Origin of the sequence: Microbacterium sp. (genome assembly GCF_031988965.1) — a bacterium.
Taxonomy (GTDB): Bacteria; Actinomycetota; Actinomycetes; order Actinomycetales; family Microbacteriaceae; genus Microbacterium.
In genome coordinates this window covers 1-81,447 of sequence record NZ_DALZXX010000001.1, presented here as the reverse complement: position 1 = coordinate 81,447, position 81,447 = coordinate 1, and the positions used below count along the sequence as shown (strand labels likewise).

At 67.6% G+C, this 81,447-nt stretch carries 81 protein-coding genes, 3 tRNA genes, 1 other RNA gene and 2 pseudogenes; 28 read left to right on the top strand and 59 right to left on the bottom strand.

Annotated elements, in window-relative coordinates:
• Window positions 1-195 (top strand): annotated as a pseudogene (locus RTM68_RS00435) (hypothetical protein); the annotation flags it as partial.
• A 19-nt stretch (window positions 196-214) separates the two neighbouring features.
• Here RTM68_RS00435 and RTM68_RS00430 read toward each other — a convergent pair.
• The 6 genes from RTM68_RS00430 to leuC form a co-directional block, all read right to left on the bottom strand.
• The gene (locus RTM68_RS00430; RefSeq protein WP_312167336.1) at window positions 215-1,297 is read right to left on the bottom strand and encodes a D-alanine--D-alanine ligase family protein; all 1,083 of its coding nucleotides are present in this window, start codon (window positions 1,295-1,297) and stop codon (window positions 215-217) included.
• Complete coding sequence (locus RTM68_RS00425; protein WP_312167333.1) at window positions 1,203-2,294, bottom strand: NAD(P)H-dependent glycerol-3-phosphate dehydrogenase; 1,092 nt, start codon at window positions 2,292-2,294, stop codon at window positions 1,203-1,205. Before RTM68_RS00425 ends, RTM68_RS00430 begins: the two co-directional genes overlap by 95 nt.
• Window positions 2,295-2,325: 31 nt before the next feature.
• Complete coding sequence (locus RTM68_RS00420; RefSeq protein ID WP_312167331.1) at window positions 2,326-3,081, bottom strand: lysophospholipid acyltransferase family protein; 756 nt, start codon at window positions 3,079-3,081, stop codon at window positions 2,326-2,328.
• Window positions 3,082-3,086: 5 nt separating this feature from the next.
• The gene (gene murA / locus RTM68_RS00415) at window positions 3,087-4,454 is read right to left on the bottom strand and encodes a UDP-N-acetylglucosamine 1-carboxyvinyltransferase (RefSeq protein WP_312167329.1); all 1,368 of its coding nucleotides are present in this window, start codon (window positions 4,452-4,454) and stop codon (window positions 3,087-3,089) included.
• Window positions 4,455-4,517: 63 nt separating this feature from the next.
• Complete coding sequence (leuD, locus tag RTM68_RS00410; protein ID WP_312167326.1) at window positions 4,518-5,114, bottom strand: 3-isopropylmalate dehydratase small subunit; 597 nt, start codon at window positions 5,112-5,114, stop codon at window positions 4,518-4,520.
• Window positions 5,114-6,595 carry a 3-isopropylmalate dehydratase large subunit gene (leuC, locus tag RTM68_RS00405; RefSeq protein WP_312167323.1) on the bottom strand — a complete coding sequence of 494 codons (1,482 nt, stop codon included), beginning with the start codon at window positions 6,593-6,595 and terminating at the stop codon, window positions 5,114-5,116. Before leuC ends, leuD begins: the two co-directional genes overlap by 1 nt.
• Window positions 6,596-6,782: 187 nt before the next feature.
• On the opposite strand from leuC, the gene RTM68_RS00400 reads away from it, so the two are divergent.
• A complete protein-coding gene (locus RTM68_RS00400) occupies window positions 6,783-8,078 on the top strand; it encodes a PLP-dependent transferase (RefSeq protein WP_312167320.1) in 1,296 nt (431 codons plus the stop codon).
• A complete protein-coding gene (locus tag RTM68_RS00395) occupies window positions 8,075-9,388 on the top strand; it encodes an LLM class flavin-dependent oxidoreductase (RefSeq protein WP_312167317.1) in 1,314 nt (437 codons plus the stop codon). Before RTM68_RS00400 ends, RTM68_RS00395 begins: the two co-directional genes overlap by 4 nt.
• 13 nt (window positions 9,389-9,401) lie before the next feature.
• Here RTM68_RS00395 and RTM68_RS00390 read toward each other — a convergent pair whose 3' ends face one another.
• Window positions 9,402-9,899: a DUF427 domain-containing protein gene (locus RTM68_RS00390; protein WP_312167315.1), complete on the bottom strand. Its 498-nt coding sequence runs from the start codon at window positions 9,897-9,899 to the stop codon at window positions 9,402-9,404.
• Between the two features lie 43 nt (window positions 9,900-9,942).
• Here RTM68_RS00390 and RTM68_RS00385 point away from each other — a divergent pair, with 43 nt between their 5' ends.
• Window positions 9,943-10,536 (top strand): LON peptidase substrate-binding domain-containing protein, encoded by a 594-nt coding sequence (locus tag RTM68_RS00385; protein ID WP_312167313.1) that lies wholly within the window; start codon window positions 9,943-9,945, stop codon window positions 10,534-10,536.
• Between the two features lie 11 nt (window positions 10,537-10,547).
• Here RTM68_RS00385 and RTM68_RS00380 read toward each other — a convergent pair whose 3' ends face one another.
• Window positions 10,548-11,552 (bottom strand): TerC/Alx family metal homeostasis membrane protein, encoded by a 1,005-nt coding sequence (locus tag RTM68_RS00380; protein ID WP_312167310.1) that lies wholly within the window; start codon window positions 11,550-11,552, stop codon window positions 10,548-10,550.
• 273 nt (window positions 11,553-11,825) lie between these two features.
• Here RTM68_RS00380 and RTM68_RS00375 point away from each other — a divergent pair, with 273 nt between their 5' ends.
• Both RTM68_RS00375 and RTM68_RS00370 read left to right on the top strand, forming a co-directional pair.
• The gene (locus RTM68_RS00375; RefSeq protein WP_312167308.1) at window positions 11,826-12,353 is read left to right on the top strand and encodes a sigma-70 family RNA polymerase sigma factor; all 528 of its coding nucleotides are present in this window, start codon (window positions 11,826-11,828) and stop codon (window positions 12,351-12,353) included.
• Complete coding sequence (locus RTM68_RS00370; protein WP_312167305.1) at window positions 12,350-13,459, top strand: DUF4349 domain-containing protein; 1,110 nt, start codon at window positions 12,350-12,352, stop codon at window positions 13,457-13,459. The genes RTM68_RS00375 and RTM68_RS00370 overlap by 4 nt, the downstream gene beginning before the upstream one ends.
• Before the next feature lie 117 nt (window positions 13,460-13,576).
• On the opposite strand, the gene RTM68_RS00365 is transcribed toward RTM68_RS00370, so the two are convergent.
• Window positions 13,577-13,649 (bottom strand) — tRNA-Glu (locus tag RTM68_RS00365).
• 154 nt (window positions 13,650-13,803) lie between these two features.
• Between RTM68_RS00365 and RTM68_RS00360 the strand changes: the two genes are divergently transcribed.
• Both RTM68_RS00360 and RTM68_RS00355 read left to right on the top strand, forming a co-directional pair.
• The gene (locus tag RTM68_RS00360; RefSeq protein ID WP_312167304.1) at window positions 13,804-14,442 is read left to right on the top strand and encodes an MBL fold metallo-hydrolase; all 639 of its coding nucleotides are present in this window, start codon (window positions 13,804-13,806) and stop codon (window positions 14,440-14,442) included.
• A gap of 1 nt (window position 14,443) precedes the next feature.
• Window positions 14,444-15,319 carry an aminoglycoside phosphotransferase family protein gene (locus RTM68_RS00355; RefSeq protein ID WP_312167302.1) on the top strand — a complete coding sequence of 292 codons (876 nt, stop codon included), beginning with the start codon at window positions 14,444-14,446 and terminating at the stop codon, window positions 15,317-15,319.
• On the opposite strand, the gene pepN is transcribed toward RTM68_RS00355, so the two are convergent.
• Window positions 15,316-17,799, bottom strand: a complete 2,484-nt coding sequence (gene pepN, locus RTM68_RS00350; protein ID WP_312167299.1) for an aminopeptidase N — start codon at window positions 17,797-17,799, stop codon at window positions 15,316-15,318. The genes RTM68_RS00355 and pepN overlap by 4 nt on opposite strands.
• A 71-nt stretch (window positions 17,800-17,870) precedes the next feature.
• On the opposite strand from pepN, the gene RTM68_RS00345 reads away from it, so the two are divergent.
• The gene (locus tag RTM68_RS00345) at window positions 17,871-18,317 is read left to right on the top strand and encodes a MarR family winged helix-turn-helix transcriptional regulator (protein ID WP_312167296.1); all 447 of its coding nucleotides are present in this window, start codon (window positions 17,871-17,873) and stop codon (window positions 18,315-18,317) included.
• A 35-nt stretch (window positions 18,318-18,352) separates the two neighbouring features.
• The gene (locus RTM68_RS00340) at window positions 18,353-19,210 is read left to right on the top strand and encodes a 3-hydroxyacyl-CoA dehydrogenase (RefSeq protein WP_312167294.1); all 858 of its coding nucleotides are present in this window, start codon (window positions 18,353-18,355) and stop codon (window positions 19,208-19,210) included.
• A 4-nt stretch (window positions 19,211-19,214) separates the two neighbouring features.
• On the opposite strand, the gene RTM68_RS00335 is transcribed toward RTM68_RS00340, so the two are convergent.
• The 3 genes from RTM68_RS00335 to gltX all read right to left on the bottom strand — a co-directional run bounded on the left by RTM68_RS00335 (window position 19,215) and on the right by gltX (window position 22,134).
• Window positions 19,215-20,174 carry a DNA topoisomerase IB gene (locus tag RTM68_RS00335; RefSeq protein WP_312167291.1) on the bottom strand — a complete coding sequence of 320 codons (960 nt, stop codon included), beginning with the start codon at window positions 20,172-20,174 and terminating at the stop codon, window positions 19,215-19,217.
• Window positions 20,175-20,378: 204 nt separating this feature from the next.
• Window positions 20,379-20,450, bottom strand: a tRNA-Gln gene (locus RTM68_RS00330).
• Between the two features lie 178 nt (window positions 20,451-20,628).
• Window positions 20,629-22,134, bottom strand: coding sequence for a glutamate--tRNA ligase (gene gltX, locus RTM68_RS00325; protein ID WP_312167288.1), 1,506 nt, complete (start codon window positions 22,132-22,134; stop codon window positions 20,629-20,631).
• 210 nt (window positions 22,135-22,344) lie between these two features.
• Between gltX and RTM68_RS00320 the strand changes: the two genes are divergently transcribed.
• Window positions 22,345-23,589, top strand: coding sequence for an acyl-CoA dehydrogenase family protein (locus RTM68_RS00320; RefSeq protein WP_312167286.1), 1,245 nt, complete (start codon window positions 22,345-22,347; stop codon window positions 23,587-23,589).
• Between the two features lie 64 nt (window positions 23,590-23,653).
• Here RTM68_RS00320 and RTM68_RS00315 read toward each other — a convergent pair whose 3' ends face one another.
• The 6 genes from RTM68_RS00315 to RTM68_RS00290 all read right to left on the bottom strand — a co-directional run bounded on the left by RTM68_RS00315 (window position 23,654) and on the right by RTM68_RS00290 (window position 30,346).
• Window positions 23,654-24,418, bottom strand: coding sequence for a class I SAM-dependent methyltransferase (locus RTM68_RS00315; RefSeq protein WP_312167284.1), 765 nt, complete (start codon window positions 24,416-24,418; stop codon window positions 23,654-23,656).
• Complete coding sequence (locus tag RTM68_RS00310; RefSeq protein ID WP_312167282.1) at window positions 24,415-25,674, bottom strand: MFS transporter; 1,260 nt, start codon at window positions 25,672-25,674, stop codon at window positions 24,415-24,417. Before RTM68_RS00310 ends, RTM68_RS00315 begins: the two co-directional genes overlap by 4 nt.
• A complete protein-coding gene (locus tag RTM68_RS00305) occupies window positions 25,671-26,447 on the bottom strand; it encodes a fumarylacetoacetate hydrolase family protein (protein WP_312167280.1) in 777 nt (258 codons plus the stop codon). Before RTM68_RS00305 ends, RTM68_RS00310 begins: the two co-directional genes overlap by 4 nt.
• Before the next feature lie 83 nt (window positions 26,448-26,530).
• Entirely contained in the window at window positions 26,531-27,631 is a 1,101-nt protein-coding gene (locus tag RTM68_RS00300; RefSeq protein WP_312167277.1) for a branched-chain amino acid aminotransferase, read from the bottom strand.
• 59 nt (window positions 27,632-27,690) lie between these two features.
• Window positions 27,691-28,734: a 3-isopropylmalate dehydrogenase gene (locus tag RTM68_RS00295; RefSeq protein ID WP_312167274.1), complete on the bottom strand. Its 1,044-nt coding sequence runs from the start codon at window positions 28,732-28,734 to the stop codon at window positions 27,691-27,693.
• Window positions 28,735-28,810: 76 nt separating this feature from the next.
• On the bottom strand, window positions 28,811-30,346 hold the full coding sequence (locus RTM68_RS00290; protein WP_312167272.1) for an MFS transporter: 1,536 nt from the start codon (window positions 30,344-30,346) through the stop codon (window positions 28,811-28,813).
• Window positions 30,347-30,458: 112 nt separating this feature from the next.
• Between RTM68_RS00290 and RTM68_RS00285 the strand changes: the two genes are divergently transcribed.
• On the top strand, window positions 30,459-31,004 hold the full coding sequence (locus RTM68_RS00285) for a TetR/AcrR family transcriptional regulator (RefSeq protein WP_194764157.1): 546 nt from the start codon (window positions 30,459-30,461) through the stop codon (window positions 31,002-31,004).
• 83 nt (window positions 31,005-31,087) lie between these two features.
• Here the strand turns inward: RTM68_RS00285 and serA are convergent, their stop codons facing one another.
• The 3 genes from serA to RTM68_RS00270 all read right to left on the bottom strand — a co-directional run bounded on the left by serA (window position 31,088) and on the right by RTM68_RS00270 (window position 33,696).
• Window positions 31,088-32,692, bottom strand: coding sequence for a phosphoglycerate dehydrogenase (gene serA / locus RTM68_RS00280; RefSeq protein WP_312167268.1), 1,605 nt, complete (start codon window positions 32,690-32,692; stop codon window positions 31,088-31,090).
• A gap of 114 nt (window positions 32,693-32,806) precedes the next feature.
• A complete protein-coding gene (locus RTM68_RS00275; RefSeq protein WP_312167265.1) occupies window positions 32,807-33,160 on the bottom strand; it encodes a hypothetical protein in 354 nt (117 codons plus the stop codon).
• Window positions 33,157-33,696, bottom strand: a complete 540-nt coding sequence (locus RTM68_RS00270; RefSeq protein ID WP_312167262.1) for a hypothetical protein — start codon at window positions 33,694-33,696, stop codon at window positions 33,157-33,159. The genes RTM68_RS00275 and RTM68_RS00270 overlap by 4 nt, the downstream gene beginning before the upstream one ends.
• Window positions 33,697-33,772: 76 nt before the next feature.
• Between RTM68_RS00270 and RTM68_RS00265 the strand changes: the two genes are divergently transcribed.
• Window positions 33,773-34,720, top strand: coding sequence for a hypothetical protein (locus RTM68_RS00265; RefSeq protein WP_312167260.1), 948 nt, complete (start codon window positions 33,773-33,775; stop codon window positions 34,718-34,720).
• An 88-nt stretch (window positions 34,721-34,808) separates the two neighbouring features.
• On the opposite strand, the gene ilvC is transcribed toward RTM68_RS00265, so the two are convergent.
• From ilvC to RTM68_RS00230, 7 genes are all read right to left on the bottom strand, one after another.
• Window positions 34,809-35,837, bottom strand: coding sequence for a ketol-acid reductoisomerase (gene ilvC, locus RTM68_RS00260; RefSeq protein WP_194764160.1), 1,029 nt, complete (start codon window positions 35,835-35,837; stop codon window positions 34,809-34,811).
• Window positions 35,838-35,883: 46 nt separating this feature from the next.
• Entirely contained in the window at window positions 35,884-36,393 is a 510-nt protein-coding gene (gene ilvN, locus RTM68_RS00255) for an acetolactate synthase small subunit (protein WP_194764161.1), read from the bottom strand.
• A gap of 2 nt (window positions 36,394-36,395) precedes the next feature.
• Complete coding sequence (locus RTM68_RS00250) at window positions 36,396-38,198, bottom strand: acetolactate synthase large subunit (protein ID WP_194764162.1); 1,803 nt, start codon at window positions 38,196-38,198, stop codon at window positions 36,396-36,398.
• Window positions 38,199-38,259: 61 nt separating this feature from the next.
• Window positions 38,260-39,978 carry a dihydroxy-acid dehydratase gene (gene ilvD, locus RTM68_RS00245; protein WP_194764163.1) on the bottom strand — a complete coding sequence of 573 codons (1,719 nt, stop codon included), beginning with the start codon at window positions 39,976-39,978 and terminating at the stop codon, window positions 38,260-38,262.
• A gap of 9 nt (window positions 39,979-39,987) precedes the next feature.
• Window positions 39,988-40,785, bottom strand: coding sequence for a trehalose-phosphatase (gene otsB / locus RTM68_RS00240; protein ID WP_312167252.1), 798 nt, complete (start codon window positions 40,783-40,785; stop codon window positions 39,988-39,990).
• A 45-nt stretch (window positions 40,786-40,830) separates the two neighbouring features.
• Window positions 40,831-42,240 (bottom strand): trehalose-6-phosphate synthase, encoded by a 1,410-nt coding sequence (locus RTM68_RS00235; protein ID WP_312167249.1) that lies wholly within the window; start codon window positions 42,238-42,240, stop codon window positions 40,831-40,833.
• Between the two features lie 30 nt (window positions 42,241-42,270).
• Window positions 42,271-43,557 carry an MFS transporter gene (locus tag RTM68_RS00230; RefSeq protein WP_312167246.1) on the bottom strand — a complete coding sequence of 429 codons (1,287 nt, stop codon included), beginning with the start codon at window positions 43,555-43,557 and terminating at the stop codon, window positions 42,271-42,273.
• A gap of 222 nt (window positions 43,558-43,779) precedes the next feature.
• On the opposite strand from RTM68_RS00230, the gene RTM68_RS00225 reads away from it, so the two are divergent.
• On the top strand, window positions 43,780-44,055 hold the full coding sequence (locus RTM68_RS00225) for a hypothetical protein (protein WP_312167243.1): 276 nt from the start codon (window positions 43,780-43,782) through the stop codon (window positions 44,053-44,055).
• A gap of 4 nt (window positions 44,056-44,059) precedes the next feature.
• Here RTM68_RS00225 and RTM68_RS00220 read toward each other — a convergent pair whose 3' ends face one another.
• The 3 genes from RTM68_RS00220 to RTM68_RS00210 are packed head-to-tail and all read right to left on the bottom strand — an operon-like array spanning window position 44,060 to window position 46,702.
• Window positions 44,060-45,262: an acetyl-CoA C-acetyltransferase gene (locus RTM68_RS00220; protein WP_312167240.1), complete on the bottom strand. Its 1,203-nt coding sequence runs from the start codon at window positions 45,260-45,262 to the stop codon at window positions 44,060-44,062.
• Complete coding sequence (locus RTM68_RS00215; RefSeq protein WP_312167238.1) at window positions 45,259-45,927, bottom strand: 3-oxoacid CoA-transferase subunit B; 669 nt, start codon at window positions 45,925-45,927, stop codon at window positions 45,259-45,261. The genes RTM68_RS00220 and RTM68_RS00215 overlap by 4 nt, the downstream gene beginning before the upstream one ends.
• Window position 45,928: 1 nt before the next feature.
• Window positions 45,929-46,702 carry a CoA transferase subunit A gene (locus RTM68_RS00210; protein ID WP_312167235.1) on the bottom strand — a complete coding sequence of 258 codons (774 nt, stop codon included), beginning with the start codon at window positions 46,700-46,702 and terminating at the stop codon, window positions 45,929-45,931.
• A 104-nt stretch (window positions 46,703-46,806) separates the two neighbouring features.
• Between RTM68_RS00210 and RTM68_RS00205 the strand changes: the two genes are divergently transcribed.
• From RTM68_RS00205 to RTM68_RS00190, 4 genes are read left to right on the top strand one after another with little or no spacing between them, the layout of a single operon-like run.
• Window positions 46,807-47,595, top strand: a complete 789-nt coding sequence (locus RTM68_RS00205) for an IclR family transcriptional regulator (protein ID WP_312167232.1) — start codon at window positions 46,807-46,809, stop codon at window positions 47,593-47,595.
• 52 nt (window positions 47,596-47,647) lie between these two features.
• Window positions 47,648-48,085, top strand: a complete 438-nt coding sequence (locus tag RTM68_RS00200) for a MarR family transcriptional regulator (protein WP_312167230.1) — start codon at window positions 47,648-47,650, stop codon at window positions 48,083-48,085.
• Window positions 48,082-49,308 carry an MFS transporter gene (locus tag RTM68_RS00195; protein ID WP_312167228.1) on the top strand — a complete coding sequence of 409 codons (1,227 nt, stop codon included), beginning with the start codon at window positions 48,082-48,084 and terminating at the stop codon, window positions 49,306-49,308. The genes RTM68_RS00200 and RTM68_RS00195 overlap by 4 nt, the downstream gene beginning before the upstream one ends.
• Window positions 49,309-49,357: 49 nt before the next feature.
• Window positions 49,358-49,831 (top strand): YbaK/EbsC family protein, encoded by a 474-nt coding sequence (locus tag RTM68_RS00190; protein ID WP_312167226.1) that lies wholly within the window; start codon window positions 49,358-49,360, stop codon window positions 49,829-49,831.
• Between the two features lie 94 nt (window positions 49,832-49,925).
• On the opposite strand, the gene RTM68_RS00185 is transcribed toward RTM68_RS00190, so the two are convergent.
• Window positions 49,926-49,998, bottom strand: a tRNA-Lys gene (locus RTM68_RS00185).
• A gap of 147 nt (window positions 49,999-50,145) precedes the next feature.
• Here RTM68_RS00185 and RTM68_RS00180 point away from each other — a divergent pair.
• The 3 genes from RTM68_RS00180 to RTM68_RS00170 are packed head-to-tail and all read left to right on the top strand — an operon-like array spanning window position 50,146 to window position 52,443.
• Window positions 50,146-50,943 (top strand): inositol monophosphatase family protein, encoded by a 798-nt coding sequence (locus RTM68_RS00180; RefSeq protein WP_312167223.1) that lies wholly within the window; start codon window positions 50,146-50,148, stop codon window positions 50,941-50,943.
• A 20-nt stretch (window positions 50,944-50,963) separates the two neighbouring features.
• Window positions 50,964-51,536 carry a hypothetical protein gene (locus tag RTM68_RS00175; protein ID WP_312167221.1) on the top strand — a complete coding sequence of 191 codons (573 nt, stop codon included), beginning with the start codon at window positions 50,964-50,966 and terminating at the stop codon, window positions 51,534-51,536.
• Between the two features lie 43 nt (window positions 51,537-51,579).
• On the top strand, window positions 51,580-52,443 hold the full coding sequence (locus RTM68_RS00170; protein ID WP_312167218.1) for a transposase: 864 nt from the start codon (window positions 51,580-51,582) through the stop codon (window positions 52,441-52,443).
• A gap of 47 nt (window positions 52,444-52,490) precedes the next feature.
• Here RTM68_RS00170 and ssrA read toward each other — a convergent pair.
• Window positions 52,491-52,831, bottom strand: a transfer-messenger RNA (tmRNA) gene (gene ssrA, locus RTM68_RS00165).
• 149 nt (window positions 52,832-52,980) lie between these two features.
• Here ssrA and RTM68_RS00160 point away from each other — a divergent pair.
• On the top strand, window positions 52,981-53,649 hold the full coding sequence (locus RTM68_RS00160; protein WP_312167215.1) for an SIMPL domain-containing protein: 669 nt from the start codon (window positions 52,981-52,983) through the stop codon (window positions 53,647-53,649).
• Window positions 53,650-53,655: 6 nt separating this feature from the next.
• Here the strand turns inward: RTM68_RS00160 and hflX are convergent, their stop codons facing one another.
• Window positions 53,656-55,173, bottom strand: a complete 1,518-nt coding sequence (gene hflX, locus RTM68_RS00155; RefSeq protein WP_312167213.1) for a GTPase HflX — start codon at window positions 55,171-55,173, stop codon at window positions 53,656-53,658.
• Between the two features lie 68 nt (window positions 55,174-55,241).
• On the opposite strand from hflX, the gene RTM68_RS00150 reads away from it, so the two are divergent.
• A complete protein-coding gene (locus RTM68_RS00150) occupies window positions 55,242-55,895 on the top strand; it encodes a methyltransferase (RefSeq protein ID WP_312167210.1) in 654 nt (217 codons plus the stop codon).
• A gap of 99 nt (window positions 55,896-55,994) precedes the next feature.
• Here the strand turns inward: RTM68_RS00150 and dapF are convergent, their stop codons facing one another.
• From dapF to RTM68_RS00070, 16 genes are all read right to left on the bottom strand, one after another.
• Window positions 55,995-56,867, bottom strand: a complete 873-nt coding sequence (gene dapF / locus RTM68_RS00145; RefSeq protein ID WP_312167207.1) for a diaminopimelate epimerase — start codon at window positions 56,865-56,867, stop codon at window positions 55,995-55,997.
• A 22-nt stretch (window positions 56,868-56,889) separates the two neighbouring features.
• Entirely contained in the window at window positions 56,890-57,333 is a 444-nt protein-coding gene (locus RTM68_RS00140) for a GNAT family acetyltransferase (protein ID WP_312167205.1), read from the bottom strand.
• Window positions 57,330-57,887, bottom strand: coding sequence for a dihydrofolate reductase family protein (locus tag RTM68_RS00135; protein ID WP_312167203.1), 558 nt, complete (start codon window positions 57,885-57,887; stop codon window positions 57,330-57,332). The genes RTM68_RS00140 and RTM68_RS00135 overlap by 4 nt, the downstream gene beginning before the upstream one ends.
• Window positions 57,888-57,916: 29 nt before the next feature.
• On the bottom strand, window positions 57,917-58,855 hold the full coding sequence (gene miaA, locus RTM68_RS00130) for a tRNA (adenosine(37)-N6)-dimethylallyltransferase MiaA (protein ID WP_312167200.1): 939 nt from the start codon (window positions 58,853-58,855) through the stop codon (window positions 57,917-57,919).
• Window positions 58,852-60,399, bottom strand: coding sequence for a tRNA (N6-isopentenyl adenosine(37)-C2)-methylthiotransferase MiaB (gene miaB / locus RTM68_RS00125; protein ID WP_312167197.1), 1,548 nt, complete (start codon window positions 60,397-60,399; stop codon window positions 58,852-58,854). Before miaB ends, miaA begins: the two co-directional genes overlap by 4 nt.
• Window positions 60,400-60,462: 63 nt before the next feature.
• Window positions 60,463-60,957: a regulatory protein RecX gene (locus tag RTM68_RS00120; protein WP_312167195.1), complete on the bottom strand. Its 495-nt coding sequence runs from the start codon at window positions 60,955-60,957 to the stop codon at window positions 60,463-60,465.
• 416 nt (window positions 60,958-61,373) lie between these two features.
• Window positions 61,374-62,420, bottom strand: coding sequence for a recombinase RecA (gene recA / locus RTM68_RS00115; protein WP_194764186.1), 1,047 nt, complete (start codon window positions 62,418-62,420; stop codon window positions 61,374-61,376).
• Between the two features lie 262 nt (window positions 62,421-62,682).
• Window positions 62,683-62,907, bottom strand: a complete 225-nt coding sequence (locus RTM68_RS00110) for a DUF3046 domain-containing protein (protein ID WP_312167190.1) — start codon at window positions 62,905-62,907, stop codon at window positions 62,683-62,685.
• 21 nt (window positions 62,908-62,928) lie between these two features.
• A complete protein-coding gene (locus tag RTM68_RS00105) occupies window positions 62,929-63,237 on the bottom strand; it encodes a helix-turn-helix domain-containing protein (RefSeq protein WP_045280478.1) in 309 nt (102 codons plus the stop codon).
• 141 nt (window positions 63,238-63,378) lie between these two features.
• The gene (locus tag RTM68_RS00100) at window positions 63,379-63,861 is read right to left on the bottom strand and encodes a CinA family protein (RefSeq protein ID WP_312167187.1); all 483 of its coding nucleotides are present in this window, start codon (window positions 63,859-63,861) and stop codon (window positions 63,379-63,381) included.
• On the bottom strand, window positions 63,858-64,430 hold the full coding sequence (gene pgsA, locus RTM68_RS00095) for a CDP-diacylglycerol--glycerol-3-phosphate 3-phosphatidyltransferase (protein WP_312167184.1): 573 nt from the start codon (window positions 64,428-64,430) through the stop codon (window positions 63,858-63,860). Before pgsA ends, RTM68_RS00100 begins: the two co-directional genes overlap by 4 nt.
• Window positions 64,430-67,159 carry a DNA translocase FtsK gene (locus RTM68_RS00090; protein ID WP_312167181.1) on the bottom strand — a complete coding sequence of 910 codons (2,730 nt, stop codon included), beginning with the start codon at window positions 67,157-67,159 and terminating at the stop codon, window positions 64,430-64,432. Before RTM68_RS00090 ends, pgsA begins: the two co-directional genes overlap by 1 nt.
• 80 nt (window positions 67,160-67,239) lie before the next feature.
• Window positions 67,240-67,734, bottom strand: coding sequence for a GNAT family N-acetyltransferase (locus RTM68_RS00085; protein WP_312167179.1), 495 nt, complete (start codon window positions 67,732-67,734; stop codon window positions 67,240-67,242).
• A gap of 65 nt (window positions 67,735-67,799) precedes the next feature.
• Window positions 67,800-69,476, bottom strand: coding sequence for a ribonuclease J (locus RTM68_RS00080; protein WP_312167177.1), 1,677 nt, complete (start codon window positions 69,474-69,476; stop codon window positions 67,800-67,802).
• A gap of 68 nt (window positions 69,477-69,544) precedes the next feature.
• Window positions 69,545-70,522: a 4-hydroxy-tetrahydrodipicolinate synthase gene (gene dapA / locus RTM68_RS00075; protein WP_312167175.1), complete on the bottom strand. Its 978-nt coding sequence runs from the start codon at window positions 70,520-70,522 to the stop codon at window positions 69,545-69,547.
• 29 nt (window positions 70,523-70,551) lie between these two features.
• Window positions 70,552-70,977, bottom strand: a complete 426-nt coding sequence (locus tag RTM68_RS00070; protein WP_312167172.1) for an EF-Tu/IF-2/RF-3 family GTPase — start codon at window positions 70,975-70,977, stop codon at window positions 70,552-70,554.
• Between the two features lie 36 nt (window positions 70,978-71,013).
• Here RTM68_RS00070 and RTM68_RS00065 point away from each other — a divergent pair, with 36 nt between their 5' ends.
• Window positions 71,014-71,556: an NUDIX hydrolase gene (locus tag RTM68_RS00065; protein WP_312167170.1), complete on the top strand. Its 543-nt coding sequence runs from the start codon at window positions 71,014-71,016 to the stop codon at window positions 71,554-71,556.
• A 19-nt stretch (window positions 71,557-71,575) separates the two neighbouring features.
• On the opposite strand, the gene RTM68_RS00060 is transcribed toward RTM68_RS00065, so the two are convergent.
• Genes RTM68_RS00060 through RTM68_RS00050 form a run of 3 tightly spaced genes read right to left on the bottom strand, consistent with a single transcriptional unit; the run spans window position 71,576 to window position 73,619 of the window.
• Window positions 71,576-72,337 carry an SDR family oxidoreductase gene (locus RTM68_RS00060; protein ID WP_312167167.1) on the bottom strand — a complete coding sequence of 254 codons (762 nt, stop codon included), beginning with the start codon at window positions 72,335-72,337 and terminating at the stop codon, window positions 71,576-71,578.
• Complete coding sequence (locus tag RTM68_RS00055) at window positions 72,337-72,813, bottom strand: dihydrofolate reductase (RefSeq protein WP_312167164.1); 477 nt, start codon at window positions 72,811-72,813, stop codon at window positions 72,337-72,339. Before RTM68_RS00055 ends, RTM68_RS00060 begins: the two co-directional genes overlap by 1 nt.
• The gene (locus tag RTM68_RS00050; protein WP_312167161.1) at window positions 72,810-73,619 is read right to left on the bottom strand and encodes a thymidylate synthase; all 810 of its coding nucleotides are present in this window, start codon (window positions 73,617-73,619) and stop codon (window positions 72,810-72,812) included. The genes RTM68_RS00055 and RTM68_RS00050 overlap by 4 nt, the downstream gene beginning before the upstream one ends.
• Window positions 73,620-73,714: 95 nt before the next feature.
• On the opposite strand from RTM68_RS00050, the gene RTM68_RS00045 reads away from it, so the two are divergent.
• The 3 genes from RTM68_RS00045 (at window position 73,715) to RTM68_RS00035 (ending at window position 75,193) form a co-directional block, all read left to right on the top strand.
• Entirely contained in the window at window positions 73,715-74,125 is a 411-nt protein-coding gene (locus tag RTM68_RS00045; RefSeq protein ID WP_312167159.1) for a thioredoxin family protein, read from the top strand.
• A 22-nt stretch (window positions 74,126-74,147) separates the two neighbouring features.
• Entirely contained in the window at window positions 74,148-74,681 is a 534-nt protein-coding gene (locus RTM68_RS00040; RefSeq protein WP_312167157.1) for a DUF4395 domain-containing protein, read from the top strand.
• A gap of 86 nt (window positions 74,682-74,767) precedes the next feature.
• Window positions 74,768-75,193, top strand: a complete 426-nt coding sequence (locus RTM68_RS00035; RefSeq protein ID WP_312167154.1) for an OsmC family peroxiredoxin — start codon at window positions 74,768-74,770, stop codon at window positions 75,191-75,193.
• A gap of 6 nt (window positions 75,194-75,199) precedes the next feature.
• On the opposite strand, the gene RTM68_RS00030 is transcribed toward RTM68_RS00035, so the two are convergent.
• The 5 genes from RTM68_RS00030 to RTM68_RS00010 all read right to left on the bottom strand — a co-directional run bounded on the left by RTM68_RS00030 (window position 75,200) and on the right by RTM68_RS00010 (window position 80,664).
• On the bottom strand, window positions 75,200-75,634 hold the full coding sequence (locus tag RTM68_RS00030; protein ID WP_312167151.1) for a hypothetical protein: 435 nt from the start codon (window positions 75,632-75,634) through the stop codon (window positions 75,200-75,202).
• Window positions 75,634-76,374, bottom strand: a complete 741-nt coding sequence (gene dapB / locus RTM68_RS00025; RefSeq protein WP_312167148.1) for a 4-hydroxy-tetrahydrodipicolinate reductase — start codon at window positions 76,372-76,374, stop codon at window positions 75,634-75,636. The genes RTM68_RS00030 and dapB overlap by 1 nt, the downstream gene beginning before the upstream one ends.
• A gap of 85 nt (window positions 76,375-76,459) precedes the next feature.
• Window positions 76,460-77,062, bottom strand: a complete 603-nt coding sequence (locus tag RTM68_RS00020) for a histidine phosphatase family protein (RefSeq protein WP_194764202.1) — start codon at window positions 77,060-77,062, stop codon at window positions 76,460-76,462.
• Between the two features lie 80 nt (window positions 77,063-77,142).
• Window positions 77,143-78,171 carry an aldo/keto reductase gene (locus tag RTM68_RS00015; protein ID WP_194764203.1) on the bottom strand — a complete coding sequence of 343 codons (1,029 nt, stop codon included), beginning with the start codon at window positions 78,169-78,171 and terminating at the stop codon, window positions 77,143-77,145.
• Between the two features lie 216 nt (window positions 78,172-78,387).
• Window positions 78,388-80,664 (bottom strand): polyribonucleotide nucleotidyltransferase, encoded by a 2,277-nt coding sequence (locus tag RTM68_RS00010; RefSeq protein WP_312167142.1) that lies wholly within the window; start codon window positions 80,662-80,664, stop codon window positions 78,388-78,390.
• A 326-nt stretch (window positions 80,665-80,990) separates the two neighbouring features.
• Here RTM68_RS00010 and RTM68_RS00005 point away from each other — a divergent pair.
• A pseudogene (locus RTM68_RS00005) lies at window positions 80,991-81,447 on the top strand (UDP-glucose 6-dehydrogenase); the annotation flags it as partial.

The following is an 81,447-nucleotide window of genomic DNA, read 5'->3' as shown; positions in this document are numbered from 1 at the left end:
CAGGAGGAGGAGAGGCAGAGACTCGTCACCTACGGTCGTGATCCCGCCGTCGAGGTCATCATCCGACGCGGCGAATCCCTCGATTTCCGGACCGTGGTCGAGAGCCTCTCCACCAGCATCCAGTCCGGGCTCGCGCCCGCCACCGCCCGCTGCACGGATCGCGTCCCCACGACAGACGACTCCGCGGCGGGCTGACCGCCCGCCGCGGAGTCGATCAGCGCCGCAGCCCCGCCTCGATCAACTCGGAGATCAGGTCGCCGTAACTCAGTCCCGATGCGACCCAGCACTTCGGGAACATCGAGATCGGCGTGAATCCGGGCATGGTGTTCAGCTCATTCACGACGAGCTCGCCCGCCGGCGTGAGGAACATGTCGACGCGGGCGAGTCCGCGGCCGTCGACCGCCTCGAAGGCATGGATTCCCGCCTGCTGGATCGCAGCGATCTCGTCGTCCGCGAGCTCTGCGGGGCAGACGACGTCGACGCCGTCGCCGCCGAGATACTTGCCCTCGAAGTCATAGAAGCCGCGTGAGGTCAGCACGATCTCGCCCGGCAGCGAGGCACGGACGCCCTCGGCTCCCTCGAGCACGGCGACTTCGATCTCGCGGCCCGAGACGCCGGTCTCGATCAGGACCTTGTCGTCTTCGGCGAAGGCCACGGCGAGGGCCTCGTCGAGTTCATCGGGTGAGGTGACCTTGGACACGCCCACGCTCGACCCCGCGCGCGCGGGCTTCACGAACAGCGGCAGACCGAGGTCAGCCGCCGCGAGGCGCACCGAAGCGGCATCCTGCGCCCATTGGCGTGCACGCACCGTCACCCACGGCGCGACGGCGAGCCCGGCGGCCTGCAGCGCGATCTTCATGAAGTGCTTGTCCATGCAGAGCGCGGAGTCGAGCACGCCGCCGCCCGCATAGGGGACCTCGAGGGTGTCGAAGTACCCCTGGATCGTTCCGTCCTCCCCGTGGGGGCCGTGAAGGATCGGAAGCACGATGTCGATCGCTCCGAGCCCCTCGACCGTGCCGTCGGGCTGGACCACGCGCAGCGTGCGGTCTCCCCCGGGCTCCGGCCACAGCACACGGGTGCCGTTGTCCGCGACCTCGGGAAGATGCTCGGCATCCAGCGGGAACTTCGCCGGGTCGTCCTCTTCGAGCACGAAGGCGCCTTCGCGCGTGATCCCGACCGGAATCACGTCGTAGCGCGTGCGATCAATCGCGCCCAGCACCCCTCCCGCCGTGGCGGAACTGATCGAATGCTCGCTGGAGCGCCCGCCGAAGAGCACCACCACCGTCTGCTTGTCCATGGTTGGTCCTCTCACCCTGGGGGGTGTCGTCGTCCGTCGTCAGGTGCGGTGCGATGTCGCGGGGATTCATCTTCCCGTCGAGCACCATCTTCACCTGCTCGACGATGGGCATGTCCACACCGGACTCGCGGGCCAGCTGCAGCACGGGAGCGACGGAGGCGAGCCCCTCGGCGGTCTGCTGCATCTGCTTCACGACGTCCTGGAAGCTGTATCCCTGGCCGAGCAGTCGCCCGGCCGTGTTGTTGCGGCTGAGTGGAGACTGGCACGTGGCGATCAGATCTCCGAGACCCGCCAGCCCCTGCAGAGTCTCGGGGTGGGCGCCGTTCGCCACCGCGAAGTCCGTCATCTCCACGAGTCCGCGGGTGATGATGGACGCCTTGGTGTTCTCGCCGTATCCGACGCCGTCGACGATCCCGATGGCCACGGCGATCAGGTTCTTCAGCACACCGCCGAACTCGGTACCGATCACATCCGTGTTCACGAACGTGCGGAAGTAGCCGTTGCGTGCTGCTCGGGCGACCTCCTCGGCCGTCTCCCGGCTGCGCGATGAGATCACCGCGGCGGTCGGCTGCTCGCGAGCGATCTCGAGAGCGAGGTTCGGGCCGGAAGCGACGGCGATGCGGTCAGGATCGCACCGGAGCTCCTGCTCGATGACCTGGCTCATCCGAAGACCGGTCGATCGTTCGACGCCCTTCATCAGGCTGACGATCTTCGCGTCACCGTCGGCGATGAGCGGTCTCAGCGCTTTGAGATTCTCGCGGAGAGACTGGCTGGGAACAGACAGATAGACCTGGTCGACGTCACGCAGAGCGGTGGCGAGCTCATGCGTCGCCGCCATCGTGCGCGGCAGGTTGATCCCCGGGAGGTATCGCGAGTTGCGCTTGGCCTCGTCGATCTCGTGCGCCAGCTCGGCGCGGCGAGCCCACATCGTGACATGTGCTCCGCCGTCGGCGAGGATCTTCCCGAAGGTGGTTCCCCAGCTGCCGGCGCCGATCACGGCAACGCGTGGCCCCGTGGCCACAGTCCGCTTAGGAGTCAAGGCGACCCGTCTCCTTCTGCCCGTGCGATGCAGGGTTCCATCGCTCCGCGGGCGCCTTCTCATCCCGTAGCTCTTCGAGCAGCGCGGTGATGGCCTTCATCAGACGGTTCGTGGCTTCGTTCAGCGCCGCGGCGTCACCGGCCCGACCGCGGAGGTCGGACACGTCGACGGGGTCGCCGATGATGACGTCGACGGGCTTGCGGAGGGGCCACAGGCTGAGGCCCTTCTGATAGCGCCCCATGATCTCCTGCGTCCCCCAGTGCGCCATCGGGATGAGCGGGATGCCGTCGGTCAGGGCGAGTCTGACGGCCCCGGACTTGCCGCGCATCGGCCACATGTCGGGGTCACGGGTCAGCGTGCCTTCGGGATACACGATGACACCGCGGCCGTGCTCGACCAGCTCTGCGGACTGCTTCAGCGTCTGCTTCGCCGCGGAGGCGGACGACGCTCGCGCCACCGGGATCATGCCGGTCGCCCGGAGGATCGATCCCAGCACGGGCACCCTGAAGAGGCTCTCCTTCGCCATGAACCGCGGAGCGCGACCGATCCGCCACACCGCGAGCGCGACGATCAGCGGATCGAACTCCGAATAGTGGTTCGGCGCCAGGACGTACGCGCCTTCACGCGGCAGTTTCTCTGCCCCGGAGATCCGCACCTTCGCGACGAGCGAGATCAGCGGCACGGCGATCGCCGCGACCGGCCAGAACACGCTCGGCCGTGTGGTCTCCGGGGACCGGGAACCCATCGGGGTCACCGGATGACGTCGAAGTCGGCGCCGAGCGCGTCGAGCTTGGCGAGGAACTTCTCGTATCCGCGGCTGAGGATGTCGACGCCGGAGACCTTCGATTCGCCCTCTGCCGTCAGCGCCGCGATCACATGGCTGTATCCGCCGCGAAGGTCGGGTACGACGATGTCCGCGCCGTGCAGAGGCGTCGGGCCGGTGATGACCGCGGCCTGCTCCAGGTCGCGGCGCGGCACACGCCGCGGGCCGTCCTGCAGACCGCGCGGGTGCACGACGATGTCGGCGCCCATCTTGACCAGGGCGTCGGTGAAGCCCATGCGGTTCTCGTAGACGGTCTCGTGCACGACCGAACGACCATTGGCCTGGGTCAGCGCCACCACGAGGGGCTGCTGCCAGTCGGTCATGAAGCCGGGGTGCACGTCGGTCTCGACGACGACCGGCTTGAGCTCGCCCTCACGACGGAACAGGATTCCGTCCTCCTGGATGTCGAACCAACCGCCCGCCTTGCGGAAGACGTTGAGGAAGGTCAGCATCTCCTGCTGCTTCGCACCGCCGACGAAGATCTCACCGTCGGTCGCCAGCGCCGCAGACGCCCAGGAGGCGGCTTCGTTGCGATCGAAGATCGAGCGGTGGTCGTAGCCGCGGAGCTTCTCGACGCCCTCGATGAGGATCACCCGATTCGGCTCGTAGGAGATGATCGCGCCCATCTTCTGCAGGACCGCGATCAGATCCATGATCTCGGGCTCGATGGCCGCGTTGCGCAGCTCGGTCGTTCCCTCTGCGCGCACGGCCGTGAGCAGGACCTGCTCGGTGGCACCGACGCTCGGATACGGGAGGTGGATCTTCGCGCCGTGCAGGCGGGTGCCGCCGGTGGAGAGGCGGATGCCGCTCGGCAGCTTCTCGACGACTGCGCCGAACTTGCGAAGGGCGTCGAGAGGGAAGTCGATCGGACGGTCGCCGATGCGGCAGCCTCCGAGGTCCGGGATGAACGCCTGACCGAGGCGGTGCAGGAGCGGTCCGCAGAACAGGATCGGGATGCGCGAGGCACCGGCGTGTGCGTCGATCTCCTCGAAGTGGGCGGACTCGACACCGATGGGGTCGAACGTCAGCGAGCCGGGCTCGTCACCGGGCGTCACCTGCACGCCGTGCACCTCGAGCAGCGAGCGCACGACGGCCACATCGCTGAGGTCGGGCACATCGCGCAGCGTGCTCGGCGTCTCGCCCAGCAGAGTCGCGACCATGGCCTTCGTCGCGAGGTTCTTCGCGCCCTTGACGTCGACGCGTCCGCGAAGCGGGCGCCCTCCGCGAATGGCGAGGACGTCTCCGGTGAGAGCGGGGGCTCCGTCGGGGAGAGCGTCGCGCACGGGTGTCGTCATTCGGGCCTCACTTCGTTCAGGGAAATCGGGGCGGGTCGCCCTTCGGCTCACCCGCCCCGCCGTTCACTGAACGGGAAGGGTGCGGGGCCGCCACGACTCGCGACGGGCCTCGAACTGCGCGATCTTGTCTTCGTTGCGCAGGGTGAGCCCGATGTCATCGAGCCCTTCGAGGAGCCGCCATCTAGTGTAATCGTCGATACCGAGGTCAGCCTGGATATCGCCGATCGAGGCGATCCGCTCCTCGAGGTTCACGGTGATCCGCGCCCCGGGATTCCGGTCGATCTCTGCCCAGATCCGCTCGAGATCCTCTTCTGAGATCGTCGCGGCGAGCAGACCCTGCTTGCCCGAGTTGCCTCGGAAGATGTCAGCGAAGCGCGGGCTGAGCACGACCGAGAATCCGAAGTCGCGCAGAGCCCACACGGCGTGCTCGCGGCTCGACCCCGTGCCGAAGTCCGGCCCCGCGACCAGCACGGAGGCTCCCTGGAACGCCGGCTGATTGAGCACGAATTCGGGGTCCTGGCGCCAGCCGTGGAAGAGCGCGTCCTCGAAGCCGGTCTTGGTGACCCGCTTGAGGAAGACCGCGGGGATGATCTGGTCGGTGTCGACGTTCGAGCGCTTCAGCGGCGCCGCGATACCGGTGTGGGTGGTGAACTTCTCCATCAGATGGCTCCAGCCGTGGTCGCGCCCGCGTTGACGGGCTCTTCGTTCGACAGGTCGCTCGGGCTGGAGAGCGTGCCGCGGATGGCGGTCGCCGCCGCGACGAGCGGCGAGACGAGGTGCGTCCGCCCGCCCTTGCCCTGTCGTCCCTCGAAGTTGCGGTTCGACGTCGATGCGCAGCGCTCCCCCGGGGCGAGCTGGTCGGGGTTCATGCCGAGGCACATCGAGCATCCGGCGAAACGCCACTCGGCGCCGAAGTCCTTGATGACCTGATCGAGGCCCTCGGCCTCGGCTTCCAGGCGCACGCGTGCGGACCCCGGAACGACCATCACCCGGACGCCGTCGGCCTTCTTCTTGCCCTTGACGATCGAGGCGAATGCGCGCAGGTCCTCGATGCGACTGTTCGTGCACGACCCCATGAAGACCGCGTCCACCGGCACCTCCTTGAGAGGCGTGCCCGGAGTGAGGTCCATGTACTCCAGCGCGCGTTCTGCGGCTGCGCGCTCGTTGGCATCGGCGATCTCGGCAGGGTCGGGGACCGCGGCGGAGAGCGAACTGCCCTGGCCGGGGTTGGTGCCCCAGGTCACGAACGGCTCGAGCTCGTCGGCGTCGATGAACACCTCGGCGTCGAACGTCGCGCCCTCGTCGGTGGGAAGCGTGCGCCAGTAGGCGACGGCATCGTCCCAGTCCTTGCCCTTGGGCGCATGCGGGCGCCCCTTCAGGTACTCGAACGTCGTCTCGTCGGGGGCGACCATGCCCGCGCGGGCTCCGGCCTCGATCGACATGTTGCAGATCGTCATCCGGCCCTCCATCGACAGCGAACGGATGGCGCTGCCGCGGAACTCCAGGACGTAGCCCTGACCGCCGCCGGTGGTGATCTTCGCGATGACCGCGAGGATGATGTCCTTCGCCGTGACACCGGGGCGCAACGTGCCCTCGACGTTGATGGCCATGGTCTTGAAAGGCTTGAGCGGCAGCGTCTGCGTCGCCATGACGTGCTCGACCTCGCTCGTGCCGATGCCGAACGCCATGGCGCCGAAAGCGCCGTGGGTCGACGTGTGCGAGTCGCCGCAGACCACGGTGATACCGGGCATCGTCAGCCCGAGCTGAGGACCGACGACGTGGACGATGCCCTGCTCGGCGTCACCCAGCGAGTGCAGACGCACACCGAACTCGGCGGCGTTGCGCCGCAGGGTCTCGATCTGGGTGCGGCTCGTCAGATCGGCGATGGGCTTGTCGATGTCCCACGTCGGAGTGTTGTGGTCCTCTGTCGCGATCGTGAGATCGAGACGTCGCAATGGACGTCCTTCGGCGCGCAGACCGTCGAAGGCCTGCGGGCTCGTGACCTCGTGCACCAGGTGCAGGTCGATGTAGATGAGGTCAGGCTCGCCGTTCTCGCCCTTGACGACGAGGTGGTCGTCCCAGACCTTCTCGGCCAGGGTCCGGCTGCGTGCGGGAGCAGAGTCTGCTGCGGGGGTGTTCATTGCTTCTCTCCTGAAGATGGCGGGTCGGCCCACGATGGACTCCGCGACGAGGAGGGGCTCAGAACGAGGTCTCGTCGCGGCCGCTAAGAAGGAGCACGATCCGCATGACGTCAGGTTACCACCGCTCGAACGGTGCGCGACGCGCCGTGACACAGTACTGTGACCCGCACCTTCGAGAGGCACCCGCATGACCGACGACACCACCGGCTTCACCACCAGAGCCGTGCACGCCGCGAGGAATCAGGGTCCCGCGTCGTCGAGAGCCACCCCGATCTACCTGACGGCGGGCTTCGAGTTCGACGACTTCGACCATGCAGCCGATCACTTCGGCACCGGTGCAGGATTCGGCTACACCCGCACCGGGAATCCCACGATCCACGCGGTCGAGCGTCAGCTCGCGGCCCTCGAATCCGGCGCGGATGCGGTTCTCGTCGCCAGCGGTCAGGCGGCCGTCGTCACCGCGCTCCTCACCGTGGCGGGCGCCGGCGACCACATCGTCTCGTCGACGCACATCTACGAGGGCACCCGCGGCCTGCTCCTCGACAATCTCTCACGACTCGGCATCGACGCCACGTTCATCGACGACATCGGTGACCCTGAGGCGTGGCGGAGGGCGATCCGCCCGAACACCAGAGCGCTGTTCGCGGAGTCGATCGCGAACGCCCGCAACGACATCCTCGACATCGAGGCGGTGAGCGCCGTCGCGGACGCCGCAGCGATCCCGCTCATCGTCGACAACACCCTCGCCACGCCTTTCCTCGTGCGCCCCCTCGAGCACGGCGCCGCGATCGTGGTGCACTCCGCGTCGAAGTTCCTCGCCGGCCATGGATCGGTGCTCGGCGGCGTCATCATCGACGACGGACGTTTCGATGCCGAGCGGGCCGGTCACAACGCCCCGCATCTGGTGCTCCCCGGCCGCGGTGGGGTGCCCAGCGTCGCGGCGCGACACGGCGGCAGGGCTCGCATCGCGTACGCTCGCGAGTCGGTGGCGCCCCGCTTCGGGGCATCACCCTCTCCCCTGAACGCCTTCCTGATCGGCCAAGGAGCGGAGACCCTCGGTCTTCGGGTCGAGCGCCAGTCCCGCAACGCCCTCGAGGTGGCCCGCTGGCTGGCCGCGCAGGACGCGGTGGAGAGCGTCGACTACGTCGGACTCGAGAGTCACCCGGATCACGCGATCGCTCGGAAGTACCTTCACGGCGGCCATGGGTCGATCTTCACGTTCACTCTGCGCGGCGGACTCGAGGCGGCGCGCGACTTCGTCGAGAGCGTCCGGGTGTTCACCCACATGACGCACATCGGCGATGTCCGCTCCCTCGTGCTGCACCCGGGCACGACCAGTCATTCCCACCGCACGCAGGAGGAACGCGACGTCCTGGGCGTGCAGCCGGGAACCCTGCGCCTCTCGATCGGGATCGAAGACGTCGCCGATCTGCTCGCGGATCTCGCGCGCGTTCTGGAGCCGGCGCGAGAGGCCGTCGCGTGACCAGGCCGCAGCACTTCGGATGGTTCCTGGCGCGCGGCTTCGGTCCGCAGGGCTGGGGATACCCGTCGCTGGACTGGGATTACGACTGGACCCGCCCCGAGATCTATCAGGACGCGGCTCGCACTCTGGAACAGGCCGGATTCGACCTCGTCATCGTCGAGGACGCTCCGTCGCTCGGTTCTCCGGAGACGCTCGACCTGCGCGTCCGCCACGCGTTTGGTGGCCCCAAACACGATCCGCTTCTCCTCGCGCCGTACCTCTTCCAGGCGACCAGGCATCTCGGGGTCGTGCCGACCGTCAACCCCGCGGCGTACCTGCCCTACACCGCGGCGCGGCAGTTCTCGACGTTGCAGCACCTGAGCGGCCACCGTCTCGGGCTCAACGTCGTCACCGACACCGGAAGCGCCCGCCACTTCTCGGCCGCAGAGCAGTTGGGTCACGACGCCGCCTACGACCGCGCCGAAGAGTGGCTCGACGGCATCCGCTCTCTCTGGCGCAGCTGGGACGACGGCGCGCTCGTGCAGGATCGCACCACGGACGTGTTCGCCGACGGGTCGCGGCTGCGCCCTGTCCGGCATCGCGGCGAGCACTTCGCGTTCGACGGCCCCCTGAACGCGGTGCCGTTCACCGCAGGCGAACCCGCGATCGTCTCTCCCGGCGGCTCCGGTCGCGGACTCGGCTTCGCCGGAGCGAACTCGGACGTCCAGCTCGCTCTCGCACCTCTCGACGAGGCGTCGGTGCGCGCCTACCGGTCGAAGATCCACGACGCTGCGAGGGCCGCGGGCCGCTCGCCCGCGGACATCAAGATCCTGTTCGCGATCCAGCCCGTCATCACCTCGTCGCCCGATGAGGCGGATCGCATCGTCGCCGCGTCGGCCCGCCCCGACGATGCGGCGCTCGTGCAGATCGCCCGCAAGCAGTCGAGTGATCTCGAGACCGACCTGACATCACTCGACCTCGACCGCCCCCTCGACGTGTCGATCTTCGGAGATCACGTCTCGCGGGGCAGCATTCAACGCCTGATCGGCGATCGCGGCGAGGATGCCCCGTTGCGCGCCCATCTCACGGCGCTCGCCCGCGCCGGCAGGATCACGGACCGGTCCGGCTTCGTCGGGACGGCAGAGGAGTTCGCAGACCTCATCGAGGAGCTCGGCGAGTGGGGCAACGACGGCGTGCTGCTCTGGGGCGACTTCCACCCGGTCACTCTGCACCGCACACTCGACGAGCTCGTGCCGGTGCTGAGACGCCGAGGCATCCTGCGCCGCGAGTACGTCGAGGGCGGACTGCAGGCGAATCTCCGCGCGTTCTAGCGAGCTGCGCCGGCTACCACCCCATCGAGCCAGGGACGCCCTTGAACGGCCCGACGATCGAGGACGTCACCCACCCTCCGTAGAACCCACCCGGCTGCGGGACGACGACCTCTCCGCCCACCGTGCACTCGTCCATCGGTCCGGCATACACGGCGACCCGATCCGCCAAGGTCTCGAACCCGGACGTGGGATTCGGATAGTTCCACGCCGCTCCTGCCGCCACCAGGCGTCCGCCGTGCACGTCGAGATACCGGGCCGCTCCCTTGAACTCGCAGAACGACGAGCCTGCGGCATCCACGAGCGCACCGTCGATGAAGTCGTCGATCGGCAGGTAGTAGACGGGAGGGTGGCTCGTCTCGAGCACCCTCATCGCCCTCTCTGTTTCGGCGATGAGCTCGCCGCCGAAGCGTATCGTCACGCGCTCGAGCACCTGTTCGACCCTCGGTGGCCGCGGATAGTCCCACACGGACTCCTGACCGGAAGCGGGAACGACGGGGCGAGGTCTGTGCATCTGATCACTGTACGTCGCCGGGCATGCCGTGTTGACTGGGCTCATGGCAGCGATCCCCATGTTCCCGCTCGGCTCGGTGCTCTTTCCGCACACCCCTCTGCTGTTGCGGGTGTTCGAGCCTCGGTATCTCACGATGATCGGAGAGCTGCTCGATCAGGATGATCCCCGCTTCGGCGTCACGCTCATCGAGCGCGGTCACGAGGTCGGCGGTGGTGATCGCCGCAGCAGCGTCGGCACGATCGCCAGGCTGGCGACCGTGTCTGCGGATGCGGAGGTGCTGCACATCGTCGGCGTCGGAACCACCCGCATCGCGGTCGAGCAGTGGACTGATGAGTCTCCGTACCCCCGGGCCGACGTCATCCCGCTGCCGGAGCTGACGTGGAACGACGCTCTCGCCCCGCTGCGCACCGAAGCGGAGGCGATCGTGCGGCGCGTACTCGCCCGCGTCGACGGGCCCTGGGATCCCGACACAGAGCTCTCCGACGATCCGATCGCCGCGTCCTGGCAGCTCGCCGCGATCGCACCGCTCGGAGAGTACGACCGATACACGCTTCTGCGATCGGACTCGGTCGGCGCGCTGCTGCGTCAGGTCATCGACCTCACGCTCGAGGCGGAGCTGCTCTGGTCGGCCGAGTGAGGGCGTCTGCCCTACTCGACGCCCACTGACCTCTTCGCGGCCGACTTCTCGCGCGACGCCGCGATCAGGCTCGCAACCGTGGCGACCGTCATCGACACGACGATGACGCCGAGCGAGACCAGGTTGTCGATGTCGGGCACCCACTCGACGTGCTCTCCACCGTTGATGAAGGGCAGCTCGTTCTCGTGCAGGGCGTGCAGGATGAGCTTGACGCCGATGAAGCCGAGGATCACCGCGATTCCGTAATGCAGGTAGCGCAGCCGGTCGAGCAGATCGCCCAGCAGGAAGTACAGCTGGCGAAGGCCCATGAGCGCGAAGATGTTCGCCGCGAAGACGAGGAATCCGTTGGTCGTGATCTCGAAGATGGCCGGGATGGAGTCGATCGCGAAGATGAGGTCCGTCACGCCGATCGTGATGAACACGATGACCATGGGCGTCCACATGCGCTTGCCGTCGACCGTCGTGCGGAGCTTGGAGCCGTCGTACGTCTCGCTGATGTCGATGCGACGCCGCAGCAGGCGCACGATGAAGTTCTCCTTCTTCACGTCATCGTCGTGCTCGCCCTCGGGCATTGCCTGCTTGATCGCCGTGTAGATGAGGAAGGCACCGAAGATGTAGAAGATCGGCGAGAAGTGCTCGATGACCGTGACCCCGACGAGGATGAAGGCCCCTCGCAGCACGAGCGCGATGATGATGCCGACCATCAGCACCTGCTGCTGCAGACGTCGCGGCACCGCGAACTGCGCCATGATCAGCACGAAGACGAAGAGGTTGTCGATCGAGAGGCTGTACTCCAGGGCCCAGCCGGTGATGAAGTCCCCGGCGTTGCGCCATCCCGCGACGTTGCCGAGGAGCACCGCGAAGAGCAGCGCGAGGCCGACGTAGAACACGACCCACAGCGTCGACTCCTTGGTCGACGGGATGTGCGGACGCAGGCGGATGAGGAGGAGGTCGCCGATCAGGATGATCGTGAGGACGATCATCGAGGTGATCTCGAACCAGACAGGAATGTCCACGGGTGCTCTGCACCTTTCGGGAGGGGTCGGAAAACTGTCGAAAGTCTCTCCCACGCATGGAATGCGTCGCACGACCGGAGCAGCGATGACGGTGCTCGTGATGACGGTGGATGCGCTTGCGGGATACTCCCTCTCGCGCCCCTGATTCTAGACCCAGTGTGCCGTTGATGCGGATTCCGCACATCTGAGACGATGGGGCCTCGCTCGACACTTCCCAGGTGAGAGACACCGAACGGAAACGGGACGCCCGTGCAGACGACTGATCAGAGATGGGTGGCGGACGCCGCCGCCGGCGACGAGAGTGCCTTCCGCGAGCTGTACCGCGCACATGTCCGCGCGGTCTACTGGATCGCCTACGGCCTGCTCGGCTCGCCCACGGATGCGGAGGACGTGACCCAGGAGACGTTCGTCACCGCGTGGCGCAAGCTCCCGGGCTTCGATCTGCAGGGAGAGTCCCTGCTCCCCTGGCTCGCGACGATCTGCCGCTTCCAGGCGTCGAATCGGCTGCGACAGCGTCGACGCGACCGGGCGCACACCGCGGATGCGGCCGATGACACGATCCCCTCGACGATCAGCGTCGAGGACCAGGTCATCAGCGCGGCGCTGGCAGAGCGGATCACCGCCGAAGTGGGCACGCTGAGCGATCTCGACCGCGAGATCTTCCGCCTCTGCGCAGCAGCCGGGTACTCGTATCAGGCGGCGGCGGAAGAGCTCGGAGTGAGCCACGCCATCGTGCGGAACCGTCTCTCCCGAGTCCGCACCCGCCTGCGCGGTGCTGTGAAGGAAGCGAGCGACGTATGAACGACCAGCGACAGAACGACAGCGTCCCTGTCGACGACCTGCCGGAGATCTCGGATGCCACGGTGGCGCGCATCGAGGCATCCGTCTTCGAACAGATCGCGACCGAGCGCCCTCCGGGCACGTCTCCCTCGGCTCGCTCGACGGCTCGCCGCCGCCGATGGCTCACGGGCGCGGGCATAGCTGCCGCGTTCGTGGTGGGCGTGCTCGTCACACCGCCCATCCTCGGAGTCGTGGGTGGCGGTGCCATGAGCGACGCCGGCGGTGGAGATGTGCCGGTCGGCGTCGCGGTCGAGGACTCGCGCGCGGGTTCTGCCGACCAGATCATGCCGGAGAGCCTCACGGATTCGGCGGAATCGTCGGGCGTGCTGCCCGGCGCTGCCGACAGCGCTGATCGCGAGATCATCACGACCGCGAACGCCACGGTCCAGGTCGAGGACATCGCCGACGCCGCCGCCCGGATCACCGCGACAGCAGAGGCCCACGGAGGCTACGTCGAGGGCACGGAGATCGTCGGGAGTGCCGGCGGCGACGGCTCGGCGGATTCCGTTCCGTCCGACAGCGGATACGGATGGATCAGTATCCGGGTCCCCTCAGCGGACCTCGCGGACGTGATCGACGAGCTCGCGGATTCCGGCGAAGTGCTCTCCTCCTCGACATCGAAACAGGATGTCACCTCTGCGGCGATCGACCTTCGGGCGCGCGTGGACGCCACCAGGGCGTCGGTGCAGCGTCTGACCGAACTGATGTCCCAGACGGGTACCGTCGCGGAACTCATCGAAGCCGAGGTCGCCCTCACCGACCGTCAGGCACTGCTCGAGTCCTACGAGCAGCAGCTCAGCGCTCTCGAGGACCAGGTCGCCATGTCGAGTCTTCAGGTGCAGCTGACCCGCACGACACCCCCGACCACCGCCGATCCCGCCGGATTCGCCGACGGACTCATCGCAGGGTGGAACGGTCTCGTGGTGTCCCTGAACGCGCTGGTCGTGGCCATCGGCTTCATCCTGCCGTGGGTCGCACTCGTCGGTGCCGCGATCCTCGTGATCTGGGTCATCCGTCGGGCACGCCGCGCCCGACGACCGCGTTCGACTGCGGTCACCGACGAGTAGGCCGAGGCTCGCACGACGTCCGCCTCCCACCTGGCGAACGCGACCCTCGGCCTGCTCGCGCTGAACACGGGAATGACGAAAGCCCTCCGGACAACCGGAGGGCTTTCGTGTGTTGTGTGACCCCAGCGGGATTCGAACCCGCGTTACCGCCGTGAGAGGGCAGCGTACTAGGCCGCTATACGATGGGGCCGTCTGGCGGAATGTTTCCGTTCCGCGACAACTGTTCAAGTATGCCACGGCGATTCTGCGCGCGCAAAATCGAGCAGCGCTCTCCTCGATTCCCGGGCGTGGCGCGCCGGGTGCAGACGTTTGCCAGACGCCGCAGGAAGGAGTTGACTCATGTCATGCGCGTCACGAAATTCGAACATGCCGCTCTTCGCATCGAGCAGGGCGGCGACATCCTGCTCATCGACCCGGGCTCCTTCACCACACCCCCGCAGGATCTCGCCGGCCTGGTCGCCGTCGTGCTCACGCACGAGCACCCGGACCACTGGACTCCCGAACATCTGGATCGCATCCTGCGTGCGGCCCCGGGCACTCCGATCTTCGCCCCGTCCGGCGTCGCCCGTGCTGCGGACGGCTACGACATCACCGTCGTGGCTCCCGGTGACGTGGTCGAGGCAGGGACCTTCTCGCTTCGATTCTTCGGAGGGACGCACGAGGTCATCCATTCCTCGATCCCGACGATCGAGAACGTCGGAGTCCTGGTGAACGGCGCGCTGTACTATCCCGGCGACTCCTATGCCGTGCCCGAGGACGTCGAGGTCGACACGCTGGCGGCGCCTCTCGGTGCCCCGTGGCTCAAGATCGGCGATGCGATGGACTACGTGCTCGCCGTCAAGCCTCGCCGAGCATTCGGCACCCACGACATGACACTCTCGGTCGCCGGCAAGACGATGCACCGTCAGCGGCTGCAGTGGGCGACCGAGCATAACGGCGGCGAGTTCACGGTGCTCGAGCCGGGCGATTCGCTCGACATCTGAGGTGGCGAACTCCCCTGTCGCGGAGCACTCGCTCGACGAGGCCGGCGTGCGTGCGCTGCTGCGCGCGCACGCCCCGGGGTGTGCGGACCTCCCACTCATGCTGTTCGCCGAGGGGTGGGACAACGCGATGTGGCGGCTGGGGGCGGAGCTCGTCGTGCGACTCCCCCGCCGCGCACTCTCGGTCGCGCTGATCGCGAACGAGCATCGCGCCCTTCCCGAGATCGGCCCACCGCTGGCATCGCTCGGCATCCGCACCCCGATCCCCGTGATCGCGGGCCCGCCGACGGACGTGTTCCCCTGGCCGTGGTCGGTGATCCCCTGGATCGACGGCACCGCGGCCATCGCATCATCGCGGACCGAGAACGGACTCTGGGCCCCGGACTTCGCGGCGGCGTTGCTGACGCTGCACTCCCCTGCGCCCGCAGACGCGCCGCTCAACCCCGTGCGCGGGCGCGCGCTGGGAACACGCGACGACGCCATGCGTCCTCGACTCGCCGCCCTCTCTCCCCGTTCCCCGCTGCGCGAGTACTGGACTGCGGGCCTCGCAGCACCGCCCAGCGACGAGCGGGTCTGGATCCACGGCGATCTCCATCCCGGCAACATCCTCGTGCACGAGGGCAGACTCACCGCGCTCATCGATTTCGGCGACGTCACCGTCGGCGACCCCGCCTACGACCTCGCCGCCGCCTGGATGCTCTTCGACGCTGCGGGACGTGAGACCTTCCGGGCAGCGACGGGATCCCGATACGACGACGCGACGTGGGTGCGTGCACGCGCCTGGGCCGCGTACATCGCTCTCCTGCTGCTGACGCAGAGCGACGATCGCCCCGACCACCTCGCCGTCGGACGGAGCACCGCCGAGGCGCTGGGCGCCTAGCGGGGTTGGCCCTCGCGCACGCGAAGGGCCCTGGCGAGGTGATCCCGCTGCTCGACGACGAGGCGGCGCAGTGCGGCCGGAGCCGACGCGTTGTCCGCGAGCCAGGCATCCACCGGGTCGAGACTCGGTGCCGCCGGGAACAGGCCGACGACCAGACGTCGCGCCAACTCGATGCTCCGCCGCGACCACACATCGCCGATGCGGGCGAAGTACTCCGAGTCGAACCCTGCGACGAGGTCGCGTCGCCCACCCGCACGGAATCCCGCGATCACCGCATCGAGGTGATCGTTGCTGAGCGACTCGTCGTCCCAGGCCTGTCGCCACGCCTCGGCACGCACGGGATCCTCCGGGCGCGATGCGCGAGCTCGGCGGGCGGCGGTGCGTCCGCCGCCGGTGTCGTCGCGGAGCTGCTCTTCTGCGATCTCCTCCGCGCCGGCGTGGCCTGTCGTCACGAGAGCCGTGAGGAGCTGCCACCGGAGGTCCGGGTCGATGATCAGCCCGTCGGGTGCGGCGCCGTCGAGGATCGCACGGATCTCTCCCGCGCGACCGTCATCGTAGGCCGAGGCGGTCGCCAGGGCTCGCGCCCAGGAGAGCTGAGCGTCACTGCCGGCATCCGCGGCGTGCAGCGCGCTCCACACCGCCTCGACCCACTGCCTCTGCTCGTGCTGCCGGACGTCGTCCGCGGCGAAGTGCCGGATGGCGAACTGCGCGTTCGCGAGCACGCCACCCAGGAGTCCGATGTTCGACTCGCGGGGCGCATGTGCCCGCACGATCGCCGTGTAGCGGGTGGCCGCGAGTTCGCCATCCCTCGTCGCATTCCACAGTGACGACCAGATGACGGCGCGTGCGAGCGGATCCTCGATGTCGGACAGCGAGTCCTGCACGGTCGCCAGCGACGCGTCGTCCAGGCGAACCTTCGCGTAGGTGAGATCGTCGTCGTTGAGCAGCACGAGATCGGCCTCCGGGAACGCGACCGGAGTGCGGTCTCCGTGGATGTCGAGAGAGACCTGCTCACGGCGGATGACATGGCCATCGACGCGATCGTAGAGCCCGACGCGCAGTCGATGCGGGCGAGGATCGCTCTGGACGAGCACGGTGTCGCCCGCGTCGGTCTCGAGCCACAGCGTCGAGACACCCGTCGTCTGCAACCACGCGCGCGACCACTCGGTCATGTCGCGACCCGACACCGCACTGAGTTCCACGAGGAAGTCGTCGAGCGTCGTGTTGCCGAACGCATTCGCGGCGAAGTATCGCCGCGCGCCCTCGAAGAAGGCATCATCGCCGACGAAGGCGACCAGCTGCTTCAACACAGCGGCGCCCTTCGCATAGGTGATCCCATCGAAGTTCAGTTTCGCGGCCTCGAGGTCGGTGATGTCCGCGACGATCGGGTGCGTGGTCGGCAGCTGATCCTGCTGGTAGGCCCAGGCCTTGCGGTTGGCCGCGAACTTCACCCAGGCGTCATGGAAGCGCGTCGCGACCGCGGAGGCGTGCGAGCCCATGTAGTCGGCGAACGATTCTTTGAGCCAGAGGTCGTCCCACCACTTCATGGTCACGAGATCGCCGAACCACATGTGGGCCATCTCGTGCAGGATCGTGTTCGCGCGGGCCGCGCGCTGAGCATCCGTGGCTGCGCCTCGCGACAGGTAGGCCTCGGTGAAGGTGACGAGGCCGGGATTCTCCATCGCACCGAGGTTGTACTCGGGGACGAAGATCTGGTCGTACTTGCCCCAGGGGTACGGGTAGGCGAATGCGTCAGTGAAGAAGTCGAGCCCCTGACGCGTGACCTCGAGGATCTCGTCGGATTCGAGATACTGCGCGAGGGACTGTCGAGCGAAGACACCGAGCGGGACGTGCTGGTCGTCGCGATCCCAGGCGCCGTCGACGCGCGCGTACGGCCCCGCGGCCACTGACGTGATGTAGCTGGAGATCGGCAGCGTGGGCGCGAACTCCACCCGCTGCACACCGACACCCGCATCGACCTTCACGGCCGCCTGGTTCGAGAGGACCTCCCACCCGGCGGGGGCATCGACCACGAAGGTGTACGCCGCCTTGAGGTCGGGCTGCTCGAAGCACGCCATCACGCGACGCGAGTCGGCGGGCTCGTACTGCGTGTACAGGTACGTACGGTCGTCGACGGGGTCATGGAACCGATGCATCCCCTCGCCCGAGCGACTGTAGGCAGCCACCGCCTCGATGCGAACGATGTTCGAGGCTCCCAGACCACGGAGCGCGATGCGCGCGCCGTCGAAGTCGACGTCCTGATCGATGCCGTTCACCACGACGCGATCGACGCGCTCGCCGATGAAGTCGAGCCAGGTCGACTCCGACGTCGACGCGAACTCGAGCGTCGTGATCGTCGAGAATCCGGTGCGCGCGCGCTCGGGCGCTCCCGTGAGATCCAGCTCGACGCGGATGCTTCGCACGGAGACGACGGCGGATCGCGCGGCCGTCTCCTCGCGGGTGAGATTGGCGGTGTCCATGGATCCATCATTTCACCTGCCCACTGCGCCCGTCTGTTGCATAACGCAACAGACGGGCGTAGAGTTGCGTCATGCAACATGAGGCGTCGATCGATGCACGACATGATGACAGCGTCACCGTATTGCGGTCTCTCGTGGCCATCACCCGGCGGGGTCTGGTCGATGCACGCTCGGGTGAACCTCGACTCTCGATCACCGATCAGTCCATCGTGATGGCGATCGCCGACGAACCGGGAATCCGCTCGACGGACATCGCCCGGATGTTCCGACTGAACAGATCGACCGTGTCCCGTCAGCTCTCCGCGCTCATCGCACTGGGGCTGGTGCAGGAGACGACATCTGCTGCCGGTCGCGGACGCCCCCTCACCCTCACCTCCGCCGGCGAAGACGCGTTCCGCCACACGCTCGACACGCTCCAGGACGTGATCGACACCCATCTCGCGCAGTGGTCGGATGCCGAGGTCGCGCGCTTCGCGCATGATCTTCAGCGATTCGACCGCGGCGACGCCGCATCGTGACCACGGCCCACAAGGCCACCACAGAAGGAAGAGAAATGAAGAACATCACCGTTCTCGGCACCGGCGTCCTCGGATCGCAGATCGCGTTCCAGACCGCCTTCCACGGATTCGACGTCGTCGCGTACGACATCGATCAGGCAGCGCTCGACCGCGCGGCTGAGCGCTTCGACGCACTCGCCGCGCGTTACGTCGCAGACGGCGTCGAGAACGCGGCCGACGGCGGCGCACAGGCGGCCATCGGTCGCATCCGCCTCACGTCCGATCTGTCGGATTCCGCAGTCGCCGCCGACCTCGTCATCGAAGCCGTCCCCGAGAACCTCGAACTCAAGCAGGGCATCTACCGCACTCTCGCGAATGCGGCTCCCGCGACGACGATCTTCGCGACGAACTCGTCGACTCTGCTGCCCAGCGCACTCGCCGAGTCCACCGGTCGCCCCGATCGCTTCCTCGCACTGCACTTCGCGAACGAGATCTGGTCGCACAACACCGCCGAGGTCATGGGCACCCCCGCCACCGACCCCGAGGTCTACGGATCGGTCGTCGAGTTCGCGTCGCAGATCGGCATGGTCCCGATCCAGATCAAGAAGGAGAAGGCCGGATACCTGCTGAACTCGCTGCTCGTGCCGTTCCTCGAAGCGGGAGCTCAGCTGCTCGTCGACGGGATCGCCGAGCCCGAGGCGATCGACGCGACCTGGCGGATCGGAACCGGAGCCCCGGCGGGACCCTTCGAGATCTACGACATCGTCGGTCTGACCACCGCGTACAACATCTCACGCATGGGCGGAGAGAAGCAGCAGCGCTTCGCTCAGCTGCTCAAGGAGAAGTACATCGACAAGGGCAAGCTGGGCGTGGCCACGGGCGAGGGTTTCTACACCTACCCGCGCGAGAGCTGAACGCTCAGCGCCCGAGCAGTCGACGGATCGCGGTCTCCGGCGACACCGTCAGATCGAGGGTCCGACCGCGCGCATAGAGCCGGAAGACGCGCGGGTCTATGTAGCTCCCCCGCGCGACTGCGAGGGTGTTGCCGAGCGCCGAGGCCGTGGCCTGCACGGCGAGGCGCTCGGCACGACGCCGTTCGTTCTTCGTCTCGAGACGCCCGATGCGCGCCAGGGCATCCGCGGCGAGGATCGTCCCATGCAGCGTCCGGAAGTCCTTCGCGGTGAATGCCGCCCCGGTGACCTCCCGGAGATAGTCGTTCACCTCACCCGAGTTGAGTCGCACCCGGCGTCGCCCCTTGCGGTAGGCCAGCAGCGGTGCGCGTGGGGCGCCCACCGCGAACTCCGAGAGAGCGTCGGCGAGAGCGGCATCCGTGATCTCGATCGACGCGAGCTGGCGGCTCTTCGCGGGGAAGCTCAGCGCCACCGTGCTGCCGTCTACCCGCACGTCGTTGCGTCGCAGGGTGCTGAGTCCACGACTGCCGTGCTTCACGAGATAGCGCTCGGAGCCGATGCGCAGCGCGGCGTCGTCGAGCAGCCGGAAGGCGACGGCGAGTGCGCGATCGCGGGTGAGCCCTTCCTGGTTGATCGCCCGAGTGACCTGCGCCCGCGCCGACGGCAGCGCCGCAGCCAGGCGCAGCGCCCTCGCGAACTTCCTCTGGTCTCGGCCCGTCCGCCAGAGCGGGTGGTACAGATACTGGCGCCTCCCCGCGTCGTCGGTGCCGACCGCCTGGATGTGCGCGAGCGGATCAGCCGCGATCCACACGTCCTTCCATGCGGGCGGAACGACGAGGTCATGGATGCGCTCGCGGTCCGCCTCGGACACCGCCTGATCAGCGGCATCGACGTATCGGAAGCCCGAACCGGAGCGGATGCGGCGGATGCCGGGCTCCTCGCCGGGAACCACTCTTCTCAGTGCCATCGCCGTCTCCCTCACGCGCTCCGATCTCAGGAGGAGCGCCCGAAGTCGAGCTTCTCGGCTGCAGCCGCTTCCGAGAAGGGCATGGCGTCGTGACCGGTGGACCTGCTAGGCGCACGAATGATCGGAGGACCGCGCGTGAGCAAACCAACGCGTGCCCTGCCCGGAAACAAGAAAACCCGCGGAAATCCGCGGGTTTCGATCTTGCTGGGGTACCTGGACTCGAACCAAGAATAACGGAACCAGAAACCGTCGTGTTGCCAATTACACCATACCCCAAGGGCGAAACCGGAGCCTCGCACCGAGAGTCAAGCTTACCCGAGCCACCGCCCCAATGCCAAAACGCCCCGGGCAGTCCGGGCGCGTCGTGCTCCGCGGCGCTCGGAACATCCGATCTCTCGTCGCCGGAAACGACAGAGGGAGGGCAACTGATGGATGCCCTCCCTTGTGTCAGCACTCAGTTCGCGAGGAATGCCGCCAGCGCACGCAACCGGCGCAACGACTCGTCCTTGCCCAGGAGCTCCATCGATTCGAACAGCGGCGGCGAGACCCGGCGTCCGGTGATCGCGACACGCGGAGGCCCGTAGGCCACGCGCGGCTTCAGCTCGAGCTTCTCCACGAGTGCCTCGGCGAGAGCCTCCTGGATCCGCTCGGGGGTGAACTCGGTCACCGGCTCGAGAGCGGCGGCGCACGCCTCGAGGACCTCGGCCGCATTCGCCGGAAGACCCTTGAGGGCGTCGGCATCGTACGAGACGTCATCCGTGAAGAGGAAGCCGACCATGCCCGGCACCTCGCCCAGCAGCTGTACGCGCTCCTGCACGAGTGGCGCGACGCGGAATGCCATCACGAGCTGCTCGTGCGTGGGCTCGTCGAAGAGTCCCGCGGCGGCGAGGTACGGGATCGTCCGCTCGGCGAAGTCCTTCTCGCCCAGCATGCGGATGTGGTCGCCGTTGATCGACTCGGCCTTCTTCTGATCGAAGCGGGCCGGGTTCGGATTCACGTTCACGATGTCGAACGCCTCGGTGAACTCCTCGAGCGAGAACACGTCGCGGTCGGGCCCGATCGACCAGCCGAGAAGGGCGAGGTAGTTCAGCAGACCCTCGTGGATGAAACCGCGATCGCGGTGCAGGAAGAGGTCCGCCTGCGGGTCGCGCTTCGAGAGCTTCTTGTTGCCGGTCTCCCCCAGCACGAGCGGCATGTGCGCGAACCGCGGGACGAACGTGGTGACGCCCGCCTCGATGAGGGCCGCGTAGAGTGCGAGCTGTCGCGCCGTCGACGGCATCAGGTCTTCACCGCGGAGCACGTGCGTGATCCCCATGAGAGCGTCGTCGACCGGGTTCACGAAGGTGTACAGCGGGATGCCGTTCGGACGCACGACGACGAAGTCGGGGAACGATCCCGCCGGGAAGGTCACTTCGCCGCGGATGAGGTCGACGTAGGTGAGATCTTCGTCCGGCACCCGCAGACGCAGCGCCGGCTGACGTCCTTCTGCGCGGAACGCCGCCTTCTGCTCGTCGGTCAGCGTGCGATCGAAGTTGTCGTAGCCGAGCTGCTTCGCACGGCCGGCGGCCTCGTTGCGGGCGTCGATCTCTTCGGCGGTCGAGTAGCTCTCGTAGAGCGCACCGGTCGCGAGCAGCTTGTCGACGACTCCGCGATAGATGTCGTGGCGCTCGGACTGACGATACGGGGCGTGCGGGCCGCCGACCTCGACGCCCTCGTCCCAGTCGATCTTGAGCCACGTGAGCGCGTCGACGAGCTGACGGAAGCTCTCCTCGCTGTCGCGGGCGGCGTCGGTGTCCTCGATGCGGAACACCATCTTCCCGCCGGTGTGGCGGGCGTACGCCCAGTTGAAGAGCGCGGTGCGGACCATGCCGACGTGCGGCAGTCCGGTCGGCGAGGGGCAGAAGCGGACGCGGACGTCGGCGCCGCTGGCGGTCGTGGTGAGGGGGTGCGGGGTAGCCATATCCCCTCGATTCTAGTTGTCGTCGTGAACCCTCCCACCGGCCTCGATCGGGCGCGACGTCGGTCCTCGCAGAAGTCCTTCCGTGTGCTCATCCGGTCACGTCGGGTAACAGTCACTCACCCCGGGTAACAACCGGCATTCCGAACCGATCGGCTCCTATCGTTGCGGCAACCCACAACCGCAGGTCCACTCCACTCGAAAGGCAACGACATGACACTCACGGAGGCAACGACGACCGAGCTCGGCGACCGCTGGCGAGACGCACCACGACCACGGAACAGTGCCGAATGGCTCGAACGAGCACGGCAGGTGGCCGACATCCTCGCGGTCGATGCCGTCGAGCGCGACCGTGCCAATGCGACTCCTCACGCGGAGGTGAGACTGCTCAAGGACGCGGGGTTGATCACGCTGCTCGGGCCCGCCGCCCACGGTGGTGCCGGCGAGAGCTGGGACACCGCGTACAAGGTGATCCGCACCGTGGCGCGCGGTGACGGATCGATCGGTCAGGTGCTCGGGTACCACTACCTCTGGGCATGGGCTGCCCGACTCGTGGCGACGGAAGACCAGATCGCCGCCGTCGAGGAGCTGTACACGAGCAACAACTTCGTCTTCGGCGGCGCCGTCAACCCTCGCGACTCCGACCTGATCGTCAGGGAAGACGGAGACGACCTCGTCTTCTCCGGACGCAAGTCCTTCTCCACCGGAGGTCAGATCTCGGATCTGACGGTGCTGGAAGGCGTTCTCGAAGGCACCGAGACGCACATCTTCGCGATCGTGCCCACCGCACAGGACGGCATCGTCTTCGCCGGCGACTGGGACAGCCTCGGGCAGCGGCTCACCGAATCCGGCTCGGTGGAGATCCGCGACGTGCGTGTGCCCTGGGCCTCCGCGGCCGGATTCGTGGACAGGGTGTTCCAGCCACTCACCTACAACACCCTGAACGTGCCGACCATCCAGCTCGTGTTCGCCAACTTCTACCTCGGCATCGCGCAGGGTGCGATCGAGACGGCGGCTGCCTACACGCGCTCCGCGACACGCCCCTGGCCCTACGGTGGCGACGACAAGCAGCGCGCAACCGACGAGTGGTACCTGCTGGAGGGTTACGGGGAGTTGGCGTCCAAGCTCTGGGCCGATGAAGCCCTGCTCGATGCCGCCGGCGCCGAGATCAGCGCCGCGCTCCATGCACCGCGCGAAGAACTCACCGCCCGCCGTCGCGGAGAGATCGCCGTGCGGATCGCCGCGGGGAAGCTCCGGATCGTCGACGACGGCTTGGAGGTCGCGACGAAGGTCTATGAGCTCACCGGTGCCCGCGCATCGGCCAGCTCCGTCGGTCTCGACATCTATTGGCGCAACCTTCGCACGCACAGCCTGCATGACCCGATCGCCTACAAGAAGCGCGAGGTGGGTGGGTACGTGCTGCTCAACGAGGTGCCTGAACCCACCTGGTACACCTGAGCTCGCCGAGAACCTGACCCGGTGTCGCATCTGCATCGCATACGGCCGCTGGTGCGACACCGGGTCAGCGACGACTCCCGACCGCCACGGCAGCGGAATGCCGCAGAGGAACGAACCCGGCGACGGATCGCTCCTCGCACACCTCGTCGAATGCCCGCCGGAACGAGGCGCGTCCTTCGTGATCGAGCGCACGATAGAAGAGTCCGGCACCGCCGACGCCTCCCTCGGCAGAGATCCACAGTGCCGTGACATCCGCATGCCAGGTCCAGGTGAGGTCGGAGACCGCACGCACACGCCAGCCCGCGTCGGTCAGCATGCGCTCGAAGCCCGCCGCTGTGCGTTCGAAGTCCAACTGCGGGAGCAGCCGCTCTCCCGGCGCGGGCACGAGTCCTGCCCGCGAGCACACCTCACGCCACAGCCACGTCGGCGACGTCGTCCAGATCGTCGCAGCGATGCTGTCCGCCGCGACCCTGGCGAGCTCTCGTGCCGATGCTCGAGGGTCGGCCACGTGGTTGAGCACGAAGTTCGCCACGACCGCGTCGAAGGACTCGTCGGCGAACGGCAGACACGGAAGCGCACCGTCTCGCACGGGCAGCATCGGATGATCGTGCTGCGACACCGCGCGCATCGACGGCTCCGGTTCGCAGCCCGTCACGTCCCATCCGACATCGACCAGGGCCGCGGCGAGCAGGCCGGTACCCGATCCGACGTCGAGCAGCGTGCGCCCGTCCGCGTCTCCGAGCGATGCGCTCACGGCACTCGCTGTGCCGACGCACAGGGAGGCGTAGGAGTCGGCGTACGCGCGCCCTGTGCCCGCCCAGTCCTTCATCGAGCCTTCGAGACCCCGAGAGGCGAGAGCACCACGATCGCGACCACGAGAACGGATGCTGCGATGCCGAGTCCCGCGTACTGGAAGTTCGACAGGATCACACCGGCCAGCACCGCTCCGGCGGCGGCCGACAGGCTCATCAGCGAATCACTGCGTCCCTGGCGGCGTGTGCGCAGCTCAGGGGAACTCGCCTCCGTGAGCAGGGCCGCACCCGCGACGGTCGCCGCACTCCAGCCCAGGCCGAGCAGGATGAGCGCCACGATCACGCCCCATTCCCGGTCGTTCGCGAACACGGCGAAGGCGAGCGCGCCGCCCAGGAGCACCTGCCCGAGCAGCACGACGCGCAGTCGCCCCCACCGGTCGGCGAGGATGCCGAAGACCGGCGACAGGGCATACATGCCCCCGACGTGCAAGGCGATCGTGATCCCCACGAGCGCCGAGACATCCGCAGGGGTCGGCGCCATGCCGTCACTGCCGTGCGCCATATGAGCCAGGTGCACGGGAGTCATGGCCATGACGGATGCCATCACGACGTGCGAGCCCGCGACTGCGAAGATCGCGTATCGGGCGACGACCGGGCGATCTGCGAACACCTGTCCGGTCGCTGCCGCCGCCGACGTGGCGAGCCGCTGGGCCGCGAGGAGCGGGTCCGGGCGCAGCGCGATCAGGTAGAGCACGAGCGCCGCGCACTGCGCGACGAACGAGAAGGCATACGAACCTGTCTGCGGCGGCATCCCGATCGCCGCGCCGACGATCTCGCCGGGGCCGAGCAGCAGGGGTCCCGCCACGCCTCCGACGGTCGTCGCCCACACCACGATCGAGAGATCACGCCCGCGATGCTGTGGGGCCGCGAGATCGGTGGCTGCGAACCGCGACTGCAGGTTGCCGGCGTTCCCCGCGCCGATCATGAGGATGCCCACGAGAAGCAGTGGAAACACCCGCACGGATGCGGCCAGAATCACGATCGCGATGCCCACGAGCGCAAAGAGGTTGCCCAGCGTCAGCGCACGGCGTCGGCCGACGCGTCCGGCGAGACGCGCGAGCGGAATCGCGCACAGTGCAGCACCGAGCGTGACGGATGCTGTGGCGAGACCCGAGAGCGCGTCGCTGCCCGAGAGATCGGCCGCGAGCAGCGCACCGAGCGACACAGTCGCTCCGAAGGCGATCCCACCGAGGACCTGCCCCGCGGACAGCACCAGAACCGTGCGTCGCTGGACCGCGGCCTGCTGGGTCGCCGTCAGAGCGGCAGTCGTCATGACGCGCGCACAGCGTCGCGCACGGTGTTGCGCAGGATCCCCAGTCCGGTGATCTCGACCTCGACCGTGTCGCCTGCGTCGAAGGATCCGACCCCTGCCGGCGTCCCTGTGAGGATCACATCGCCCGGCAGGAGGGTGAACACGGCGGAGGCGTGCTCGATGATCGCCTCGACCGAGTGGATCATGTCGGTCAGAGGCGCCTTCTGGCGGACCTCTCCGTTGACCCGTGTCTCGATCGTCGCGACCGACGGGTCGAAGTCCGTGCTGATGGTCGGCCCGAGCGGGCAGAACGTGTCGAAGCCCTTCGCGCGCGCCCACTGGCCGTCCTTGCGCTGCAGGTCGCGCGCGGTGACGTCGTTTGCGATCGTGTAACCGAGCACGTGGTCGAGAGCATCCGCCTGCGCGACGTTCTTCGCGACCTTGCCGATCACGACCGCCAGCTCCCCCTCGTACTCCGTCTGCTCGGAGATCGACGGACGCACGATCGCATCTCCGGGGCCGATCACCGCGGTGTTCGGCTTCAGGAAGAGCAGGGGCTCCTCGGGTGCCGTTCCCCCCATCTCGGCCGCGTGGTCGTGATAGTTCTTGCCGACGCACACGATCTTCGACCGGGGGATCACCGGAGCCAGGATCACCGCATCCGCGATCGGCACGCGGTCTCCCGTGGGCTCGTACCCCGCGAAGAGCGGATCGCCCGAGAGGACGACGAGGTCGGTGTCATCGACGATCCCGAAGAGGATGGCGTCGTCATGGCTGAATCGGGCGATCTTCATGCCACCAGCCTAGCCAGCGCCCACAGACGACAGGGCCCCGCTTGCAGTGTTCGCAAGCGGGGCCCGAGACGATCGCGCCGGCGTCAGGCGTCGAGACGCAGAAGCCAGCCGTGCTTGTCCTCGCGACGGCCGTACTGGATGTCGGTGAGCTCCTCACGCAGTGACAAGGCCAGCTCACCGAGCGGCTGGCCCTCGTCGAAGCCGTCGCCCACGAGTGCGCCGATCGGAGTCACCACGGCGGCGGTACCGCACGCGAACACCTCGACGATGTCGCCGGATGCCACGCCCTCACGCCACTCGTCGATCGAGATCGGACGCTTCTCGACCGTGTAACCGCGGTCCTCCGCGAGCTGCAGCAGCGAGTCGCGGGTGATCCCCTCGAGGATGCTGTCGGACTCCGGCGTGACGACCCGGCCGTCCTTGAAGACGAACACGACGTTCATGCCGCCGAGCTCTTCCACGTTGCGCTCCTCGTTGAGGAACACGACCTGGTCGCAGCCCTGGGCACTGGCCTCGCTCTGGGCGAGCAGACTCGACGCGTAGTTGCCGCCGGTCTTCGCCTTGCCCGTGCCGCCCTTGCCCGCGCGTGCGTAGTCCTCGGAGAGCCAGATGCGCACAGGCTTCACGCCACCGCTGAAGTACGCGCCCGCGGGGCTCGCGATGACGTAGTACGCGACCTTCTGCGCCGCGCGGACCCCGAGGAAGGCCTCCTTGGCGAACATGAAGGGACGGAGGTACAGGCTCTGATCGGCGCCGGACGGCACCCAGCGGCCGTCGACCTCGATGATCTCGCGCAGCGACTGGATGAAGTACTCGGTCGGCAGCTCGGGCAGCGCGAGACGGCGGGCGCTCGCCTGAAGGCGAGCCGCGTTGCGGTCGGGACGGAAGGTGTGGATCGAGCCGTCCGCGTGACGGTAGGCCTTGATCCCCTCGAAGATCTCCTGCGCGTAGTGCAGCACCGACGCGGCCGGGTCGAGCGGGATCGGGCCGTAAGGCTGGACGCGCGGGCGGTGCCAGCCACCCTTCGACGACCAGCAGATGTCGACCATGTGATCGGTGAAGACGACGCCGAAGCCGGGGTTCTCCAGTACCTCGGCGACGCGCGCCGGGGTCGCCGCGTTCAGGTTCTTCGTCACCGCGAACTCCAGCGGAGCCACGGTCGCCTCAACATCGATGGTCGTCATCTCGTCTTCTCTCTTCAGTGTGCGCGCGACATCACGCGGTGTCAGCCTACGCCTGTCGTTCAGAGTCGTGCAGCGATCGCCGAGCCGACCTCTGCCGTGCTCCGGGTTCCGGTGCGGGCGGCGATGTCGGCCTCGACGGCGGCAGTGACCCGCGCGGACTCCGCGGAGAGGCCCAGGTGATCGAGCAGGAGAGCCACCGAGAGGATCGCTGCGGTCGGATCGGCCTTCTGCTGGCCTGCGATGTCGGGAGCCGAGCCGTGCACGGGTTCGAACATCGAGGGGAACGCGCCGTCCGGGTTGATGTTGCCCGACGCGGCCAGACCGATACCGCCGGTCACGGCACCGGCGAGGTCGGTGAGGATGTCGCCGAAGAGGTTGTCGGTGACGATCACGTCGAAGCGCGCGGGATCGGTGACGAGGAAGATGGTCGCGGCGTCGACGTGCAGATAATCGACGGTCACGTCGGGATGCTCCGCGGCCACCTCGTCGACGAGACGCCTCCAGATCGCTCCCGCGTGCACGAGCACGTTGGTCTTGTGCACCAGCGTCAGCTTCCTGTTGCGACGCTCCGCGAGCTCGAAGGCGTAGCGCACGACGCGCTCGACGCCGAAAGCGGTGTTGACCGAGGTCTCGTTCGCCACCTCGTGCGGCGTGCCCTGGCGGATCGCACCGCCGTTGCCCACATACGGCCCCTCGGTGCCTTCGCGCACGACGACGAAGTCGATCTCGCCCGGATCGGACAGCGGCCCGGACGCGCCGGCGAAGAGCTTCGACGGACGCAGGTTGACGTAGTGGTCGAGGGTGAACCGCAGCTTGAGCAGCAGACCTCGCTCGATGTTCGCGTCCTTGAGACGCGGGTCACCGGGAGTGCCGCCGACTGCTCCGAGCAGGATCGCGTCGTGCTCGGAGATCGCCCCGAGGTCGTCGTCGGTGAGTGTGTCGCCCGTCTCGAGATACCGAGCGGCACCGAGCGAGAAGCGCGTCTTGTCGAAGGTCACGTCGCTCGACGCGGTGACGGCGTCGAGGACCTTCTCGGCTTCGGCGACGACCTCGGGGCCGATTCCGTCACCGGGGATGACGGCCAGCTTCACGACACGCGACATGAGACTCCTTGCATCGAAATGGACCGGCCCCTGCGTCGGGCTGTCGCCGAGCGGGCCGGTCCATCCAGCGTACTGGTCAGTGCGAGGGAGCCTTGCGCAGTGTGACGGCGGCGATCGCCCCGGCGACGATCACCAGTCCGGCGCCGATGAGGGAGGTCACGAGGATGCCCGAGCCGAACGCGGCCGACGCGGCATCCCACAGCGCGTCGCCCAGCCCCGTCGGCAGCTCCTGCGCGGCGGTGAACGCCCCGGCGAGCGTCTCCTGTGCGGCGTGCGCCGCATCCGCCGGGGTACCGGCGGGGATGATCAGCGCGCCGCGGTAGAACGCGGTGATGAGGCCACCGAGCACCGCGGTGCCGAGCACCGCCCCGAGCTCGTACGCGGTCTCGGAGACGGCGCTCGCGGCGCCCGCCTTCTCTGCGGGAGCGCTCGAGAGGATCAGCTCGTTCGAGATCGTCTCGGCAGCTCCGATGCCGATGCCCAGCACCACGAACGCGATGATCAGCGGAGCGACACCGTGGTCGGACGTGGTGAACGCGACGAGCAGGTATCCGGCCACGGAGAACAGGAGCCCCGCGGGCACCAGGATGTGCGGACGCACCCGACGCGAGATCGGGACGACCGAGAGACCGGCCACGATCATCGCGACCATTCCGGGCACGAGGGCCGCGCCCGCCGTCATGGGCGAGAGACCGAGCACCAGCTGCAGGTGCTGCGAGACGAAGTAGAGGAAGCCGACGAGAGCGACCACGCTGAGGAGGTTCACGAGAATCGCTCCCGAGAACGAGCCACGGCGGAACAGCGCCATGTCGAGCATGGGCACCTCTGCCCGCAACTGTCGCCGCACGAACAGGTATCCCATCACGATGCCGAGCAGCGCCCAGGCGCCTGCGGTGAGGCTCGGCCCATCGACCGCGAGCGACTTGATCGCGTAGACCACGGGGATCATCGCCGCCATCGACAGCACGATGCTGGCGAGGTCGATGCGACCGGGGTTCGGGTCACGGCTCTCAGGGACGAGCAGCGGCGCGGCGACGAGCAGCGGGATGAGCACGGGCACGGCGATCAGGAAGACGGAGCCCCAGTCGAAGTGCTCGAGCAGGAACCCGCCCACGATCGGGCCGAGAGCGGATCCGGCGGAGAACGCCGATGCCCACACCGCGATCGCGAGACGCCGCTGGTCGCGGTTCTGGAAGATCGAGCGCAGGAGAGACAGTGTCGACGGCATCAGCATCGCGCCGAAGAAGCCGAGCAGGGCACGCGCGGCGATCAGCAGACCGGCCGTCGGGGCGAACGCCGCGAGAGCCGACACCACCGCGAAGCCGGTCGCGCCGATCAGCAGCATCCGCCGACGTCCGAAGCGGTCGCCGAGCGTTCCCATGGTGACGAGGAGCCCGGCCAGCACGAGTGGATAGACGTCGATGATCCACAGCTGCTCTGCACCGGTCGGCGCGAGCGCGATGGAGATCTCGGGGAGCGCGAAGCTCAGCACCGTGTTGTCCACCGACACCAGGAGCACGGGGAGCATGAGGACGACGAGCGCCGCCCAGCCTCGGGCTCCGACGCGGGGAGCATCCGTCTCTGTCGTCGGGATCGACGCAGTACGGGTCATGGGACACCTCTCAGAATCATGGCGGCATCGTTACTAAACCGTCCAGATGGTATAGTAACAGAGTCGTCACACGGCCGCGCTACTGTGAATCGAGACGAACAGAGGATCCCCGATGCCCCGACCTCCCCTCGCCCGCGAACGAGTGCTCGACGCGTTCGAGTCGATCGTCATCGAAGACGGCGAGCGTGCAGCCACCCTCGACGCGACGGCCAAGGCCGCCGGCGTCTCGAAGGGCGGGCTGCTCTATCATTTCGGGTCCAAGGAAGACCTCGCCGCAGGGCTGATCGAACGCCTGGATGCACTCACGACAGCCGATCTCGAGCGCATGACGACAGCTGAGGAGGGGCCGGTGGCGTACTACGTGCGGACCTCCGTCATGGAGGACGACGCCCTGGATCGCGCTCTGATCGCCGCGACCCGGCTCGCACAGGGGGGCTCGACAGCCGCCGCGGACGCGCTGCGTCGCAACAGGGATCGGTGGGAGGACACGATCCGCCCGCACGTGCGGGATGCGGCGAGTCTCGACCTCGTGATGCTGCTCAGTGACGGGCTCTACTTCAACAACTCGCTCGATGTGCACGGTCCCGAGCGCCTCGTGCCGCGAAGCGACGAGCTCTCGGACCTCATCGCGCTCGTGCTGCGCGCGACAGCGCCCTGACACGGTCCTCGCGAACGAGAGAGCGGGAGGGGCAGCCGAACGGCCGCCCCTCCCGCTCTCTCGTGAAGTCGGGTCTCCCCCGCTCAGACCTCGGTGATCTCGATCTGACGGAAGAGGTCGGCGTCGATCGCCGAGCTCACCTCGTCGAGCAGCTCATCGGAGATCGGAGAGTCGAGAGTCACGACGCTGAGTGCCTGGTCGCCGGCACCGAGGCGCGAGATCTGCATACCCGCGATGTTGACTCCCGCCTCGCCGAACTTCTGACCGTAGACGGCGACGATCCCGGGCCGGTCGGTGTACAGCATGACCACGTGGTGCTTCTCGATCGGCAGCTCGAGGGCGTGTCCGTTGATGCCGACGAGCTTCTCGGCCTGCTTCGGACCGGTGAGCGTGCCCGAGACCGAGAGCTGCGAGCCGTCGGAGAGGGCACCGCTGAGAGTGATCACGTTGCGGTACTCGTCGCTCACGTCGTCCTTGAGAAGACGGACGGCGATACCGCGCTGCTCGGCGAGCAGCGGAGCGTTCACGTACGAGACCGTCTCGCTGACGATGTTGGTGAACACGCCCTTGAGAGCAGCGAGCTTGAGGACGCTGACATCGTAGTCGTTCAGCTCGCCGTGCACCTCGACGTCGAGGCTCGTGAGCGGCGACGTGGCGAGAGCGGCGAAGATCTGACCGAGCTTCTCGACGAGCGAGATCCCCGGGCGCACGTACGGGTCGATCACGCCACCCGCGACGTTGACGGCATCCGGCACGAGGTCGCCGCCGAGCGCGAGGCGAACGGACCGAGCGACCGACACGCCGGCCTTCTCCTGCGCCTCCTCGGTGCTGGCCCCGAGGTGCGGGGTGACGACCACGTTCGGGAGGTCGAGCAGCGGACGAGCGGTCCCGCCCTCGGCCGGGGGCTCGGAGGTGAAGACATCGAGCCCTGCGCCCGCGATCTCACCGGCGACGAGCGCCGCGTGAAGAGCTTCTTCGTCGATGAGCCCGCCGCGAGCGACGTTGACGACGAACGCCGTCGGCTTCATGGCCGCGAACTGCTCGGCACCGATCATACCGGTGGTCTCCGGCGTCTTCGGCATGTGGATCGTCAGGAAGTCGGATTCGGCGACCAGCTCGTCGAGAGACAGCAGCTGAACGCCGAGCTGCTGCGCGCGAGCCGAGGTGACGTAGGGGTCGTACGCGACGACGCGCATGTCGAACGCGGCGAGGCGAGCAGCGACGAGGGCGCCGATGCGGCCGAGGCCGACGATGCCGACGGTCTTCTCGAAGAGCTCGGCACCCGTGAACGAACTGCGCTTCCACTGACCTGCGGCGAGCGAGGCATGGGCGGCCGGGATGCGGCGAGCGAGGCTGAGGATGTGACCGACCGTGAGCTCGGCGGCAGAGACGATGTTCGAGGTCGGCGCGTTCACGACCATGACGCCGGCCGTCGTGGCGGCCTTGATGTCGACGTTGTCGAGTCCGACTCCGGCGCGAGCCACGACCTTGAGCTTCGGCGCGTGGGTCAGCGCCTCCTCGTCGATCTGCGTCGCCGAGCGGATCAGCACCGCGTCAGCGTCCGCGAGCGACGCGAACAGCGCCTCACGATCGGTGCCGTCGACGGTGCGAACGTCGAAATCGGGGCCGAGAGCCTCGATCGTGGCGGGAGAGAGAACTTCGGCGAGGAGCACGACGGGCTTCGGCACAGGGATCCTTCGGGGCAGCGCGACAGGGGGCCGATGCGCCGCACACCGTGGGGGCGCGATCACTTCAACTGTACCCGAGCGCTCCCGCTGCTCCGTGCCGTGTGACGCCGGGGATCAGGACGCGACCGTCACCAGATCCGACATGTTGAGGATGCTGTAGCCGATGAGGCTCAGCCAGAACACCGCCACGATCCCGAGACCGGCCAGCAGCACGAGCCCGAGTTCGCCCGCATTCCGGCGTCTGCCGATCGCCCACGCGAACACGAACACGATCGCGGGGAAGACCACGCCGAAGAGCAGCGTCACCCAGCCGACGCCGGTCAGGCCGTTCTGGGCCATCGAGATGAGGTGCGCCACGGCGTTCCAGATCGCGTACGCGTAGAAGAGGCCCGCAAGCCCGAGCACCACCGCGCTGAGCCAGCGCGGTGAACCGGAGTGCGACGTCGCGTCCGTCTTCATCTCGGTCATGATCCGATCACCCCCACCGTCACGAAGGGCCATGGCACGAGCAGCACGACCCCGACGAGCAGGAGGGCGATCCGGATCCATCCGGCCTTCGTCCTGGTCAGCACCCATGTCGCGAGGAACCACAGAGCCGGCGCGGCGACCGCGAGGACGAACCAGGGCACGTACATCGCGTCGGCGACGATCAGATTGGCGAGCGGCTTGAGGCGCAATCCGCCGACGACCCACCCCACGCTGTAGAGGAGGTAGATGCCTCCCACGATGCCGAGGGTCAGCAACGTGCCTGTGCCGAGCGGCGCTCGTTCGTCGTCGCCGACGTCCTCTGCGTGCGACACTGCGTCGCTTCCTCTTCCCACAGCGCTCCATCCGTGGGGGAGGTCTGCGGCCGTCTGCGCGTCTGCCGGCGACTCCGCAGCCGTCTGCCGGGACGTCGTCGGCTCGACCGGAGCCGGAGGGCGACGCTCCCCCGACACGGGCTTCGGCGGAGCATCGCTCTCGTCTCCATCCCAGCTCAGGGCGTCGTCGGAATCGGAAGTCATGTCTCCCAGCGTAGGACACGCCGTCCACTATGCTCGGTGGCATCTGGGCCGCCGAGGCCCGGCGGGAGGGATCACCGTGGCCGAGAACAACGAGGCTGAGCAGAACGAAAGAGTCGAGCGGAGACCAGCCGACGGCACGGTCGGCGAACCCGCAGCGGGGTGGAAGCCGACCGCTGCGGCGAAGACGAAGGCGACGACCTTCCGATGGATCGCCGCGGCACTCTGGGCCGTCGCGATCGCCGCAGAGGCCGTCGGGATCTTCTGGCTGCTTCGTCAGCGGGTGTATGTCGGAGAAGACGGCACGCTTGTGCGTGACCCGGACACCGGGTTGCTCGAAGAGCAGGGGGTCACGGCGCAGTTCCCGCAGTGGGCGTTCATCACGCTGCTCGTACTGCTCGTCGTCATCGCCGCTCTCGCGATCACGGGTTCGATCCTGTGGAAGAAGGCGAATCGACTGGATCCCGCCCGGAAGTCCGAGACTGTGCGCTTCTTCGTGCAGAACCAGCTCGGCGCGATCATCGCGATCGTGGCGTTCCTCCCCCTAATCATCCTGATCTTCCTGAACAAGGACATGGACAAGGGGCAGAAGACCACGGCCGGCGTCGTCGGAATCGCCCTCGCCGTCCTCGCCACCGTCATCGGAGTCGACTTCACCCCGCCCTCCGTCGAGCAGTACACCGCCGACCAGTCGACCGTGATCCAGCTGCTCGGCAAGGACGAGGTCGTCTGGGTCGACGGCGGCGCCGTCTATCACGTGTGCGACGAGGTGTCCGACATCCAGACCGGCAGCGAGAAGCGCACGGGAACCACCGCCGAGGCCGTCGAGGCCGGGAAGAGCCGCCTCACGTTGAAGTTCGCCTCCGAGCTGCGGACCTGCGGTCTGGCAGTCCCCGAGAACGCGGACGACATCGAGGCCGCCCTGCGCGAGATCCAGGCCGGTCAGGTCGACACGCTGCTTCCGGCTCCGATGTGGGCCGACCCCGCTGACGCGCCGATCGAGGTCGAGGACGCACCGACCGAGTAGGTGCCGCCACACGCAGAAGGGGCCCGGTGCGATTCGCACCGGGCCCCTTCGCTATCGACTCAGCGTCAGCTCATCGATCGACTCGATGTCAGCGCGCAGCGCTGCCGTCGACGTAGTCCTCGTCCTGCTGCTTCCATGCGAAGAGCGAGCGCAGCTCCTTGCCGGTCTCCTCGATCGGGTGCGTCTCCTCCTTCGCGCGCAGCGCCAGGAACTCCTCTGCACCGTTGTCCTGGTCGTCGATGAAGCGCTTCGCGAAGGCACCGCTCTGGATGTCGGAGAGCACAGCCTTCATCGACTCCTTGACCTCGGGCGTGATGACCCGAGGTCCCGAGACGTAGTCGCCGTACTCGGCCGTGTCGGAGATCGACCAACGCTGCTTGGCGATGCCGCCTTCCCACATGAGGTCGACGATGAGCTTCAGCTCGTGCAGCACCTCGAAGTAGGCGATCTGCGGCTGGTAGCCCGCCTCGGTCAGCGTCTCGAAACCGGCCTGCACGAGGTGGCTGACGCCACCGCAGAGCACGGCCTGCTCACCGAAGAGGTCGGTCTCGGTCTCTTCGGTGAAGGTGGTCTTGATGACGCCGGCGCGGGTGCCGCCGATGGCCTTCGCGTACGAGAGCGCCGTCGCCCAGGCGTTGCCCGAGGCGTCGCGCTCGACGGCGATGATGTCGGGGATGCCGCGGCCTGCGACGAACTCGCGGCGCACGGTGTGACCCGGAGCCTTCGGAGCGACGAGGATGACGTCGACGCCCTCGGGAGCGTCGATGTAGCCGAAGCGGATGTTGAAGCCGTGCGCGAATGCGAGGGTCTTGCCCTCGCTCAGGTTCGGGGCGATCGACTCGCTGTAGATGCCGCGCTGGTGCTGGTCCGGCGCGAGGATCATGATGAGGTCGGCCCACTTCGTCGCCTCGGCGACGGTCTTGACCGCGAATCCGGCCTCTTCCGCCTTCGGCGCGGACTTCGAGCCCTCCTTGAGCGCGATCGCGACCTCGACGCCCGAGTCGCGAAGGTTCTGCGCGTGCGCGTGACCCTGCGAGCCGTAGCCGACGATGGCGACCTTCTTGCCCTGGATGATCGACAGATCGGCGTCTGCGTCGTAGAAGATCTCGGTGCTCACTGGTTTTCTCCTTGATTGGTGTTCGTGTACGTGTGTGATGTCTGGATCAGCCGCGCAGGACGCGCTCGGTGATGCTCTTGCCGCCGCGACCGATGGCGAGAAGACCCGACTGCGCGATCTCCTTGATGCCGAAGGGCTCGAGCGCGCGAAGCATCGCGTCGACCTTGCCGCGATCACCGGTGACCTCGATCACCAGAGCATCCGACGCGTAGTCGACGACGGAGGCGCGGAACAGGTTCGCCACCTCGATCACGTTCGACCGCGTGGTGTTGTCGGTGCGCACCTTGACGAGCATGTGCTCGCGCTGCACCGAGGTCGGGAAATCGAGCTCGACGATCTTGATGACGTTGATCAGCTTGTTCAGCTGCTTCGTCACCTGCTCGAGCGGAAGGTCCTCGAGGTCGACGACCACGGTGATGCGCGAGATGCCGGGCACCTCGGTCACTCCCACCGCGAGCGAGTCGATGTTGAAGCCGCGGCGGGCGAAGAGCCCCGCGACGCGGGTCAGCAGACCCGGAGTGTTCTCCACGAGGAGGCTCAGCACGTGAGTCGACATGGTCAGTCCTCCTCGTCGAATGCGGGCGCGTGCTCGCGGGCGTACTGGACGTAGCTGTTGCTCACGCCCTGGGGAACCATCGGCCACACCATGGAGTCGGCGCTGACGACGAAGTCGATGACGACAGGTCGGTCGTTCGTCTCGAGGGCGAGCTTGATCGCGGCATCCACCTCCTCTTCCTTCTCCACTCGGATCGCGAGGCAGCCATAGGCGTCGGCCAGCTTCACGAAATCGGGGATGCGCACCGTGCCGTGCCCCGTGTTGAGGTCGGTGTTCGAGTGGCGGCCGTCGTAGAAGAGCGTCTGCCACTGGCGCACCATGCCGAGGGAGGAGTTGTTGATGATGGCGACCTTGATCGGGATGTTGTTGATCGCACAGGTCGCGAGCTCCTGATTGGTCATCTGGAAGCAGCCGTCGCCGTCGATCGCCCAGACGACGCGGTCGGGTTCGGCGACCTTCGCCCCCATGGCAGCGGGGACGGAGTAGCCCATCGTGCCCGCTCCCCCGGAATTCAGCCAGGCGTTGGGACGCTCGTACTTGATGAACTGGGCGGCCCACATCTGGTGCTGCCCGACGCCGGCGGCGTAGATGCCCTCCGGGCCCGTCAGTTCGCCGATCCGCTGGATCACGTACTGCGGCGCGAGCAGACCGTCGGTCGTGGGCGCGTAGCCGAGGGGGAACTCGGTGCGGAGTCCGTCGAGATACGACCACCATTCCTCGGTGTCGGGCGCGCCGGCACCGATCGCGCTGCGGAACGCCGACTCGAGGTCGACGAGCACGTCGCGCACGTCGCCCACGATCGGCACGTCGGCCATGCGGATCTTTGAGATCTCGGCAGGGTCGATGTCGACGTGCACGACCTTGGCGTTCGGCGCGAAGAGCGCGGCCTTGCCGGTCACGCGGTCGTCGAAACGTGCGCCGAGCGACACGATGAGGTCGGCCTCCTGCAGCGCGAGCACCGCGGGAACCGTGCCGTGCATACCCGGCATGCCGAGGTGCTGCTGGTGCGAGTCCGGGAAGGCACCGCGGGCCATGAGAGTCGTCACGACGGGCGCGTTCGTAGTCTCGGCGAGGGCGAGAAGCTCGGCCGACGCACGGCCGCGGATCACACCGCCACCGACGTACAGCACCGGCTTCTTGGCCTCGGCCAGGAGCGCTGCGGCCGCCTGGATCTGCTTGCCGTGGGCCTTGGTCACGGGGCGGTAGCCCGGCAGGTCGATCTTGGCGGGCCAGATGAACGGGGCCATCGCCTGCTGGGCGTCCTTCGTGATGTCCACGAGCACGGGACCGGGACGACCGGTCGACGCGATCTCGTACGCGGCGGCGAGGGCGCCGGGAATCTCGGAGGCGTCCTTCACGAGGAAGGAGTGCTTCGTCACGGGCATCGTGATGCCCACGATGTCGGCCTCCTGGAACGCGTCCGTTCCCATCAGCGTCGAGAACACCTGACCGGTGATCGCGAGCAGCGGCACCGAGTCCATGTAGGCGTCGGCGATCGCGGTCACGAGGTTGGTCGCACCGGGCCCGGAGGTCGCGATGCAGACACCGACCTTGCCGGACGACGACGCGTAGCCCTCGGCCGCGTGGCCGGCACCCTGCTCGTGGCGCACCAGGATGTGCCGGAGCTCGGATGCATCCATGAGCGGGTCGTAGACGGGCAGGATCGCACCGCCGGGAAGACCGAAGACGTCCTTGACGCCCAGGAGCTCCAGGGTGCGGACCACTGCCTCTGCTCCGGAGATCTCCGGTGCGGCGGACTTGGGTGCGGGCGGCCTCGGCACAGCCGAGACGGTGTCAGCAGTCATGACACTCCTTCTGATGGTCTGGAGGCGACGTCGGCGGCTGGGATGCCGGAGCCGACGTTGATCAGCCGGTCGTCGCGCCCTCGGCGGCGGACCGCACGAGACGCGAGTACTTGGCAAGAACGCCACGGGTATAGCGCGGGGGTAGCGGCTCCCAGCCAGAGCGGCGGGAGGCGAGCTCCGCCTCGTCGACGAGTAGGTCGAGAGAGCGAGCTGCGATATCGACCCGTATCAGATCACCATCGCGCACGAAGGCGATAGGACCTGCGTCCACCGCTTCGGGTGCTATGTGGCCGATGCACAGGCCGGTTGTGCCGCCTGAGAATCGTCCGTCAGTCAAGAGTAGTACATCTTTTCCGAGACCCGCGCCCTTGATGGCCGCGGTGATGGCGAGCATCTCGCGCATGCCCGGTCCACCCTTGGGTCCCTCGTAGCGGATCACGATGACGGTGCCCGCCTCGATCTCGCCGTTCGCGACGGCGTCCATCGCCGCGCGCTCGCGCTCGAAGACACGCGCAGGACCCTCGAACACGGCCGCGTCGAAGCCCGCGGTCTTCACGACGGCACCCTCTGGTGCGAGCGATCCGTGCAGGATCGTCAGACCGCCGGTGGCGTGGATCGGGTTGTCGAACGTGTGGATGACCTCGCCGTCGATCGGCTGCGGGTCGAGGTCGGCGAGGTTCTCGGCGAGCGTCTTGCCGGTCACGGTGAGCGCGTCTCCGTGCAGCAGGCCCTCGTCGAGCATCGCCTTCATGATGACCGGGATGCCGCCGTGGCGGTCGACGTCGTTCATGACGTACTTGCCGAAGGGCTTCATGTCCGCGACGTGCGGGACCTTGTCGCCGATGCGGTTGAAGTCGTGCAGGCTGAGGTCGATCTCGGCCTCGCGGGCGATGGCGAGCAGGTGCAGCACGACGTTCGTCGAACCTCCGAGGGCCATCGCGAGCGCGATCGCATTCTCGAATGCCTCCTTGGTGAGGATGTCGCGCGTCGTGATGCCCTGGCGGAGCAGGTTGACGACGGCCTCGCCGGAGCGGTGCGCGAAGTAGTCGCGACGACGGTCCGCTGCGGGCGGAGCGGCCGAACCCGGAAGGCTCAGTCCGAGTGCCTCGGCGACGGATGCCATGGTGTTGGCCGTGTACATGCCGCCGCACGCACCCTCACCCGGCGCGATCGCGCACTCGATGCGCTTGAGGTCCTCTTCGCTCATGAGACCGGCACGGCACGCGCCGACGGCCTCGAACGAGTCGATGATCGTGACGTCCTTCTCGGTTCCGTCGGAGAGCTTGACCCATCCGGGGGCGATCGAGCCGGCGTAGAGGAAGACGCTGGAGAGGTCGAGTCGGGCGCTGGCCATGAGCATGCCGGGAATCGACTTGTCGCAGCCGGCGAGCAGCACGGAGCCGTCGAGGCGCTCGGCCATCATCACCGTCTCGACCGAGTCGGCGATGACCTCACGCGACACGAGTGAGAAGTGCATCCCCTCGTGACCCATCGAGATCCCGTCGGAGACGGAGATGGTTCCGAACTGCAGCGGGTATCCCCCGCCGGAGTGCACGCCCTCCTTGGCGCCCTGCGCCAGGCGGTCGAGGCTCAGGTTGCAGGGAGTGATCTCGTTCCAGCTGGACGCGATTCCGATCTGGGGCTTGTCCCAGTCGGCGTCGCCCATGCCGACGGCACGGAGCATGCCTCGGGAGGTCGTCGCCTCGATGCCGTCGGTGACGACGCGGCTGCGGGGCTTGATGTCGATGGGCGCGCTGGTGGAGGGGTCATGCGAGGACATGACGGAAGTCTATTCCCGCTGGGAGGCTCTCTCGTCCGCGAGAGCTTCCAGAAGCTGAGCCATCTCTTGTGGATTCTCCACACGGAGCACGGCTGCGCTCTCGCCCGGGCCCACACGCACCCCGAGATCCTGGTCAGTGAGGACGCGCATCGCGTCCTCGTCCGTGACGTCATCACCGGCGAACACGATGCCGGTCGCATCGAAATGCTCGCGGAGCGCAGCCATCGCCGCATCCTTGCCCTCGGTCCTCGACGAGAACTCGAGAACGCGGTGCCCCGCGCGACGGCGCCAGTGCGGGAAGCGCTCGGCTGCCAGCGCGTCGATCTCGGCGAAGACCTGATGCTCGACCTCGGGCGTGGCGGTACGGGTGTGCACGCCCATGCCGAAGGTCTTGGGCTCGAACTCCGCACCGTCGTAGCGGTCGATGATCGGCCGTGCAGCCGCCCACAGCGCTTCGCGCTCGCCCTCGGCCGTCTCGGGCCCGGTGGCGTCCGCGTCACCGCCGCCGGGGAACCAGTACTGCGCGCCGTGGGATCCCGCGAGTGCGATCAGCGAGTCGTCGGTGTGCTCCGTGATCACTCGCAGATCGTGCATGCTGCGACCCGAGACATAGGCGACGACGGTGTCCGGGAGCTCGGCGAGGCGCGCGACCTGTGCCGCCACTTCGGGCAGCGCCCGCGCGGCCATCGGATCCGGGACGAGCGGTGAGGCTGTTCCGTCGAAGTCGAGTGCCACGACCAGTCGGGGGGTGGCTGCGATGGCGCTGAGCGCGGCGTCGGTGGATCCAGGGGTCCAGGTGCGGGTCACGGGTTCTCCATTCGAGGCGGATTCATCTTCGGCTTGGCGTGGCGATCAGCGCTGGCGGATGTCGGCCAGCGCGCGGAGGAACGAGGAGGACCACGCGTCGACGTCGTTCTCGAGCACGCGGCGACGCAGCGAGCGCATCCGCTTGCCCTGCTCCGCGGGGGTCATCGCGACAGCCGTCATGATCGCATCCTTCAGTCCTGCGATGTCGTGCGGATTGACCCGCACGGCCTGACGCAGCTCATCGGCTGCGCCGGTGAATTCGCTCAGCACGAGGACGCCACGGTTGTCTGCACGCGTCGCCACATACTCCTTGGCGACGAGATTCATGCCGTCACGGAGCGCGGTCACGAGCATGACGTCGGCGGCGAGATACAGCGCGACCATCTCCTCGCGCGGATATCCCTGGTGGAGATAGCGGATGGCCGTATGACCCATCGTGTCGTGGTCGCCGTTGATGCGCCCCACTGCGAGCTCGATCTCGTCGCGCAGGTGCACGTACGCGTCGACGCGTTCGCGACTGGGACTGGCCACCTGCACGAAGGTGACGTCATCGACGCTGAGCAGACCGTCTTCGAGCAGCTCGCCGTAGGCCTTGATGCGGTGGCGGATGCCCTTCGTGTAGTCGAGTCGGTCGACGCCGAGGAGGATCTTCTTGGGGTTGCCCAGGCTCTCCCTGATCTCGGCGGCGCGTGCCCGCACATCAGGACGCGCGGCGAGTTCGAGGTACGGCGTCGTGTCGATCGAGATCGGGAACGCTCTGGCGATCGCTGTGCGCGACCCGCCGTCCTCCGTCGGGATCGCGACCGCGGACCCCTTGACCTCGTAGCGGAGTCTGCGGCGGACGGCCGTGAGGAAGTACGTGGCATCCTGCGCACGCTGGAACCCGATGACGTCTGCGCCGAGAAGACCGGTGAGCACCTGGTCTCGCCACGGGAGCTGCGCATAGAGGCCGTGCGCGGGGAACGGGATGTGGTGGAAGTAGCCGATGGTGACGTCGGACCGGATCTCCCTGATCATCTGCGGCACGAGCTGCAGCTGATAGTCGTGGATCCAGACGGTGCCGTTCGGAGCGGCGACGGCGGCGGCCGCCTCCGCGAAGCGTCGATTCACCCGGACGTACGCATCCCACCACTCGCGGTGGTACTGCGGCGGCGCGATCACGTCGTGGTACAGCGGCCAGATGGTGTCGTTCGCGAAGCCCTCGTAGTAGTCGGCGACCTCTTCGGTGCTGAGCGGGACCGGCACCAGGTCGATCCCGTTGATCTCGAACGGCTCGAGCTCGACGTCCGGCTGCCCGGGCCAGCCGACCCACGCACCGTGCGCGCTGCGCATCATCGGTTCGAGCGCAGCGACCAGCCCGCCGGGAGACGTCCGCCACTCATCCTCGCCGTCGGGGCCCACCACCCGGTCGACGGGGAGTCGATTGGCGACGACGACGAAATCTGCGGCTGGCATGGGGCTCCTGACGAGGCAGTGGGATGAACCTCAGGCTACCGAGGCTCTTTCCGAGCGTACGCGAGGTGCGGTCGCACTCAGCCGCCAGTTGACAACCCCCGCCGCGAAGGCTATCCCTGCGGCGACGATCGGAAGGAGCAGTGCGCTGCCGGTTCCCGCGTTCTCGGCGAGCTCTCCCGCGACTGCGGCGCCGAGCGACTGCCCGACGACGATTCCCGACCCCAGCATCGTCATGACGGTGGCGGAGCGCCCGAGCGGACTGCGCGCGGCCCCGAAGCTGTACTGAGTGACCAGGGTCGGCCCGATGCCGATGCCCATGATGGCAAGCGCGAGCATCATCATCGCGGGGGTATCCACGAAGAGCAGCAGGACACTGCCCGCGAGCAGGATGCCGGAGAACACCAACCAGCGCCCACGCAGAGAGAACCGCGCGGGCAACCAGGCGACGCCGAGCGCGAGGATCGCCGAGCCGACACCCATGACGCCGTACAGAAGTCCCGCCTGCTCGGGAGCTCCTCGGTCAGCCATGAACGACGTCAGCGAGGTGAGCATGGTGCCGAAGAACATCCCGACCCCGAGGATTCCGACGACGACGATCAGCAGACGCGCGCTGAAGAGCTCCGACACGGCGGACGGTGCACGACCATCACTGTCGCGGTGGGCGGACACGGCACGCGCGCTGGGGTGCAGCGCGAATGCTCCGACGAAGACGACCGTGAGCACGGCGGCGCCGACGAGCGGCGCCCACGGGGCGAGTACCGACGCGAGAACGCCCACGATGAAAGGACCGAAGACGAAGACCGTCTCGTCCGCGGCTGATTCGTAGGCCATCGTCCCTGAGGTGGTGCGGGTGCGCACGGCCTCGGGCATGCGGTCGGCGATCATCGTGACCAGCCTCGACCGCGACATGGGCGCGACCTGCGGGGCCGTGGCACCGATGCCGAACGCCGAGAGCAACACCAAGGCGTCGGCGGCTCCCGCGTAGACGACGACCGTGAACAGGACGAGCATCGCCCCGTTGGCGATCGCCAGGATCAACAGGACGGTCCGCTGACCGAAGCGATCGGCGGCGGCGCCGAGCAGCGGTCCGAAGCAGGCGGTGCCCAGCCCCACGGCCGCGGAGGTCAGCCCGCCCAGCGACAGTGACCCGCGCGCCGAGACGACGACGGTGAGCACGCCGACCACCATCATGGCGAAGGGCAGTCGCGCGACGAACGCGATGAGGAAATAGGGCAGGCCGGCGATGCGGAGAAGGCTGGGCGCATCCGTCGCCTGCGTGCGGATGTCGGATCGCTCCTGAGGTGATGCGTGTGTCATGGCTCTCGCGCGCCCGGAGACGCGGGGTCGGGTGCCGCCGCTGTCCGTCGGGAAGCCGACGGCCGGTAGATACACGGGTTGCGGACGCGGACGAGCCGCGACCCGACAAGGCTACCGCAGTCCTCTGCGAGCGTGCTGGACGCGATCCTCCGGTGCCTGGCAGACTGCGCATCCGCTGTCAAGGCTCGGCACGGTGGACGTCTGTGAGGGTAGCGTGAGGGCATGAACTACCTCTCGGGTACCGGACTCATCGGCGCAGTCATGACCGGAGTGACTCTGCTCCGCGGCTCCCGTGACACGAAGATCACGTGGCGCTCGGCGCTCGCATGGGTGAGCTGGGCGATCAGCCTCTCCCTCGCGATCGGCGCCGTCGTCGACACTCGTCGCGCCCGGCATGGACGCCCCGTCTCCCCGGACTCCCCGGTCTACGCGAAGCAGCAGCGGGAGCAGGAGAAGGAAGCCAAGCGCTCCGCGAAGGTGAAGCCGCTGAAGCGCTGACGGCTCACCGGGTGAGGATCAGCGCTTCGCCCTGACCTCCGCCACCGCACAGTCCGACCGCGGCGACGCCCGCCCCTCGACGGGCGAGCTCGTGCGCCGCGTGCACGACCAGACGAGTTCCCGACGCCCCGATCGGGTGTCCGATGGCGATTCCGCCGCCGTGGATGTTGACGATGTCGCTCGTGATCCCGAGCTCGACCTGCGATCGCGACACGACCGCGCCGAATGCCTCGTTGATCTCGACGAGATCGAGATCCGTCGGCGAGATGCCTTGCTTCGCACACGCACCCTCGATGGCTCGGGCAGGTTGCGCCTGCAGCGAGTTGTCCGGTCCTGCCGTCTGCCCGCTCGCTCCCACCGTCACGAGGACAGACCATCCCGATCTCTCGGCCCTGCCGCGGGTCGTCACGATGACAGCCGCGGCGCCGTCGGAGATCTGCGACGAGTTGCCGGCTGTGATCGACCCGCCCTCGGCGAACGCCGCCCGCAGGCCGCTCAGCGATTGGACGGTGGTGTCGGGGCGGATTCCTTCGTCGGTCGTCACCAGAAGCGGCTCCCCGCGTCGCTGCGGGACGGCGACGGCGACGACCTCGTCGTCGAACACACCTTCCGACCGGGCTGCGGCAGCTCGCTGATGGGACAGCGCGGCGACCTCGTCCTGCGCCTCACGGGTCAGTTCGTACCGGGCATTGTGGCGCTCTGTGGACGCCCCCATGCTCTCGCGGTCGTATGCGTCGGTGAGCCCGTCGAAGGCCATGTGGTCGAGCACCTCGACGCTGCCGTATGTCCACCCGTCGCGGGATCCCATGAGCAGGTGCGGCGCGCGGGTCATCGACTCCATCCCGCCCGCCACGACGACCTGAGCGTCCCCCACCCGGATCATGCGTGCGGCGTCGATGATCGCGGTGAGGCCCGACAGGCAGACCTTGTTGACCGAGTGCGCGGGCACGTCCCACCCGATCCCCGCGCCGATCGAGGCTTGACGAGCGGCGTTCTGCCCGGATCCGGCCGCCAGCACCTGCCCCATGATCACCGCATCCACCTCGGTGCCGTCGACCCCCGCCTGCTCCAACGCGCCGCGGATCGCGAAGGATCCCAGCTGGGGAGCCGTGAAGCTCGCCAGTTGGCCCTTGAGGCGTCCCTGCGGCGTCCTCGCCGCGGCGACGATGACGATGTCCTCTGCGTCGGTGCGCGTGATGTCGCTCATTCCGAGAATCTCCCTCTGTCAGTGTGACGATCCCGATTCAGGATCAGCGTCGGCTCCGTCGCGGCGACCACCTGCTCGACCGAGACACCGGGTGCGGTCTCGACCAACACCAGCCCGTCGTCGGTCACATCGATCACCGCGAGATCGGTGATGATCCGATCCACCACGCGACGCCCGGTGAGGGGCAGCGAGCACTGCTCGACGATCTTCGCCGAGCCGTCCTTCGCGACATGCTCCATGAGCACGATCACGCGGGCCGCGCCGTGCACGAGATCCATCGCCCCGCCCGGCCCCTTGACCATCTTGCCGGGGATCATCCAGTTCGCGAGATCGCCTGTGGCCGACACCTGCATGGCTCCGAGGATCGCGGCGTCGATCTTGCCGCCGCGGATCATCCCGAAGCTCAGCGCCGAGTCGAAGAACGCCGCTCCGGGAAGCACGGTGACCGTCTCCTTGCCCGCGTTGATGAGGTCCGGATCCACGGCATCCTCGCGCGGATACGGGCCGACGCCCAGGATCCCGTTCTCCGACTGCAGCACCACGGTGACTCCGTGCGGGACGTGGTTGGGCACGAGCGTCGGCAGACCGATCCCGAGGTTCACATACGATCCGTCCTGCAGCTCGGCAGCAGCCCGCGCCGCCATCTCCTCGCGCGTGAGCGCCATCTCAGGCTCCTTCCGCGGCGACGGTGCGCCGCTCGATGCGCTTGGGGATGTCTCCGCCGACCTCGACGATCCGATGCACGTACACGCCGGGCAGGTGGACGCGGTCGGGGTCCAGATCGCCGGGTTCGACCAGCTGCTCGACCTGAGCGATGCAGATCCGTCCGGCCATCGCGGCCAGCGGGTTGAAGTTGCGCGCCGCCTTGTTGAAGATCAGGTTGCCCTGGCGATCGCCGGCCAGTGCGTGCACCAGCGAGAAGTCGGTCGTGATCGCCTCTTCCAGCACATAGTCGCGGGGAGTGCCGTCCACATCGAAGGAACGGACATCCTTGACCGGCGACCCGACGGCGACCGTGCCGTCGGGGTGATAGCGCCGCGGTAGTCCTCCCTCGGCCACCTGAGTGCCGACGCCGGTCTGCGTGAAGAACGCGGCGATGCCGGATCCTCCTGCGCGCAGCTTCTCGGCCAGCGTTCCCTGCGGAGTCAGTTCGAGTTCCAACTCGCCGGAGAGGAACTGACGCTCGAACTCCTTGTTCTCACCCACGTACGACGATGTCATCTTGCGGATCCTTCGCGCCCCGAGCAGCACCCCGAGGCCCCAGTCATCGACGCCGCAGTTGTTGCTCACGATGCTGAGATCGGTCGTCCCCTGCGCGAGGATCGCCTCGATCAGGGCGATGGGATTGCCCGAGAGGCCGAAACCTCCGACCGCGATGGACGATCCGTCGGAGATGTCTGCCACTGCATCCGCCGCCGTCGGTATCTGCTTGTCGATCACGTGAACTCCTTCGAAGACGTGCCTCCGTCCAGCATCCGCCCTCGGCGCGCCTCGCGCGACCCCGCTCTTGCGATGTGGTTCGAATCATCGGTAGCGTCCACATTATGGAACAACCGGCTCGGACCGTACCGGGCGCTCAGGCGATCTCGCGGGCAACGTCCCTCCTGCGCCTCGTGACGCAGAGCGGCTCCGAGGGCGCCGCGCTGCTCGACCTCGCCCGCGCATCCGGCCTCACCCGATCCACGGTTCACCGACTCCTCTCCGCTCTTCGGGCAGAGGGGCTCGTCGACCGGGACGAGGCGTCGGCGCGCTGGATGCCCGGACCCGAGCTCTTCCTCATGGGCACCGTGGCCGCGGCTCGCTATGACATCACCGCCCTCGCTCGCGACATCGTGCGGTCACTCGCGGTGAAGACCGAGGAGAGTGCATTCCTCTCCGTGCGACGTGCGGACGAGACCGTGTGCCTGGTGCGGGAGGAAGGTTCGTTCCCCATCCGCTCGTTCGTGCTGAGCGAAGGGGTCCGCTTCCCCCTCGGCGTCGCGAGCGCCGGACTGGCGATCCTGGCCTTCCTCCCCGACCACGATGTGGACGCGTACCTCGAGCGTCATCCCGACCTGGACCAGGAATGGGGCGCAGCCCACGGCATCCGCCCCCTGCGTTCTCGCCTCGCCGAGACGAAGGAGCGCGGGTACGCGGTCAATCCGGGCCTGATCGTCGAGGGCAGCTGGGGCCTCGGCGCTGCGGTCTTCGATCGATCGGGACGCCCGGAGTGGGCCCTCAGCCTGACGGGTGTCGGGTTCCGCTTCGGGCCGGAGCGCCTCCCGGATCTCGGCCGCACCCTCCTCGCGCACGCACACCAGCTGTCAGCGCGCATCGCAGGAGCACGGAGATAGGGCGAACTCCGCAGAACCACGGGTTCATACCAACAGGTATATACTTGATGGTATGAACCGCATCGACGTGATCCCCTCGCTCGTGCTCTCCGGGTACGCGCTGGGCCGCATCGCAGCCCAGGACGCGGGGAACGACGCGCCCGCCGCGCAGTGGCGCATCCTGAACCTCCTCGAGCAATCCGGACCGAAGCGAGTCGGTGAACTCGCCGCCGCCGCGCGAACGACCCAACCGGGCATGACCAGGCTCATCGGCAATCTGGAGCGGGAGGGCCTCGTACTGCGCTCCCCCGTGCCGGAGGACTCCCGGGCGATCGCCGTCGAGATCACCGCCGCAGGGTCCGACGCGCTGTCCGACTGGCGCGCCGAGTTCCGCGACACACTCGCCCCCCGCTTCGCCGCCCTCGATGACGATGACTGGAGCGCACTCACCCGCGCAGCCGAGATCCTGGCCGCACACACCGCAATCGAATCGACAGGAGCACAACGGTGACCAGCACCACCACATCCATATGGAAGCAGCCCGCCCAGGTGTGGGCGGTCGCGTTCGCCTGCGTCGTCGCCTTCATGGGGATCGGGCTGGTCGACCCGATCCTTCCCGCCATCGCAGACTCCCTGCAGGCGAGCCCTTTCGAGACGGAACTCCTGTTCACGAGCTACCTCGCGGTCACGGGGCTCGCGATGCTGGTGACCAGCTGGATCTCGAGTCGCATCGGCGCCAAGAAGACGCTGCTGATCGGACTCGCACTGATCGTCGTGTTCGCGCTGCTGTGCGCACTCAGCGGCAGCGTCGACGCCGTCATCGGGTTCCGCGCAGGTTGGGGCCTCGGCAACGCGCTCTTCATCTCGACCGCGTTGGCCACCATCGTCGGCGCGGCGTCAGGCGGCAGCGCCGCAGCGATCATCCTCTACGAAGCCGCTCTCGGACTCGGAATCGCCATCGGCCCTCTGCTCGGCGGCATCCTCGGCGAGCAGAGCTGGCGTGCACCGTTCTTCGGCGTGGTCGTCCTGATGGCCATCGCGTTCCTCGCAGTGCTGGTGCTGCTGCGCGGCCCCGAAGGCGCACGCACTCCCATCCCCTTCTCCGCGCCGTTCAAGGCTCTCGGCCGCCCCGCCCTCGCGGTCCTCGCGATCGCCGCCTTCTTCTACAACATCGGCTTCTTCATCCTGCTGGCGTTCTCTCCGTTCCCCCTCGGCTTCGGAGCGATGGGCATCGGCTTCACCTTCTTCGGCTGGGGCGTCGCGCTCGCGATCACGAGCGTCTGGGTCGCTCCCCTGCTGATGCGTCGGATGCCGCGCACCCGAGTCATCCTGATCGTGCTCCCCCTGCTCGCGATCGATCTCGTCGTCGCCGGCCTCCTCGTCGAGTCGGCCGCAGCGCTGGTGACCTGCATCGTGATCGGCGGCCTCCTGCTCGGCATCATGAACACGGTCCTCACCGAAGCGGTCATGGAGGCGACGGATCTCCCCCGCTCGGTCGCCTCGTCGGCATACTCCTCGGTGCGGTTCCTCGGTGGAGCGGTCGCCCCGCCTCTGGCCGCAGCCCTCTGGCACGCGTTCAGCGCGACCGTGCCGTATCTGGTCGCCGCCGCCGCAGTCCTCGTCGCCGCGCTGGTGATCTTCCTGGGCCGCTCGACGCTCGCGCACATCGACGACGAGCCCGACGATGCGGCGGTCGAAGACGCCGAGGCGATCCTGATGGGTGACGCCGCCTGAGAGCCCCGGACAGACGATCGAGCCTGCTGACGTTCGGTACGGTAGGGCCATGAGCGCCCTCCCCGAACGCAGCAGGCTCGTTCAGCAGCACCTCGATGCGGGCGGGGTCCACACCGAGATCAGGGTCCTCCCCGACTCCGCGCGCACCGCAGCCGAAGCGGCCGCCGCGATCGGCTGCGACGTGACGGCCATAGCGAACAGCCTGGTCTTCCTCGCCGACGGGTCTCCGGTGCTCGTGATGACGAGCGGTGGCCATCGCGCCGATCTCGCGGCGCTCGCGCTCGGGATCGGCGCCCGCGAGGTGGTCATGGCACCGGCATCCGTCGTCCGCGAGTCCACCGGCCAGGCCATCGGCGGAGTGGCGCCCGTCGGACATCCTGCGCCGCTTCGCACCTACATCGACGAGAGTCTGAGCGCACATGAGGAGATCTGGGCGGCTGCCGGGCATCCCCACACAGTCATGCCGTTGACGTTCGCCTCGCTGCAGAACCTCACGCACGGCACCGTCATCGCCGTCGCCTGACCCCGAAGCGGCTTCAGAGCGACCGTCGCGTTCCCGCGGTCATGGGAATGCAGAAAAGCCCCGATGACTGGCGAGAGTCATCAGGGCTGATCCGTGCACCCCCTCGGACTTGAACCGAGAACCCACTGATTAAGAGTCAGTTGCTCTGCCGATTGAGCTAGAGGTGCGTAGCCGGTGAATTCCCCGGCCGAGGAATTACATTACCAGCCGATCACGTCGAGGCGAAATCGAGGCGAGCACTCCGTGCGCGCCGCGCGTGTCGCCCCGATTCCGCGTGCAGAATCTCACGGATTCCGGGCGGTTATCCTGAGAACGTGACCGATTCCACGCACTCCGCAGATCTGTCCAGTGACCTCGCGCTGGCGCTCAGGCTCGCCGATGCGGCCGACGCGCAGTCGCTCGCGCGCTTCGACAGTGCGGATCTCGAGATCCGCACCAAGGCCGATCGATCCCACGTCACGGACGCCGACCTCGCGACAGAGCGCGCGATCCGCGAGATCCTCGCGTCGGAGCGCCCCGACGACGGGATCTTCGGCGAGGAGTTCGGCGCAGAGGGCAGCACCGAACGACAGTGGATCATCGACCCGATCGACGGCACCGCGAACTTCCTGCGCGGTGTGCCGCTGTGGGGCACCATGATCGCTCTCGCCGTCGACGGCGTACCCCAGGTGGGCGTGGTCAGCATGCCGGCGCTGAGCCGCCGCTGGTGGGGTTCGACCGGGTCCGGAGCGTGGACGGCGACCGACGACGGCCCTCGACGCCTGCACACGTCGGACGTGTCCTCGCTCGACGACGCCAGCGTCAGTTTCCAGAGCATCACGCAGTGGGCCGATGCCGGCCGACTTCCGCAGCTGCTCACTCTCGCCGACCGGGTCTGGCGCGACCGCGCCTACGGCGACATCTACGCGTACATGCTCCTCGCAGAGGGGCGCCTCGAGATGGTCGCCGAGTTCGGGGTGAAGGAGTACGACATCGCGGCCGCCGTGCCGATCGTGCGCGAGGCGGGAGGGCGCATGACCGGTTTCGACGGCGCCGAGACGATCTCCGACCTCTCGACACTCGCCAGCAACGGCACGCTGCACGACGCGTTCCTCGAGCTCCTGCACGACTGACCACCACGAAGGCCCCCGCGATGACCCCCCGCATCACCTCCGTCGGCATCGGCGCTCTGCTCCTCGCGATCGCGATGACCGGATGCTCCGCCTCGGCGCCTGAGGCGACCACACCCTCTCCGGAGGCTCCACAGCCCTCAGCGAGCGCGCCCGCCGACCCCGTGACGACTCCGACTCCGCTCGCCACTCCTGCGAAGCCCACGTGCGAGACCATGATCTCGGACGGCACCGTGAGTGCGCTCACGGAGGTGGGGTGGACGGCCGAGGAAGAAGAGGAGTTCGTGATCGGCGATGTCACGATGTCCGAGGGGCTGCTGTGCTTCTGGGCGGACTACTCGGTCGCCTCGGACCACGGGCAGCTGTACGGCTGGTCTCCGATCACTCTCGATGATGCGACCCGGGCGCAGTCGTCGCTCCTGGCCCAGGGGTGGACACGCGAAGACGGCCCGGACGGGATCTACATCACCGAGGATCCACAGTTCTCGATGGGCACGGATGACGCCGGGTATGGGATGACCTATCTGTTCGGGGACGGCTGGGTCAAGTTCGCCGACACCCGCGAAGGACTCATCCTGATCGACTGGGCCGGCTGAGCGGCCCCCCAGCCCAGGAACACGCGAGGGTAGTGTCTCTGTCATGACACGTGAGGTCTCGCTCGAGGGCATCGCGTCGGAGCTGTATGCCGGCCCCCTCGACGAGTTCATCCCCGCGCGGAACGCCCGTGCGCGGGAATCGGCATCACTCGATCCCGCCCTCGCCGCACGAATCAGAGAGCTTCGCAAACCGTCGGTCGCCGCATGGGTGGTGAACGTCTTCGCGGTCGAGCGGAGCGCGCAGCTCGACGAAGCATTACAGCTCGCAGAGCAGCTCCGCGACGCGCAAGAGGACCTCGACGCCAAGGCACTCAGCCAGCTCGGTCGAGATCGACGGGCGCTGACCGCCCAGCTGGCATCGCTCGCATCCGACCTCGCAGAGGCGCGAGGAGAGCGCGTCACCGCCGCGACGAGGGAATCGGTGCAGCAGACCCTCAGTGCGGCGTTCTTCGACGCGGATGCCGCCGCCGCCGTGTCGTCAGGGCGACTCGTGCGCGCTCTCGAACCGCGAGGAACCTTCGCGGAGTCGATGGAGTCGATCGTCGGGGGCGGCGCTCCCCTGTCGACGGCACCGGCGGAGAAGCCCATCGACGAGGTCAACGCACGGAGGCGGCGACGCGACGCCGAACGCCTGGTCAGAGAGGCCGAGCAGACGCGGGACCGAGCCGCTCGGGGAGCGACAGCCGCGGCTCGTGCGCTCCAGGAGGCCGAGGCTGATGCGAAGGCGCTCGCTTCCCGCGCGGCCGAGCTGGAGAACGAGCTCGCGGCGACGCGGCGGGATATGGAGCGCGCCGGCGATGCCGCGGAGGACACTCAGAGGACGCAGCAGGATGCCGCAGCCCGGTTGGCCGACGCCGAGAAGGCGCTGCGCCGAGCGCAAGCCGCTCTCGAGCACCTCGACGACTGACCCGACAGCTCACTTCGGCTCGTGCGACAAGCTCCTGCACGCAGAGAACCCCCGTCCAACGCTGAGTCTCCACGCCTTCTCCGGGCGCAGTCTGTGCAGACGTTCTGCTCGGCTCCGACCTTTGTCACAGACACCTAAGTCGACGAGCCCAGCCTGGGAAGAGTCCCACGTGACGTCCAGACGCCATCACGCAGCAAGATTCCTAGATGACGCCAGGATCCGTATCGGAATCACATACGGCCTGACGGACTATCGGGCTCGCTTATGCAGCGAGGGCGAAGTCGTTGCGCTTGGTTTCGGCAACTATTTTTTTGCAGAGAGCGTTTACGAGATAACTCTGCATCCTCGGCCCGCTTCTCGTGGATTCACAGGCGCTGTCGAAACCGATCAGCCCCGTGGTCCTTCTCTCGAAGGAGCCGCTGTCACACTGTGGAGTTTCCAACTCGGAGACCGAAGTACCCGAGCATCACAGACTACAACGTTCGCACCCCGTTCGCCATTCCTTCGGGCGTCAGGACGCTGGCGTAGAGTCGCCCCATGAGCGAAGTGACCGTCACCGTCCGCGGCGAGCATGAGGCGCGGGTCGCGCCCGAGCGCGCCACCATCCGAGTCACCGTACACGCAGAGGGGCCCGAACGTGCCTCTGTGGTCGACCGGGTGATGAGACTGGCCGAACCTGTCCGCGACAGTATCACCACGCGTAAAGACGACGGAACCATCGTCGAGTGGACGAGCAAGCGCCTCTCCGTTCGCGCCGAGCGGCCATGGAACAACGAAGGCAAGAGGCTCGCCCCGGTGTATTACGCGAGCATCGACCTGACCGCGACGTTCGCCGAGGCATCCGAGCTCTCCATCTGGGTGTCGGACGTGTCCCCCTGGGACGGTGTCGAGGTCGGCTGGGTGAACTGGCACCTCACCCCTGAGACGAACTCCCGGATCGAGCGCGAGGTCGCCGCCGAGGCGGTCGGGGTGGCCGTCGCGCGAGCTCAGACGTACGCGACCGCCCTCGGACTCGGTGACGTCGTGCCGATCGAGATCGCGGATGTCGGACTGATCGCCCCGACGCCCGCGCCGCCGTTCGCGGGGATGGCGAAGGCGCGAGGATCCGCGCTCGCCTCCGCCGATGCCGGCAGCGCATCGATGGAGTACGAGCCGGACGAGATCGTCATCTCTGCGACCGTCGAGGCTCGCTTTCTGGCGAGCTGACCGGCGTCAGGCGTCGTTGTCGCTGGAGAACGGCGCGAGATCTGCCGCGAGGCGCTCGGAGACGCGGGCATGCACGGCTGTGCCGCCCTCCAGATGCTCGACGGAGAGCAGCATGCCCGTCTCATGGATCGCAGCGACGAGGTCGCCACGGTCATACGGGACGACCGCGTGGACCTCGACCGCGGGCTGGGGAAGGGCCTCCTCGATCGCGGCGCGAAGCTCCTCGACGCCCTCACCCGATCGCGACGAGACGAAGTGTGCTTTCGGCTCGAGGCCGCGTAGGACGAGCCGCTCCCCCTCATCGATCAGGTCGGCCTTGTTGAACACCACGAGTTCAGGCATGTCCCGCACGCCGACATCGCCCATCACGTCGCGGACGGTCTGCAGCTGACCGGCCGGGTCAGGGTGCGATCCGTCGACGACATGCAGCACGACGTCCGCGTCTCCCACCTCTTCGAGAGTGGAGCGGAACGCCTCGACCAACTGGTGCGGCAGGTTGCGCACGAAGCCGACCGTGTCGGTGAGCGTGTAGACGCGACCGTCGGAGGTCTCGGACCTGCGCACTGTCGCGTCCAGTGTCGCGAACAGGGCGTTCTCGACCAGCACTCCGGCGCTCGTGAGCGCGTTGAGGAGACTCGACTTGCCCGCGTTCGTGTATCCGGCGATTGCCACGGAGGGAATCGTGTTGCGCTTTCGTTCCGCGCGCTTCGCTTCGCGTGCCGGGCCGAAATCGCGGATCTGGCGACGCAGCAGGGCCATCTTGGTGCGGATTCGGCGTCGATCGAGCTCGATCTTCGTCTCACCGGGACCACGTGATCCCATACCGGCGCCACCGGCACCGACCTGGCCACCGGCCTGACGGCTCATCGAGTCACCCCAGCCTCGCAGACGGGGCAGAAGGTATTCGAGCTGGGCGAGTTCGACCTGCGCCTTGCCCTCGCGGCTCTTCGCATGCTGGCTGAAGATGTCGAGGATCACGGTGGTCCGGTCGATGACCTTGACCTTGACCACGTCCTCCAGGGCGCGCCTCTGGCTGGGTGCGAGCTCCGTGTCGGCGATCACCGTGTCGGCGCCCGTGGCGGCGACGATGTCCTTGAGCTCCTGAGCTTTGCCGCGTCCGATGTAGGTCGCGGCATCCGGATGCGGGCGGCGCTGCAGCACACCGTCGAGCACCACAGCACCCGCGGTCTCCGCCAGAGCGGCGAGCTCGCGCAGCGAGTTCTCGGCATCCTCCTGGGCACCCTGCGGATACACGCCCACCAGCACCACGTTCTCGAGCCGGAGCTGTCGATACTCGACCTCGGTGACGTCCTCGAGCTCGGTCGACAGCCCTCCGACGCGCCGCAGTGCGTGCCGATCCTCCAGATCCCACTGATCACCGTCCGACGTCGCGTGCGACGCCGTGGAATGGTCCTGCAGCGCCTGGGCTGCTCCGAACACACGAGGCTCGGTGCGCTTCTCCGCATTCGCGAGCACGCGCTCGACCGCTCCGTCGTCCGTGGTGGGTGTGGTGCTCTCCGTCATCCGGTCCTTGTCTCTGGGTTTTGTTGCGAGCCTTAACCTTAGCCCGCGCTGTCCGCTACGCTCACGGTATGGGGTCCGACCATTACTTCACCGCGGCCCCGGCAAGCCCCGAGAACCTGCGCTCGCTCCGTGTGACGCTCGCAGGCCGTGAGCTGGACGTCACAACCGCTGGTGGCGTCTTCAGCCCGGATCGGCTGGATGCCGGTACCGCCGTCCTACTCAACAACATGCCGCCCGTCCCGCCGGGTGGTGATCTTCTCGACCTCGGCAGCGGATGGGGACCCATCTCGCTGTCGATGGCACTCGCCGCTCCGCACGCGACCGTCTGGGCCGTCGACGTCAATGAGCGTGCCCTCGACCTGGTCCGCCGCAACGCCAAGGCGCTGGGCCTCACCAATGTCAACGCGTCGCTGCCCGGCGATGTTCCCGACGACGTGACCTTCCGCACCATCCGCTCGAACCCGCCCATCCGCGTGGGCAAGAGCGAGCTGCACGGACTGCTCGAGAAGTGGATCCCTCGGCTCGACGAGCGCAGCGACGCCTGGCTCGTCGTCCAGCGCAACCTGGGCGCCGATTCGTTGCAGCGCTGGATCGCCGCGACCTTCCAGCCGGGGTTCAGCGTGCATCGGACCGCGACGGCAAAGGGATACCGCGTCTTGAAGGTTCGCAAGCACGGATCACCGCCGACCGAGCCGATCGCGGTGGCCGAGGTCGAGTCCTGAGCTGAACCGGAGTGGCTCCCAGCAGGTCTCTGAGACCCCAGGCGCAGCGTCACGTCGCGAGCCGGCCGTGCCGTCGCGAATCCTCAGACGAGGGAATCCTCAGACGAGGTCGACCTCGCCGCTGAAGACCAGCTGCGCAGGACCCGACAGGGCGACGTGCTCGCCGTCCTCTGCGGGGAACATCCGTACGCCGAGGGTGCCGCCGGGGACCTCCACCCGCCAATTGTTCGGAGCCTGCTCACCGGCCCAGTAACGCACGGCGAGGGCTGTGGCGGCGACGCCAGTGCCGCAGCTGAGCGTTTCGCCGACCCCGCGTTCCGAGACCCTCATCCGCACATGACCGATGCCGTCCCGAACGAGCGGCTCCCCCGGTACGACGAACTCGACGTTCGCGCCCGCAGGCAGGCGAGGCTCGAGTTCAGGTGCTCGGTGCAGTTCGAGCGATGCAAGTTCGACATCGGAGGCGAGCGCCACGACGACGTGAGGGTTGCCGACATCGATTCCGAGGCCCGGGCGTGTGACGGCCAGACCGTCGGCCGTCACGAGCGGATCGTCTCCGGAGAGCTTCCACAGTCCGAGATCGACCTGGTACCCGGTCTCGCTGCGCGTCACATCGCGAACACCTGCGCGCGTTCCGATCGGCAGGGTGGAACCCGCCTCGATCGTGGCGAGGCCCGAACGCACGAGGTAGTGCGCGAAGACGCGGATTCCGTTGCCGCACATCTCGGCGATCGAGCCATCGGCATTGCGATAGTCCATGAACCACTCGGCGTTCGGCTCTTCTTCGAGCGCAGCGCGTCCGTCGGGGATCGCAGCCGATCGCACGACACGGAGAATGCCGTCTGCGCCGATGCCGAAGTGGCGATCGCACAGCACTGCGACCTGCTCGACGCTCAGGTCGAGAGCACCGTCAGGATCGGCGATGATGACGAAATCGTTGCCGGTGCCGTGCCCTTTGGTGAATGCGACCATGGAACCAGTCTAGGGATTCCCGTCACGCGTCGACGACGAGGCGCTTGCCGGTGTTCGAGACCGTGAACGGCTCGTATCCGAGCGCCTCATAGAATCCGAGAACCGCCTCGTTGCCCTCGCGGATCATCAGTTGCACCTTGGGACAGCCCATCGCGACGAGCAGGCGCTCCGCCTCTGCCACCAGCGCACGGGCGACGCCTCGCCCCCGGTGGGACGGTGCCGAGGCGAGATAGTAGAGCCAGCCGCGATGTCCGTCGTACCCCGCCATGACGCTTCCGACGATGCGCGCACGGGATTCCTCCTCGTCGTGCGACTCCGCGACGAGGAAGAGCTCCGGCTGCACGGCGAGCTTTCGTTCGATGTCGAGACGTGGATCGTTCCATGGCCGAGTGAGCCCGGCATCCGACCAGAGCACCACGATCTCCTCGGTGTCGGCTCGGTCGAAGGCGCGGATGGTCCAGCTCATTCGCCCGAGTCCAGAGCCTCTCGTGCCTGACCTCTCAGCACGCGGTAACGACCACACAGGAAGCTGCGGTTGCGCGCAACCTCGACGAGCTCGAGGTCGAGGGCTCTCGGTAGGAGCGGCGCCCCGGATCCGAGAGTCACCGGCGCATACTGCACCCAGACCTCGTCGAGCAGACCTGCATCCGCGAACTGGCCCGCGAGGTCGCCACCACCGACCACCCAGAGATCTCTGCCCGCCGCGGCATCGATCATCGCGCGGTGCAGCTCTGCGACGTCGCCCTGTGCCAGGCGGATGTCCGCCCCGGCGGGCAGCGTGATCTCACGGTGCGTGAACACCCAGGTCGGCTGCGTGTAGCCCCAGCGCCCGTCCTCGTGACGCATGACCCACTCGAAGCTCGATGCCCCCATCGCCAGTGCGCCGACGTTCTTCTCGAACGCCGCGTAGGACATCGGCCCGTCCTCATCGATCTCCTGCTTCAGCAGCCAGTCGAGGGAGTGCTCGGTCGTCGCGATGAAGCCGTCGAGGCTGGATGCCGTGTAGTAGTGGGTCGCCATGTTCTCAGGATCCCACCCCTCACCGACATTCAGGACTCGAGCAGGTCTCGGGCGCGGATCGGCGCGTCGTGCCAGGAGAGTTCCGGATAGCGCTTGAACCACGAGACCTGACGCCGCGCGTACCGGCGAGTGAGGGCCTGCGTCTCGGCGATGGCCTCGGCACGTGTGAGCCGGCCGTCGAGCTGCGCCAGAGCCTGGGCGTACCCGATGGCACGCTGCGCAGTGGTGCCGCTCTCGAGCCCGTGCGCACGCAGTGCCTCCACTTCTGCGAGAAGCCCTGCCTGCCACATGCGCTCCACCCTCGCGTCGAGACGCTCGACGAGATCAGCACGGTCGAGGTGGACGCCCACGATGCGCGTATCCGCCCGCCAGAGCTCCGGACGCTCGGGCAGGGCCGCGCCGTGGGTGGCGCTCCCCTGTTCGAGGACCTCGAGAGCACGGATCACACGTCGACCGTTGCGCGGGTCCACGCGGGCTGCCGTCGCCGGATCCAGCGACCGGAGGCGGTCGAGCAGCACATCGATGCCCAGCGACTCCAGCTCACGCTCCAGACGCTCACGCGTGGCGGCGTCACGCGGCGGGAAGGCGAAGTCGTAGACGACGCTGGACACATAGAGGCCCGACCCTCCGACGAGGATCGCGTCTCCACCTCGAGCCTGGACGTCGGCGATCGCAGCACGTGCCAACGGCTGGTACCACGCCACAGCCGCCTCTTCGTCGACAGCACGGACGTCGAAGAGATGGTGACGGATTCCTCGGCGCTCAGCCTCAGGAACCTTCGCCGTGCCGATGTCCATGCCACGGTAGAGCTGCATCGCGTCGGCGTTGACGATCTCGGCGGGGTTGCCACGGTCACGCAGAGTCTCGGCGAGGTCGAGCGCGAGGTCGCTCTTTCCCGTGCCGGTCGCCCCGACGATCGCCCAGAGCCGCGTCCGTGGAGTGGTCGGCGCTGAGTTCGGTTCTGTCACACGCCCACGCGGAGGGAGGGAAGCCCCAAGGAGACGGCGCGCGGTGAGCCGTCGGAGATCGCGGTCGGGACGGCGCAGGACTCGGCTTGACCGCGATCCCATGCGTCACCGCCGCGCGTACGCCTGATGCGCAACGATGCTCCCGTCGGGTCGTCAGCGAGCAAGTGGAACGGCGCAGCGTGGGTGACGGTCACGGTGACGGCGTCGCCGGGTCGAGGCACTGCCGACTCCGAGGGCACCTCGAAATGCACCAGTCGGTTGTCCTGCGCGCGTCCCGTGAGGCGGTGGGTCGCAGAGTCCTTCTTTCCTTCACCCGTCGAGACGATCACCTCGATCTCGCGGCCGACCTGCTTCTGGTTCTCCTCGAGAGAGATCCGCTCCTGCAGCGCGAGCAGACGTTCGTACCGCTCCTGCACGACCGCTTTCGGGATCTGATCGTCCATCGTCGCCGCGGGCGTGCCCTCGCGGATCGAGTACTGGAAGGTGAAGGCGCTCGCGAATCGCGCCTGTTCCACGACACGCAGGGTGTCTTCGAAGTCCTCATCGGTCTCGCCGGGGAATCCGACGATGATGTCGGTGGTGATGGCGGCGTTCGGGATCCTGTCACGAACACGATCGAGGATGCCGAGGAACTTCTCGCTACGGTATGAGCGCCGCATCGCCTTGAGGATGCGGTCGCTGCCGGACTGCAGAGGCATGTGCAGCTGAGGCATGACGTTTGGCGTCTCCGCCATGGCGTCGATGACGTCGTCGGTGAAAGCCGCCGGGTGCGGGCTCGTGAAGCGGATGCGCTCGAGGCCCTCGATCTCACCGACCGCGCGCAGCAGCTTGCCGAATGCCTGACGATCGCCGAACTCGACCCCGTAGGAGTTGACGTTCTGGCCGAGCAGTGTGACCTCGATGGCGCCGTCGTCGACGAGAAGGCGGATCTCGTTGAGGATGTCTCCCGGACGGCGGTCCTTCTCCTTGCCGCGAAGGCTCGGCACGATGCAGAACGTGCAGGTGTTGTTGCAGCCGACGGAGATCGAGACCCAGCCGCTGTGCGCCGAGTCGCGCTTCGTGGGAAGAGTCGAGGGGAACACCTCGAGTGATTCGAGGATCTCGAGCTCGGCCTCGCCGTTGTGCCGTGCGCGCTCGAGAAGACTGGGGAGCGAGCCCATGTTGTGCGTACCGAACACCACATCGACCCACGGGGCCTTGTCGAGCACCGCCTGCTTGTCCATCTGAGCGAGGCACCCGCCGACCGCGATCTGCATTCCGTCCTTGCGGCGCTTGACGGCGGCCAGCTGTCCGAGCGTGCCGTAGAGCTTGCCTGCCGCGTTGTCGCGAACAGCACAGGTGTTGATTATCACGACATCGGGTTCGTCCCCATCGGCGGCACGGGTGTACCCGGCGCTCTCGAGAGAGCCCGACAGCCGCTCGGAGTCGTGGACGTTCATCTGGCAGCCGAATGTGCGCACTTCATAGGAGCGCCGGCGCCCATCGCGGTCGATTGCTGCTGACGACGATGTGATGATCGTCGGTTCACTGCGCGGGATAGTCATGATGCTCCCATTCTACGAGCGAGCGTCAAGGGAGACTCTGCAGCGATGCCGGCGCCGCAGCCGTCAGTCCGATTCCACGAACCGAACGCCCGACGACGGGCGACCGCGGGTGACCTCGGCAAGAGCGGTCTTCGCCGCAGACATCGCGACCGAGCCGTTGTAGCCTCGCCGAGCGAGCTGGCCCATGAGACGACGCAGTGCGGTGTCGTGCTCGAGCCGAGCGAGCGATGTCGCCTTGGTGCGCGCGAACTCGAGGGCGCGAGCCTCATCGTCGTCGGGAAGCTCAGAGAGGGCGGAGTCGATCACATCGCGCGAGATGCCCCGCTGCGCGAGCGCACGCGAGAGTGCGACCCTCCCCTGCCCCTTGCGCTCGACGCCCGCGGTGATCAGCTGCTCAGCGAGGACACCGTCGTCGAGGTATCCACGGCGACCGAACTCGTCGAGCACGTCATCGATCTGGGCCGAGTCGAGACGCACCCCCTCCCGTTCGAATCCGCGGAGCACGAGACGCGCTTCGGAGATCGACAGTGAGCGTGTGCGCAGCTTTCGAACGAGCACTTCCTCGGCAGACGTACGGAGCTCCTCGACGCTCGGGGCATCGGCTGCGGCTTCCTGTTCACCTGTGAACTCCAACGCTCGCAGGCGCGGGGACGAATTGCCTCCCCTACGGGCCGGGTGACTCTCACCCGGGGATCCTTCAGGTCGACCTCGCGCAGACTCGCCGCGCGGAACAGGTCGGCGCAGGTCAGAGGCCGCGCCGCTCCACGTCGAATGCCACGACGCAGGGTCGGATTCGGACACCGACTCGCTGTGGCGCTCTGGTGTAGATGCATCCGACTGCGCCGAATCGGCCAGAGGGTCCCCCGTGCGGATCGCGGTCGTGGACGGGCGCGCGGCCGACGCCTTCGCTCCGAAGAGCGGGATGACGGGAGCGAGCCGCTCGGACTCGCTCCCGCCGTCACGATCGACCATGATCAGGCCGGGCGACGCTCGGCGAGCTCATCAGCAGGTCCGTCTGCAACGGCCCCGCCGATACCGAGCTTCTGCTTGATCTGCGTCTCGATAGCGAGAGCGACGTCAGGGTTCTTGAGGAGGAACGACCGCGCGTTCTCCTTGCCCTGTCCGAGCTGATCGCCGTCGTAGGTATACCACGAGCCCGACTTCTTCACGATGGCATGCTCGACACCGAAATCGATCAGGCTGCCCTCTCGCGAGATGCCCACACCGTAGAGGATGTCGAACTCCGCCTGCTTGAAAGGCGGAGCCATCTTGTTCTTCACGACCTTGACCCTGGTGCGGTTTCCGACCGCGTCGGTGCCGTCCTTCAGAGTCTCGATACGGCGGATGTCCATGCGGACGGACGCGTAGAACTTCAGCGCCTTTCCACCAGCGGTGGTCTCAGGGGAACCGAAGAACACACCGATCTTCTCGCGCAGCTGGTTGATGAAGATCATCGTCGTGTTGGTCTGGTTCAGCCCACCGGTGAGCTTTCGCAGCGCCTGAGACATCAGTCGAGCCTGGAGACCCACGTGCGAGTCACCCATCTCACCTTCGATCTCGGCGCGAGGCACGAGCGCGGCCACGGAGTCGATGACGATCAGATCGATCGCGCCGGAACGCACGAGCATGTCTGCGATCTCGAGAGCCTGCTCACCCGTGTCGGGCTGAGAGACGAGAAGCGCGTCGATGTCGACACCGAGCTTCGCTGCGTAGTCGGGATCGAGCGCGTGCTCGGCATCGATGAATGCCGCGATGCCGCCGGCGCGCTGAGCGTTGGCGATCGCGTGCAGGGTGAGGGTCGTCTTACCCGAGGACTCCGGTCCGTAGATCTCGACGATGCGACCACGCGGGAGGCCGCCCACGCCGAGAGCGACGTCGAGGGCGATGGAGCCGGTCGGGATGACGGCGACGGGTGCGCGCTCGTCGCTGCCCAGCCGCATGACCGAGCCCTTTCCGAACTGACGGTCGATCTGGGCGAGGGCGGTCTCGAGGGACTTCTCGCGGTCAGCGGGTGATGGCATGGCGTGCTCCTTATGCTCGCGTGGTGCCGCCTGTAGGCTGTCGCGGTCCTCCCGGTTGGGCGGAACTCTCCGACAAGGCGTATGGCTCTTCGGCTTGTCTTCACCGTACGAGGAGCCTCCGACATTGCGTCGCTGGCATCCAGGAAATCGGGATGACGGTACCTCTGAACCACTTGTGCAGAACACTACGCCCGATTCGAACGCATATTCGACGACACGCCGAAGATCGGTCCGTGAAACCCGGAGAGTCTCGAACAGGACGTCAGCGGCGGCGCGGTTCGAGGCGCCCCGCGCCGTGACGGCGCTCGAGAGGGACATCCGCCTCGATGCACAGCGCCAGCCAGATGTCGCGAGGAGCCACGCCGTCGCCCAGGGCGGCCTCTGCAGTGCGATCACCGAGCTGGGTCAGCACGAGGTCGCTGACGAGCGACGAGCCTCGCGCTCCGAACTCCGCGTCCACGGCGCGAAGGAACTCACTTCGACGCATAGAGAGGAAGAGCCGCGCCGCTCAGCGCAGCGAGAGCTCTGGTTCGACCGAGGCCACGAGGTCGTCGGGGACGACATCGGGGAACACCTGGATTCCTTCGAGAACCGAGATGCGGTCGCCGACCTCGCGCATGATGGTGGAGATGGGGACATCGAGTGCATCGGCGACAGATGCGAGGATCTCGCTCGACGCTTCCTTCTGTCCGCGCTCCACCTCGCTGAGGTAGCCGAGCGCAACTGACGCCTTGCTCGCGACCTGACGAAGGGTGCGTCCCTTCTGCAGGCGGAAGTCCCTCAACACGTCACCGATTTCCTGCCGTACGAGAATCATCGGAACCTCCTCCCAGATCGCCTCTCGGGGCCATCCCCCGATCGAATCGCCAGTCTAGTCGCACTGACCTTCACAGAACCTACCTTTGCACGCTGTGCTTTGGGTGTGAGCACATAGACGAGAACCACGCGGTGGCGCCGACTATTCCCGCATCACCCGGTCGAGCAGCGCCAGCACCGCATCCACCGTCTGCGCCCTGATCTCCGCCCGCTCGCCGTCGAACAGGAACGCCTCGCTCTGCGACATGTCCGGGGTCACGACCGCGACGTGCACAGTACCGACGGGTTGTCCGTCCGGTGAATCGGGCCCGGCGATTCCGGTGGTCGCGATGCCCACATCCGCTCGCCGACCGTCGACCCGGACGGCATCACGCACACCGTCCGCCATCTGCACTGCGACCTCCGCATGGACAGGCCCGTGCGCACGCAAAAGCTCCTCGTCGACCCCCAGCAGAGTGTGCTTGACGGGTGTCGCGTAAGCGACGACGGCTCCGTTCAGCACAGCGGATGCTCCGGGAACGGCCACGAGTTCCGAGGCGACGGCACCACCCGTCAAGGACTCCGCGACACCCAGAGTCCAGCCGCGCGCTGCCAGGGCGGCGAGGGCCGAGGCAGCGACCGTCATGACTGTCGGGATCCTCGCACCTGCGCGACGATGTAATCGATGCCGCTCGCCACGGTGAGGATGAGCACGATGACCATCAGGACGAGCGTGACGATCACCCACGCATCGATGCCGATGAACACGTGCAGCGGGAGAACCGCCCACGAGAGAGCCACTCCCTGAACTGCGGTCTTGATCTTGCCCATCCACGCGGCGGCGACCACGTGCTCCTTCGCGACCACGAGCCTGTGAACTGTGATCCCCCACTCCCGGATCAGGATGATGATCACGATCCACCAGTCGAGCTCACCGAGCACAGCGAGCCCGATGAACCCCGCCCCGGTCAGAAGCTTGTCGGCGATGGGGTCCCAGAGCTTGCCGAAGTCGCTGACGATCTCGTAACGCCGTGCGAGGTACCCGTCGACCCAGTCAGTGGAGATCGCGACGATGAAGAGCACCGCAGCGACCCACCGCACTGCGATGTCATCGAGGCCGTACGTCCCTCCGAGCAGGAGCAGCACGAAGAAGACGACGGCGAGCGGAATACGCGCCACCGTGATCGCATTGGGCAGCTGCCGAGGAATGGCCATCAGTCGCGTCCCGTCAGGCCCCAGGCGTCTTCGTCGCCCTCGGCTTCGACGACGGGGAGTCCCTCGAACTGGGACTCGACGGGGTCGTGCGCGGCCGCTCCCGCACCGGTCGTGGCGCCGGACGCCGGAGAAGCGGGCGCCGGCGACGCCGCAGGAGCGTCGTCGCCGCGGAGCTTGGCCATCACCTGCGGAAGCTGCTCCACGGTCGCCAGCACGTCACGCGCCTTCGAGCCTTCGGATGGGCCGACGATCTCCCGGGACTCGAGCAGATCCATGAGACGCCCGGCCTTGGCGAAGCCCACGCGCAGTTTGCGCTGCAACATCGACGTCGAACCGAACTGCGACGAGATGATGAGTTCGGCAGCGGCGAGCAGAAGCTCGAGATCGTCTCCGATGTCCTCGTCGACCTCTTTCTTCTTGGTCGGCTCCATCGCCTCTGCCACATCCGAGCGGTAGTCCGGTCGCGCCTGACGGGTCACGTGCTTGACGACCGCGTCGATCTCCTTCTCGTCGACCCACGCTCCCTGCAGGCGGAACGGCTTCGACGAGCCCATGGGTGAGAACAGAGCGTCACCCTGACCGATGAGCTTGTCGGCGCCGGGGCTGTCGAGGATCACGCGGCTGTCCGTGACGCTCGTCACGGCGAAGGCCAGACGCGAGGGCACGTTCGCCTTGATCAGACCGGTCACGACGTCGACGCTGGGTCGCTGGGTGGCGAGCACCAGGTGGATCCCCGACGCACGGGCGAGCTGGGTGATACGCACGATCGAGTCCTCGACGTCACGCGGCGCGACCATCATCAGGTCGGCGAGCTCGTCGACGACGACGAGCAGATAGGGGTAGGGCTTGAGAACCCGCTCGCTGCCCACCGGGACCTCGACCTCTCCCGCCCGGACCGCCCGGTTGAAGTCGTCGATGTGACGGAAGCCGAACGACGCGAGGTCGTCGTACCGCATGTCCATCTCCTTCACGACCCACTGCAGCGCCTCGGCTGCCTTCTTGGGGTTCGTGATGATGGGGGTGATGAGGTGCGGCACTCCCGCGTAGCTCGTGAGCTCCACGCGCTTGGGGTCGATCAGCACCATTCGCACGTCCGACGGCCGCGCGCGCATCAGCAGGCTCGTGATCATCGAGTTGACGAAGCTCGATTTACCGGAACCGGTGGAACCGGCCACGAGCAGGTGCGGCATCTTCGCGAGGTTCGCGGTGACGAAGTTGCCGCCCACATCCTTGCCGACGCCGATCGTGAGCGGATGGGTGTTCTTCAGCGCGGCCTGCGAGCGGAGGACGTCACCGAGCGCGACGGTCTCGCGGTCCGTGTTCGGGATCTCGATCCCGATCGCGCTCTTGCCCGGGATCGGCGACAGGATGCGCACGTCGTTCGACGCGACCGCATAGGCGAAGTTGTTGCTGAGCTGGAGGATCTTCTCGACCTTGACGCCGTGACCGACCTCGACCTCGTACTGGGTGACCGTCGGACCGCGGGAGAATCCGGTCACCTTGGCGTCGACGTTGAACTGCGAGAGCACGCTCGTGATCTGCTCGACGATGCGATCGTTGGCCTCAGACCGCGCGACCGACGGTGGGCCCTCGGCGAGCACCCCGGGCGACGGAAGGATGTAGGGGGCGGCGGGCGCCTGTGGTCCGCGGTCGCCCGGACCGTCGGTGCCGAAGCCGTCGAGACCCGGGAGCTCCGGCATCTCGCCCGTGTCGGATTCGTCATCGAGCAGCGCGGTCGTCTGCTGCTCGGCGAGAGCGTCGGTCACGGACCGCACGTCGGACAGGACCTCGGTGGCGGCGTCGGACGAGACGGCAGGGTTCACCACGGTGACCGCCTGATCGTACGCCGGTGTCGCGTCGGTGGTGGTCAGGAGCGCGGTGATGTCATCGGAGCCGAGGGTGCCCTCGTCGGGGTCCTCCTCGCGACCGGTCTTGTTCCGTCGCCACCACGGCAGCACATCGGGGTCGTCGACCTTGTCGGCGTCATCGATCGCCGCAGGCTCCTTCGCGGGCTTCTCGACACGCTCGGCGTCGAACATCCACGCGTACAGGTCACCGAGACGATGACCGATGCGGTTGGGGGGTGTCTTCGTCAGGATCAGCACACTGAGGATCGCCAGCAGCGAGAGCAAGATGTACGCCGGGATCGTCGTCAGATAGCTCAGCGGCTGCCCGATGATCCAGCCGAAGAGACCGCCCGCGGCGCTGAGAGCGACCATGCCCTGTTGAGGCTGCGGGAGTCCCCCCGCGACGTGGCAGAACCCTGCGAGGGTGATCATCAGAAGGCCGAAGCCGATGCCGATCCGCCCGTTGTCGTGAACGGATGAAGGGTGTCGGAAGAGCCAGCCCGCGAGGATCAGCAGCAGCACGGGGAAGATGAAGGCCATTCGGCCGATCAGGAGACCGACCGAGTATGCGCTGATGTTGGTCGCGACCTCGTTGCCGATGAAGAACCATTCGTTCACCGCACCGGCGATCGCGAGAAGCACCAGGAGCAGGGGGAACCCGTCGCGCCGGTCGTCCTTCTCGAGTGTCTCCGGCCCGAACGCGCGGAAGATCCCGCCCACCGCGTGAGCGATCCCGCCCCACGCGCGGACGATCACCGGGGGCTTGTCGAGCTCGTCGATGTACTTCTTCGGCGCGGCCTGAGCCTTCGGCGCGGCCTGCCGCTTGGGCCGAGGCGTGGCGCTGTCGGACGCGCGCGCTGATTTCGTGGTGCTCCTGGCCATGCTCTCACGTTACGGCCAGCAGCCGACAATGCCCCTCAATGACGCGGCATTCCGCGGTCTTCGACACCCGCAGGCGCACATCACGACACGCGATGCACCATCGTGTCACGAGCGGGTCCACTGTCCGTGACGAGGAATCCCTCGGACCTGTACAGACTCCGGGCGAAGTTGTCGCGCTCCACGCTGAGGCTGATCCGCGCGTGCCCCTGCTCGCCGGCATGGACGAGGAGGCGACGCAGCAGCGTACGGCCGACCCCATGCGCCCGCCAGATCGGCTGCACACCGATGATCAGTTCAGGTACCGCCGTGCCCGCGAAACCGAAGCCCGGGTCGTCCTGCGCCAGCATCCGATACCAGGCCGCACCGATCGGTTGCCCGCCTGAATCGACGGCGATGAATCCGGCGTCCGCCGGGCGCATCCACCCCGCAAGGTATCTGCGGTGTTCGACGGACGTCAGGATCTCATGCCGAGCCCGGGCTCCACCCGAGCGCCAGTTCGCCGCCTCGACGACCATGTCGCCGAGAAAGCTCCCGTCAGCCTGCACGGCGGGTCTGATCGAGTAGGCGTCCGACATGCACAGAGCATACGGTGCGCGCGTTACGGTCGAATGTCGCTCGACTGTGAACGTTCGTCCTCGGGTCAGGCCTCGATGACCAGCGGGACGATCATCGGGCGGCGGCGGAGCTTCTGGTTCACCCAGCGACCGATGGTGCGGCGGATGACCTGCGAGAGCGCATGCGTGTCGCGCACACCGTTGCCGGACGCTTCCTTGAGCGCGGCGACGATCTTCGGCGTGACGTCGTCGAACACCGAGTCGTCCTCGGCGATACCTCGCGCGTGGATCTCGGGGCCGGAGATGATACGTCCGGTCTGCGCATCCACGACGACGATCACCGAGACGAAGCCCTCCTCGGCGAGGATACGGCGGTCCTTGAGGTCGGCGTCGGTGATCGCGCCGACGGTCGAGCCGTCGACGTAGACGAAGCCGAGGTCGAGCTGTCCGACCACACGAGCGTCGCCGTCCTTGAGGTCGATCACCGTGCCGTTCGAGGCGATGATCGTGCGCTCCTCCTCGACACCGGTGTCCTGCGCGAGCTTCGCATTCGCGATCAGGTGGCGGTACTCGCCGTGCACGGGGAGTACGTTCTTCGGCTTGAGGATGTTGTAGCAGTAGATCAGTTCACCGGCAGCGGCGTGCCCCGAGACGTGCACCTTGGCGTTGGCCTTGTGCACGACGTTCGCGCCGAGCTTCGTGAGGCCGTCGATCACTCGGTAGACGGCGTTCTCGTTGCCGGGGATCAGGCTCGAGGCGAGGATGACGGTGTCACCGGGACCGGGCTCGATCGCGTGATCGAGGTTCGCCATGCGACTGAGCACCGCCATCGGCTCGCCCTGCGACCCCGTGGACATGTAGACGATCTTGTCGTCGGGAAGGTCGCGGGCCTTCTTGTAGTCGATCAGCAGCCCGCTCGGCACCTTCAGATAACCGAGATCCTCGGCGATCGTCATGTTCCGCAGCATGCTGCGTCCGAGCAGCGCGACGCGGCGCCCGTGCGCATGAGCCGCATCGAGCACCTGCTGCACGCGGTGCACGTGGCTGGAGAAGCTCGCCACGATGACACGGCGCGGCGCCTTGCCGATGACCTGGTCGAGCACGGGTCCGATCGAGCGCTCGGTGGGCGTGAATCCGGGTACGTCGGCGTTGGTCGAGTCGACGAGGAACAGGTCGACTCCTTCCTCGCCGAGGCGCGCGAACGCGCGGAGGTCCGTGATCCGACCGTCGAGCGGAAGCTGGTCCATCTTGAAGTCGCCGGTGGCGAGCACCAGGCCCGCGGGCGTGCGGATCGCGACAGCGAGCGCGTCAGGGATCGAATGGTTGACCGCGACGAACTCGAGGTCGAACGGACCGACCTGTTCGCGCTGCCCTTCCTTCACGGTGAGCGTGAAGGCCTTGATGCGGTGCTCCTTGAGCTTCGCCTCGACGAGAGCGAGCGTGAGGCCCGATCCGATGACGGGGATGTCGCTCTTCAGACGGAGCAGGTAGGGAACCGCGCCGATGTGGTCCTCGTGACCGTGGGTCAGAACCACTCCGACGATGTCGTCGAGGCGCCCCTTGATCGGTTCGAAGTCGGGCAGGATCAGATCGACGCCCGGCTGGTGCTCTTCGGGAAAGAGCACGCCGCAGTCGACGATCAGGATCTTGCCGTCGAACTCGAAGATCGTCATGTTGCGGCCGATCTCACCGAGACCGCCGAGCGGAGTGACCCGCAGCGTCCCCTCGTCGAGTGCTGCGGGTTCTGCGATCGGGGTGGACATGGTGTCTCCTCAGTCGGACACTCCACGCGTCCGTTCGTTCGTTGTGACGCGGCTCACCGCGCCGGGTGTCAGCGGGTCGTGCCGTGCACCTTCGGCAGGGCGCCGCCCGCGGCCGCATTGCGGTCGGGACGGAAGTTGGAGAAGTCTGCGCCGGGAACGTCCTTCACGAGATCGAGCTCGTCCTCGATGAGGGCGGCCTCCCACTCTTCGGGACCGACGAGCGGCAGACGGACGCGCGGGCTCGAGATACGACCGAGTCCGTGCAGGATGTACTTCGCGGCGACGGTGCCGGGCACGTGCGTCATGACGGCGCGCACGAGCGGCTCGAGGCGCTTGTGCTCGGCGGTCGCGGTGGCGAGGTCGCCCCGGTTCACCGCATCGATGATCGTGCGGTACGGAGTCGCCGCGATGTTCGCCGTCACGCCGATCAGGCCGGTGGCACCGATCGCGAGGTGCGGGAGCACGTTCGCGTCATCACCGGAGAAGTACATGAGGTCCGTCTGGTTGAGGACACGGCTGACCTCGGAGAAGTCGCCCTTGGCGTCCTTCACCGCGAGGATGTTCGGGTGCTTCGCGAGCCGCAGGATGGTCTCGTACTTGATCGGCACTCCGGTGCGACCGGGGATGTCGTAGAGGATCACCGGCAGATCCGTGGCATCGGCCACCAGACGGAAGTGCGTGAGGATGCCGGCCTGCGTCGGCTTGTTGTAATACGGCGTGACGATCATGATGCCGTCTGCGCCGGCCTTCTCGCTGGCCTTGTACAGCTCGATCGCGTGAGCGGTCTCGTTGGACCCGCCACCCGTGATGATCTTGGCGCGACCGGCCGACACCGACTTGCCGATCTCGACGAGCTTGAGCTTCTCGGGGTCCGTCAGGGTCGAGGTCTCGCCGGTCGTTCCCGTCACGACGATTCCGTCAGCACCGGCGGTGATGACGTCATCGATGTGCTTCTCGACGGCGGGCCAATCGACTTCACCGTCGGCCGTCATCGGAGTGACGAGCGCGACGAGAACCTGTCCGAAAGGGTTGCCCGAGTGCGTCATGACCCCAAGCGTATCGGTTCGCGTGCCGCTCACCCAGACGGGAGGGGACGGATGACGTCACCGCGTTCGATGTCGACCTTGCCCGTCAGCACCAGCCCCGCCATGTCCCCGGTCGTCACCTCGCTCACCGTCCTGCGGAACATCTCGATTCCGGCGACCGACGTCGTCGCGTGTGGCGCGCCCTGGCGGACCACGTCGACATCGTCGCCGACGCGCAGGACTCCCGCTCGAACCGTCCCCGTGGCGACGATCCCGCGTCCCGTGATCGTGAAGACGTCCTCGACGACGAACTCCCCGATTCCCGTCGCTGCGCTGATCGTCGCCGACGCACGCGGTGCCGCTTCTGACCCCCCGGTCAGCGCAGACAACCGATTCGCCTCCGCCTCGTTGTAGCGGCGAAGCGTCTCATTCGCATCCTCCGCGCCGCGCGCCCTGCGTCCGAAGAGCCATCCCATGCTTCCGATGATACGAAGACGCCTAGGCTCGGATCCATGGCATGGGTGACGCACGGGACCACGACCGTCTACGCGAACGACTGGATCTCCGTCCGAGAGGATCGCGTCACGGGCCCCGGCGGCGAAGGCATCTACGGAGTCGTGACCATGCGCCAGCCGGCCGTGTTCGTCGTCGCGCTCGATGATCGGGACCGCGTGTGCCTCGTCACCCTCGAGCGCTATACGACGGGACGATCGATCGAGGTGCCTGCGGGCGGCAGCGATGGCGAAGAGCCCCTTCTCGCCGCGCGACGGGAACTCCTCGAGGAGACCGGTCACGTGGCAGCGGACTGGACGCCGTTGGGCGCGATGAACGCGCTCAACGGCATCGCCGACGCCCCGGAGTACGTCTTCCTGGCGCGCGGACTGTCGCGTACCGAGGACTCGGCGTCCAGCTCGCAGGAGGAGGAAGGGATCGACGCCGTCAGCTGGGTGCCCTTCGGCGAGGTTCTGGAGATGATCGCGGACGGGCGGATCAGCGACGGGGAGACCGTCGCCGCCATCGCTTATGCCGGCATCCGACTCGGCCGATTCCACTGATCGACCCCCCTGCCGCGCGTCAGACTCGCCCTCGCCGAGCGACTCCCGAGGTCACTGAGTCCGGCAGCACGGCCGCAAGCATCACGATCGCCCGATACCGGAACGACGGGATCGACACCGACCTGCCGCGCGCTGCATCGCGAAGCCCCTCTCGCACCACGTCGCGCGCATCGAGCCACATGAAGGCCGGAACCCCCTCCTGGCCGGGAGGGAGCCCCATCCGCTCGTGGAACGACGTGTGGGTGAAGCCGGGGCACACCGCAGTCACGCTCACCCGGTCTCGGGCGTACTCGAGATTCGCCCAGCGGCTGAATCCGATCAGCCAGGCCTTGCATGCCGAGTACGTCGAGCGCGAGATGAAGCCGGCGACCGATGCGACGTTGATGATGCGCCCGCCGCGACCGCGCATGGTCTGGAGCGCAGCGTGCATGAGACGCATCGACGCCTCGACATGCACACGGAGATGACGCACCTCGTCGTCGACGTCGTTGTCGGCGAACTGCAGCGGGAGTCCGAACCCTGCGTTGTTCACGAGCAGGTCCACCGGATCCGAGGTGTCGCGCAGTCGGGCGGCCACGCGCTCGACGTCACGCTCATCTGCCAGATCGGCGACCAGCACTTCGACGGCCACGCCGAACTCGCTCCGGATCTCGGAGGCGATGTGATCCAACGCCTCGACGGATCGAGCGACGAGGATCAGGTCGGCCCGTCGACGGGCGAGCTGGCGTGCGAATTCGGCTCCCAGCCCGGCGCTCGCTCCCGTGATGAGCGCGGTGGGCATCAGCGCTCGTATCCCAGGAACCGATAGCGGATCCCGGTGCGAGAGGTCTGCCACTGCCCCTCGTCGACCACTCGCCATCCTGCCTTCGACGGAGCGTGCGCGTCGCCGTCGACATCGAGGTCCAGTTCGGTGACCTCGAGACGGTCGGCATCGGCGATCACGAGTCGGAAGATCTCGGCCCCGCCGATGATCCAGACCTTCTCCTGCCCCCGCACCGCCTCGACGACCGACGCCGCACGACGAGCACCGACCGCGGACCAGTCCTGCTGGCGTGTGATGACGATGTTCTCGCGCCCCGGCAGGGGTCGGAACCGCTCGGGGAGCGAATCCCAGGTCTTGCGCCCCATGATCACCGGGGCGCCTGACGTGATCTCCTTGAAGTGCGCGAGATCCTCGGGCACATGCCACGGCATGCCACCCTCGGCGCCGATCACACCGTCATGCGCCTCGGCCCAGATCAGGCCCACCCAGGTCACACCGCCACCGCCGCCCGGATCGCTGCGTGGTGCTGGTAGCCCTCGACGACGAAGTCGTCATAGGCGTAGTCGAAGATCGTCTCGGGCTTCCGCGCGAAACGCAGAGTCGGATACGGATAGGCGTCTCTGCTGAGCTGCTCGCGCACCTGATCGAGGTGGTTGTCGTAGATGTGGCAGTCGCCGCCCGTCCAGACGAAGTCGCCGGGCTCGAGCCCGACCTGCTGAGCGACCATCAGCGTCAGCAGCGCGTAGGAGGCGATGTTGAAGGGTACGCCGAGGAACAGGTCGGCGCTGCGCTGATAGAGCTGGCAGGACAGCTTGCCGTCCGCGACGTAGAACTGGAAGAGGGCGTGGCACGGAGCGAGCGCCATGTCAGGGATGTCCGCAGGGTTCCATGCCGACACGATCAGGCGTCGGGAATCGGGAGACGTGCGGATCTGGTCGATCACGTCGCTCAGTTGGTCGATGCTCTCGCCGTCGGGCGACGGCCACGACCGCCACTGCACTCCGTAGACGGGGCCGAGGTCGCCCGAGGCGTCCGCCCACTCGTCCCAGATCGTGACGCCGTTGTCCTGCAGCCACTTCACGTTGGAATCGCCCCTGAGGAACCAGAGCAGCTCGTAGGCGATCGACTTGAAGTGCACGCGCTTCGTCGTGATCAGCGGAAAGCCCTGCGACAGGTCGAAGCGGATCTGCCTGCCGAAGACGCTGGTGGTCCCCGTGCCGGTGCGATCCGACTTGTGCGTGCCGGACTCCAGCACGTCGCGGAGCAGATCTTCGTACGGCGTCGGGACGGCTGCGCTCATGTCCCCCAGACTACCGCGCGCTGGGACGGCGAGTCCGGTCGTCACGATGCGACACATCGACCCTCGCACCCGCCGCACGACCGTATCCTCGACCCATGTCCCCCGCACTCGCGCTCGGAATCGCTGCGGCGCTCGTCGTGCTCGCCGCGGCGGTCGGTGTCACGCTGCGCCTCCTGGACGGACGACGCCAGAACGGCGGACATCTCCGATTCGATCCGGCCGACGCGGCAGCCGACCTCGGCTCTCGCGCGACTCTCGTGCAGTTCAGCACCGAGATGTGCACACGCTGCCCGCAGGTACGGCGGATGCTCACCGGCTACGCCTCTGCGGACGGGGACGTACGGCATCTCGAGGTGGATCTGACGCATCGCCCCGACCTCTCCGCGAGGTACAAGGTCATGCAAACCCCCACGACGTTCGTCGTCGACGCGTCCGGAGCTGTCCGCGCACGGTTCCACGGCGTACCCCACCGTCACGCCCTCGACGAAGTTCTCACGTCCGTCTGAGACAGGAAGGATCAGAACAGAGATGACCACACCCGCAGGCATCGATCCCCGCGGCCCGCGCTTCGCAGCCACGATCACCGCCGTTCTGCTGCTCGCGGCCACCTTTCTCGGCCTCATCGGCATCTCGACGGCGAGGTCGTTCGGCACCTCCTCCGACACCTGGGCGATCGTCGCGGCGTCACCGGGACAGCGTGCTCTCGACCCCGCGTTCCTTCTCACGGTCGTGATCGCCCTGCTGTTCGTCTGGAGCGTGGTCTCCCCCGCGACGGCGCCCTGGGGTGTCGTGTTCCGCAGGTTCGTGCGGCCTCGCCTCGCACCGCCCACCGAACTGGAGGATCCGCGTCCCCCGCGCTTCGCACAGGGCGTCGGGCTCTTCGTCGTCACGATCGGAGTGGTGCTGCACCTGGTCGGCGTGCCGTGGGCGCTGCCCATAGCGACGGCCGCCGCCTTCATCGCCGCTTTCCTCAACGCCGCATTCTCGTTCTGCCTCGGCTGCCAGATCTATCTGCTGCTGCAGCGCGCCGGCGTCCTCGGGCGCGCACCCTCGGCCGCCTGAGCGCGGTTCCGCCGCACGCTCCCGGTCGATAGGCTGGCCACCACAGCCCACCGCACATCCCGCGGCGCGCGAGAACCGGAGGAATCATGCCCGTCACCAGTGAAGCCACGACCACCTGGACCGGATCCCTCGCGGAGGGCTCGGGCACCGTCGCCTTCTCCACGTCGAAGCTCGGCACCTTCCCGATCAACTGGAAGGCCCGCAGCGAGGGCAGCGACACCACCACCACACCGGAAGAGCTGATCGCCGCAGCGCACGCCTCGTGCTTCAGCATGGCGCTCTCTCACGCGCTCTCCGAGAACGGCACCCCGCCGGAGCGCGTCGACACCAGCGCGTCCGTCACCTTCAAGCCAGGCACGGGCATCACCGGCAGCCACCTCAACGTCAACGCCGTCGTGCCCGGCATCGCTGCGGAGGCATTCCAGGAGATCGCCGCGGGAGCCAAGGTCGGCTGCCCGGTGTCGCAGGCACTGGCCGGCATCGAGATCACGCTCGAGGCCACACTCGCCTGAGCCGGATCAGCCTCGAGCGAGGCGAATCGCCTCGCGGATGCTGGCGCGGGCGTCTTTGCGACGCCCGGCCGCATCCTGCACGACGCCGAGGCGGTAGCGGGCTCGCCAATCGCCGGGCGCCGACGCAACCGCGTCGGCATAGCGTGCGATCAGCGGGTCTGCGTCTGCGCGCGCGATTCGACCACTCGGAGTGAGCTCGCTCTCGGCCACAGGCATGCCGCCCTCAGCATCGAGTTCACGCCCGAGACGATCGGCGCCGAACCCGAACTGCATCTCGCGGACGAGCGCCCAGGCGCCGATCGGCGCCAGCACGATCAGTGCGATCCCCATCCCGATCGAGACCGTGGTGCCCACCGCGAAGAACATCACTGCGAGCCAGACGCACACGGCGAGGTAGACCAGCAGTGCCCCGGCCATGAGCGCCACGCCGATCCGTGACATCACGAGCGGATGCCGATGTCGATCATGTTCTCGAGTCCGACGACGACACCGGTCGATGTCGCCGCGAACGGAACGGCGATGCGGATTCCTGGTGCGTACGCGAGGGCGGGCTCGACCGTGTCATGCGTGAAGGTCAACGACTCGCCGGGTCCCGACAGGATGACCTCCTGCTTGGCGACGACGCCGGGACGACGGAGGGAGTGGATCGGCACGCTGCCCACCTGCTGACCGCGGGCCCTCTGGTCGGCGTGCGGCGCACTGACCGGCCCCAGCTCGGCCCGCGCTGCCGCGATCAGCTCAGCAGTCCGCACGGCGGTGCCGCTGGGTGAATCCACCTTCTTCTCGTGGTGCGCCTCGACGATCTCGACCGATCCGAAGTACGGTGCGGCGGCCGCGGCCAGCGCGGAGCCCAACACCGAACCGAGCGAGAAGTTCGGGATGAAGACGATCCCTGTTCCGGAGTCCTCGACCAACGGGCGTACCAGCGCGATGCGCTCCGCAGACCATCCGGAGGTCGCGACGAGCACGTTGATGCCACGCTCCACGGCGGCGCGCACGACGTCGACGCTCACCTGAGGCGTGGTCGCGTCGATCACGAGATCGGCACCATCGAGCTCGGCGAGGTCGCTCTGAGAGGTGAGCACTCGGTTCACCTCGAAACCCTCGAGCTCGTTCACCACTGCGTGGATGATCGAGCCGAGCTTCCCGGTCCCGCCGACGAGAGCTACCTGAGTGGTCATGCGTTCAGTCTATTTCTCGACGGGAGCGTGTCCTCGCTCCCGCTCGGCGCGGCGAGCGAGAGCGCAGACGGGCGTCGTCCGAGGCTCAGACCGGCATGTGATCGGGGATGCCCGTGCGCAGTTCCACCGGCAGGTGCCCGGTGTCGTTGTGCGTCAACAGCGTCCAGGGACGCCCCTGCTTCTGGGCGATCACGGTGAGCCCGCAATGGGCCTGGTTCAGAGTCATCCATCGCCACTCCGGCGCCCCGAGCACCTCACGCACGAACCACGAGATCACGAAGTTGTGCGTGATCAGCACCTCGTGGACATCACCCGGCTTGCGAACCAGGAACTCGTTGACCGCGTCGAACATCTGCGCCCGTCCGGCTTCGATCTCGGCGTCGGTGACCGAGCCGAAGAAGGGCTCATACGCGGCAGGGGTCTCTTCGGTCATTCCGGTCGGCACGCAGTCGAACAGCAGCGCAGTGGCTTCCGGATCGACCGATGGCAGTCGCTCGGCGATGGCGCGCGCCGTCTCAGCCGCGCGCAGGAGGGGCGAATGCCAGACGGCGTCGAGCGGAAGCCCCGAGAGACGATCGGCGATCAACTCGGCCTGGCGCTGGCCCCGCGGCGAGAGCGGACCGTCGGTGAGGCCGTGCTCGGCATCCTGGTGCTCGCCATGCCTGACCAGATATATGTAATGCGTCACTCACTCGCTCGCTTCATCGACAGCGTCCTCCGGAATCCCCTCCACCCTATGCCAGGTATGTGACGGGGGTGTGTCGACGCTCAGTTACCGGCTCGAGTGAGGTCGGCGATCTGCACGCGCGACAGCGCGACACCCGCACCCTGCATGAGCTCGTCGACATGCTCGGCGGCGAACGCGTTCACGATCGGAGCGACGACGGTCCTCTGCGCGAGCAGCCAGGCGATCGACACCGCAGCGACGGGGAGCGCGAGCTCGGCGGCGACCTGATCGAGAGCCTTCAGCACCTTCGTGCCGCGTCGGTTGAGGTTGCCGCGCAGCTGCTCGCCACGCACGCTGCGCGAGGTGAGCGACTTGGTGCGGTGACGCCCGGAGAGGAACCCGTGCTCCAGGGCGTGGGAAGGCGTGACCGCGAGGTTCTGAGCGCCCGCGACGAGTCGGAGATCGCCCTCGAACGCCTGGCGGCGGATGAGGTTGTACGGGGAGTCGATGACCTCGACGCGCGGGTAGCCGGCGGAGGCGAGGATGCGGGCCTCGACGAGACGCTCGGGGGCGAAGCCGTACGCACCGAGCGCGCCCACTTTGCCTGCCTCGACGAGCCACTCGACGGTCGCCAGGGTGTCTTCGAGATTCGTCGTCGCGTCGAGCGTGGCATCGAGGTAGAGGACGTCGATGCGCTCCACACCGAGACGCGTGAGCGAGCCTTCGACCGCGCGGACCAGGTTGGTGGACCCGAGACCGGGATTGTCGGCGTGCGCACCGATCCTGACGCTGAGCAGCGCGCTCTCGCGTCGTCCGCGGGAACGGAGCCATTGCCCGATGATGTGCTCGCTTCGCCCGCCGGAGAACCCGTCTGCCGTGTGGATGGCATTGCCACCGAACTCGACGTACCGATCGAGGATTCCGTGGCTGGTCTCGAGGTCGACGTTCCAGCCGAACTCGGCGGCTCCGAGCATCAGGGGGAACGTGTCGAACCCGGTCTCGCCGAGTGGGACGCGAATGCCCTCCCCTACCCCGGGACCGACGATCGGGATGGGAGCGGAAGGGTGCTCCGCGGCCTGTGCCTGCGCGCGCTCGGGCGGCGTCCCTGCGCCTACGCTGAACAACCGCATTTCCTCACCCCCGCGTCGATCGGTGCGATCCGATCTGCGTCACTGCCTTCGATGCACCCCCCGGTGCGTACTTCGAGGGTATTCGAGAACCGCGAACGCTCCGACCAATCCGTGGAACGGCGGGAAAACTTCCAATAACGGTTTGGTCACATCGGATACGACGAAGCCCGGATCGTCGTAGTGACGACCCGGGCTTCGTGTGCAGAGAGCTGTCGATTACTCGGCGGCGGCCTCTTCGGCAGGAGCGGCGTCCGCGGCGGGGGCGTCGTCGAGAACGGGCTCGAGCGACAGCTTGCCGCGGTCGTCGATCTTCGTGATCTTCACGAGGATCTTCTGACCGACCGACAGCACGTCGTCGACGTTCTCGACGCGCTTGCCACCGGCGAGCTTGCGCACCTCGGTGACGTGGAGCAGGCCGTCCTTGCCCGGGAGCAGCGAGACGAACGCACCGAACGTCGCGATCTTGACGACGGTTCCGAGGAACTGCTCGCCCACCTCGGGGTTGGTCGGGTTGGCGATCGCGTTCACCTGGGCACGGGCCGCCTCGGCCGAGGGGCCGTCGGTCGCGCCGATGTAGACGGTGCCGTCCTCCTCGATGGAGATCTGCGCGCCGGTCTCATCCTGGATCGCGTTGATCGTCTTGCCCTTCGGGCCGATCAGCTCGCCGATCTTGTCGACCGGGATCTGCACGCTGATGACGCGAGGCGCGGTAGGCGCCATCTCGTCGGGAGCGTCGATCGCGGCGTTCAGGACATTGAGGATCGTCAGACGCGCGTCGCGGGCCTGCGTCAGCGCGCCGGCGAGCACCGACGACGGGATGCCGTCGAGCTTCGTGTCGAGCTGGATGGCCGTGACGAACTCGCTCGTACCGGCGACCTTGAAGTCCATGTCGCCGAGCGCGTCCTCCGCGCCGAGGATGTCGGTGAGGGCGGCGTAGCGCGTCTCACCGTCGACCTCATCGGAGACGAGACCCATCGCGATACCGGCGACGGCTGCGCGCAGCGGCACACCCGCGTTCAGCAGCGACAGGGTCGACGCGCAGACGGAACCCATCGACGTCGAGCCGTTGGAGCTCAGCGCCTCGGAGACCTGACGGATCGCGTAGGGGAACTCCTCGCGGCTCGGCAGCACCGGCACGAGTGCGCGCTCGGCGAGGAAGCCGTGCCCGATCTCGCGACGCTTCGGCGAACCGACACGGCCGGTCTCACCGGTCGAGTAGGGCGGGAAGTTGTAGTGGTGCATGTAGCGCTTGCTCGTCGTGGGCGACAGCGAGTCGATCTGCTGCTCCATCTTGAGCATGTTCAGCGTGGTGACGCCCATGATCTGGGTCTCGCCGCGCTGGAAGATCGCCGAGCCGTGGACGCGCGGGATGACCTGCACCTCGGCGTCGAGCGGACGGATGTCCGCCAGACCACGGCCGTCCATGCGCACGCTCTCCGTGAGGATGCGGCCGCGGACGATCTTCTTCGTGACCGACTTGTACGCCGCGGAGAACTCGAGCGGGGCTCCAGCCGGCAGGTTGCCTGCCTCGACGGCTTCGATGAGCTGCGCCTTGACGCGGTCCTTGACCTCGTCGTCCTTGCCCTGACGCTCCAGCTTGTCGGCGATCTGGTAGACGTTCACCAGGTCGTCGTACGAGCGCTCGGCCACGAAGTCGTAGACCTCGCTGGAGTACGGCGGGAAGACCGGGTAGACGCCCGGCTCCTTCGCAGCGGTCGCCGCGAGCTCGGCCTGAGCCTTGACGAGCTGGGCGATGAAAGGCTTCGACGCCTCGAGACCCTGCGCGACGACGGTCTCGTCGGGCTTGGTGGCGCCGGCCTTGATGAGGTTCCAGCTGCCCTCGGTGGCCTCAGCCTCGACCATCATGATCGCGACGTCTTCGGTGCCGTCAGCCTTGGTGACGACACGACCGGCGACGATCAGGTCGAACACGGCCTCGCTGACCTGCTCGGCGGTCGGGAACGCGACCCACTGGTCGGCGTGCTCGCCGTGGCCCGGGATGAACGCGAGGCGCACACCGGCGACGGGGCCCGAGAACGGGAGACCCGAGATCTGCGTCGACGCGGAGGCGGCGTTGATCGCGAGGGCGTCGTAGAACTCACCGGGAGCGATGGAGAGAACGGTGATGACGATCTGGACCTCGTTGCGGAGGCCGTCGACGAACGACGGACGCAGCGGACGGTCGATCAGTCGGCAGACCAGGATCGCCTCGGTGGAGGGGCGGCCCTCGCGACGGAAGAACGAGCCGGGGATCTTGCCTGCTGCGTACGAACGCTCTTCGACGTCGACCGTCAGCGGGAAGAAGTCGAAGCCCTCGCGCGGGTGCTTGCCTGCGCTCGTGGCCGAGAGGAGCATGGTCTCGCCGTCGAGGTACGCGGCGACTGCGCCCTGAGCCTGCTGCGCGAGGCGGCCGGTCTCGAAGCGGATGGTGCGGGTGCCGAAGCGGCCGTTGTCGAGAACGGCCTCGGTGGCGGTGATTTCAGGACCTTCCAAGAGGTCTCTCCTTCTTTGTTTAGACTCGCGAATCCGTATGACGCGCGAGCGTGTTCATGAAGGAGCGGATGCGGCCGGATACGGGCGCGCGGGCATTCCCGCGAATGTCACCTGCGCTGGCCACCAGTAGAAAGCCACCCGACGACCCGCCGAGGAACCCACCACAGGGGACCAGCTCTCCGCCGATCGCTCCATGAGTCGATATGAAGTTGTGCGGCCGACAGACGTCGACCTCCCTCAGCCTACCAGCGGCACCACGAAAACCCCCGCGACCGCGCCCTCCGGATATCCGGACACGCCGCGGCCACGCGGCGTTCACCGGCCGGATGCCGACTCGTCGGGAGCATCCGCTGGGAGGGCATGCCGCCGATCTCCGATTCGTGGATGCGGCGGTCACCGCCCTCCTCCCCCACCTGCGCCGGGGCGATGTGGTCGCGGGAAAGTCGACGGTGCCGGTGGGAACCGCCGAGCGTCTGGCCGTCGAGCTGGCCGTTTGCGGGGCGGCCCTGGCGTGGAATCCCGAGTTCCTCCGCGAGGGGTGGGCGGTGCAGGACACGATCTCGCCTGATCGCCTCGTGGTGGGTGTTCCGCCCGGCGACGACGGCGAACGCACCGCCGATGTGCTGCGCGAGGTCTATCAATCCGCGATCGAGGCGGGAACCCCGTTCATCGTGACCGATCTGGCGACCGCCGAGCTCGTCAAGGGCGCGGCGAACGCCTTCCTCGCCACGAAGATCTCGTTCATCAACGCCATGGCCGAGATCGCGGAGGCCGCGGGTGCCG

Excerpts from the sequence above, each read along its gene's own strand:
- RTM68_RS00430 (WP_312167336.1), bottom strand. The coding sequence starts at position 1,297 with ATGGACAAGCAGACGGTGGTGGTGCTCTTCGGCGGGCGCTCCAGCGAG.
- RTM68_RS00420 (WP_312167331.1), bottom strand. The coding sequence starts at position 3,081 with ATGGGTTCCCGGTCCCCGGAGACCACACGGCCGAGCGTGTTCTGGCCG.
- murA (WP_312167329.1), bottom strand. The coding sequence starts at position 4,454 with ATGACGACACCCGTGCGCGACGCTCTCCCCGACGGAGCCCCCGCTCTC.
- leuD (WP_312167326.1), bottom strand. The coding sequence starts at position 5,114 with ATGGAGAAGTTCACCACCCACACCGGTATCGCGGCGCCGCTGAAGCGC.
- leuC (WP_312167323.1), bottom strand. The coding sequence starts at position 6,595 with ATGAACACCCCCGCAGCAGACTCTGCTCCCGCACGCAGCCGGACCCTG.
- RTM68_RS00400 (WP_312167320.1), top strand. The coding sequence starts at position 6,783 with ATGACCGACGACACCACCGGCTTCACCACCAGAGCCGTGCACGCCGCG.
- RTM68_RS00390 (WP_312167315.1), bottom strand. The coding sequence starts at position 9,899 with ATGCACAGACCTCGCCCCGTCGTTCCCGCTTCCGGTCAGGAGTCCGTG.
- RTM68_RS00385 (WP_312167313.1), top strand. The coding sequence starts at position 9,943 with ATGGCAGCGATCCCCATGTTCCCGCTCGGCTCGGTGCTCTTTCCGCAC.
- RTM68_RS00370 (WP_312167305.1), top strand. The coding sequence starts at position 12,350 with ATGAACGACCAGCGACAGAACGACAGCGTCCCTGTCGACGACCTGCCG.
- RTM68_RS00360 (WP_312167304.1), top strand. The coding sequence starts at position 13,804 with ATGCGCGTCACGAAATTCGAACATGCCGCTCTTCGCATCGAGCAGGGC.
- pepN (WP_312167299.1), bottom strand. The coding sequence starts at position 17,799 with ATGGACACCGCCAATCTCACCCGCGAGGAGACGGCCGCGCGATCCGCC.
- RTM68_RS00345 (WP_312167296.1), top strand. The coding sequence starts at position 17,871 with ATGCAACATGAGGCGTCGATCGATGCACGACATGATGACAGCGTCACC.
- RTM68_RS00340 (WP_312167294.1), top strand. The coding sequence starts at position 18,353 with ATGAAGAACATCACCGTTCTCGGCACCGGCGTCCTCGGATCGCAGATC.
- RTM68_RS00335 (WP_312167291.1), bottom strand. The coding sequence starts at position 20,174 with ATGGCACTGAGAAGAGTGGTTCCCGGCGAGGAGCCCGGCATCCGCCGC.
- gltX (WP_312167288.1), bottom strand. The coding sequence starts at position 22,134 with ATGGCTACCCCGCACCCCCTCACCACGACCGCCAGCGGCGCCGACGTC.
- RTM68_RS00320 (WP_312167286.1), top strand. The coding sequence starts at position 22,345 with ATGACACTCACGGAGGCAACGACGACCGAGCTCGGCGACCGCTGGCGA.
- RTM68_RS00315 (WP_312167284.1), bottom strand. The coding sequence starts at position 24,418 with ATGAAGGACTGGGCGGGCACAGGGCGCGCGTACGCCGACTCCTACGCC.
- RTM68_RS00310 (WP_312167282.1), bottom strand. The coding sequence starts at position 25,674 with ATGACGACTGCCGCTCTGACGGCGACCCAGCAGGCCGCGGTCCAGCGA.
- RTM68_RS00305 (WP_312167280.1), bottom strand. The coding sequence starts at position 26,447 with ATGAAGATCGCCCGATTCAGCCATGACGACGCCATCCTCTTCGGGATC.
- RTM68_RS00300 (WP_312167277.1), bottom strand. The coding sequence starts at position 27,631 with ATGACGACCATCGATGTTGAGGCGACCGTGGCTCCGCTGGAGTTCGCG.
- RTM68_RS00295 (WP_312167274.1), bottom strand. The coding sequence starts at position 28,734 with ATGTCGCGTGTCGTGAAGCTGGCCGTCATCCCCGGTGACGGAATCGGC.
- RTM68_RS00290 (WP_312167272.1), bottom strand. The coding sequence starts at position 30,346 with ATGACCCGTACTGCGTCGATCCCGACGACAGAGACGGATGCTCCCCGC.
- RTM68_RS00285 (WP_194764157.1), top strand. The coding sequence starts at position 30,459 with ATGCCCCGACCTCCCCTCGCCCGCGAACGAGTGCTCGACGCGTTCGAG.
- RTM68_RS00275 (WP_312167265.1), bottom strand. The coding sequence starts at position 33,160 with ATGACCGAGATGAAGACGGACGCGACGTCGCACTCCGGTTCACCGCGC.
- RTM68_RS00270 (WP_312167262.1), bottom strand. The coding sequence starts at position 33,696 with ATGACTTCCGATTCCGACGACGCCCTGAGCTGGGATGGAGACGAGAGC.
- ilvN (WP_194764161.1), bottom strand. The coding sequence starts at position 36,393 with ATGTCGACTCACGTGCTGAGCCTCCTCGTGGAGAACACTCCGGGTCTG.
- RTM68_RS00250 (WP_194764162.1), bottom strand. The coding sequence starts at position 38,198 with ATGACTGCTGACACCGTCTCGGCTGTGCCGAGGCCGCCCGCACCCAAG.
- ilvD (WP_194764163.1), bottom strand. The coding sequence starts at position 39,978 with ATGTCCTCGCATGACCCCTCCACCAGCGCGCCCATCGACATCAAGCCC.
- RTM68_RS00235 (WP_312167249.1), bottom strand. The coding sequence starts at position 42,240 with ATGCCAGCCGCAGATTTCGTCGTCGTCGCCAATCGACTCCCCGTCGAC.
- RTM68_RS00230 (WP_312167246.1), bottom strand. The coding sequence starts at position 43,557 with ATGACACACGCATCACCTCAGGAGCGATCCGACATCCGCACGCAGGCG.
- RTM68_RS00225 (WP_312167243.1), top strand. The coding sequence starts at position 43,780 with ATGAACTACCTCTCGGGTACCGGACTCATCGGCGCAGTCATGACCGGA.
- RTM68_RS00220 (WP_312167240.1), bottom strand. The coding sequence starts at position 45,262 with ATGAGCGACATCACGCGCACCGACGCAGAGGACATCGTCATCGTCGCC.
- RTM68_RS00215 (WP_312167238.1), bottom strand. The coding sequence starts at position 45,927 with ATGGCGCTCACGCGCGAGGAGATGGCGGCGCGGGCTGCTGCCGAGCTG.
- RTM68_RS00205 (WP_312167232.1), top strand. The coding sequence starts at position 46,807 with ATGGAACAACCGGCTCGGACCGTACCGGGCGCTCAGGCGATCTCGCGG.
- RTM68_RS00200 (WP_312167230.1), top strand. The coding sequence starts at position 47,648 with ATGAACCGCATCGACGTGATCCCCTCGCTCGTGCTCTCCGGGTACGCG.
- RTM68_RS00190 (WP_312167226.1), top strand. The coding sequence starts at position 49,358 with ATGAGCGCCCTCCCCGAACGCAGCAGGCTCGTTCAGCAGCACCTCGAT.
- RTM68_RS00175 (WP_312167221.1), top strand. The coding sequence starts at position 50,964 with ATGACCCCCCGCATCACCTCCGTCGGCATCGGCGCTCTGCTCCTCGCG.
- RTM68_RS00170 (WP_312167218.1), top strand. The coding sequence starts at position 51,580 with ATGACACGTGAGGTCTCGCTCGAGGGCATCGCGTCGGAGCTGTATGCC.
- RTM68_RS00160 (WP_312167215.1), top strand. The coding sequence starts at position 52,981 with ATGAGCGAAGTGACCGTCACCGTCCGCGGCGAGCATGAGGCGCGGGTC.
- hflX (WP_312167213.1), bottom strand. The coding sequence starts at position 55,173 with ATGACGGAGAGCACCACACCCACCACGGACGACGGAGCGGTCGAGCGC.
- RTM68_RS00150 (WP_312167210.1), top strand. The coding sequence starts at position 55,242 with ATGGGGTCCGACCATTACTTCACCGCGGCCCCGGCAAGCCCCGAGAAC.
- dapF (WP_312167207.1), bottom strand. The coding sequence starts at position 56,867 with ATGGTCGCATTCACCAAAGGGCACGGCACCGGCAACGATTTCGTCATC.
- RTM68_RS00140 (WP_312167205.1), bottom strand. The coding sequence starts at position 57,333 with ATGAGCTGGACCATCCGCGCCTTCGACCGAGCCGACACCGAGGAGATC.
- RTM68_RS00135 (WP_312167203.1), bottom strand. The coding sequence starts at position 57,887 with ATGGCGACCCACTACTACACGGCATCCAGCCTCGACGGCTTCATCGCG.
- miaB (WP_312167197.1), bottom strand. The coding sequence starts at position 60,399 with ATGACTATCCCGCGCAGTGAACCGACGATCATCACATCGTCGTCAGCA.
- recA (WP_194764186.1), bottom strand. The coding sequence starts at position 62,420 with ATGCCATCACCCGCTGACCGCGAGAAGTCCCTCGAGACCGCCCTCGCC.
- RTM68_RS00110 (WP_312167190.1), bottom strand. The coding sequence starts at position 62,907 with ATGCGTCGAAGTGAGTTCCTTCGCGCCGTGGACGCGGAGTTCGGAGCG.
- RTM68_RS00105 (WP_045280478.1), bottom strand. The coding sequence starts at position 63,237 with ATGATTCTCGTACGGCAGGAAATCGGTGACGTGTTGAGGGACTTCCGC.
- RTM68_RS00100 (WP_312167187.1), bottom strand. The coding sequence starts at position 63,861 with ATGACGGTCGCTGCCTCGGCCCTCGCCGCCCTGGCAGCGCGCGGCTGG.
- pgsA (WP_312167184.1), bottom strand. The coding sequence starts at position 64,430 with ATGGCCATTCCTCGGCAGCTGCCCAATGCGATCACGGTGGCGCGTATT.
- RTM68_RS00090 (WP_312167181.1), bottom strand. The coding sequence starts at position 67,159 with ATGGCCAGGAGCACCACGAAATCAGCGCGCGCGTCCGACAGCGCCACG.
- RTM68_RS00085 (WP_312167179.1), bottom strand. The coding sequence starts at position 67,734 with ATGTCGGACGCCTACTCGATCAGACCCGCCGTGCAGGCTGACGGGAGC.
- RTM68_RS00080 (WP_312167177.1), bottom strand. The coding sequence starts at position 69,476 with ATGTCCACCCCGATCGCAGAACCCGCAGCACTCGACGAGGGGACGCTG.
- dapA (WP_312167175.1), bottom strand. The coding sequence starts at position 70,522 with ATGACGCACTCGGGCAACCCTTTCGGACAGGTTCTCGTCGCGCTCGTC.
- RTM68_RS00070 (WP_312167172.1), bottom strand. The coding sequence starts at position 70,977 with ATGGGATGGCTCTTCGGACGCAGGGCGCGCGGCGCGGAGGATGCGAAT.
- RTM68_RS00065 (WP_312167170.1), top strand. The coding sequence starts at position 71,014 with ATGGCATGGGTGACGCACGGGACCACGACCGTCTACGCGAACGACTGG.
- RTM68_RS00060 (WP_312167167.1), bottom strand. The coding sequence starts at position 72,337 with ATGCCCACCGCGCTCATCACGGGAGCGAGCGCCGGGCTGGGAGCCGAA.
- RTM68_RS00050 (WP_312167161.1), bottom strand. The coding sequence starts at position 73,619 with ATGAGCGCAGCCGTCCCGACGCCGTACGAAGATCTGCTCCGCGACGTG.
- RTM68_RS00045 (WP_312167159.1), top strand. The coding sequence starts at position 73,715 with ATGTCCCCCGCACTCGCGCTCGGAATCGCTGCGGCGCTCGTCGTGCTC.
- RTM68_RS00040 (WP_312167157.1), top strand. The coding sequence starts at position 74,148 with ATGACCACACCCGCAGGCATCGATCCCCGCGGCCCGCGCTTCGCAGCC.
- RTM68_RS00035 (WP_312167154.1), top strand. The coding sequence starts at position 74,768 with ATGCCCGTCACCAGTGAAGCCACGACCACCTGGACCGGATCCCTCGCG.
- RTM68_RS00030 (WP_312167151.1), bottom strand. The coding sequence starts at position 75,634 with ATGTCACGGATCGGCGTGGCGCTCATGGCCGGGGCACTGCTGGTCTAC.
- dapB (WP_312167148.1), bottom strand. The coding sequence starts at position 76,374 with ATGACCACTCAGGTAGCTCTCGTCGGCGGGACCGGGAAGCTCGGCTCG.
- RTM68_RS00015 (WP_194764203.1), bottom strand. The coding sequence starts at position 78,171 with ATGCGGTTGTTCAGCGTAGGCGCAGGGACGCCGCCCGAGCGCGCGCAG.